We start from the raw sequence: 114,652 nt of genomic DNA on the forward strand, positions 1-114,652 counted from the left end.
ATCACCGAAGAGGTCGGCCTGAAGCTGGAGAACACCGAGCTGGACATGCTCGGCCGCGCCCGCAAGGTGGTCGTCACCAAGGACGAGACCACCATCGTGGACGGCTCCGGCGACGCCACCTCCATCTCCGGCCGGGTCAGCGAGATCCGCAACGAGATGGAGCGCAGCGACTCCGACTACGACCGCGAGAAGCTGCAGGAGCGCCTGGCGCGCCTGGCCGGCGGTGTCGCGGTCATCAAGGCCGGTGCCGCCACCGAGGTGGAGCTCAAGGAGCGCAAGCACCGCATCGAGGACGCGGTGCGCAACGCCAAGGCCGCCGTCGAAGAGGGCATCCTGCCCGGCGGCGGTGTGGCTCTGCTGCAGGCCGGGGTCCCGGTCTTCGAGAAGCTGGACCTGCAGGGCGACGAGGCCATCGGCGCCGACATCGTCCGCCGCGCCATCGGCGAGCCGCTGAAGCAGATCGCGGTCAACTCCGGTCTCGAAGGCGGGGTCGTCGCGGAGAAGGTGCGCAACCTGGAGCCGGGCGTCGGCCTGAACGCCGCCACGGGCGAGTACACCGACCTGTTCACGGACGGCGTCATCGACCCGACCAAGGTGACGCGCTCGGCGCTGCAGAACGCGGGCTCCATCGCCGGCCTCTTCCTGACCACCGAGGCGGTCATCGCGGAGAAGCCGGAGAAGCAGGCCCAGGGCGGCGGCGCAGACGCCGGCGGCATGGGCGGCATGGACTTCTAAGACCTCTCTTAGAGGTCGGCGAGTCGGGTACGCGAACTCGGCCCACCTGCGACGATCGGGCGGTCCCCACTGCGGGGGCCGCCCGATTCGCGTATGCGGGAGGGCGCGCCTCCCGGGCGCGGAGTGCGTCCGCGCGCGCCCGCGCCTGCCCGTGTCTGCCGTGTCTGCCCCAGGAGGCCTCGCGGGCCGTTCGGGTCGCGCACCGCCCCTCCTGCGCGGCTCCCCTCGGAGGCGGCGGTGGTAGCGTCGCTTGCGCCTCCGCGGTGCGCTGACGCGGTCCCCCGGTGCGGCCGGGCGCGGGCCGAACCGCGGAGACGGCGCGCAGACCAGTCCAGGAGGCCACGATGACCGTTCCCCGTATCCGGACCGACGATCACTCGGTGGTGTCCGGCGCAGCCGACGACGCCACGGACCGTCTGCTGCGGACCGCCTCGGGCGTGCGTCCCGACCAGATCGGTGGGCCTTCGCTGCTGCCGGGATGGACGCGCGGCCACGTGCTGGCCCACGTCGCCCGCAACGCCGACGCGCTCGTGCGGTTGCTGGAGGGCGCCCGGGAAGGGCGTCAGGCCGACCTGTATCCCAGCCGCGACGACCGTGACCGCGAGATCGAGGAGGGGGCCGATCGGGGCCCCGAGGAGCAGGCGGCCGACCTGGAGGACAGCGCCGAGCGGCTGGCCGAGGCCGTGCGCTCCATGCCCAAGAAGGCGTGGAAGTTCGAGATCCGGCTTCCCGACGGCCGCGTGTTCCCGGCCGCGCGGATCCCGTGGATGCGGTTGTCGGAGGTGGAGTACCACCACGTCGACCTGGGCCTGGACTACGCGCCGGGCGCGTGGCCCCAGCCCTTCGTCGCAGAAGAGGTGGAGAGCCTGGTGGCGCGCTTCGCCGCCGAGGAGGAGCTGCCGCCCGTGCTGCTGCGCGATTCCGGGTCCGGCGAGGAGTTCCGCATCGGCGCCGCCGCCGGCCCGGCGGTGACCGCCCAGGGCCCGGCGAGCGCGCTGCTGGCCTGGCTCTCCGGCCGCGCCGACGGTTCCCGCCTCACGGTCCACCGCGACGGTACGCCCGTCGCGGAACCCGCCGCCGTCCTGCCCGAGCTTCCGCCCATGCGGTGACGCCGCGCGGAGCCGGTCGGCGGCCGGTGCCCACCCCGGTGGAGGCGTCGCCGCACACCTGGGAGCTCGCCTCGGACCGCTCGATGATGTCGGTGGGATAGCGCGGTGCGGGGCTCGCGGCCCGGATGCGGTACACCCGCCGGTGAATTCCCGGATACCGGCGGGCCGGTGCGGGATCCGACCCCAACACCGTTGTTTTAGGGCATCTTCGCTGGTAAGGGCCTCGGGGTGGTGCGAGCCTGGCACCGAGGGTTCGCGGCCGCCTCTACCCGCGGGATACTCGATGGCGTGACGAACGCGGCTGACCGCGCCTCTTTCGGGGTGCTGACCCAGACCTTCGACCCGCACCTGGTCGAGGAGGTGGCCACCCGGGGCGGCGCCCTCCAGCAACGGCGGCGCGAGCTGCCCGCACGGCTGACCCTGTACTTGGTCCTGGCGCTGTGGCTGTGGCGCAACCTCTCCTACAAAGAGGTCTGGCGCAGGCTGGCTGACGGCTGCGCGTTCAGCGGCGGGGCCCGGGAGTTGGCCGTGCCGGCCTCGGGCGCGCCCGAGGCCTCCAGCGTGAGCCGGGCCCGGCAGCGGCTGGGCACCGAACCCCTCACGCTGCTCTTCGCCCGCACCGCCGGGCCCCTGGCCGAGAGCGACACCCCGGGAGCATGGTGGCGCGGCTACCGCCTGACTGCGGTGGACGGCACCTGCCTGGACACCCCCGACACCACCGCGAACCGGGCCGCGTTCGGCGGCCCCTCTGAGGGGGCCTTCCCTCAACTGCGTCTGGTCGCCCACTGCGAGATCGGCACCCGCTGCCTCATCGACGCGTCCTTCGACGCCTACACCACCAGCGAGAAAGCCCTGTGCGAGCGCATGGCGGCCTCGTTCGCGCCCGACATGCTCACGGTCTTCGACTCGGGGTTTTGCGGCAGCGACCTGTACTGCACGATCACCGCCACCGGCGCCCAGGTCATCATGCGCGCCGGCGCCCAGTTCGCCCTGGCCCCCGTCGAGGTCCTGGCCGACGGCTCCTACACCGCGCACCTGTCCAAGGGCGGTCCGCTGGTGCGTGTGGTCGAGTACACCGTCTACACCGACACCGTCACCGCACACGGCGGCCACACCACGGCCGGGGAGACGATCACCCTGGTCACCAGCCTGATCGACCCGGTGCTCCACCCCATCGCCGACTTCCCGGGGCTGTACGCGGCCCGCTGGGAATCGGAGATCCTCTACGACGCGGTCAAGACCGAACTGCGCGGCGGAACGACGGTGCGGTTCCGCTCCCAGAGTCCCGACCTCATCCGTCAGGAGGCCTGGGCGCTGCTGCTGGTCTATCAGGCGGTCTCGGACCTGATCACCCGCGCCGCCGGGTACGCACAGCTCGATCCCGACCGCATCAGCTTCACCACCGCGCTCAACACCGCCCGCCGCTCGGTCAACCGGACCGGTGGGCGTTTTTCCCCCTGAGGACCTGGCCGTACTGGACGTGTGGGCCTTCGACGAGCTCTGGGACGACCTGCTGCCCCGGCGGCGCCGGCGGTCCGCACCCCGTGAGGTCACCCGGCGCTCCTTCCGGTTCCCCACCCGCAAGCGCGCCACACCCGCCTCGGGTAGAACCCGACATCGCGTCCACATCTGGCGCCTCACCCCACCAGCGAAAACACCCTAAAACAACGGTGTTGGGATCCGACCCGCGGGGCCGTGCAATACCGGGTCCGGTCGTGAACCGGTTCAGTGCGCAGTGCAGAATGCGGCTCGGTTCGGGCTCGCCCTAACGACTCACGGTTTCCGCAACTTTCGGGCGGATGGTCCGTCATTCGACGTTACGCAGGAAGAATGCGGGGCCGGTACTAGGCGGGTTCCGCCACGGCGCCGGGCGGCGGATCGGCGGAGAAGAGGTCCGCCGCCGTGCGCACGAACAGGTCGACGGCCGGTTCGGCCGGGCCCTGCGGCCAAGCGAGGACCGTCCGGTACGGGCTGGCGTCGGCCACCGGAAGGTACACGACGTCGGGGCGGGCGTTGGCCGCGGCGACGTGGCGCGGCACCAGGGCGAGGGCCTGCCCCAGGCCGACCACCTCGATGAGCTGGGAGACGTCGTGGACGAGCGGACCCTGGGCCGCCGGTGCGCTGTCGGCGGGCTCCGAGCCGTCCTGGCCCGACCAGTACCGCCGGCTCGCCTCGGTATCGCCGGGCCACGAGGGGAAGGGCTCGCCGACGAGGTCGCTGCAGCGCAGTCCGCTGCAGCCGGCCAGCCGGTGGTCGGCGGGCACCGCGGCCACCCGCTCCTCCGCGCACAGCGGCTGAACACACAGGCCCTCCGCGTCGAAAGGCGTACTGAGCAGAGCCAGGTCGGCTTCGCCGCTGCGCAGGGCCGCAGCCTGGGTGCGGTAGCCGGTGACGGCGATGTCGGTGCGGGCCGCGCCCGGCCGGGCGGAATACGCCCCGGCGATGTGCCGCAGCAGCTCCGTGCTGCGGCCCGGCGCGGCGGTGACGGTGAGCGCCCGGGCCTGTGTGCCCGCCCGACGGGTGCGCCGCGAGGCCGCCGCGGCGGCCTCCAGCACCTTCTGCGCCTCGCTGCGCAGCGTGTCGCCCGCGGGCGTCAGTCGGATGGTGTTGTGCCTGCGGTGGAACAGCGGCGCACCCAGGCGCCGCTCCATCCTGCGGATGGCCCGCGAAAGGGGCGGCTGGGAGATCCCCAGCCGCTCGGCGGCACGCGAGAGATTCAGCTCCTCGGCGGCCGCCAGGAAGTACCGCAATTCCCGTAAGTCGAACTCCTGCATACCTTTAGGGTAGCCGGGGCATCGCAATCGGTATTTCCCGCGGGCCGAGGGACCCTGTTCGAATGGACGGTACCCCCCAACAAAGGAGAACCGATGAAATACCTGGTCCGCTCGGACGCCGTGCTGACCGACGCCGCGGTCCTGCTGGTTCGGCTGTGCGTCGGCGCCGTGTTCATCGCCCACGGCTGGGACAAGGTCACCGGTGAGGGCGGCGTGGCCGCCATCGTGGCGAGCAACCGCGAGCTGGGTATTCCGCTGCCGGAACTGAGCGGACCCTTCCTGGCCTACGGCGAGCTCGTCGGCGGTGCGCTGCTGGTCCTGGGCGCCGCCGCCCGGGTGGGCGCCGCGGTGCTGACCGCGATCATGATCGGCGCCTGGGTGTTCGTGCACACCGGAAGCGGGCTCATGCAGCAGAACGGCGGCTTCGAGTACGTGATGGTCCTGGCCGCCGTCAGCCTGCTGATCCTGGCGCACGGGCCGGGGCGGTTCAGCCTCGACGCCGTGCTGTTCGGCGGCTTCGACACCAGGCGCGGGGAGCGCGGGGAGCGCGGGGAGCGCGAGGAGCGCACGGCCCGCGGCGGCGGCCACCACGCCGGCGCCGACCGGTAGCCGCGCAGCGCACCGCGGCCCGGGCCCGGCGGCGTCCCCACCGGCGCGGACGCCGCCGTCCGGCGCTCGGTCGGGGCAGCGCTCAGTCGATCGCGCCGCGCCGGCGGAGCTCCTCGGCGACGCGGCGTACAGCGGGCGCGCACACGTCCCGGTCGGCGCCGGTGAGCCAGGCCAGATCGGCGATCTCCGCCGCCGCGGCGGGGGTCCCGGTGTGCTCGGCGGTGTAGCAGGCCAACCGCACCCGTGTGCCTTCCCGGTAGCCGTCGGCGGCCTCGTCCACCACCGCGAACGGCGCGAACGTGCCCGGCCGCAGAATCACCCCCACCTCCTCGCGCGCCTCCCGCGCCACCGCGGCCTCGTCGCTCTCCCCGGGCTCGCGCTTGCCGCCCGGCAGGTAGTAGAGGCTGCGGCCGCGCGTGCGCACGCACAGCAGCCGGCGGCCGCTGACGTGCACCCAGGCGAGCGCGTCGACGGCCGGTTCGCCGGCGGAGCGGGTCTGCGGTGAAGCCATGCCGTCGACTCTAGGGCAGCCGCGCGGCGTCGCGGTGATCGGCCGCCGACAGCCGCCCCGGCCCCCGCAGCCGGCTCGCGGCCGGGGCGGTCGTGTCCCCGGCGGCGCGGGCGACGCGTCAGCCGAGTCGGTCCATGTGGGCGCGGTCCTCGGCGCCGAAGCGCTCTTCGAGTTCCTCGGGGGAGGCGTCGACGTCGATGCGTTCCACGGGCATGCCGCGGGCGGTCTCGATGGCGCCGAGGCGGCGTATGGCGCGGTCGGTCGCGTACTCGGTGAGCTCCTGCCGGGACAGCGCGTACCGCTGCTCGTCCTCGCCGGGATCGGGTTCGTCGCCGCTCTGGACGATCGAGGCCACGTGGGGGAGGAGTTCGTCGAGCCGTTCGGTGACCACGTCCCAGTTCCGGGCGTCGGCGGCCACGTGGCGCCGGCAGGTGAAGGTGCCCCAGGCCATGTGCCGGCGCTCGTCGTCGCCGATGCGTTTGATGATCTCCCGCATGCCGGGGAATATCCCGCGTGCGGTGCAGAGGTGGTTCCAGGAGTGGTATCCGGTCAGGGCCAGGGAGCCTTCGACGATGTGGTTGTAGGTGACCGAGGCGCGGACCTGGTTGCCGGGGCCGGGATCGTCGGCGAGGGCGTTCAGGGCGGCGGGCAGCTCGGAGTAGAACAGCGCACGGTAACCGGGGTTGTTCTCGACATAGGAGTGCAGGTCGTCGGTGATGCCGACCGCGTCCAGCCACATCCGGAACACCTGGACGTGTTTGGCCTCCTCGAACGCGAACTGCGTCAGGTACATCTCGTCGCCCAGCCGGCCTTCGGCGGCCATGGCCCGGATGAACGGCTGGATGTCCTCGGTGACCGCTTCCTCGCCGGCGACGAACAGTGCGCACAGCCGTTTGACGCGGGCCTTGGCGTCGTCCGGCAGACCCGCCCAGTCCTCGGCGTCACGGGTCATGTCGATGTCGGCCGGGTTCCAGAATCTGGCGTTGCCCTTGGCGAACAGCCGCAGTGGGAAGGAGTCCCAGTTGAGTCCGCGGGTGCTCAGCGAATGGAAGCCGTCGCGCTGCTCGGGGGAAGAGGCGGGCGCGCCGGAGTCCGCGAGATCGGTCATGGGGGGCACCTCCGAGTCGTGTCGCCCCATCATTGGACGCCGAATCCGTCCGTGTAAAGAAGACGGTGTGTTCCGGTGCGGCTGTGCACGCCGCGAACGGCCGCGAACGGCCGCGATCGCGGTCCGCGGCCGCCGCGGACCGCGAACGCGATACGGTCGTACGGTGCGCCCGGCGGCAGCGCCTCGTTCGCCCGCAGCGGCGGCGGGGACCGGCTTCCGGGGGCGCGGCGGGTGCTCCGCAAGTTCGATCGTGCAGCTTCGTACCGGGAGACAACGTGTTCTGCGGCGAACCGGGCAGTGCCGGCTATGCGTCCTGCGCCGACCAGGAAGGCCTCTTCGCGCTCGCGTCGCTGCTTCCGGCCATGCTCGCCCTGGTGCTGATGATCGCCGCCTTCGCGACGCCCGCGATGCGCCGGAACCCGTCGCTGCGCACCCAGACCCTCGGTTATTCCCTGATCGCCTGGTGCCTGGCCGGGTTCACCGTCGTCCTCGGCGCCCTGCCGCCGCTGTAGCGCCGCCCCGGCCGCCCGCTCAGAGCTCGTCACCCGCCAGCACGTCACTGGCGTCGGCGATGCGGTAGGCGTAGCCCTGCTCGGCGAGGAAGCGCTGCCGGTGGGCGGCGAAGTCCTGGTCGACGGTGTCGCGCGCGGTCACCGCGTAGAACCGGGCGCTGCGGGAGTCGGACTTGGGGCGCAGCAGCCGGCCGAGCCGCTGGGCCTCCTCCTGGCGGGAGCCGAACGACCCCGAGACCTGGATGGCCACCCCCGCCTCGGGCAGGTCGATGGAGAAGTTGGCGACCTTGGAGACCACGAGTGTGTCCACCCCGCCCGAGCGGAACTCCTCGAACAGCCGCTCGCGCTCCTTGACCCGGGTGTCGCCCTTGATCACCGGCGCCCCCAGCGACGCGCCCAACTCGTCGAGCTGGTCGATGTAGGTGCCGATGATCAGCGTCTGCTCACCCTCGTGGCGGCGCACCAGCTCGCGCACCACCTCGGTCTTGGAGGCCGCGGAGGCGCAGAAGCGGTAGCGGTCCTCGGATTCGGCGGTGGCGTAGGCCAACCGCTCGGAGTCGGTGAGGTCGACCCGCACCTCCACGCAGTCGGCCGGGGCGATCCAGCCCTGGTTCTCCATCTGCTTCCACGGCGCGTCGTAGCGTTTGGGGCCGATCAGGGAGAACACGTCGCCCTCGCGGCCGTCCTCGCGCACCAGCGTGGCCGTCAGCCCCAATCGGCGCCGCGCCTGCAGGTCGGCGGTCATGCGGAAGATCGGCGCCGGCAGCAGGTGCACCTCGTCGTAGATGATCAGTCCCCAGTCGCGGGCTTCGAACAGCTCCAGGTGGCTGTGCACGCCCTTCTTGCGAGCGGCCATGACCTGGTAAGTGGCGATGGTGACGGGGCGGATGTCCTTGCGGGTGCCCGAGTACTCGCCGATCTCGTCCTCGGTGAGGCTGGTGCGCAGCAGGAGCTCCGTGCGCCACTGGTGCACCGCGACCGTGTTGGTGACCAGGATCAGTGTGGTCGACCGGGTCATCGACATCGCCGCCGCGCCGACGATGGTCTTGCCCGCGCCGCAGGGCAGCACCACCACGCCCGAGCCGCCGGAGTAGAAGTTCTCGGCCGCCTCGCGCTGGTAACCGCGCAATTCCCAGCCCTCTTCGGCCAGATCGACGGCGTGCGCCTCACCGTCGACGTAGCCGGCGTGGTCCTCGGCCGGCCACCCCAGTTTCAGCAGCGCCTGCTTGAGGTTGCCGCGCTCGCTGGGGTGGACGGCGACGGTCTCCGCGTCGATCCGCTCGCCCAGCAGGCCTTTGATCTTCTTGGCGCGGACCACCTCCTCCAGCACGGCCGTGTCCAGCGCATGCAGCACCAGGCCGTGGGTGGGGTCGGAGTGCAGGCGCAGCCGACCGTAGCGGTCCATCGTCTCGGCGATGTCGACCAGCAGCGAGTGCGGCACGGGGAACCGCGAGTAGGTGATGAACGCGTCGACGACCTGCTCGGCGTCGTGGCCGGCGGCGCGCGCGTTCCACAGCGCCAGGGGCGTGATGCGGTAGGTGTGCACGTGCTCGGGCGCACGCTCCAGCTCGGCGAACGGGGCGATGGCGCGGCGGCACTCGTCGGCCAGCTCATGGTCGACTTCGAGCAGCAGGGTCTTGTCGGACTGGACGATCAGGCAGGACACACGCACCTCGCAGCAGGGGTCTGGGCGACGGTCGCCCCGGGCGCACCACGGCGTGCAACGCCGCAACGGTCGGCGATATGCCCGCAGGCGCCACCGGCCAACACTACGTGCAGCGCACAAGGCCGGTCCGGGCCTTCGCCGGCGGCCGCGACAGGAGGTCCGAACGCCTAGGCGAACGACAGGACGACCATGATCGCCGCCGCCAGGATCACCGCCATCAGCGCCAGGTAGACGAGGATGCACGCCCACGTGTAGCGGATGCAGCGCTCGACCTCCATGGGGTCGTGCAGGCGGGTGAGCCCGACGATGCCGAACACGATGGCGGGCACGTCGATGAGCAGGCTCAGCATCGGAAAGCCCAGCAGTACGAACACCAGCGGGCACAGCAGCGTCAGCAGCGCGCACAGCAGGGCGGCGACGGCGCTGCCGACCCGGGCGGGCGGTTCCGAAGGCGGAGGGGCCGGCGCTCCGTCGGCGCCGCTCGCCCCCGCGGATCCGGGCGCCGCCGGCGCGGGCGCGCCGTGCCGCTGCACGGGGGGCGGCGGAGCGGGTGCGAACGGATCCCGGCCGCGGTGGTGCGCCGCGGGCTGCGGGCCGAGGGAGGCCGGTTCGGCGTCCCAGAAGGAGTCCCGCCGTCCGCCCCGGAGTTCGCTCATCGGATTGCGCCTTTCGTGCTCGCTCCGGCGGCGGCGTCCCCTCCCGCCGGACGGCCGGGTCGTCGCAGCGCGGCCGGGGCCGGATCCGTCCTGATCATCAGCCTAATGCGCGGGGCCGGGCCCGCGCCAAGAGCGGCCGTCCGCGGTGGGCGGCCGCGGACCGGACGTGTCGCCGTGCGGCGCGGCGCCCGGTCAGTACTGGGGCACCACGCCTTCGACGAGCGATCCCGCCTGCGTGAACAGCCACAGGGTCAGCACCAGCATGACGGCGAACATCACCGCGGCCGCGCCCAGGCAGTACCACGAGTACCGGGTCAGCGTCTCGCATTCGAGGTACCTGCCCTGGTCGCGCTTGTGCCCGGCGCGGACGGCGAAGACGATGCCGAGCACCCCGAAGATCCAGTTGAAGCAGCACACGAACGTCATGGCGTGCAGGATCAGCGCCATCGTGGGGCTGCTGGCGCCGGGGGCGGGCGGGGCCGCTCCGTCGCGCCCGGGACCGGCGGCCCGGTCCCCGTCGCGCTCGGGTTCCGGTTCCCGTGCGGCCTCCTCCCGGACGCGCTCGCGCGGGCGGCCTTCGCGGTTCCGGGGCGGCTCGTCGCCCGGCGACGACGCTCCGGGCGGCAGCGACTGGTTGCTCATAGGGGGTAGCCATCCTCCTCTGGCCGACGCCGGCCGGGTTCGCGAGCCGGCAGCATGTCGGGGCCGCCGCCGGTCCGCTCCCGACCGTGCGCCCGCCCCGGGAGAACGATAGTGCGGCGAGCGGGTCCGTCGACCGGCCCGGCGGGCACCGCGATCCCGATCAGGACGCGTCCAGATCCGCTACACCGGTGATGCGGTGCACGGCGAAGCGGTGGACGGCGGCGCGCGTGGCGTCGTAGGCGGTCATGTAGCCGCCCTCCACCCGGGCGGGTTCGACGATGCGGCTGCTGGCGCGGCCGTCGGCGTCGAGGTAGCCGATCCATACGCGCCGTCCCTGGGTGGCGGCCTCCGACAGTGCGGTGAGCGTCGTGGTGGTGGGTGAGCGCGGCGGCGCTCCGTCGGGCGCCTCGACGGGGCGCCGGGCGGTGGTGGCGGCCTCGTCGCCCGCACGTACCGCCCGCACCGCGGCCAGGCGCAGCTGTGCGTTCGGCGCCGCCGGCTCCTCCAGGCCGCGGCTCGCCGATGCGGCGGAGGCCGGTGCCGCGCGCCGCGCCGCGGAGCCGGTCAGCTGCACCGTGCCGTCGGCGGACTCGGCCACCGGGTGGTAGCCCAGCTCCTCCAGGCGGCCCATGAGCACCGGCCGCGTAGCGCGGCTGGCGATCACCGTCGGCGCCAGCCGGAACAGCTGCAGGTCGGTTGCGCGCCGGTCGCCGGACAACTCGTCCAGCACGGTCGGTTCGTCGCAGCGCAGGTAGCAGGAGGCGGTGCCGATACGCAGCCGCCCGTGCCGGCGCGCGACGTCGTCGACGAGGTAGCGCAGCGGTTGGGGCAGCCCGGTCGAGGAGTGCCGTTCGAGGAGCGCGATCAGGTCGTCGGCCCCGCGCCCGGCGTCCAGGGCCCGCCGGACGGAGGACTCGGTGAAGCGGTAGACGGTCGCGCCTCCGGTCGACTCCACGTCGGCGGCCAGCGCCAGTTCGCGGGCCAGCTGCGGAACCAGCGGTCCGGGCGCCACGGCCGTGAGGTCGCCCTGCACGAGGATCCTCTCCACCGGTTCGGGCATCTCGGCGGCCAGTTGCTGCGCGGTGGCGGTCGCGTCGCGCTCGGCCAGCGGGGTGTCCTCGCTGTCCAGCTCCGCCACCAGGCTCCGCGTGTATCCGGCCGCCGCCCCGCGCCCGGTCACGCCCAGCAGTGCCGCCTCGTGCAGTGCGGAGGAGACCAGCTCGGTATAGGCCGGGCCCTGGCGGCGGGGGCGCAGCCACGCGAGCCGGGCCGCTACGGACTCCCGGTCGGGCGCGAGGCCTTCGGGCGCGGCCGCCAGCACCCCCAGCACGTCCAGCCGCACGTCCGGGGCCGAGCGCCGGTCGAGACCCTCGCCGAGTACGGGGCGGGAGCGGCCGCGGGAGTCCTTGGTGCCGCCGAGGGAGGCCACGCGGGGCGAGCGCAGCCACGCCTCGGCCAGCCGCAGCCACCGGTACTCGGCCGGGGCCTGGCGCCACACGTCGAATTCGGGCGTGGGCAGCCACTCGCCGTCCACCTCGCCGTCGGCGGCCAGCAGGCCGGCGGCGCGCGCCGTTTCGGCGAACAGCGCCGCGGTCGTCTCGTCGGTGTCGGAGTCCCGGGCCGCGCGGCGCAGGTCGCGTGCGCCGAGGCCGCCGCTGCGCAGCACACCGGGCGGATCCTCGGCCCAGCGCTCCAGCAGTTCGCCGACCGAGCGGACGGCGGTGAAGGCCTGCCCGGCGGCCGTGCGGACCACGGTCGCGGCGTCGGTCCGGGACCCGGTGAGCTGCGGCGGATCGGCTTCCACTTCCTGGAACAGCGCCCCGCCGCGCAGGTGCAGCGCGACCTCGCGCGGCAGTACGACGGTGTCCGCGGCGGTGGGGACGAGCAGGCCCAGCGCCAGCAGCCGGTCGATGGGCGAGGCGGCCGTGTCCAGGCCGCCGCCGCGGTCGGCCGCGCCCGAGACCGTGCCGTGCGGCGGACCCCACATGAGCCGGTCGAGTACGGGACGCGCTTCGGCGCCCGCCAGGCGCAGCGCCCGGTCCGCCCCTGCGGCGTCGCCCAGCGCGGCGGCGACGGATTCGACCGGTCCGGGGCCGGCGGCGTCCGCGGCGTCCAGCCCGAGCGCCGCGGCGACGCGGTCGAGCCCATCGGTCGGGCGGTCGGCCAGCAGGGCCCGCAGAGGCGGCCCCAGCCCGGCCGGAGCGCCCAGGACGTCGCCGAGCACGCTCACCGGCCGCAGCCGGGGGCCGTCCTCCCACACCAGTGCGCCGGCCAGCAGATCCGAGACCGCGTCGTCGAGCCGATCGGTCCCGGCCCCCAGCGCCGCGGCGAGCCGGTCGCGCTCGATCCCGGCCGCGCCGCCGAGGCGCCCGTCGCCCAACGCGACCAGGCCCTCCACGACCTGCAGCTCGAACCGGTCCAGCCGGTCCAGCACCCGCAGAACCGCCGGGCGCGCCGTGGCGCGCGCGGCCAGGGCTCCGATGTCGGCGGGTACGGGGGTGACCAGGTCGGGGCGCAGCGCGAAGAGTGCGGCCAGCTGTGCGTCGGTCCGATGCCGCAGCCATGCGGTGAAAGTGGGACGACGCCCGTCCGTGCCGCGTTCCGCGTCCGCCTCGTCGATCATCGGTTCCAACGCTATGCGACGGCGGCCCCCGGACCCGGGCGCAGGGCTATTCGAAGTCGATGCGCACGGACTCGACGCCGTCGAGCGCGGGCATCCACTGCGTGTCGTCGCGCCCGGCGCCGACGACGTTTCCGGTGCAGTCGGGGCCGGAGTAGAAGTAGTAGGTGGCGATCGGTTCGGCGTCGGCGAAGGTGATCGTGCGGCTGCGCTCGTAGGTGTGGCAGCCGTCGGGCACGTGCATCTCGTGGTAGCCGACGCCGGGGGCGGCGTAGATCTCCAGCGAACCGGCGTCGGCCTCGGCCGGCGCGGTGGCGGGCTGCGCGGAGGCGGGTGCGGGTGAAGCGAGGGCGGCCGCGGCCAGGGCGGCGCCGACCAGGGCGAGGGCGCGGGCGGGCATGCTGCCTCCTGTGGTTCGGGATGTCGGGTGTCGGGTGTGTCGGAACGCCGGGCCGTCGGGCAGTCCGATTACCGGTCGCGTCCCGGTACGGGTATCGGTCGTGCGCGCTGAGACCGGTGGGGTGTCCCCATTCATACATGTCACAGCGTGTTCGTGTGAGGACTTTCGGTAGTGGTTTTCGGGTTCTCCGTCGGTCCGCGATTCAGCACGCCGAGCCGGTGACGGCCGAAACACCATGGGGCGGCCGGTGATCGTGCGGCAGTATGGGGCCATGACCGAGCAGGCCGCACAGCTGGTGCTGCACTACGTGTCGCGGGTCGCCGACGCCGCGTACGGGGCCGTGCCCGCCCGGCGCCGCGCCGCCTACCTCGCCGACCTGCGCGCGCGGATCGAGCGCGCCTGCGCCACGGTCGGGGCGGAGAGCCCCGACGACGTCCGCCGGGTTCTGCGCGGTTTCGGGCGTCCGGCCGAGGTGGTCACGCGTGAGCTCGCCGCCGAAATCGGCGACAGGCCCGACCCGGGCGCCCCCGGAGTCACCCCCGTAGCGGCGGACGGCGCCGACGACGGGGCCGGGCCGGCTGATGCAGAGGCGCGTGCGGGAGCCGCCCCGGCGCCGGCGGACAATCGCCCGGTGCGCGCGCCTCCGCCGTGGCGCTCCGGTACCGGCGGCGGCGTCCGTGCGCGCAGCCGTGCGGCCGCCGGGGCGGCGCAAGCGCGGCGCGGGGACGCCCTGGCCGCGCTCCCGGCGGCGCTGCGGCGCCATCCCGGTGAGGCGCTGGGCGTCGGGCTCTATCTGGCCGCGGCGGCGGCCGGCGTCCTGGCCGGGGGATGGCTGATCGGCGCGGCGGTCGTCGCGCTGAGCCGGGTATGGACGGGACTGGACAAGGCGGTCGGCGTGGGCGTGCCCGTCCTGGCCACACTGGTGGGCATGGCGGTGTGGGAGAGCGGCGTCGAGCACATCTACGTGGACCAGGTCATCTGGGAGTCGCTGACGGAGACCGGGGTCGTCGGCCTGCGCCTGGCGGCCCTGGCCGCCGGGCTCTACCTCGTACTGCGGTTGACCCGGCTGTGAGCGGTGCGGGGCGCGCGGGCCAAGTTCCGGCAAGCTGCCGCCGCGTGGGGTCAGGTGCACCCCAAGTCTGTCCAATATCCGGGTTGACCTGCGTTTTTCTGTGCATTGCGCGCTGTGCGGCGGGTAATCATACGGCTACGTCCGGATTCGGCCGCAGCGGCCGAGGGGCGCAGAGCGGCATAGCGCCGTCAGAGGTCGGTGGTGTATCCGATGGCGCCGGGTCCCGTCCCGCAACTCCGCATCCAGCGGCATCGGCCAGCGCTTCCGACAGAGGGGCCCGGAGAGCCGCATCCGGGCCCCTTTCCCGTCGGGGCGGGAGGGTGCGGTCTGCGGAGGGCCGAAGGCGGGGCCGGTTGCGGTCGGCCGCCCGGACGTGAAAGGGGCGTTGCAGTCGTTGCCGGGCTAATCCACTCGCCTGCCGGCAGTGCGGAGCACTAGCCTGAAAGGGCCCCGGGGAAGGAGGGGGAGGCGCCGTGCGGCGGCCGCCCGCTCCTTCGACGAACTTCGACGGCGAGAGCGTGAGGTCACCCGTGCCCACCGGCAAGGTCAAGTGGTACGACAGCGAAAAGGGATTCGGCTTTCTCACCCGCGACGACGGCGGTGAGGTCTTCGTGCATTCCTCGGCGCTGCCCGGCGGAACCGAGTCGCTGCGTTCGGGGCAGCGCGTGGAGTTCGGCGTCGTCGAGGGACGCAAGGGCGCCCAGGCGCTCCAGGTCGAACTGCTGGATACGCCCCCGTCGGTGGGGAAGGTCCAGCGCAAGCGGCCCGACGAGATGGTGGACCTAGTAGAGGACCTGATTAAACTCCTCGACGGCGTGTCCGGAACCTACCGTCGAGGCAAGCATCCCGACCGCCGCGAGGCCGCCAAGATCGCCCAGGTGCTGCGCAGAGTCGCCGACGACCTGGAGGCCTGAACAGCCGACCGCCGCGGCCCGCCGCCCGGTCCGCCCGGTCCGGTCCGTGCGGGCCCGCCCGGTCGGCGCGGCGCGGAGCGGTCCGCAGGGTGTGACTCCTGCCACTCCCGTGGGCGGTGCCATCCGAACCCGGCCCCATCCGGCGCGTAACGGTCGACTATCGATCGGTATCTTGGTCGTGTTGGTGCCCGTTATCAGCGAAAATGGAATTGTGAGCCCTAGCCGCCGTTCTCCCGCACCAGACAAGGCATGCATCGAAGCGGTCGACCTCGCCCGCTCCGCGGCCGTCGAGATCGGCCGCCCGGAGTGGGTAGGTGAACACCTCTCCGCCTATGTCGAGGGTGACCGCGTCGTCACCCACCTCTTCGCGTGCCTCGACCCCGCCTACGCGGGGTGGCGCTACGCCGTCACCGTGGTCCGCGCCGCGCGTGCCAAGAAGGTGACGGTCAACGAGGCCGTCCTACTGCCCGGATCCGAAGCGCTGCTGGCGCCGCAGTGGGTGCCCTGGAAGGAGCGCCTGCGCCCCGGCGACCTCGGCGTGGGCGACCTGCTGCCCAGCGCCGACGACGACGATCGACTCAAGCCCGGCTACGCCCAGGTCCCCGATGGCGAGCTGGAGGAAGAGGGCCTGGACCGCCAGATGGTCTGGGAACTCGGCCTCGGCCGTCCCCGGGTGCTGTCCGAGACCGGGCGCGAGACCGCCGCACAGCGCTGGTACGACGGCGACGGCGGCCCGCGCAGCGCCATCGCCAACGCCGCGCCCGCCCCGTGCGCCACCTGCGGATTCCTTACCCCGCTGGCCGGGGAGTTCCGCCAGATGTTCGGGGTCTGCGCCAACGAGTACGCCCCCGACGACGGCCGCGTCGTCTCTCTCGACCACGGATGCGGCGCGCACTCCGAGGCCTCCCAGCGGTCGGCGCCCGCCGAGGCCCCGCTGCGCCCCGTCGTCGACGAGCTGGGCTACGACCACATCGTCTTCGACGACACCAGCGAATTGGAGCTGGTCTCCTCCGACAGCTGACCCCGACACCGGCCCGGTCCGTCCGGCCGGATCCGGGTACGGCGCGGCGGCGTCCCGGCAGTGCGGCTGCTCGGCCGCCGCCGCTCCCGTGCACGGACCGACAGGCCGGGGCCGGCCGGTCCTGAGCGCGCACCCCCCGCCGGCGGTGATACGGGCGCCGCCGGGCTTTGATCCCTGTTCCGCCCGGGTAGCGCACGCGAGTGCGCCCATCGCTCCGGCGGCCCGCGGGGAGACCTCCCGCGCCTGCTGCGGCGGCACCGCGCTGTCCGGCTGAGAACCGGACGGCGGGTCGCGTACGGTAGTTCAGCACCCATGCGGGAGGAGCCCCAATGGCCCTGTCACACACCGACCCGTTCGGCACCGCCGAACAGCGGCGGCGTGTCCTCGACGGCTGGGCCGACGCCCCCGCCAGATTCCGCGAGGACGCCAACGCCGAAGAGGACTACGCGCTCGGCGCCTACCGCGACCGCGCCGTCGTCGAACTGGCGCAGAACGCCGCCGACGCGGCGCGCCGCGCCGGCACGCCCGGACGGCTGCGCCTGGAGCTGCGCGGCGACCGGTTCAGCGCCGCCAACACCGGTTCCGCCCTGACGGCGGCGGGCGTGGAGTCGCTGGCGACCCTGCGCGCCTCGGCCAAGCGCGACGAGGGCGCTCCCGGATCCACCGGCCGCTTCGGCGTGGGCTTCTCCGCCGTCGCCGCCTTCAGCGACGACATCACCGCCGCATCCACGACGGGCGCCGTGCGCTGGAACCGCGACCTCGCCCGCGCCGAACTCGAAGCCGCGACCGCCGACGGACGCGCCCCCGGGCTCGCCGAGGAGTCGGCCCGCCGCGGCGGGCACCTGCCGCTGCTGCGGCTGCCGTTCGCCTCCGACGCCGCGCCCGCGGCGGGCTACGACACCGAGATCGCCCTCGTGCTGCGCGACGCCGACGCCGCCGCGCGGCTCCGGGAACTGCTGGAAGCCACCACCCCGGCGCTGCTGCTGGCGCTCGCCGACCTCGCCGAGATCCGGGTGTGCACCGACACCGGGGAGCGGATCCTCACCCGCGAGCCCGGCCCCGGCGAGGACGTCCTCACCCGCGTCGAGCACCGGGCGCCCCGCTCCGGGGCACCGGCCGCGCAGGAGCCCTCCGGATCCTCCGACGCCCATACGGTGCGCTGGCGCACCGCCACCCGCACCGGCAGGTTCGACCCCGCGGTGCAGGCCGACCGCCCCAGCGAGGAGCGCGACCGCCTGGACTGGACGCTGACCTGGGCGGTTCCGATCGCGCCCGAGGGCGGCGCCGCCCCGCTGCCCGACGACGTCGCCGCGGTGGTGCACGCGCCCACCCCCACCGACGACACGCTCGCCCTGCCGGCGCTGCTCATCGGCACGTTCCCGCTGGGCCCCGACCGCCGCCGCGTCGCCGCCGGCCCGGCCGCCGAGGCCCTCATCGTCGAAGCCGCCGACACCTACTGCGACCTGCTCTGCCGCCTCGACGCCCGCGCCGCGCTGGAACTCGTGCCGCAGTCGCCGATGGGCAGCGGCGAGTTCGACGGCCGCTTCCGCGCCGCCGCGGCCAAGACGCTGCCGGACACCCCGTTCCTGCGCACCGCCGGCGGCGAACCCGTGCGTCCGCGCGACGCGGTCGCCGCCGACGGCGGCCCGGGGGTCGTCTCCGTGCTGTCCGACGTGGTCGCCGCAGTACTGCCCGGCGACCTGAACCCCTACCATCCGGCGCTCGCCCAGCTGCGCGTGCGCCGGCTGGGTCTGGCCGAGCTCGCCGACCTGCTCGGCGACCTCGACCGCGAGCCCGCCTGGTGGGTGCGCCTCTACGCGGCCCTGCGCGCAGCCGGGCAGAACGGCGCCGACCTCGGGGAACTCGGCGCGCTTCCGGTGCCGCTGGCCGACGGCCGCCTGGTGCGCGGCCCCCGGGGGCTGCTCCTGCCCGCCGCCGACAGCTTCGGCGCCGCCGAGGCCGCGCAGCTGGCCCCGCTGGGATTGCGCATCGTGCACCCCGAGGCCGCCGACCCGCTGCTGGAGCGGCTGGGCGCCGTCGAAGCCGGCCCTTCGGCGGTGCTGGCCGACCCGCAGACCCGCGCGGCCGTGGAGAACTCCCTGGACGCCGACTCCCCCGAGTCCGTCTCCGGCCCGGTGCTGGACCTCGTGGCCGTGTCGGACACCACCGTGGACGACGCGCCGTGGCTGGCCGAGCTGGCGCTGCGCGACGACGAGGGCGGATTCTCCGTCGCCGGCGAGCTGCTGCTGCCCACCAGCCCGCTGCGCGAGATCTTCGTCGACGACGCCCCCTTCGGAGTCGCCGCCGCCGACCTCGTCGAGCGCTACGGCGAGGCCGCCCTGGCCGCGGTCGGCGTGCTCGACTCCTTCACACTGGTGCGTACCGAGGACCTGACCCTGGGCGCCGCTCTGGAGAACGCCGGCAGCGGAACACGCGTGGACGGGCTCGACGGCGTGGACGAATGGGCCGAGGACGTCGCCGAGCGGCTGGGCGACCCCGACCTCCCGCCCGTCGTCACCGAGTTCACGGCGGTCGCCGACCTCGAATTCGTCCGCGAGGACCGCTGGCCCCGCGCCCTGGAGCTGCTGTCGGGCCGGCGCCTGCGCGAGGCCGTGACCGCACCCGCGCGGGTGCTGGGCGAGCGCGGCCAGGTCGTCGACGTCCCCTCCTACACGGCGTGGTGGCTGCGCACCGGAGCCGCCCTCGACGGAAGGCGGCCCACCGACCTGCGCACCGCCGACGCCGACACCGTGCTTGCGGGGCTCTACGATCCCGCTCCGAGCGGGATCGACGGCGGGCTGGCGGCCGCGCTGGGGGTCCGCTCCCGCCTGGCCGACCTGCTGGCCGAATCCGACGGGCCCGACGACCTGCTGGAGCGCATGGCCGATCCCGCCCGCCACGTCGACCGTTGGGCGCTGCGCGAACTGTGGGTGGCTCTGGCCGAGGCCGACGCCGACCGCGTCTCCCCGCCCGAACGGGTTCGCGCCGTCCAGGGCGGCGCCATCGTGCTGGCCGACCCCGACGACGCGGTCGTGGTCGACAGCCCCGACCTGCTGCCGTTGCTGGCCGGGCGCCCGGCGGTGCTGGCCCCCGTCCACTCTGCGGCTGCGCTGGCCGACGTGCTGGACCTGGCGCTGGCCGGCGAGGAGATCGCCGGCGAGGTCGAGTCCACGGGCGAGGTGCTGGCGGTGCCCGACGAGGTCGCCGCGTTCCTGCCCGGCGGGCCGCTGACCTACGTCCACCATGAGGAGCTGACCGTGGACGGCACCGCCGTGGAGTGGTACTGCGACGGGGCCACCGGCCATGCGGCGACCACCGACGGCCTGGCCCGGGCCCTGTGCCGGCTCGCCGACCGCTGGGAGGCGCGCCACCTGATCGCCGCGGTGCTGCGCGACCCCAAGGCGCTTCCGACCCTGCTGGCCGAGGCCGATCTGGAGTGATCCCGGCGGGCGGAGCCGGGCGGGCCGCGGACCGCCCGCCGCGGCGCCACTACCGCGCCACGCGGAAGAAGCCCTCGGCGATCAGGGAGCGCAGCACATCGGGGGTGCGGGCGCGGATTTCGCCCGCTTCGCGGTCGGTGAGCTCGGCGATCGCGTCCAGCAGCGGCCCGACCGGCATGGTGCCGTCGCACACGCTGGCCAGCGCGGCCTCGATCGTGCCGACCTGGGCCACCCGTCGCAGGCCGCCGCGCTGGCGCAGCAGGATGCTCTCGGGGTCGGGGGCGCCCGGTACCGCGATGCGCTCCTCGACCACGTCGGGCGCCAGCGCCACGTGCGCCGACAGCAGCGCCGCGTCGGTCAGCCGGTTGGCGGTCATGGCGCCGTCGACGATCTCGGGCAGGTAGCGCCCCACCGGCTGCTCGATCTCGTGGCGGAACTCCTCCACACGCACCGCCGCGTCCTGGGCGACGTCGTTGCGCAGGCTGATCCAGCCGAACCCGATGCCCTGGACGGCCTCCCGCTCGAAATAGTCCAGCCAGGCGTCGTAGCGCCGGGTGTACTCGGGGCTTCCCACTTCGCAGGAATCCCGGAGCCACAGCTCGACGTACTCGGCGGGGTCCTGCACGTCGCGCTGGACGACCCATCCCGAACACCCGGTGCCCGCAACCCACTCGCCGACGCGGTCGCGCCAGTCCTCGCCCTCCACATGCAGCCAGTTGGCCAGGATCTGGCACCAGCCGCCGTCGGTGAGGTGGCCCGGCGCCCGCCGCACCAGGTCGGCGCATACGGCGTCGCCGGCCAGGCCGGATTCGCGGTAGGTGTAGCGGGCGTCGGGGGTGATCACGAACGGCGGGTTGCACGCGATCAGGTCGTAGCGCTCGTCGGCGACGGGTTCGTACAGCGACCCCTGGCGCGGCCGCACGTGGGGTACGTCCGACAGGGCCCAGGTGATCTCGGACAGGCGCAGGGCGCGCGGGTTGACGTCGGTGGCCACCACTTCCGCCGCCCGCGAGGCCAGGTGCAGCCCTTGGACGCCGCAGCCGGTGCCGACGTCCAGTGCGCGTTCGAACGGGCCGTCGACCAGAAGCTGGGACAGGCTCGCCGACGCGCCGCCCGCGCCGACGACGTGGTCGGACCGCGGCGTGCCCTGGCCGGGGCGCACGGTGGGGTCGGAGACGACGAAACCCGGGCGGCCCTCCTCCATCTCCCAGGGGGCCAGGTGCACCCGTGCGCGGACGCCGTCGTCGGTGACGGTGACCAGGCCGGCGTCGGCGAGGTCGTCGATCGGCAGCACGGTGCGCGCGGCCCTCTCGGCGATCGGCTCCTGCAGCCACCACAGGCGCAGCAGCACACCGAGCCGCTCCTCGCCGCCCGTCGCGCGCAGGGCGGGAGTCAGCTGCTCGCGCGCCAGCGCACGCGAAGCCATGTCGCCGAGCCGGTCGCGCACGCCGGAGACGGTGTAGTCGGCGTCGATCAGCGTCTTGCGGAGCCGGTCGGCGAGCGCGTGCGGAAACGGGCGAAACGAATCAGACACGCGCCCATTATCGGGCAGCCGCGCCCGTGACATGTGCGTTCCCGGGGGTCGGGGCGAGCCCCGACCCCCGGGAACCCGCCGATGCGGCGGCCGCGACCGGCGGCACGGCTCGTGTCGGAGGCCGGTGGAGGGGCGGCCGGTGGAGGGAGTGGCCGGTCGAGGGGCGGCCGGTCACCGCCGGCCGCCGCCGGCGTCCTCGTCCTCGGAGTGCTCCGGTTCCTGCGGCGCGCCGGCGCCGCGGCTGTTGCGGAGGTGGCGGGGGATGTAGAGGAAGCCGAACACGCCCAAGGCCGCTCCGGTCAGGCAGACCCAGCGCCACCAGCGGTCCTGTTCGGCCAGGTCGTCGCCCATGGCCAGGAGTGCGATCAGGGCCGCGGCCCAGGCGGCCGTGCCCAGGGCCGTGGGGAGGCGGTAGTCGCTCTCCATGACCTCGGGGTCGGGCTTGCGGGAACGGCGCACGGCTTCAGCCTAGCCGAGGACGTATTCGTAGAATCATACGACGTCTGTGCGTTCGCCCGCGTGCGGATTCGTGCGAAGCTGCAACTAGTCTGACCCGGTACCCCGATCCCCGTCTGCCAAGGTCGAACGAGTGAACGCAACGCCCCAGCCCGGTGAGGACCGGCACTCCGAGCGTCCGAGCGGGCTAGCCGGCCGCCTCGACCGCTACTTCCACGTCCGCGAGCGCGGGTCGACCTTCCCCCGCGAGCTCCGCGGCGGCCTGGCGACGTTCTTCGCCATGGCCTACATCATCGTCCTCAACCCGCTGATCATCGGTACCGCCGAGGACATGAACGGCGAGACGCTGGGCGTCACCCAGGTGGCGGCCACCACGGCTCTGGTCGGCGGTGTCATCACCATCCTGATGGGAGTCGTCAGCCGCTACCCGCTGGCGCTGGCGACGGGCATGGGGCTCAACGTCCTCGTCGCCTACTCACTGGCGCCGCAGATGACCTGGGCCGATGCGATGGGCGTGCTGATCCTCGAAGGCGTCGTCCTGCTCGTGCTGGTACTGACCGGGTTCCGCACCGCCGTGTTCCGGGCCATTCCGCCCGAGCTGAAGACCGCCATCGCGGTGGGCGTGGGCATGTTCCTGGCGCTGGTGGGCTTCGTCAACGCCGGCTTCGTCCGGCGCGTGCCCGACGCCGCCGACTCGACCGTTCCGGTCCAGCTGGGCGACGGCGGGTCCCTGGCCGGATGGCCCGTCCTCGTGTTCGTCATCGGCCTGGTGCTGACCATCGCGCTCATCGTGAACCGGGTGCGCGGAGCCATGCTGCTGGGGATCGTCGTGGCCACCGTCGTAGCGATCGTCATCGAGACCGTCGCGCACATCGGGCCCATGGACGACGGTACGAGCGGCGGGAACCCCGCAGGCTGGTCGCTGACCGTCCCGTCGCTGCCCACGTCGTTCGGCGACGTGGTCTCCCTGCCGGACTTCAGCCTGATCGGGCGGTTCAACCTGTTCGGCAGCTTCGCCAACGCCGGAACCGTAGCGGTCATCCTGCTGATCTTCACGCTGCTGCTGGCGGACTTCTTCGACACGATGGGCACCATGGTGGGCGTCGCCGGCCAGGCCGGCCTGCTCGACGAGGACGGCAACGTGCCGCGCGCCCGCGAGGTGCTGATCGTCGACTCGCTCGGCACCATCGGCGGCGGTCTCGCCCCTTCCTCGGTGAACACGGTGTTCGCGGAGTCCGCGGCGGGTGTGGGCGAAGGGGCGCGCACCGGTATCGCCCCCGTCGTCACCGGAGCGCTCTTCCTGGTCGCGACGCTGTTCTCGCCGCTGGTGCAGCTGGTGCCGTTCGAGGCCGCCACACCGGTGCTCATCATCGTCGGCTTCATGATGGTCACCCAGATCACCCGGATCCCCTTCTCCGACTACGCGATCGGGATCCCGGCGTTCCTCACCATCGTGATGATGCCCTTCACCTACTCGATCGCCAACGGCATCGGTGTCGGGTTCATCAGCTACACGATCATCAAAATCGTCCAGGGCCGGATCCGCGACATCCACCCCCTGCTGTGGATCGTCGCGGTCGCCTTCGCGGTGTACTTCGCGCTGGGGCCGATCGAGCAGATGCTGGGCCTGTGATCCGCTGACCCGCTGACCCGGGGCCGGGCGCAGGCGGGTGCGCCGACCGCTGCGCCCGGCCCCGTCGGACCAGGCTGGGGACGGGGCGCTCGCCCGTCGCCGGGCGGCCCCTCGAACGGCCGCCAGGTGTAGCCGCCGGGCTCCCGGGGAATGGTCACCAAGCTCGATTTTGTTAGCAAAAGTAATGAGTTCTGCTAATGGCGAAGTCTCCGCTGTCCCGCCAGATCAGGACCGACGCCGGACTGGCGTCGGTCCTGCGCGTCACCGTGGGCCGACTGGCACGGAGGCTGCGGGCCCAGCGGCCCGACGCGTCGGTGTCGCTGGGTCAGGGGGCGGCACTGTTCACCCTGGCCCGCCACGGGGAGATGAGTCCGGGCGAACTGGCCGAACGGGAGAAGGTGCAGCCGCCGTCGATGACCCGGATCGTGGCGGCTCTGGAGGAACGCGGGCTGGTGCGGCGCACCAAGCACCCCGAGGACCAGCGCCGCCAGCTCGTCAGCATCACCGAGGACGGGCGGGAGCTGGTCCGGGCCGACCAGCGCCGTCGCGAGGCGTGGCTGGCCCGGCGCCTCAAGGAGCTGACACCGGAGGAGAAGGACACGTTGCGCCGGGCGGCGGAGATCCTGGACCGGTTGGCCGAGTCCTAGATCGCCCGTTCCGCAGGCGCACGGCCGTACCGAGGACCGAGGGGGGACGGGCGCGGGCCGAAGCGGCTGCGCGCACCGACAGGCCATGAGCGAGCCCGAGCGACCAGCCGAGTCCGTCTCCGACCCGCCCGGAGCGGACTCCGCCGACCGGGCCGAACCCGCATCCGGCGGATCCGCCGGATGCCCGCGACCCGGTGACGGTTCCGCACCCGGAGACGGGGACCGCGAGCCGCCGCGCCGCCGGTCCGTTCCGGGCAGCGCGATGTTCCGATCCCTGGCCATCCGCAACTACCGGCTCTTCGCCGCCGGCCAGATGGTCTCCAACAGCGGCACCTGGATGCAGCGCGTCGCCCAGGACTGGCTGGTGCTCCAGCTCAGCGGCGGCAGCGGCGTCGCCCTCGGTCTGGCCACCGCGCTGCAGTTCCTGCCCATGCTGCTGTTGGGCCTGTGGGGCGGAACCCTCGTCGACCGCCTCCCCAAACGCGGCCTGCTGATCGCCACCCAGGCCGCCATGGGCGTCCTCGCCGCCGGACTGGGCGTGCTCGCCACCCTCGGGGCCGCCCAGGTGTGGCACGTCTACGTCTTCGCTTTGGCCCTGGGCCTGGTCACCGTGGTCGACAACCCCGCACGCCAGACCTTCGTCGTGGAGATGGTCGGCGACCGCGACCTGCCCAACGCCGTCGCGCTCAACAGCGCCAGCTTCCAGTTCGGCCGCGTCGCCGGCCCCGCGATCGCCGGTCTGCTGATCGCGGCCATCGGCAGCGGCCCCGTCTTCCTGATCAACGCCGCGTCCTTCCTGGCGGTCCTCGGCGGCCTCTGGCTGATGCGGCCCGGCGAACTCGCGGTGACCGAGCGGGATCCGCGCACCAAGGGCCAGACCATGCAGGGCGTTCGCTACGTGCTGGCCCGCCCCGACTTGGTGCTGCTGCTGGTGATGACGATCTTCGTGCAGATGTTCGGCGCCAACGTGCAGAACCAGATCGCGCTGATGACCAACAACGTCTTCGAGACGGGAGCCGCCGCCTTCGGCACCGCGGCCGCGGCGCTGGCGGTCGGCGCCCTCGCGGGGGCCCTGGTCGCCGCGCGCCGGGAGCGGCCGCGGTTGCGCATCGTGCTCAGCGGCGCACTGGCGTTCGGCGTGCTCCAAGGGGTGGCCGCGGCAGCGCCGAGCTACGGCTGGTTCGTGGCCGCGCTGGTCGTCATGGGCGTGTCGTTCATGACCTTCACGACCTCGCTGAACGCGACGTTCCAACTCAGTGTGGAGCCGCAGATGCGCGGCCGGGTGATGAGCATCTACATGCTCGTGTTCCTGGGTGTGGCGCCGATCGGCGCCCCGATCGTCGGATTCCTGGCCGACGCGTTCGGCCCGCGTGCCAGCCTGGGAGTGGGCTCGGCGGTGAGCGTGCTCGTGGTCGTCGTCGTGGCACTCGTGCTGGCCCGCAGCCTGCGGGTTCGGGTTCGACTCGCGTTGCGGCGCCCGTTCGTGGACGTCACGGCACGTCCTGCGCGCACCGGCGGTGCCGACGGGACCGGCTGACCCGGCGCCGGCCGGCGCCTGTGCGTCGGTGCGCGCCTGCGGGCGGCGGTCCGCGGAAGCCCCTACCGCGCGGCTGTGCCCGCTGGCATGCTTCTGCGCACGATCATCGGGAAGGACGACGATGCGGGGTGGTGCATGAGGCTGTTCGTAGCGGTATACCCGCCGCAGGAGGTCCTGGACGAGGTGGGGCGCGTAGCGGGTGCGCTCAGCGCCGCCGACCGGCTCGACGTCGCCGGCGGTGCGCTGGACACCGCCGACCGGGGCGGTGATCCCGGTGCACGGCCGCGCCTGGGTCAGGGGCTGCGCTGGCGCGCCCCCGAGGAGTGGCACTTCACACTGCTGTTTTTGGGCGAGGTCGGTGAGCAGGAGCTGCCGCAGGTGCGGCGCAGACTCGCCGCCGCGGCCGCCCGGAGCGAGAGCCCGGAGGTCGCCGTGCGCGGCGGCGGCACGTTCCCGGGCGACACCGAGCAGGCGACGGTGCTGTGGGCCGGGCTCGAAGGCGACGTCGGCGCCGTGACCCTCCTGGCCGACCGCCTGCGCAAAGCCGCCCGAAAAGCCGGCCTCAAGGTCGACCGCCGCCCGTTCGTGCCGCATCTGACCCTGGCCACCCGCCGTCCGCCCACCGACATGACGGCGCTGCGGTACGGCCTCAGCGCCCTGGCCACCCCGTTCTGGACCGTCGGCGAGATCCACCTGGTCCGCAGCCACCACCCCCGGCGGCCCCGGTACCAGACCCTGACCACCTGGGAACTAGGCTGAAAACCGCCCGAACCGCCCACGGGTCGGGGGAACGGCGGGGATGTCCGCACCCCGCATCCGGACGCGGCGATCCCGCCCCGGAACGACGCGAGTAAGGCCGAACCACCATGAGCATGCTCACCAACAACCGGAAGCAGCGCTGGCTGCTGCCGACGGTGCTCGGTGCCATTGTGCTGATCGTCGTCGCCGGCGCCCTGATCGGCTGAGACCCGAGGCACCCTCCGGGAACGGTTCGGAGCGGGCCGCCGCACGGGTGCGGTGACGGGGCGCGGCTCGCCCGGCGAGCGCACACGGGACCCGCCCGGCGGGGCGGGCGCCGTATCGCCGCCGGACGCCGGAACCCGGGCCGGTGCCGCCGGCCCTACGCCGCCGCCGACGTGCGCGCCAGGGCCAGCTCCACCAGCCCGGCGTTGCCCGTGGCGGGGTTGCCGTCCGGGTCGCGCAGCGTGTCCTCCAGCCCGATGCGCACGCCGCGGCCGGCGGCCACTGCGGTCTCCAGCACCGGCCAGGCGGTCCGGTCGCGGCCGTGCAGCAGCCGCGGCAGGTCCAGTCCGGCCCGGTCGAGGACGCCGTCGATGGAGGACGCGTTGGCCAGCGCGTCCTCGGTGGCGGTCTGCATCGGCTCCACCAGGATCCGGAGGAACTCCTCGGCCAGACCGGAGGCGACCAGGATCCGCGCGGCTTCGGGCGTCCACACCCCGGCTTCGACGCCGACCCGGCGGTCGATCAGCAGTCGGCAGACCTCGACCGATCCGGGCTCGTGCAAGTTCACCGCCGCCGAGTCGGGCAGGGCGCTCCAGCGTTGCACCAGATCGTAGCGGCGCACGGGATCGGGTTCGGACGACAGCGCGGTGGTGACGCTGACGGGGACGTCGGGCAGTTCGGCGCGCAGCAGCCGCAGCAGCGGCGCGACCGCCTGCGGCTCCAGCGACTCCGCGCCCGCACCGTCGCGCGGGTGCACGTGGATCTCGTCGGCTCCGGCTTCCACCGCCGCGCGCGCCTCGGCGACGACCTGCTCGGACGAGACGGGCAGCGCGGGATGCGCTTCGGGGCGACGGTCCCCGTTGAGGCAGGCGACGATCCGCATACGGTCATCCTTCCGCTCACGCGCGTATGTATGCGAAGCATGCCCAGACGGCGAGGTTCGCAAGCTATGCGGGCACGCCGAGAATGGCAGGATTGCCGATATGAGGAGAAGCGCCGCACTCGCGGTCCCGTTCGCGATCGCGGTGCTGTACGCGGCGCCGGCGGCCGCGGCCGCCGGCGATCCTGCGGACGCTGCGCCGTCGGACGGCGGCCGCGCGCACGGGTCCGCCGACCCGCTGTTTCGGATCTCCGACGAGCGCATCCGGGAGTCCAGCGGCCTGGCCGCCTCCAGCCGGCACGACGGCGTCTACTGGACGCACAACGACAGCGGCGACTACGGCCCCGAGATCTACGCCGTCGACGAGCAGGGGCGGACCCTGGCGACGGTGGCCCTGGCCGGCGAGGGGGTCGAAGCCCGCGACTGGGAGGCGGTCTCGGTGGGGCCCGGGGAGGACGGCGAGCCCGCGATCTACGTCGGCGACATCGGCGACAACTTCCAGGGCGGTTGGCCCGACATCCGCGTCTACCGGCTGCCCGAGCCGCGCGACCTCACCGATCAGACGATCCGGGCGCGCACCTACACCTTCGTCTACGAGGACGGCGGCCGGGACGCGGAGGCGATGATGGTCGATCCGCGCGACGGCCGCATCCACATCGTCAGCAAAGAGGTCGCCGGCGGTGTCTACGCGGCGCCGGAGCGGCTGGACCCCGAGGGCGCCAACACCCTCACCCGGGTGGACTCCGCTCCGCTGTACGCCACCGACGCCGCCTTCTCCCCCGACGGCGCCCACTACGCGGTGCGCACCTACTGGTCGGCGAGCGTGCGCGACGCCTCGGACGGCGTCGGCGGCCGCGTCGTCGACCGCGTGTCGCTGCCGGAGTCCGACCAGGGGGAGTCGCTTGCCTTCTCCCATGACGGCGGCGCGCTCCTCGCGGGCACGGAGGGCCCGGACAGCCCGGTGTGGAGCGTCCCGCTGGACCTGCCCGCCGCGGACCCGGAGGACGGCGCGGCCGGCGGCGGAGACGCCGCGGGCGGCACCGGAGGGGGCGCCGGGGAGAGCGAGTCCTCCGACACCACCGCGGCCACGCTGATCTGGACCGGTGTCGGCGTGGCAGCGCTGGTGATCGCGGCCGTCACCCTCCTGGCGCGCCGCGGCTGACCGGGGCCGGCGGGGCGGTTCCGGCGTCGCTGCGGCTGTGCACGCGCAGTAGCCGTTCGTGCCCGGAGCGACTGCGGGGAGAGCGCGCTGGCGCTCTGTGGAGAGCGGGTTCCGTCCACAAGCGCCGACGGAGTGTCCACAGGCTTTCGCGAAACTTGTGGATAACTATGTCCTGATGTCTGTTTGTGCAGCTCACGAGTTATGTCGCTGGTGTGGAAATCATGGATGAAACGTCGGATTCCGCCGGTCTCGCGATCCGAAACCCACAAGCACGTGCAGCGCTCCACACGGCACCGGGCGGCCCCGTTCCGTCCGGTGCCGTGCCGCCGGTCCTTACAGGCCCGCCGCGTCCGCCAGCACCGCCGCCTGGTCGAGCTCGGCGTCACCCGCCCTGCGGTCGCCGATGTTGTAGCGGTCGAAGGCCGATTCGACAGCACGCGCCGCCGACCAGGCCGACAGCCGTTCGGCGGGTTCGCCGAGGATCTCGGCGGCCAGCCCGAAGCGGCGGCGCAGGACCGGTCCGGGTTCGATCAGCCGCATCGGGGAGTCGAGCTGCATGATCAGCGGCCACACGTCGTACCCCGGATCGCCCACCATCGGCTTGGGGTCGATCGCCAGCCACGGCGAACGCCGTGCCGAGAGGACGTTGCCCGGATTGAAGTCGCCGTGCAGCACCACGCTGCGCTCGGCCGTGCGCGGCAGCGACTCCAGAAGCCCGATCGCGGTGCGCACCAGGTGCGGGTCGGCGCCGGGGCGCAGGCGCGGCCAGCGCTCGGCCACCAGCCCGGCCCAGTCGCCGGTGACGGCGTGCAGCGGCTCCAGTGCCGACGCGGGGTCGGGGCGCTCACTCCACAGCTGCGCGAGCACCTCCAGCCCCGCGGTGAGCAGGTCCTCGGGCTCGCCCGCCGCGTCGCGCAGCGTGGAGCCGGGCTCGCAGGTCTCCAGCAGCAGCCCGAATCCGTCCGGGTTGGAACGCAGCAGCCGGATCGCGCCCGCTCCGCTCCACAAGCGCAGCGCCTCCGCTTCGCCCCGGGCCTCGCGGTGCGGGAAGGACACCTTGAGCACGGCGCACCCGCCGTCGGCGGTGCGGGCCGGCCCGACCCACGAGCAGGTTCCGCCCTCGAACGGGCGGCCCAGCTCCAGGCCCCAGCCGTCCCGGAGGCTCCGGAGCGCGCACGGAAGCGACTCCAGCCACTCCCGTCCGCCGTCCAAGGACGCCACGTTGCGCGCCACGCTCGCAGGAAGCGGAGCGGGACCCGCAGTCCGGTTCGAAACCGTGCTCACTCCTGTTCGAAGTAGATCTCGCGGGCCAGGAACGCGTGCCGCGAGTGATCGGTGAACACGCCGTCGACTCCGGCTGCGAAGAACGCGCCGTACTCGGCGGCGAAGCCGCCGAAGTCGCCGGGCTCGCCGCCGCTGCGCAGGTCCGCGGGAAGGAAGCGGTTCTCGCTGCGGAAGGTCCAGGGGTGCACGGCCAGGCCGGCCCCGTGGGCGTCCTCGACCAGCGGGGTGGGATCGCCCAGGTTGTCGTCCTCGTCGCGCGGGATCACCAGGGCCTTCGCCGGCCCGACGGCTTCGGCGAACTCCGCGACCCCGGCGAGGCCGTCGGGGGTCAGGTAGGGCTTCCAGTGGTCTTCGGTGCCCATCAGGAACACGCGCGGCACCCCGGCGTCGACGAGCCTGCGCAGGCTCTCGCTTTCGAAGGACTGCAGGAACACCGGCAGTTCGGGTTCGGCCCCGGTCAGTCCGTTGTCCAGCAGGGCCGCCACCAGCGGCGGCTCCAGGTCCAGGCCGAGCCCGGTGTGGTAAGCGGGGTGCTTGGTCTCGGGGTAGACGCCGACGCGCCGCCCCAGCTCCCCGGTCATCCGCCGGGCCAGGTCGATGATCTCCTGCAGCGTGGGGATCGCGTAGGCGCCGTCGTGCGCGGCGTTGTCGGGGCGGACGTCGGGGATGCGCTCGGTGGCGCGCAGCGTCTTGATCTCGTCCAGCGTGAAGTCGTGGACGAACCAGCCGGTGTACTCGCGGCCGTCGATCGTGCGGGTGGTTCGCCGGTCCGCGAACTCGGGCCGGTCGGCCACGTCCGTCGTATCGCCGATCTCGGGCTCGTGCCGGGCCACCAGTACCCCGTCGGCCGTGGCGACCAGGTCGATCTCCATGAAGTCGCCGCCGAACCGCGCCCCCAGCTCGTAGGAGGCCAGCGTGTGTTCGGGGCGGTGCCCCGAGGCGCCCCGGTGGGAGACGATCGTGAGTTCGGGCTCCTGCTTGTTTCTGCGCACAGCCGCTTTCCGTCCCTGGATGCCCGCATCGGCGCGGTGCACCCGCTCGCAAGTGATGGCCTGCCCGGACTGCGCGTCCGTGCAGGCCATCATGTGTACCGTTCCGCGCCCGGATGCGCGAACCCGGCCCGTCGCCGCCCGGCGGTCGGGGCCGGTGCGGGCCGGGGCGGGGCTGCTACGACAGCTTGCCCACCACGTACTCGATGGACTCCGTCAGCGTGCGCACGTCGGCGGGCTCGATCGCCGGGAACATGCCGATGCGCAGCTGGTTGCGGCCCAGCTTGCGGTAGGGCTCGGTGTCGACGATGCCGTTGGCGCGCAGGGTGGAGGCCACGGCGGCGGCGTCGATGCTCTCGGCGAAGTCGATCGTGCCCACGACCTGGGACCGCTGCGCCGGCTCGGCGACGAACGGGCTGGCGTAGTCGGTCTTCTCGGCCCAGGAGTAGAGGATCGACGAGGACTCCGCGGTGCGGCCGACCGTCCACTCCATGCCGCCCTGCGCGTTCATCCACTCGACCTGGTCGGCGAGCAGCATCAGCGTGGCGACGGCCGGCGTGTTGTAGGTCTGCTCCTTGCGGGAGTTGTCGACCGCGGTGGTCAGCGAGAAGAACTCGGGGATGTAGCGCCCGCTCCGGGCGATCTCGTCGACCCGGGCCAGCGCCTTGGGCGACATGACGGCGATCCACAGCCCGCCGTCGGCGGCGAAGCACTTCTGCGGAGCGAAGTAGTAGACGTCGGTCTCGGCGATGTCCACCGGGAGGCCGCCGGCTCCGCTGGTGGCGTCGACGAGCACCAGCGAGTCGTCATCGGCGCCGGGAACCCGCCGGATGGGCATGGCGACACCGGTGGAGGTCTCGTTGTGGGTCAGCGCGTAGGCGTCCACACCGGCTTCGGCCACCGGCTCGCCGTGTGTGCCGGGGTCGGTGCTGAGGACGCTCGGCTCGTCGAGCCACGGTGCGCCCTGGGCCACCTTGACGAACTTCGAGGAGAACTCGCCGAAGGACAGGTGCTGGGACTTGTTGCGCAGCAGCGCGTGGGCCGCGGTGTCCCAGAACGCGGTGGTGCCGCCGTTGCCGACGATCACCTCGTATCCCTCGGGCAGGTCGAAGAGCTGCGCCAGCCCGGATCGCACCCGCCCCACCAAGGACTTGACCGGCTTCTGCCGGTGCGAGGTCCCCATGTAGCCGGAGCCGGACGACGCGAGGGAGGACAGTTGCTCGGGGCGGACCTTCGACGGGCCGCAGCCGAAGCGGCCGTCGCTGGGCAGCAAGTTCGCGGGAATCTGAATGTCGGTCACCTGCGCCAGGGTAGTGGCTGGCGACGTCGCACCGCAGGCGAGGGGGGCGGGTTAGCGGTGTTTCCGCAGCGAGAGCGGCGGTCGGGGCGCGGCGGGCCGGCGGCCGCGGTCTGCTGCGCGGCCGTGGCCCTGGCCGGGTCGGGGCCGGCTCCCGGGTCAAAGGTCTGCCTTGCAAACCTCACGGCGGCGGCCTAGGATCGGAGCCTGTTGAGTTTGCTGTGCAAACCTTTAGTGGAGGGCCGATGGCTTCCGACCCCGGATCGGCACGCATGCAGCAGGCGGTCGCCGTGGCCGCCAACTTCAATTCGCTGCGCGGCCTGATCCTGCTGCCCATGGGCGGAGCCCTGATCGTCGCGGGCACGCTGAATCTGGCCGGCTTCTCGCTGGTGACCTTGCCCTTCCTGGCCCTGGCACTGGTCGCCCAGGTGCCGATCACCCGCTACTACCAGCGGAACTTCGGCCGGGTGCGCAGCGATGACATGGCCGCTAAGACCCTGGCGGTCATCGCGGCTCTGGCGGTGTTCACCGCCGTGGGCATCGCCCTGAAGTACACGCAGGCGCTCGACGGGCAGAATGCGGTGTGGCTGACTGGCCTGCAGGCGGCGGCCACGATGTCGGTGATGAGCTGGATCCCCTCGGCGGTGCGGGGCCGCTGGCGGGACCTGCGCCTGATCCGCCATTGGTGCGCGATCTGTGCGGTTCTGGCCGCGTGCGCTCTCGTGCCCGTAGGACTGTGGACCGGCGGGGACCATCCCCTGAACCGGTCCGACCTCGCCACGGCCAGCCTCTCGTGGGTCTTCGGCGCGGCATTCCTGGTGGGCGGTGTGCTGGACCACCGCTCCCTGGCGCGCACCATGCGCGGCGTCCGGGAGGCGCGACGATGACCGGTTCCGACGCCTACGAGGCCGCCGGCGGCCTCGACCGGGTCATCCACGAGCCGGCGCGCCTGCTGCTCACCACCGCGCTGCACTCGGTCGACGGGTCCGACTTCGTATTCCTGCAGAACCTGTCCGGGCTGACCAAGGGCAACCTGTCCAGCCACCTGGCAAAGTTGGAGCAGGCCGGCTACATCGCGGTCACCAAGACCGGAGCGGGCCGGCGCGCGCGCACCTGGGTCGAACTCACCGGCACCGGCCGCGCCGCCGTCACCGAGCACTGGAAGCACCTGGACCGCCTGCGCGCGCTCGCCGACGTGCCGCACGAGTCGGCCGACCGCTCCGGAACCGGACCGTGAGCGGTGCCCGCACCCGCCGGCGCCCGCCCGGCGCGTCCGTCTACACGCCCTGCTCCAGCGCCTCCCGGGCACCCGGGACGTCGCCGATGCTGCGGGAGGCCGGGCCGGTGTACCGGGCGCTGGGGCGCACCAGGCGGCCGGTGCGCTTCTGCTCCAGGATGTGGGCCGCCCACCCGGCGGTGCGGGCGCAGGTGAACATCGACGTGAACATCTCGGTGGGGACGTCGGCGAAATCCAGCACGACCGCGGCCCAGTACTCGACGTTGGTCGCCAGCACCCGGTCGGGCTTGCGGGCGTGCAGTTCCTCCAGCGCGGCGTTCTCCAACGCCGCGGCGACTTCGTAGCGCGGCGCGTCCAGCTCCTGGGCGGTGCGGCGCAGCACCCGGGCGCGCGGGTCCTCGGCTCGGTAGACGCGGTGCCCGAAGCCCATCAGGCGCTCGCCCCGGTCCAGCGCGCGCGCGACGTAGGTCCGGGCGTCCCCGATGCGCTCGGTCTCGTCGAGCATGTGCAGCACGCGCGCCGGGGCGCCGCCGTGCAGCGGTCCGGACATGGCCCCCACGGCGCCCGAAAGGGCGGCGGCGACGTCGGCGCCGGTGGAGGCGATGACGCGTGCGGTGAAAGTCGAGGCGTTCATGCCGTGCTCGGCGGCCGACGTCCAGTAGGCGTCCACGGCCTTGACGTGGCGCGGGTCCGGATCGCCGCGCAGCTGGATCATGAAGCGCTCGACGACGGAGGCGCCCTCTTCGATGCGGGCGCGGGGCACCTCGGGCAGCTCGCCGCGCGCCGACTGGGCGGTGAGCGACAGTGCGGCCGAAGCGGCCCGGGCGGCGTCGTCGCGGGCCTGGTCGTCGCCGATGTCCAGCAGCGGCCGGAATCCCCACAGCGGCGCCAGCGAGGCCAGTGAACTCTGCACGTCGACACGGATGTCGCCGCTGCGTACGACCTTGGCCACCGGTTCGGCGAACGGGAGTCCGGGGGAGAAGCTGTCGTCGACCAGCAGTCCCCAGACGCGCCCGAAGGCCGTCTGGCCCACCAGGTTCTCGATGTCGACACCGCGGTAGCGGAGGGCGCCGCCCTCCTTGTCGGGTTCGGCGATCGCGGTCTCGAACGCCAGGACTCCTTCGAGCCCGGGTTTGAAGTCCGACATACCGGTTTCCTCCGTATTGTCGCGATCCCCTGCGCCCGCACGCGGGCGGGGCCGTCGGGTCGGATACCGGTGGCACGCGCGGTGTCACCGGCCGGGCGGTTGTACCGCTGGCGCCTACCCCGCGGGGCGTGTGAGGATGCTCCACTGTGGACGACAGCGATCCGGCGGAACTGCGGCAGCCCTACGGGGGTCAGCCGCTGCGCAGGGCCGAATTGGCCCCCCACCCCATGGACCAGTTTCACACATGGTTCACACAGGCGCACAGGTCGGGGGTCAGCGAACCCAACGCCATGGTCGTGGCCACGGTCGAGCCGAACGGCGCCCCCCGGGCACGAACCGTCCTGCTCAAGGGATACGACCGTTCCGGCCTGCGGTTCTTCACCAACTACGGCTCCCGCAAAGGCCGGGCGCTGTCGGCGGAGCCGCGGATCGCTTCGGTGTTCCCCTGGCACGCGATCCGCCGCCAGGTCCAGGTTTCGGGCCGCGCCGAACCGCTCACCGACGCCGAGAACGACGCCTACTTCCGTTCCCGTCCGCGGGGTTCGCAGATCGGCGCATGGGCCAGCGAGCACCAGTCGGCCCGAGTGGCCGGCCGCGCCGACCTGGAAGCGCATTACGCCGACTTCGCCGGCATGTGGCCGGACGGCGAGGAGATCCCGCGGCCCGCCTACTGGGGCGGCTACCGCATCCGGGTCGAGGAGGTCGAGTTCTGGCAGGGCCGCGCCGACCGCATGCACGACCGGTTCCGCTATCTGCTCGCTTCCGGGGAGCCGGCCGAGGGCGTTTGGGAGCTGGACCGGCTGTCGCCGTAAGCTGAACCGGCCAACGCGGACCGGCGCGGGTTTCCCCGAGGGAGCCCGCGGGCGCGGAGGCACGGGTCGCCGAATCCGCAGCAGCGGTGCTTCGGCCGCCGCGGGGCTGTGGTGTTCGGCACATTGCGGCGAAGTGGGTTGTCCGTCGCCGGGGTATGATGATGGGCAATCGGTGGCCGCTTCCGCGGCCAGGGCGCAGCGGTCGGTTCCTCGTCCGGGCAGGGTTCCTGGAGGGCGACCGGAATCCCGTGCGGCCGGTCTGTGTTGAGAGTCTGCCGTCGTCGACTCTCGACGGCCCATGAGGGGAGGGGAGCCTTGACCGCACACGGGCTTATCGACACAACGGAGATGTACCTCCGCACGATTTTCGAGCTGGAGGAGGAAGGCATCGTGCCCCTGCGGGCGCGCATCGCCGAGCGCCTCCAGCAGAGCGGTCCCACGGTCAGCCAGACCGTCGCACGCATGGAGCGCGACGGGTTGCTGCGCGTCGAGAACGACCGCCATCTCGCGATGACCGACGAGGGGAACCGGTTGGCCACCCTCGTCATGCGCAAGCACCGCCTGGCCGAGCGCCTGCTCGTCGACGTCATCGGCCTGCCTTGGGAGGACGTGCACGTCGAGGCCTGCCGGTGGGAGCACGTCATCTCCGAAGCGGTCGAGGAGCGCCTGGTGCGGCTGCTCAACGCGCCTTCGGTATGCCCGCACGGAAACCCCATCCCCGCCCTGGAGGAGCTGGGCCTGGCCGACTACGCCCCCGAGCCCTTCTCCGGCGAGTCGATCGTGCCGATGCTCGACGTCGCCAACGGGACCGAGAGCAGGGTGAAGGTGCGGCGCATCAGCGAGCAGCTGCAGAGTGATCCCGAGATCATGCTCGATCTCAAACGTGCCGGGGTACAACCCGAGCAGGAAGTCTTCCTCGTCGAGACGGACAACGGCGTACAGGTGATTGGTGGTAGCGGCAAGGATGGCGAGCCCAGCGAACTGTCCCGGCAGATCGCCAGCCACGTATTCGTCACCAAACCCTGAGCATACCCTCCGCTTCCCGCGCACCCGCGGGCACAGGGGCCGAAATGTCACGTCGCACTGCAGATACCGTGGCAGTGGGGCTATGCTCGGCTCATGGCGCGCGGTCAGCGGCGCGATCGCAGCGACCGCGCCCGGACAGAGCGGACCGTACGGCGCGGCATCGTGACCGCGACCGGCGAGGTCGAGGTGGCGGCTGAATGAACCGACGGGGGGAAGCCTTCTACGACGACGACGCCCTCACCGGGGACGCGGTCTTCGAGCAGGCGCAGATCGCCGTCCTCGTGTCCGACCGCGCCAGTCGTCTGCGTTACATCAACCCCTTCGCGCGCGAGCTGTTCGGTCTCGTCGACGACACCGACCCGCGCTGCGTCACACTCGCGGACCTGGGTATCCAGGAGACCGACCTCGAGCGCGCCAACCAGCTCTCCCGCCGCGCGCTGCAGGGCGACACCTGGGACGGCACCTTCGCCGTCAAGCGCCCCGACGCCGGGTGGCTGCACGTGCGCGTCAACGCCGTTCCGATGAAGGACGCCTCCGGCGCGGTCCGGGGATTCACGGTCTTCGCCGGCGAAGCGCTGCGCAGCGGCCGCGTCGAGGACCTCTACGGCATCCTGGAGCGGGTCGGCAGCCGCCTGGCCGGCTCATTGGAGTTCGACTCCACGATGAAAGCCGTCGCCGAGATCCTCGTTCCGCAGTTCGCCGACCACTGCTTCATCGACCTCTTCGACCACGACCGGCTCGTCCGCCGCATCTCCGTGCACGCCGAGGGGTGGACGCCGCCGCCGGGCACCTGGTTCGACGTCGGCGACGAGATCAGCTACCCCGACCGCCACTTCGTCTACACCGCGATGCGGCGCATGGAGACCGTACTGGTCGGCGACTACGCCGGAGCCGCCGGCCACGACGACCGGCGTTCGGCCCGCGTGGCCGAGCAGGTGGGGGTGACCTCGGCGATCGCGGCGCCGCTGCGGGCCCGCGGCGAACTCCTGGGCGTGCTCACGCTCGCGCTGTCGCGGCTGTCCCCGCGCCAGAAGACCCGTTACGGCGCCTTCGACCGCGACCTCGTGGGCGCGCTGTCCTCGCGGGTGGCCCTGGCCATCGACAACGCGCGCCTCTTCGAGGAGGAGCGCAGCACCGCGCTGGCGTTCCAGCACAGCCTCCTGCCCCGCACGTTCCCGCCGTTCGACGGGTTGTCCATCGCCCATCGCTACGTGCCGGCCAAGCCGCTGGAAGCGCACGGGCACGGTATCCAGACCCAGGTCGGGGGCGACTTCTACGACGTCATCCCGCTCTCGGCCGGGCGCGTGGGCATCGTCATCGGCGATGTCGAAGGCCGCGGACCGCATGCCGCGGCGGTCATGGGCCAGCTCCGCGCCGCGCTGCGCGCTTTCGCCCAGGCCGACCGCGAACCGGCCGACATCCTGCGCGAACTGGACGAATGGGTGCGTCGGCTGGGCCGCCCCGACGACTCCGGCGGCACCTGGGTCCCCAGCGTCAGCTGCCTGTACATGGTCTACGACGCCTGGTCGCGGCGGCTGTCCTACGCCAACGCCGGCCATCAGGCGCCGCTGCTGATCTGCGACACCGGCGTCGAGGAACTCGCCCTAGAGGTCTCCGACACCCTGCTCGGCGTCAAACTGCGCGGCGCCCCCTTCGACGACGCCGTCTACCACCAGGCCGACCTCGAACTCCCCGCCGGCGCCACGCTGCTGCTCTACACCGACGGGCTGGTCGACCGGCGCCCCATCGGCGGAACCGTCGACGTGCAGCGTTCGCTGGAGCAGCTGCGCGGGCGCGTAGGCGAGGTCGCCGACAAGGACGTCGAGCAGATCGCCCATACGGCGGTCGACGCCGTCCCCGGCGAGATCGACGACGACACCGCGCTGCTGGTGGTGCGCACCCACTCCGGCGAACTCGCCATGGAGGAGGGCTGGTTCATCGCCGAGGCGCCCACCGTCGGCGACGCCCGCCACCTGGCCTCCAGCACGTTCAAGAACTGGGGGATGGACCGCGATCAGGCCGAGCTCGCGTGCCTGCTGGTGTCGGAGATCGTCACCAACGTCGTCATCCACGCCACCCCCCACCCCTCCCGCCGCGAGTTCACCGACGAGGGCGTCCTCGATTCCGGCACGGGCCTGGAGCTGGGCGGCGACTTCGGCGAAGGCGGCGACTTCGACGAGGACTGGTCGGACCTGCTGGACGGGGCCGAGGACGAATCCGAGTCCGCCCAGCCCAGCGAGTTCCTGCTGCGGCTGCGGCGCGGCGGGGCCTCGGTGTGGGTCGAGGTCTTCGACCGCGACCTGCGGCTGCCGCGCATCCGCAGCGCCGGCGCCGACGACGAAGGCGGACGCGGCCTCTACCTCGTCGACCAGCTGGCCGCGCGCTGGGGATCGCGCCCCACTCCCGACGGCAAGGCGGTCTGGTTCGAGGTCCCGCTGAAGTCGGAGTAGGCGCTGTCCGCAGCGCACCCCGGCGGGGCCGGCGACCGGGCGGCGCCCGGCCGGGGCGCTGAGCCGGGCTGCGGCGCGTTCACCGGTTGGACCACGCCCACAGCAGCAGGACGACGAAGATGAAGCAGACCACGATGCCGCCGGTGGCCCACGGAATGTGGATGCGCGGCCGGAGCCTGCGCACGCCCAGCACCAGCAGGATGATCAGGAGTCCGAGGACGATCAGGCCGTCCCACGCGCCGCTCATCGTGACCCTTTCGCCGCAACCCGTCGAGGGGGTGGCTACAGGCCCAGCGAGCGACCCACGATCTCCTTCATGATCTCGGTCGTGCCGCCGAAGATCGATTGGATCCGTGCGTCCTGCCACGCCTTCGCCACGGGGTATTCCATCATGTACCCGTACCCGCCGTGCAGCTGCAAGCACCGGTCGATGAGCCGATTGGCCATTTCGGTGGTCCACCATTTGGCCTTGGCCGCGTCCTCCACGGTCAGCTCGCCGCGGTCGAGCAGCGTGATCGCGCGGTCGACGTAGGTGCGGGCGAGGTCGGCCTCGGTGGACAGTTCGGCCAGCGTGAAACGGGTGTTCTGGAACTTGCTGATCGGGCGGCCGAACGCGGAGCGGTCCTTGCAGTACTCGATGGTCTCGGCCAGCACCTTCTCGGCGCCGGCGGTGGCCGCCACGGCGATCGACAACCGCTCTTGGGGCAGGTTCTCCATCAGGTGGACGAACCCCTGGTTCTCCCCGCCGATGAGGTTGGACGCCGGAACCCGGACGTCGGTGAACGACAGTTCGGCGGTGTCCTGGGCCTTCAGCCCGATCTTGTCCAGGTTGCGGCCGCGCTCGAAGCCGGGTGTGCCCCGCTCGACCGCCAGGAGGGAGAGTCCGTGCGCCCCGGCGTCGGGGTCGGTGCGGACCACCACGACCACCAGGTCGGCGTTGATGCCGTTGGTGATGAACGTCTTCTGCCCGTTGACCACGTACTCGTCGCCGTCGCGGACGGCGGTGGTGCTGATGGCCTGCAGGTCGCTGCCCGCGCCCGGCTCGGTCATGGCGATGGCGGTGATCAGCTCGCCCGACGCGAAGCCCGGCAGCCACCTGCGCTTCTGCTCCTCGGTGGTCAGCCGCACCAGATAGGGCGCGATGACGTCGTTCTGCAGCGTGAACCCCAGTCCGCTGGCCCCGGCGCGGCAGATCTCCTCGGAGACCACGGTGTTGAACCGGAAGTCGTCGACGCCCGATCCGCCGTACGCCTCGGGCACCCCCAGACCGAGCAGGCCCACCTCGCCCGCTTTGGTCCACACGTCGCGCGGAACGATGCCGTCCTTCTCCCACTGCCCGTGGTAGGGGACCACTTCGCGCTTGAGGAATTCCGCCGCCGACTCGCGGAAGAGGTCGTGGTCGGTATCGAAGAGCTCCCTGTGCATGGCCGGCTCCTAGTCTCGTTGCGGGCTCCGCCGTTCCACGCGCCCGCGCCCCGCGCGCCCGCCCACCGTAACCGAACAAGATTCGGTTCGGCAGGTCCGGAGGAGGGTTCCGGCAAAGTCCGCCGCACCCCCGCCCGGCGCCGCCGCCCGGCGGCGTGCTGCCTAGGCTGCTGGCCACAGCCCGCACCTGCACCGCTCCGGCGCCGATCGGGGGCACGTCCGATGGGGAAGCACAGTGCGTACCCGCGCAGACGCAAAGAGCGGCGGGACCGCGGCGGCATCGCCGTGATCATGACCGCGCTGCTGCTCACCGTCACCGCGAGCACGCCGCTGTGGTTCTTCGGCGCCTCTTTCGGTACGGCCAGCGTGGCCGGACCGCTGCTGGGCGGACTGTTCGTCGACCAGCTGACCTGGCGCGGCCGCCTCCGGCGTGTCGCAGTGCCGCACGATGGCCCGGGCTCTTGCCTGAGCCCGGAAACCGAATATGGTTCGGTAAAGGATCCACGCGTAGCGGACACCGCAGGCTCTCAGGAGGGCACAGTGGCTGAGGCATACATCGTCGGGGCCGTCCGGACCCCGGTAGGAACGAAGAAGGGCGCCCTCGCGGGCGTGCACCCGGCGGACCTGGGCGCGCACGTCCTCAAGGAGCTGGTCGACCGCACCGGAGCCGACCCGGAGGCGGTCGAGGACGTCGTCATGGGCTGCGTGAGCCAGGTCGGACCCCAGGCACTCGACCTCGCCCGCACCGCATGGCTGTCGGCGGGGCTGCCCGAGACCACCGCCGGCGTCACCATCGACCGCCAGTGCGGCTCGTCCCAGCAGGCCGTGCACTTCGCCGCCCAGGGCGTCATGTCGGGCACCCAGGACCTCGTGGTCGCCTCGGGCGTGGAGAACATGGGCATGGTCCCCATGGGCGCCAACGCCAAGTACGCCTTCGACGCCGACCTGCCGATCTTCGGTGAGGGCTGGAGCAAGCGCTACGGCGACCAGGAGATCTCCCAGTTCCGCGGCGCGCAACTGATGGCCGAGAAGTGGGGCTACAGCCGCGCGGACCTGGAGCACTACTCGCTGGAGAGCCACCGCCGCGCCGCCGCGGCGCGCGACGCCGGATACTTCGACGGCCAGATCGCGCCGCTCGCCGGGGTCTCCCGGGATGAGGGCGTGCGGCCCGAGACCACCCTGGAGAAGATGGCCTCGCTCGACCCGCTGCGCGAAGGCTGGGCGCTCACGGCCGCGGTCGCCAGCCAGGTCTCCGTGGGCGCGGGCGCGCTGCTCATCGCCTCCGAGCGGGCGGTGAACAAGCACGGGCTCACCCCGATGGCCCGCATCGTGCAGCTGTCCCTGGTCGGCGACGACCCCGTGTACATGCTCACCGCCCCCATCCCGGCCACCCGCGCGGCCCTGGACAAGGCCGGGCTCGGCATCGACGACATCGACGTCACCGAGATCAACGAGGCTTTCGCCCCCGTCCCGCTGGCCTGGCAGCAGGAACTGGGCGCCGACCCCGCCACGACCAACCCCAACGGCGGCGCCATCGCACTGGGCCACCCGCTGGGCGCCACCGGCTCCGTGCTGATGACCAAACTCGTCCACGAACTGGAGCGCTCGGGCGGCCGGTACGGCCTCCAGACCATGTGCGAAGGCGGCGGCCAGGCCAACACCACCGTCGTCGAACGGGTGTAGCGGTCGAGCCGCCCCCACCGTCCCCTGCGGCCGGGCGGGTGCCCCGACCCGCCCGGCGCGCCGACGACAGCCTGGGTATGTGCTGAACCCTGTGAGGGAGGTGGGCATGGCCCCGAATATCGCTGATCTTGTCGGGCTCGATCCTTCCGATCCCGGGGTCCGGCGCGAGCATGCCGCAGTCGCACGCGACATGGACGTCATCGAGGCGCTCGTCGAGCGATCCGGCCGGCGCCGGTATCACGTCCCCGATCGACGGCAGGGTCTGACGGTCTGAGACCGGTGCCTCGCCCCTGGAGCGGCTCGTGGGCGCCCAGTTAGAGTGATGCGCGAGCCGCGAGCGAGAGGAGCGCAAGTGAGCATCGGGGAACGGGCACGGTACGGCGGCGACGCTCCCGTCTTCCGCTCCGCCGGGGACGGCGACGTCCCGGGCGTGGTGGAACTCGTGAACTCCGCCTACCGCGGCGACACCTCCCGGCAGGGCTGGACCACCGAGGCCGACCTGCTGGGCGGGCAGCGCGCCGACGCCGCGCAGATCGCCGAGCTGCTGGCGCGCCCCGATACACGGGTGGTGCTGGCGGAGCGCGACGGGCGGCCTGTGGCCTGCTGCGAGCTCGCCGACGGCGGCGACGGCTCCGCCTACTTCGGCATGTTCGCGGTCAGCCCCGCCGCCCAGGGCGGCGGGCTCGGGCGCCGCGTGCTCGCCGAAGCCGAGCGCACCGCCGCCGAGGAGCTCGGCAGCGCCGCGATGCGGATGACGGTGCTGCGCCAGCGCACCGACCTGATCGCCTGGTACGAGCGCCGCGGCTACCGGCGCACCGGCGCGACCGCGCCGTTCCCCTACGGCGACGAGCGCTTCGGGCTGCCCAAGCGCGACGACCTGGTCTTCGAGGAGCTGGCCAAGCCCCTGGGGGCGTGAGGCCCGGGCGGCCCCGGGTCTTCGGCGGCGGCATCAGCCTTCGTAGTGCACGCCCTCCTCCAGGCCCAGCCACGCGGCCATGCGCTCGGCCTGGGCATGCAGCTCCGCGGCGGCGCCGGGCGGCGCGTGCTCCTCGAACGCGATCCGCCGCACCAGCAGCCGCCGGGCGCGGCGGTCGGCCTTGAGATCGACGCGCGCCACCAGGTCCTCGCCGAGCAGGAACGGCAGCACGTAGTAACCGTGTACACGCTTGGCCGCAGGGACGTAGAGCTCCAGCCGGTAGCGGAAACCGAACAGCGCCTCGGTGCGCGAGCGCTCCCACACCAGGGAGTCGAACGGGCTCAGCAGCGCGCGGGCATCGACCTTGCGCGGGACGCGGGCGTCGCGGTGCAGATAGGCGGGCCGCTGCCAGCCGGCGACGCCGACCGGTACGACCTCGCCGGCCTCGACCAGTTCGGCCAGCGCCGTACGGGCCTCGGCGGCGCCGAGCCGGAAGTAGTCGCGCAGGCACTGCTCGGTGCCGACGCCGTGCGAGCGCGCCGCGATCGCCATGAGTTCGCGCCGCGCGTCGGCGGGGTCGGGATCGGGGGCGCCGTGGACCTCGTCCGGGAGAACACGCTCGGTGAGGTCGTAGCGCCGCTCGAACTGGGCGGTGCGGCCGTCGGTGGTGACCTCGCCGGACCAGAACAGGAACTCCAGCGCCTTCTTGACCAGCGACCAGTTCCACCCCCAGTGCTCGCGCGGACGGGCGGATCCGTGCTCCAGTCCGGACTCGATCCGCCGCGCGGTGGCCGGGCCGGTGCGCGCGACCTCCTCGCGCACCGCTGCGACGAGACCGGGATGTTCGTCGGCGGTGCGGCGCATGGCGCCCCAGGCTTCGCTGCGGGCGCGTTCCATGCGCCAGCGCAGCAGCCGGTGCGTGGCCGGCGGGATCAGGCTGGCCTCGTGCGCCCAGTACTCCACCAGCCGTCCGCCGCGCCGGGTGGCCGCGCGGTCCAGCAGCGCCGTGTCGTAGCGGCCCAGCCGGGCGAATACCGGCAGGTACTGGCTGCGTGCCAGCACGTTCACGCTGTCGATCTGGACGGCCCCGACGCGGTTGATCACCCGTTGCAGATGGCGGGCGGTGGGTTTGCCCGACGGCGGGGGATCGGCGAAGCCTTGGGCCGCGAGTGCGACACGGCGGGCCTGGGAGGCGGAGAGCGCGGCGTCGCGGCGGGGGTGGGCGGAAGCGGGTTCGTGCATCGGGTCCGAGACTAGACCGGGGCGGCGACAGTCGGCCACCGGCCGGTGCTGCCCGGCCGGTGGCCTCGTGCCGTCAGTCGATCGTGCGGTGGACGTCGGCCTTCGCCGACGGGCCGGGTCGGGCCGGGGCGATGAGCGGGCCGGGCGCGGAGGGATCGACGATGCCCTCCTCCAGCCACGTGTAGTGGTCGTCCAGCACGCGGCGGCTGAGCTTGCCGTCGATGTCGTCGGTGTTGTCCCACAGTGCGGTGAACAGCGCGTCGACCCGCAGCCGCGACTGGCGGCAGAACGCGTCGGCGAGCTCGTAGGCGCTGCGGCCGCGGTCGGGGTCCTGCTCGCGGTCGCTGCGGGCGCGCACCGCCACGGCGCTCATCGCGAACAGTTCGGCGCCGATGTCGACCACGCGCGCGAGGAAGCCCTGCTTGTTCTCCAGCTTGCCCTGCCAGCGCGACATCGCGTAGAAGGTCGAGCGCGCCAGCTTGCGTGACGCGCGCTCGACGTAGCGCAGATGCCCGGCCAGCGGACCGAACTCGCCGAAGGAGCCCGGGCGCTGCCCCTCGCCGACCGCCAGGGTGGGCAGCCAGGTGGCGTAGAACCCGGTCGCTTTGGCGAACGCCCGCGCCTTGGCCCGGGCGTCGGCCTCGGGGTCGATGATGTCGCCGGCCACCGACAGGTGGGCGTCGACCGCTTCGCGGGCGATGAGCAGGTGCATGATCTCCGTGGAGCCCTCGAAGATCCGGTTGATGCGCAGGTCGCGCAGCGTCTGCTCGGCGGGGACGCCGCGTTCGCCGCGGGCGGCCAGCGACGCCGCGGTCTCGTAGCCCCGACCGCCGCGCAGTTGCACGAGTTCGTCGGCGACCTGCGATGCCATTTCGGAGCACCACAGTTTGGCGACGGCGGCCTCGATGCGGATGTCGTTGCGCTCGTCGTCGGCGAACTGGCCGGCCAGGTCCAGCATGGCGGTCATGGCGTAGGTGGTGGCCGAGACGAACGCGACCTTCTTGGCCACTTCCTCGTGCTCGCCGACCGGCCGGCCCCATTGGACCCGCTCGCGCGCCCATTCGCGCGCGGCCTTCGTGCACCACTTGCCAGCGCCGACGCACATCGCGGGCAGCGACAGGCGGCCGGTGTTCAGCGTGGACAGTGCGATCTTGAGGCCCTTGCCCTCCGCGCCGATCCGGTTCTCGGCGGGCACGCGCACGCGGTGGAACCGGGTCACGCCGTTCTCCAAACCGCGCAGGCCCATGAACGTGTTGCGGTTCTCGACGGTGATGCCTTCGGAGCCGCTTTCGACGACGAAGGCGGAGACGCCGCCGCGGTGCCCGTCCGTTTCGGGTACCCGTGCCATGACCACCATCAGGTCGGCGACCACGCCGTTGGTCGTCCACAGTTTCACGCCGTCGAGCAGGTAAGCGGAGCCGTCCTCGACCGGTGTCGCGGTGGCGTGCAGCCGCGCCGGATCGCTGCCGACGTCGGGCTCGGTGAGCAGGAACGCGCTGATGTCCGTCGTGGCGCAGCGGGGCAGGAAGGCGCGTTTCTGCGCCTCGGAGCCGAACATCCGCAGCGGCTGGGGGACGCCGATGGACTGGTGTGCCGACAGCAGGGCACCGATGGCGGGGCAGACCGAGCCGACGAGGGTGAGGGCCCGGTTGTAGTAGAGCTGGCTGAGCCCCAGTCCGCCATAGGCCCGCGGGATCTTCATGCCCAGCGCCCCCAGCTCCTTGAGGCCGCGCACGACCTCGTCGGGGATGCGGTCCTCGCGTTCGATGCGGTGGGCGTCGATCGTGGAGCAGAAGTCGCGCAGCCGGGCCAGGAACTCCTCGCCCTCCTGTACCGATTCGGACGAGGGGAGCGGGTAGGGGTGGATCAGGTCCATGCGTAGCCGGCCCAGGTAGAGCTCTTTGCCGAAGCTGGGCTTGCGCCATTCGGTGTCGCGGGCGGCCTCGGCCACGGCTCGGGCCTGCCGCCCGTCGACGTGCTCGGCAGCGGTATCGCGGTTCACCGCGGTCATGTCGTCGGATCACCTCACCAGCACAGCGTGGCGCCACGGTGACTGTGGCCTGCCTCACACTCCTACCCGTCGGTAGACGGGGTGAAGCATGGGACCGCGACCGGCGCCGCCGGCCCGCCGCACCCGGCAGCCAGCAGGGCGCTACCTCCAAGCCCGGTCCTTCAGGTCCGGGTCACGTTGACGACGCGGCATGCAGCGGGATCCGCACCGTGACCGTGGTGCCTTCCCCCGGCGTCGAGTCCAGGTCGACCCCGCCGCCGTGCGCGTCGGCGATGGCGTGCACGATCGACAGGCCCAGTCCGCTGCCGCTGCCCGGCGTGCGGTTGCTGCGGTAGAAGCGGTCGAAGGCGCGCCCCAGGTCCTCGGTCACCATTCCCGGACCGCGGTCGGCGACCTCCAGCACGGCGGTCTCGCCTTCCGAACGCAACCGGACGACCACCGGTGTTTCCTCGTGGGTGTGCTCGCGGACGTTGGCCAGGAGGTTGGCCAGGATCTGGCGCAACCGGGCTTCGTCGGCGTCGCACCACAGTTCCCCGGGCGCCTCCAGCGTGATCTCGCGTCCGGGCTCCAGGGCACGCGCGTCGCGCACGACTTCGCCGGCGAGCACGGTCAGGTCGGTCTCGCTGCGCTGCAGCGCGCCCGTGCGGTCCAGGCGCGCCAGCTCCAGCAGTTCGGCGACCAGTCGGCTCATGCGCCGGGACTCGTTCTCGACGCGTTCCATCGCCCCCGGCATCTCGCCGTCGGGGATGGCGCCCTGCCGGTACAGCTCGGCGTAGCCGCGGATGGTGGTCAGTGGAGTGCGCAGCTCATGCGAAGCGTCGGCGGCGAAGGACCGCACCCGCTCCTCCGACGCGCGCTGGGCGGCGAAGGAGTCCTCGATGCGCTGGAGCATGGTGTTGATGGCCGCCGCCAGCCGCCCGGCCTCGCTGTGCGAACCCGGCCCCGGCATCCGCACCGACATGTCCGAGCCCACGCTGATGCGGTTGGCGGTGGTGGCCATGGCGTCCAGTGGCTGCAAGCCGCGCCCGATCAGCCAGCGGCCCGCCAGCGTCAGCCCGGCCAGCAGCAGGCCCGCGGTGATCGTCTGGGTCACCACCAGCCGCCAGGGGTACTGCTCCCGGTCGCCGGTGGGCACGCCCGCCACCATGATCGTGTCCGGGCGCAGCCGCACCGTCGCGCGGTAGGGCGCGACGTCGGGGGCGACGCCGTCCAGTTCGAAGATCTCGCCCGTCGCGCCGTAGTCGCGCCAGGTGCCGCTCCGGATGGTGCGGATGCGGTCCAGCACCACGTCCTCGCGGTAGCTGTCGCCGTAGACCTGGGTGATCTCGCCGGTGTCGTCGTCCAGCAGGACCACGAAGTACGGCGACGGGCTGGGCGCGTCCACGCCGGCGGGAGGGGTGTCGTTGTCCAGCCGCACCATCGCCCGCTCGGCCGTGAGCTGGAGCTGGGCGTCGATGCGTTCGGTGATGAAGCTGCGCAGGGTCAGAAACCCCACGACACAGGTCACCAGCAGCCCGGTACCGGTCACCGCGAGCAGTCCCACCAGCAGGCGCCGACGCAGTCCTCCGCGGTTGTTCATCTAGGCGCTGTCCGGGATGCGCAGGGCGTAGCCCACGCCGCGCTGGGTGTGGATGAGCGCGGGCCCGAGCGGGTCGAGCTTGCGGCGCAGGTAGCTGACATAGGTCTCCACGATCTGGGACTGCCCCTCGTAGTCCCAGCCCCACACGTTCTCCAGTAGCTGCGCCCGGCTCAGCACCCGGCCGGCGTTGGTCATCAAGTAGGCGAGCAGGCGGAACTCGGTGGGCGACAGCTCGATGGGCACACCGGCCCGCCGCACGCTCCAGGTGCGCTCGTTGAGTTCCAGGTCGTCGACCCGCAGCAGGCCCTCGTCGTTGCGGTCGGCGTCGCCGCCGTCGTCGCGGCGGGCGCGCCGCAGTAGCGCGTGCACGCGTGCCACGAGCGCTTCGACGGAGAACGGTTTGGTGACGTAGTCGTCGCCGCCCAGGGACAGCCCGGTGACGGTGTCGGAGGGCGTGTCGCGCGCCGTGAGGTAGATGACCGGGACTTCGTCGCCGGCGTCGCGCAGCTGCCGGCACACCTCGAATCCGCCGACGTCGGGTAGCAGGACGTCGAGCACGATGAGGTCGGGACGCTGCTCGTGTGCCTTGGCCAGGCACCCGCCACCGGTTTCGGCGGTATCCACGCTGAAACCGTGGAAGCGCAGCGCCGCCTGTACCAGGTCGCGGATGTTCGGCTCGTCGTCGACTACCAGGACGTGCGAGCGGGTCGCGGTCTCGCGCATGCATTCCACCTCTGAGCGGTTCCGGAGCGGCCTCCGGCCTGGCCTTCCATGATGCCGCAGCCGGGGGCGGCAGGGCGCACGCCGGCGGATGTTCGGGAATCGCGCCGATCTTGTAGCTACGGTCACGGGAAACCGGTTTCTTTGACGGTAGCTACAAGATCGGCGCCCGACACACGGAATCAGCGCTAGCCTGGCGGGGTGCGAATCGCGACGTGGAATGTCAACAGTGTCCGGGCGCGCGGCGAGCGGATCGCGGCGTGGCTGCAGCGCGGCGACATCGATGTCGCCGCCGTGCAGGAGACCAAGTGCCGCGACGACCAGTTCCCCACCGAGATCTTCACCGATCTCGGCTACGAGGTCGCCCACTACGGGCTCTCGCAGTGGAACGGCGTCGCCGTCCTCTCCCGCGTGGGGATCGAGGACGTGCAGACCGGCTTCCCGGGCCAGCCCGGCTGGGGCGAGACCGAGGCCCCCGAAGCCCGTGCGCTGGGTGCCACCTGCGGCGGCGTGCGGGTGTGGAGCCTGTACGTGCCCAACGGCCGCGAGGTCGACGATCCGCACTACGACTACAAACTGCGGTGGCTGGAGGCGCTGCGCTCCTACGGCGCCGAGCTCTTGGCCGAGGACCCGCGGACGCAGCTCGCGCTGTGCGGCGACTTCAACGTGGCCCCGCAGGACGACGACGTGTGGGACATGGCCGAGTTCGAGGGCAAGACGCACGTGACCGAACCCGAGCGCGACGCGTTCGCCCGCCTCGTCGACTCCGGGTTCGCCGAGGTCGTGCGCCCCTACACCCCCGGACCGGGGGTGTACACCTTCTGGGACTACAAGCAGCTGTCGTTCCCCAAGCGCAAGGGCATGCGCATCGACTTCGTGCTGGTCTCGCCGGCGCTGTCCGAACGCGTGTCCGGGGCGGTCATCGACCGCGAGGAGCGCAAGGGCAAGGGCGCATCCGACCACGCCCCGGTCATGGTGGACCTCGACGGCGGCGCCTGAGGGGCCGCCGAAAACGATCTCGGCGTCTCCACCGTTCTCCGGCGCGCTGCGCCGGTGAAAACCCGCGCTCGGCGGGACCGGGCCGGGCGGCGGCCCCCTGCGGCACCCGCATACCCGACGGGTTCCGAGCCGCGCCGGCGGACACGACCGGGGTCCGCGGCCGGCCGGTAGGGTCGGGGCGTGAGTTCGACCACCACTCCCTCGCACCGGCCGCGCATCGCGGTCTTCGGCAGCGTCAACATGGACCTCGTCGCCTACGTGGACACCGCTCCGGGCAGGGGCGAAACCGTCACCGGAACCCGGTTCCGCCAGGTTCCCGGCGGCAAGGGGGCCAATCAGGCGGTGGCGGCGGCCCGCGCCGGCGCCGCCGCCGCGTTCTTGGGCGCCGTCGGCGAGGACGCGTTCGGCACCCAGTTGCGCACCAACCTCGTCGGCTGCGGTGTCGGGGTCGCCGGGCTGCACACCCGGGGCGCGGCCTCGGGAACCGCCCACATCGTCGTGGAGTCCGACGGCGCCAACTCCATCATCGTGGTCCCCGGAGCCAACGCCGAGGTCACCGGCCTGCGCACGGGTGACCGGGAACTGATCGCGGGCAGCGCGGCCCTGCTGCTGCAGCTCGAACTGCCGATGGACGCCGTCGTCGCCGCAGCACGCGCCGGACGCGCCGCGGGGGTGCCGACCGTGCTGACCCCGGCGCCGGCCCGTGAGCTGCCCGCCGAGCTGCTGGAACAGGTCGATCTGCTGGTCCCCAACCAGCACGAGGCGGCGAAGATCACCGGTGAGACCGACCCGCGTGCCGCGCTGGCCGCCCTGCTGCGCACCGTCCCGGAAGCCATCGTCACCCTCGGCGGCGACGGCTCCCTGTACGGCGCGCGCGGCGGCGATCCGGTCCACGTGCCGGCCCGCGCGGCGACGCCGGTCGATACCACCGCCGCCGGCGACACGTTCTGCGGGGCGTTCGCCGTCGCCCGGGCGGAGGAGCGCTCTCCCGAGGAGTGCCTGCGTTTCGCGGCGGCGGCCGCCGCCGTCTCCGTCGGGCGGCACGGTGCCGCACCCTCCATGCCGGAGCGCGCCGAGATCGAAGAGCTGTTGGCTCGGGGCTGAGCCGGAAGCCCCGGACCCGGCTTGCGCGCGGCCGCGCGCGGCACGAGGCGGGATCCGGGCTCCGTCGGCGCGGCGCTGCGCCGGCAGGTGCGCCGGCGCCGTGCGCCTGCGTCCTCAGGACCGTGCGTCCCCGTCCGCCGTGCCGGGGCCGCGGGGTGCGCCGAGCGGCGGTCCGGGGGGCGAGAGGAGCCCGTGCGGACCGGGGCGCCGCGTCAGGCGACGTGGCCGATCTGGCGCAGGAAGTGGATGGGGTCGGTGTCCTGGACGCGGAGTTCCAGGACGATGTCGATGGTATCGCCGACCAGGCGGCCGCCCCAGGGCAGCGGCCCGCCGTCGCCCATGCCGAAGTCGGACAGGCGGACCTGGGTGTTGCCGGCGAAGAAGTGGCCGTACGTGGTGTCCGGGTCGGCGTAGTCGGGGGCTTCCCCCGCCCACTGGCACTCCAGGGTGATCGGCTGCGTGGTGCCGTGGATCGTGAGGTCTCCGTGCAGGAAGAAGGTGCGCTTCTGCCGGGAGCGCTCCTCGATCCGGGTGCTGGCGAACCGGATCTCCGGGTGGGTCTCCACGTCGAGGAAGTCCGGCGAGCGCAGGTGGTCGTCGCGCGCCTGCACGCCGGTGTTGACCGAGGCGGCGCGGATGCTGACGTCGACCTTGGAGCTCATGGGGTCCTCGGCCACCATGACCGCGCCCTTGGCGTCGCTGAACGTTCCCTGTACCCGTCCGAAGTGCAGGTACCGGGCGACGAAGATGAGGCAGGAATGGATGGGATCCAGGTGCCAATGGCCCGGTGCGGGACCGAAGTCGTAGCCCTCAGGCGGGAGTGGGTTCATGTCTGTTTTCCCCTCGTTTGTTCTCTCTCAGGCTAATATCCCGTTTCAATGTCGGACTGCACCGCTCCTCGGGTCGCGTGGCAGGGGTCCCGCGGCCGGTTCACGGCACAGGTGCGGCGCCCATTCGCCGGTCCGGGACGATCAAGGGATATCGGCACCCGGTGAAAGGCCGCTTTCGGTCCTCTTTCACATGGTCCGTTGTCGTATGACTCACACATCGCGCCCGCACGTGCAGCGGCGGTGGTCCCGCGGATCCCGCGGCTCGCGGACTGGCCGGATCCGGGCCTATCGTCCCCGTAGGGTGGCGATGTCCGCGCTGTACTCTTGTGGAGCGTATGCGCCGTGGATCCCCTGCACACTATGGAACCGGCGCCGGTGCGCCCATCCCCGACACGTCAGCGATCCGTATGAGTAGCGACACCCGAGACGCCGAGCCCGTCCCGACCCGGACCGTCAGGCGCCGGCAGGAGCGGCGCCGCAGGCGCCTGCTGCTTGCGGCGGGCACTCTTGCGGCGGGTCTGGCCTTCGGCGGCGTGTTCGCCGTGATCCTTTCGCTCAGCGGCGAAGGCACCGAGATCGGCGTGGACGAGCCGCCGCCCCCCGACGACACGAGCGCCGGCCCGACCGAGGCCCCGGTCGTCGACGGCGAGCAGCAGACCACGGCCGAAGCGACCGCGCCGGCGGCGGAACCCGAGCCGGCGCAGGAGGAGCAGGACGAGAGCGGCGACGCGGCCGGTGCGGATCCCGGCGGCGGCGCGGAATCCGGGGATACCCGGGAGCGGCCGGACTCCGGCGACGGCGACGGGACCGCCGGCGACCGTCCCGCCGGCGACGGGTCCGACGATGACGGGTCCGGTCAGGGCCGCCCGCCGTGGCGCGACGACGCCGACGGCGACCGCGACCGCGACCGCGACCGCGACCGCGACCGTGGCCGTGATCGCCCGTACGCGACCGGTTCGCCGGAGAGCGGCGACTACGACTACGGCGACTACGACTACGGGGATGACGACTACGGCGACCGCTACGGCGGATGACGCCTACGGCGGCCGGAGCGGAGACCGCCTCCGGCCGCCCCGTTCGCCGAGGCCGTGGCCGGATCCGGAAGAATCGCCCCGCCTTCGCGTGGAATGAGCACGTTGTACCCTGATCTGGCCTGTGCGCCGCGGGGCCCCTGGACTCGGTGGAACCGGCGCCGGCGCGTCCGCCCCCGAGAACCCGGTGATCCGTATGAGCAGCGACCGTGGAGACGCCGAACCCGCCATCACGCGCACCGTTCGGCGCAGGAAGGAGCGCCGAAAGCGCCGCCTGCTGGCCGGCGGCGCCGCGGCCTCGGCCCTCGCCTGCGGCGCCGCGCTCATCATGGGCATGACGCTGAGCGGCGGCGACACCGAGGTGGACGTCGACGACCCGCCCGCACCCGCGCGCTCCACCGGCGCGAGCCCCACCCCGGACCCCGTCGGCGACGGTGAGCAGCACTCCTCCGCCGAGGCGGCGGCTCCCGCCGCCACCCCCGAAACCCCTGCGCAAGCACCGCAGGACGACGGCGGCGGCGACGGCGGCGGCGAGGGCGACGACTCCGGATCGGGCGGCTCCGGCGGTGGCGGCTCCGGGGGCGGGGAGAACGGCGCGGGTGCATCCGGCGGATCCGGCGGATCCGGCACCGGGTCCGCCGGCGGCTCCGAACCGGAGGAGGACGGCGCGGGCTGCCAAGCCGGATACTCCGTCGTCGACGAGTGGCCCGGCGGCTTCCAGGCCGAGGTCTCGGTGAGCGCCGACGCGGCCATCAGCGGCTGGACGGTGACCGTCGAGTTCCCCGACGGCCAGGAGATCGACGAGTCGTGGAACGCCGAGGTCTCCGGCGGATCAGGCTCCTACACCGCGACCGGCGTCGGCCGCGACAGCTCGCTGGACGACGGCGAAAGCGCCGGATTCGGCATCATCGGCACACACGGCGGCGACAACGGCACGCCCGCGGTGAGCTGCTCCGCGAGCTGACCCCTCCGCCGCGGGAACCCCGCCCCGGCGCTACATCTGCTCCGGTGCCCGCACGCCCAGCAGGTTCAGACCGGTCTCCAGGGTGCGCAGCGTGGCCGCGATCAGCGCGAAACGGGACTCGCGCACCGCCGGATCCGCGGCCTGCAGCACCGGGCAGTGCTCGAAGAACCCGGTGAACGCCTGCGCGAGGTCGAACAGGTAGGCGCACAGCCGGTGCGGCTCCAGGGTCGCGCCGACGGTGGCCACCGTCGGGCCGAAGCCCAGCAGCGCCAGCGCCAGCTCGCGCTCGGCGGGCTCGGTGACCGCCACCGGCCCCGTGGCGCCGGCCGGGTCCACACCGCCCTTGCGGAAGATCGACCGGATGCGCGCGGTCGCGTACTGCAGGTAGGGGCCGGTGTTGCCGTGCAGCGCCAGCATCCGGTCGAAGTCGAAGACGTACTCGGAGTCGTGCGAAACCGAGAGGTCGGCGTACTTCACGGCGCCGATGCCGACCTCGCGGGCGATGCCGGCGCGGGTGGCCTCGTCCAGATCCGGGCGGTTCTCGGCGACCACCGCCGCCGCGCGTTCGATCGCCTCGTCCAGCAGCTCCATCAACCGCAGCGGTTTTCCGCTGCGGGTGCGCAGGATCTTGCCGTCCGAGCCGAGCACGTTGCCGATCTGCACGTGGACGGGCTCGACGTCCTCGGGCAGCCACCCCGTCTTGCGGGCGGTCTCCCACACCATCCGCAGGTGCAGGGACTGCGGCGCGCCGACGACGTACAGCAGCCGGCGCGCGCCCAGCTCCTCGACGCGGTACTTGACCGTGGCGAGGTCGGTGGTGCCGTAACCGTAGCCGCCGTCGCTCTTGCGCACGATCAGCGGCACCGGTTTGCCTTCGCGCCCGGTATAGCCGTCGAGGAAAACGCACAGCGCGCCGTCGCTCATCTCGGCGATGCCCTCGCGCTCCAGCTCTTCGCAGATGCCGGGCAGCAGGTCGTTGTACTTGCTCTCGCCGGCGAGGTCGGCGTCGGTGAGCGTGACGTCGAGCTTGTCGTAGATCCGGTTGAAGTACACCGTGGAGAGGTCGACCAGCTCCCGCCACAGCCGCAGCGTCTCGCCGTCGCCCGCCTGGAGGTCGACGACGCGCTTGCGTGCCCGCGCCGCGAACTCCTCGGAAGCGTCGAACTGCTCGCGCGCCGCCTGGTAGAAGGCGTTGGGGTCGGTCTTGACGAGTTCCGCCTCGGCCGATCCCTCGCCGGCGTCGAGCAGGTGCTCGATCAGCATGCCGAAGGGGGTGCCCCAGTCGCCGATGTGGTTCTGGCGGGCCACGTCGTGGCCCAGCGCCTCCAGCACGCGCACCAAAGAGTCGCCCACGACGGTGGTGCGCAAGTGCCCGACGTGCATCTCCTTGGCGACGTTGGGCGCGGAGTAGTCGATCGCGACGGTCTCGGACTCCTGCTTCGGAACCCCCGCCCGCGGGTCGTTCAGCAGATCTTGGGCCTGCGCGGCGATCCAGTCGTCGCGCAGCGTCAGGTTGACGAAGCCGGGGCCGCTGATCTCGACGTGTCGGCACAGGTCGTCGACGTCCAGCTGCGCGACGATGTCGGTCGCGACGTCGCGCGGGGCCCGGCCGAGGCGCTTGGCCAGCGCCAACGCGGCGTTGGCCTGGTAGTCGGCGAACTGGGACGGGCGGATGACGGGGTCGGTTCCGGCGAATTCGGCGCCGAGAGCTGCGCCGAGAGCGGACTGGACCCGTGCTGCGAGAGTCTCCTGCGGGGCGGCCATGGTGCAAGCCTACCGAGCTGCTAAACCGCCCGTGTTCGGTTCTGCGCTCGGGGCGCCCGGGCGGTGCCGCGCCCCGCCCTAGGTGGCGGGCTGGTCCTCGCCGCCCGACCCGGTGCGCGATCGCCGCGCCGAGCGCGCCCCGGCCTGCACGCGGCTGCGCACTTCCTCGCCGATTCCCCCCGAGGTCAGGTCGTGGGCGAGGCGGCAGGCCCGCTCGACCGCCGGAGCCCGGCTGGCGCCGTGGGCGATGACCACACTGGCGTTGAGGCCCAGCAGCACCGCGCCGCCGTAGGTTTCGCTGTCCAACCGGTTGCGCAGCTCCCGCAGCCCCTTGCGCTGCAGGAATGCCCCCGCTTTGGCCGCGGTGCTGGAGGTCATCGCCTCGGTGACGGCGTCCATGGTGAAGCGCACGGCGCCTTCGACCGTCTTCAGCGCGACGTTGCCGGTGAATCCGTCGGTGACGACGACGTCGACCTCGCCCGCCAGGAGGTCGTGGCCCTCGACGTTGCCCCGGAAATCCAACCGCTGGGACTGCGGCGCCTGGGCGGCCGCGGCGGTGAGCAGATCGGCGGTTTTGCGCGCCAACCGGTTGCCCTTGCCCGGTTCCGCCCCGATGGTGAGCATCGCGACCTTCGGGTTCCGGGTCCCGAAGGCGCTTCGGGCGTAGGCGGCGCCCAAGTGGGCGAACTGCACCAGCATCTCGGGCTTGGCGTCGGCATTGGCGCCGGCGTCGAGCAGAACGGTGGGGCGCGGGCGTGTGGGCAGCGACACCGCCAGCGCCGGGCGCATGATCCCGTGCTGGGTGCGCAGCCGCACCGTCGACGTGGTGACCACGCCGCCGGTCGATCCGGTCGAGACCAGCGCGCTCGCCTCGCCTTGCCGGATGAGCCGGCAGGCCACGGCGATGCTGGAGCGGGGCCGGCGCCAGCTGGCCAGCGCACCCTCGTGCATCGTCAACGTGTCCTCGGCGTGCCGGATCGGGACGGCGCCGGCCGCGTCCTCCTCGGCGAGCAGCCCTGCGAGCTCGGGCCGGCGGCCCACCAGCACCACGCTCAGCCCGTGTTCGCGGACCGCCTGCACGGCGCCCCGTACGGCTTCCCGGGGGCCGTGGTCGCCTCCCATGGCGTCCAGAGCGATGACCGGTCCGCTGTGCACGCCGCGCCCCGACTGGGGTGTGCTCACGCGCCCCTCCCTCGATTCACGAAAGCACCGGTCCGGACCGTCCCGGCGCCGCGCGGCCCCGAAGCCGCCGGCGGCGTAGCTGTACACGGGCAGTCCCGACCGTATGCGGACCACGTTACGCTGCCGTGTACCGGCCGCCGTGTGCGGATCGGCCGACCGTGCCCGAAAGGGCCCTGCTCAGCGGTTGGCGCCCGCAAAGCGGGTACGAACCACACGGGTTCGGGTATGACCCTTTTCCAGCCGGTTCGGGGCGATCGCATCGCCCGGCTGCCGACTGCACAACCCGCCGACGTACGACCAGGGAAGCTCGCCGACCGCGGGCTCCCCGGCTACCGCCTGCCCTGCTCCCCGTGCACGGCTGGCCGTCGCCACCAGGAGAGGAGACACGTGAGCTTGACGCACGACGCGGCACCGTCCCCGTCCGCCGGACGTCGGTTTCGTGCCTACACGACGAAGCACCTGGACGAGCTCACGGCGCGCGCCGGGCTGGGTGAGGCCGACCGCCTCGCGGTCCGGGCCGTCGCCACGGTGCTGCCGTTCCGGGTCAACAGTTACGTCGTCGACGAGCTGATCGACTGGGACGCCGCGCCGGACGACCCCATCTACCGGCTGGTCTTCCCTCAGGCGGACATGCTGCCCGAGACCGACGTCGCGCGCATGGCCGACCTGATCCGCCGGGACGCCTCGCGCCAGGAGGTCAATACGGCTGCCAACGAGATCCGCGGCCGGCTCAACCCGCACCCGGCGGGGCAGATGGAGCTCAACGTCCCCACCACCGGCGACAAGGACCCGCTGGAGGGGATGCAGCACAAGTACCAGGAGACCGTGCTGTTCTTCCCCAAACAGGGGCAGACCTGCCACGCCTACTGCACCTACTGCTTCCGCTGGGCGCAGTTCGTGGGCGAACCCGACCTGAAGTTCGCCTCCGGCGAGATCGACCACCTGGTCGAATATCTGCACAACCACCCCGAGGTCACCAGCGTCCTGTTCACCGGCGGCGATCCGATGATCATGGGCGACTCGGTGCTGCGCCGCTACATCGAGCCGCTGCTGGCCGTGGAGACCCTGGAGTCCATCCGCATCGGCACCAAGGCGCTGGGCTACTGGCCGCAGCGCTTCACCACCGACCCCGACGCCGACGACACGCTGCGCCTGTTCGAGGAGGTCGTCGCTTCGGGCAAGAACCTCGCGTTCATGGCGCACTTCTCCCACCCCAACGAAATGGCGCCCGCTCTCGTCCAGGACGCGGTGCGGCGCATCCGCGACACCGGGGCCGTCATCCGCACCCAGGCGCCGCTGATCCGCACGATCAACGACGACTCGGCGACCTGGGCGAGCATGTGGCGCTCCCACGTCCGCTACGGCATGGTGCCCTACTACATGTTCGTCGAGCGCGACACGGGACCTCAGGACTACTTCGCCGTCCCGCTGGCCGAGGCCTACGAGATCTTCCGCGTCGCCTTCGCCGGCGTCTCCGGCCTGGCCCGCACCGTGCGCGGGCCCTCCATGTCGGCCACGCCCGGCAAGGTGTGCATCGACGGGATCACCGAGGTCGCCGGCGAAAAGGTCTTCGTGTGCCACTTCATCCAGGCACGCGACCCCGAACTGGTGGGCAAGCCCTTCTTCGCCCGCTATGACGACAAGGCCGCGTGGCTGTCCGATCTGCAGCCCGCTCTCGGGGCGACACGCTTCCCCCATGAGCAGGCCCCGCGCGAGGACGCCGCCCTCGTCGGCGCCGCCCGCGCCTGACGGAGGGCTCCCGGACGCCCGGCGGCGGGCTCGTCCGGGTTCATTCGGTCGCGGCCGAGCGAACGGGCTCGGCCGCGACCGAGCACCCTGATTCCGATTGACCTGAAGCACGACTACGGCGAAACAGTTCGCCGAGCAGGCCGTGAACCTGGCCGCGGAGGGTCGGGTCGGGCCCGTCATCGGACAGACCTTCCCACTGCAGGAGGCCGCCGACGCGCATCGATCTCTGCAGGCCCGCACGGCCGTCGGACGGACCCGACTGTCGATCCGCTGAAACGGCGGCCGTGGGCACGAGCGGGTCGGTGCTTTCCCGCCGTGCGACGTAGTGTTGGGTGCGGCCTCCCCCATCTCCCCTGGGCCGGTATCGCACTCGAGGAGTCCGATGGTCGACTGGTTCGGCAGCACCGTCGTCGCGACGGGCCGCCTGCCGCTCTTCTGCTTCTTCGTCGCGTTCGTGGCCGGCTTCCTGCTGATCCGGATGAGCGTGCGGATGATCCGCGCCGGTGTCCGCTGGTGGCCGGGCGATCTGCGGCCGGGCGGCCTGCACATCCACCACGTGGTCTTCGGCGTGGGCCTGATGATGGTGGGCGGTGTCGCGGCGCTGGTGGTCCCCGACCGCCAGGGCGTGCCGATCGCCGTCGCCGCGGCGCTGTTCGGGCTGGGATCGGCGCTGGTGCTCGACGAGTTCGCGCTGATCCTGCATCTGCGCGACGTCTACTGGACCGAGAAGGGCCGCGCTTCGGTGGACGCGGTGTTCGTCGCCGTGGCGCTGACGGGTCTGCTTCTGACAGGGCTGCGCCCCTTCGGGTGGGGCTGGCTGCACAGCGCGGGCTCCGGCGGCTGGGAGACCGGGATCCAGGCGGGGCTGCTGGCGCTGGCCCTGGTCAACCTGGCGGGGTCGGTCGTCAGTCTGCTCAAGGGCAAGATCTGGACCGGGCTGACCGGCGTGTTCCTGCCGGCGATCTCGATCGTCGCGGCCGTGCGCCTGGCCGTGCCCGGATCACCGTGGGCGCGCTGGCGCTATCCGGACGGTTCGGCGAAACTGGACCAGGCGATCCGCCGTGACCTGCGCGTCCGCCGGCCCCTGATCAAGGCCAAGATCCGCGTCCAGGAACTCATCGCCGGGCGCCACGACCTGGAGCCGCCCGCCGATCCGGGGGCCGGCCGCGGGGCGGGGGACCCGTCCGTGCTCTCCCGGACGGGCTGAGCACCTCCCGGGCGAGGCGGCCGGGGTCGTCTACAGTGGTCCGACGATGGCTTCTTCGCGCGAGCACACCGCCCGGAACCGGCACCGCGGGCTGGTGATCGGCGTCGACATCGGCGGCAGCAAGGTGGCGGCCGGAGTGGTGACCCCCGGCGGCAGCATCCTCGCGCGCTCCCGTGCCGAGACCCCCGACCGCAGCAAGAGCCCCGAAATCGTCGAGGACACCATCGCCGGCATCGTCGCCGAACTGCGGCGCGACTATCCGGTGCGCGCGGTCGGCGTGGGCGCGGCGGGATTCGTCGACGAGCAGCGCGCCACCGTCCTGTTCGCGCCGCACCTGTCCTGGCGCGAGGAGCCGCTGCGCGAGTCGCTGCGCACCCGGCTGCATCTGCCGGTGGTGGTCGAGAACGACGCCAACGCCGCGGCGTGGGCCGAGGCCCGGGTGGGAGCCGGGCGCGGTGCCGCCGACACGGTGGTGGTCAACCTGGGTACCGGGATCGGCGGCGCGGTCGTGATCGGCGGCGAGCTCTACCGCGGCCGCCACGGCATGGCCGGGGAGTTCGGGCACATGACGGTGGTGCCCGGCGGTCTGCGCTGCGAGTGCGGCAACCGCGGCTGCTGGGAGCAGTACGCCAGCGGGAACGCGGTCACCCGTGAGGCGCGCGAGCTGGCCGCCGCGGATTCTCCGATGGCGCGGGGCTTGTTGAGCGCCGCGGCCGGCACCCCGTCGCGGATCACCGGTGGTCTGGTGAGCGAGCTGGCGCGCAGCGGCGATATGGCCTGTGTGGAGCTGCTGGAGGAGGCGGGCGACTGGCTGGGGACGGGCCTGGCCAATCTCGCGGCGGCGTTCGATCCGGAGCTGTTCGTCATCGGCGGCGGTGTCTCGCAGAGCGGGGAGCTGCTGCTGGGTCCGGCCAGACGGGCGTTCCGGCGCGCCCTGACGGGGCGCGGCTACCGGCCCGAGCCGGGCGTCGTGCCCGCCGAGCTGGGCAACCAGGCCGGGCTCATCGGGGCCGCCGACCTGGCCCGGGACGCGCTGCCGCGCCGGCGCCAGGGCCGCCGGCAGAGCCGCATCGGCAGCGCGGTCCGCATCCCCGGCCGCCGGTGGTGAATCCGTCCGATCCCGCCGGACGTGATCGGTCGGGTGCCCGGAACCGCGGCCGAGCGGCCGGCTCCCGGTCCGGGGCCCGGCACCGCGCGCGGACGGACGCCCGGCCGGCCCCGCCGCCTACACCCGGTGACCGGGGCCGGGGCACGCGCGTCCGGATAAACCGAACCTCGTTCTAGTCGGCGCGGTGCGGGGTCTGTAGAGTGCCGCACATGGAGCTGAATGGAGTTGCCGCCCTGGTTTCCGGCGGCGCAAGCGGGCTGGGTGAAGCCACCGTCAAGGAACTCGCCTCGGCGGGTGCGACCGTCGTCGTCGCCGACCTGAACAGCGAGCGCGGCGAGGCGCTGGCCAAGGAGGTCGGGGGCGTGTTCGTATCCACCGACGTCTCCGACGAGGAGCAGGTGCAGGCGGCGGTGCAGGCGGCCGTCGGCACCGGCAAGCCGCTGCGCGTGGCGGTGTCGTGCGCGGGGATCGGCTGGGCCACCCGCACCGTCGACAAGGCGGGCGCGCCCCACGACCTCGCCAGCTACAAGAAGGTCGTCGAGGTCAACCTGATCGGCACCTTCAACGTGCTGCGGTTGGCCGCGTCGGCGATGTCGCAGAACGAGCCCGCCACCGAGGACGGCGAGCGCGGCGCGATCGTCAACACGGCGTCGGTCGCCGGCCTCGAAGGCCAGATCGGCCAGATCGCCTACTCGTCCTCCAAGGGCGGGATCATCGGCATGACCGTGCCCGCGGCCCGCGACCTGGCCGCCGCCGGCATCCGCGTGAACACCATCGCGCCCGGCATTCTGGACACGCCGATCTACGGCGAGGGCCCCGAGTCCGAGGAGTTCAAGCAGCGCCTGGCCTCCCCGGTGCCGTTCCCCAAGCGCCTGGGTACGCCCGGCGAATTCGGCAAGCTGGCCCGAGCGCTGGTCGAGAACGGCTACATCAACGCCGAGACCGTCCGGCTCGACGGCGGCCTGCGGATGCCGCCGAAGTAGTGCCGTCCGCGGCGGGGCGGGCGCGTCCGGCGCTTCCCCGCCGTCCACCACGCCGACCGAGTAAAGGAGCGCGATGAGCGACGAGGTGAGCTTCACCGCCGAAAACGGCGTCGCCGTCATCACTATCGACCGCCCCAAGGCCAAGAACGCGGTCAACGCCGCCGTGGCCCAGGGCGTCGCCGCGGCCCTGGACGAGCTGGACTCCCGTACCGACCTGGTCGTGGGCATCCTGACCGGCGCGGGGGAGACCTTCTGTTCGGGCATGGACCTCAAGGCGTTCATGCAGGGCGAGGTTCCCACCGTCGAAGGGCGCGGCTTCGCCGGCTTCGCCCAGCGGCCGCCGCGCAAGCCGCTGATCGCGGCGGTGGAGGGCTACGCGCTGGCCGGGGGCTTCGAGGCGGTACTGGCCTGCGACCTGGTGGTCGCCGCCGACGACGCGAAGTTCGGCATCCCCGAGGTCAAGCGCGGGCTGGTGGCCGGCGGCGGCGGGTTGCTGCGCCTGCAGCGCCGCATCCCCCGCAACATCGCCATGGAGTTCGCGTTGACCGGCGACTTCGTCGATGCGCCGCGCATGGCCGAGCTGGGCCTGGTCAACAGCGTGACCGCTCCGGGAGGCGCGCTGGAGGGCGCCCGCGGACTCGCGGAGCGCATCGCGGCCAACGCCCCGATGTCGGTCGCCGTCTCCAAGGAGGTCATCGGCGCCTCCGACGACTGGTCGAGCGAGGAGATGTGGCAGCGCCAAGACGAGATCGCCGGCCCGGTGTTCGTCAGCCACGACGCCATGGAGGGCGCGGCGGCCTTCGCCGAGAAGCGCGCGCCGCAGTGGAAGGGCGAATGAGCCCGTAGCCGGTTCCAGCGCGGCGGGCGGACCCCGTCCGCCGCGCTGCGGTCGCCGGTCCGCCGAAAAAGAGCGCGAGGGTAGCACCGCTTTCCGGAGAGCCGTGCCGGTGAAAACCCCGCGATAGTCGGGACCGGTAGGTGAACGTCGGATCCGCCGTGAGCGCGTCCCAGTCCTCTCGTGCCGCTCCCTTGAGGGCGGTGACCGTGTACTCGTGGTGGAGGCGGAACCCCGGCCATGACAGCTGTCATGCGCGGACACGGGCACCCTTCACGGCCGGCCGGTGACATCGGAATCTGGGCCGGACGGGGGCGCGGCGGAAGAATCGTTCCCATGAGCACAGCAGAGCAGCCGCCGACCGGGACCGGTTCCGGCGAGCACGCCATCAGCGTCCGCGACCTGCGGCAGAACTACGGCGACTTCGAAGCGGTGCGCGGGATCTCCTTCGACGTCGGGCGGGGGGAACTGTTCGCGCTGCTGGGCACCAACGGCGCCGGCAAAACCACCACCGTCGAGACCTTGGAGGGGTTCCGCCGCCCCAGCGCGGGATCGGTCCGCGTCCTGGGCGCCGACCCCTACGGGCAGCCGCCCGAGCTGCGCGACCGTGTCGACGCCGTACTCCAGCACAGCGGGCTGTTCCCGGAGCTGACCACGGCCGAGACCGTCGACCTCTCCCGCGACCTCGCCGCCGACCCCATGGACCGCGACGCGGTACTGGAACTGACGGGGCTCACCGACAAGGCCGGGGTGCAGGTGCGCCAGCTCTCCGGCGGGCAGAAGCGCCGGCTCGACCTGGGGCTGGCCGTGCTCTCGCGGCCCGAAGCGCTCTTCCTGGACGAGCCGACCACCGGAATGGACCCCGAGGCGCGGCGCGCCACGTGGGACACCATCGCCGGCCTGGTCCGCGAGGGCATGGCCATCCTGCTGACCACGCACTACCTGGAGGAAGCCGAGCGCCTCGCCGACCGGCTGGCCATCATGCACCGCGGCGAGACCAGGGCCGAGGGCACCGTGCGCGACGTCGTCGTCCGGTGGGGCGACCGCATCGCCTTCCGCATGCCCGCCGGCGTCCGTTTCGAGGACCTGCCCGCCCTGCCGGGCGCCACCGCGGCGGCCGAGCTCCGCGGCGGTGAAGCCTGGGTCTGCTACACCGTGCGCGGCGACGACGCCGACCGCCGCGCCCACCGCGCCATGGAGCCGCTGCTGGAGTGGGCCCGGAGCAGCGGCACGGCCCTGGACCGGCTGGAGCTGCGCAGCGCCTCCCTGGAGGACGTCTTCCTCAGCGTCGCCGAGGGGGCCGCCGAGGTGGTCTCCGGCGGACCGGGATCCGACTGAGGCGCACCCGCGCCCGAACGCCCACGAGCCCGCACCGCACCACAGCAGAGGACACAGCGATGACCACTCAGCAGACGGCCGACGCCGCGCCGGCCGGGACCGCGGGGGCGCGGCAGCGCCGGCCCGTGAGCCCCCTCCGCCAGACGTTGCGGCTCACCCGCACCGAATTCACCCTCATGTACCGCTACCGCACGGCCCTGTTCTTCGTGCTGTTCCCGCTGGTATTCGTCTTTCTGGGAGTCGTCTCCCAGGGGGAGTCGCCCGTTCCCGGCGTCTCCAACGAGACCTTGGCGCTGACGGGTTCCCCGGCCGCCATCATCATGATGATCGGCGTCATGCACGTCTCCAACACCTACGCGGCCCGCCGCGAGCAGCTCATCCTCAAGCGCTTCCGCGCCAGCGGGGTGCCGCCCGTCGCGCTGTTCGGCGCGACCACGCTTTCGGTGCTGGCCGTGGTCGTCCTGCTCACCGCCGTGCCGTGGGGTGTCCTGATCGCCCAGACCGGCGAGGTCCCGGCCGACCCGGTGATGGTCGCGCTGGCCGTGGTGCTCAGCACGGTCACCATGGTGCTGCTGGGTGCCGCGTTGACCCGGCTCGCGCGCAACGCCGAGGGTACGCAGATGATGAGCATCGTGCCGTTCCTGGCGCTGTACGCCTCCAGCGGGCTGATGATCCCGTTGGAGATGATGCCCGACCAACTCGCGACCGCCAGCCGACTGCTGCCGATGGCGCCCGTGGTGGAGCTGCTGCGCGGCGGATACACCGGCAACGACGTGTTCGGTGACCTGGTCGGCGCGAGCCCGGCGACGGGGCTGGACCTGTGGGCGGCCGCGCTGCCGTCGCTGGCGGTGGTGCTGGCCTGGACGGCGCTGTCGGTGCTGTCGCTGCGCTACTTCCGCTGGGATCCGCGCCAGCCGGGCTGAGTTTTCGCGACCGCCGGCGGGCGACGGGCGCGTTCCCGCCGGCGGCACGGAGTGGCGGGGGCCGGAGGACGGCCGGTCCCGCCGCCCGTGCGTCCGCGCCGCCCGCGGAGTCCGGGAGCGCAGGCGTCTAGGGTGAACGGCGCGGACGCGACGGCGCCGGACAGGAGGGGAGGACCGGGTGGCGGACCACGACACGGCGGAACTGGCGCACTCGGACCGCAGCGGGCGCCGGATCGACCGCGCGCGCCGGATCGTGCTGCTGCTGTCGATGAGCACCCCGGTGTTCTGCGTGCTGCCCCCCGTCTTCGCGGCCGTTGACATCGGCGGGCCCGGGGACGGGACGCTGGCGACCTTCGCCAGCCGTGCGCCCGGCAGCGCGGGTGCGGCGCTGTCGGGCGCCGGGGTGTTGTGCTCGCTCGTCCTGGCCTATGCGTCGATGCGGGTGATCCGCACCCGGATCGACCGCCCGGCGACCGCGCTGCGTCGCGACGTCGTGGTGTCCTACCTGGCGCTGCTCGGCACGGTCGGTCTGCTGGGCCCCAATCCCGCCGCGCTGACCGCTCCCCAGTTCTGGGCCGCCAGTGTCGCCGTCACCGGTCGGCGCCGGCACAAGGCCGGGTACACGGTGCTGATGCTCGCCGCGGGGATCGTGCCGTTCCTGGCGGCGAGCGTCGGAATGCCGCTGATCGAGGCGGTGGTCATCAGCGGCGTGCTGGCGGCGCTGCACCTGATCGTCTTCGTCGTCATGCTGGCCAGCAACGCCGCCATCATCTCCCTGTGGGACGTCGTCACGGAGGCCCACGCGGCCCGCGACGCCCAGGCGCGCCTGGCGGTCTCCGAAGAGCGGCTGCGTTTCGCCCGCGATATGCACGACCTGCTGGGACACAGCCTTTCGGCGCTCGCCGTCAAGAGCGAACTGGCCGCCCGGCTCGCCGAGATCGACCCGCAGGCGGCCTCCCGCGAGATGACCGCCGTGCAGCACTTGGCCCGCGACGCGCTGCGCGAGGTGCGCACCGCCGTGTCCGGTTACCGCGACGTGGATCTGGCCGCGGAGTCCGCGGGAGTCCAGGCCGTGCTCACCGCCGCGGGCGTGCGCTGCACCGTGGCCGGTGCCGACGTCGACGTTCCCGCCGACCAGCGGTCGATCGCCTCGTGGGTCGTGCGTGAGGGCACCACGAACGTGTTGCGCCACAGCACGGCCAAGAACTGCGCCGTCACCCTGCGCCGGGACGGCGGCACACTGGTCGTCGAGGTCTTCGACGACGGCGCGCAGCCGGGCGGCGGCGCCGCGTCCTTCGGCAACGGGCTGTCGGGACTCGGCGAGCGGGTCTCCGCCGCCGGCGGAGCGCTCACCGCCGGTCCGGCCTCCGCCGGGACGGGTTTCCTGCTGCGCGCCGTCGTGCCGCTGCCGGAGCGCCGCGGCGGAGGGAACACAGGCGACGAGCCGTCGGGCCGAGAGGACGTGACCGCGTGATCCGAGTCGTACTCGCCGACGACGAGCACCTGGTGCGCGGCGCGATCGCGGCCCTGCTCGGGCTGGAGCCCGACCTGGAGATCGCAGCCCAGGTCGGGAGGGGTGACGAGGTCGCCGACGCGGTGGTCCGCACGGGCGCCGGAATCGCGGTGCTGGACATCGAAATGCCCGGTACGGGCGGGCTGGAGGTCGCCGCCGAACTGCACGGATCGGCGCCGGACTGCGGCGTACTGATGCTCACCAGCTTCGGCCGCCCCGGCTACCTGCGGCGTGCGCTGGCCGCCGGGGCGCGGGGGTTTCTGGCCAAGGACGCCCCGGTCGACGAGCTCGCCGGCGCGATCCGCAAGGTGCACGCGGGCGGGCGCTACATCGACACCGAGCTGGCCGCAGCGGCCATGGCCTCCGGCGAGAGCCCTCTGACGGCGCGTGAAGCCGAGGTGCTGCGCGCGGCATCCGAGGGAGGGGCGGTGGCCGACATCGCCCGTTCCCTGCACTTGACCGAGGGCACCGTGCGCAACTACCTCTCCAGCGCCATCACCAAGACCGGCGCCGCCAACCGCATGTCGGCGATCCGCACGGCGCAGGGCATGGGGTGGCTCTGACGGCCGGGGCGGGCCCGGCCGTCAGAGGAACCGCAGCACCAGCATGGCGGTGTCGTCGGTGTGGCCGCCCGGGGCGAACTCCTCCAGGTCGCGGTCGATACGGACGATGACGGCCTGGGCCGTCAGCCCCGAGCAGTTGGTGAAGATGTCGCGCAGGCCCTCGTCGCCGAGCATCTGCGTGCCGTTGCGGCGTTCGGTGACGCCGTCGGTCACCGCCAGCAGGACGTCGCCCGACCCGATCTCCAGGGTCTCGGTGAAGAATTCGACGTCCTCGAACGCCCCCAGCAGCGGCTGGGAGCTGCCGACGGAGCCGACCTCGCCCTTGCGGTCGAGCCGGAGCGGCAGCGGGTGGCCCGCCGATACCAGCCGCAGGCGCATCCCCTGGCCGGGCGCGCCCAGCGGGGTCATCTCGCCGTAGAGCATGGTCAGAAACCGCGTGCTGGTGTTCTCGTCCAGGATGGCCTTGTTCAGCCGGTCCATGATGTGGGCGGGTGAGAACCCTTCGCGGGCCAGCGCGCGCAGGGTGTGCCGCGCCAGGCCCGTGACCGCGGCGGCCTCGGGGCCGGTGCCGCACACGTCGCCGATGGCGAAGCACCACCGGCCGTCGGTGGCGAAGACGTCGTAGAAGTCGCCGCCCACCACGGTGCGCTCGTCGGCCGAGCGGTAGAACACCGCATGGTCGACGCCGGGGATGGCCGGCTCCTTCTCCTTGGCGGGCAGCAGACTGCGCTGCAGCGCCTCGCTCATCGAGGTCTGCCCCGCATACAGCCGCGCGTTCTCCAGCGCCGAGGACACCCTGCGGGCGAGGTCGTCGACGACGTCGACGTCGTCGCGGGTGAAGTCCTCGTCGGCGTCCTTGCCCAGGGTCAGCCGGCCCAGGGTCTGGCCGTGGGCCACCAGCGGCACGCTGATAGCGGGCCCTTCGGCCAGTTCCAGCAGCAGTTCGTCGACGAGCCCGGCTGCCGAGAGCGACTCGCGGCTCCACAGCGGGCGCGCCTCGCGCTGGATGTGCGGCGGCAGCTCGGTCAGCAGCGTGCGCAGCACGTCGTTGTAGTTCTCGTTGCGGTGGATGGCGTGCGTCAGCCGCGTGGTGCCCAGCTCGCTGGTGGACTCCACCGCGCACCAGCTGCCCAGCCGCGAGGCGACCAGTTGGCAGGCCAGAGCGGCGGTCATCTGCTCGTCGAGGGTTCCGGTCAGCAGGTCGCTGGCCTCGGCCAGGAAGCTCAGGCTGGCGCGGCGGGCCAGCTCGACCTCGGCCAGTCGCGCACGCTCGATCGGCAGCGCGATGCGGTCGGCGCCGTCCTGCAGGCGTTTGGCGGCGGTGTCGCCGAAGTGCCGGACGCGCCGCGAGGCCACGCCGATCAGCCCGGCGACACGGCCGTCGACGATCAGCGGCGCTGTCACCAGGGAACGCATGCCGGCCTGGGCGAGTTTGCCGCGGTGGGCGCGGGCGATCATCAGGTCGTCGTTGATGGTGGCGCCCGCCGCCGGCGTCACCGACGGGAAGGTCTCTTCGGTGCGGCTGCGGAACGGCCGCCAGGGCTCGTCGGTCAGGCCGGTGGCCGCGCGCAGGTCCCACTCGGTCTCGTCGGTGGTGGCCAGGGCGATATAGGCGGCGTCGCCGCCCAGCGCCGAGCGGGAGTACTCCACGGTGCGGTCGAGCAGCTCGGGCAGCGGCAGCCGCGCCGAGAGGGCGGCGTCCAGCGCCGCCCAAGGGTTGGGCCGGAAGGGCCGGCGCCGCGCGGGGCGTACCGGGTCCGGCGGCTCCAGCGACGTGCCTGCGGTTTCGCCGTCGGTATCCGGGTCCTTCGACGCCTCGCCGTCCTCGTCCCGGATGCGGAACCAGACGGCCTTGTCGTCCTTGCTGTAGCTGACGCCCCAGCTGCTGGCGACCGCCCCGGCCAGCGCCAGTCCCAGCCCGCCGCTGCGCCCGGGGTCGGCGGAGGCGGAGACGTCGACCGACAGCGGGCCCGCCTGGGGGACGGCACGCTCGGGAACCCGGTCCGCGACCACGACCTCGACCGCCGAGGGCAGGCGGCGCACGACCAGTTCCAGATTGCTCTCGGCGTGCACGACCGCGTTGGTGACCAGCTCGCTGACGAGCAGGACGACGTCGTCGGCGGCCTGGTCGGCGCTCCATTCGGCGAGGGTGTCGCGTACGAAGTCCCGCGCCTCGGCCGCGGTCCCGGGGGTGGGCGAGAACTCGCGCCGGGCGGCCTTCATCGTCTCGTGTGGCATCGTGAAGCCGTACGTTCTCTCCAGTTGCGGGAGGAAGGCGGGCACGGCCGCAGTGCGGCCGCCAGGACCCCGGCCCCCGATCCCTTCGATCGGTGACGACCCGCGGTGTCGGCGTGCGCTCGCCGGAGCGGGCACAGTGGGGACGGCGACGGGACCATCATTTCAGAAGGCTCGTCGCGTGGGCTGACAGGCCGCATAGCCTAGAGCTCGCGGCCCATCTCGGCTGACGTCTGGTATGGCCATCGTCCTTAACGGTACGGTGCGTCGATGACCGGGGGCGACGATCCTGCCACGTGAGATCGTTCCCCCGATCAGGCGGCCCCGGTCCCCCAACCGGCCCGAGATGCCCGTAGTGAGCAGTATGAGGAGGGGATCAATGCCAGAGGCCACACGGGCGCCGGACGACAAGCACGATGCGCAGCTCGACGAGCTGCTCCGCGCGCTCTACAGCATGCGAGACGGCGATTTCAGTGTACGGCTGGACTCTCGCGGCGAGGGCCGGTCCGGTGAGATCGCCTCCGTCTTCAACCAGGTCCTGGACCACTGCGAGCAGCTCAGCAGCGAGCTGCAGCGGGTCGGCGGCGTCGTCAGTACCGAAGGCAGACTCAACGAGCGCATCGCCGTCAGCCCCGCACGCGGCGCGTGGGGCAAGAGCGTCCGTTCGCTGAACCAGCTGCTCGACGAGGTCAGCGAACCGGTGACCTCCGTCGCCCAGATCCTGGATGCGGTCGCCGGCGGCGACCTGTCCCAGCGGGTCGACCTCACCAGCCGCCACGGCTCGCTCCACGGCGACCTGCTGCGCCTGGCCACGTCGGTCAACCGCATGGCCGACCAGATGAACGGCTTCACCAACGAGGTCACGCGCGTGGCCCGCGAGGTGGGCACCGAAGGCAAGCTGGGCGGCAGCGCCAAGGTCGACGGGGTCTCCGGCGCCTGGCGCGACGTCACCGAATCGGTCAACCAGATGGCGTCGCGCCTGACAGCGCAGGTGCGCAACATCTCCGAAGTCACCACCGCGGTGGCCGAGGGCGATCTGAGCCGCAAGGTCACCGTCGACGTCCAAGGCGAGATGCTGCAGCTGAAGGACACCGTGAACGGCATGGTGGACCAGCTCGACTCCTTCTCGGACGAGGTCACGCGCGTGGCCCGCGAGGTGGGTACCGAGGGCAAGCTGGGCGGCCGCGCCAACGTCAAGGGCGTCTCGGGCATCTGGAAGAACCTGACCGACAACGTCAACTCCATGGCCGACAACCTGACCAACCAGGTGCGCGACATCTCCCAGGTGACCACGGCCGTGGCGCGCGGCGATCTCAGCCGCAAGGTGACCGTGGACGTCCAGGGCGAGATGCTGCAGCTCAAGGACACGGTCAACACGATGGTGGACCAGCTCGACTCCTTCGCCGACGAGGTCACCCGGGTGGCCCGCGAGGTGGGTACCGAGGGCAAGCTGGGCGGCCGCGCCAACGTCAAAGGCGTGTCGGGTATATGGAAGGACCTGACCGACAACGTCAACTCCATGGCCAACAGCCTCACCTACCAGGTGCGCAACATCTCGCAGGTGACCACGGCCGTGGCCAAGGGCGACCTGTCCAAGAAGATCACGGTCGACGCCCAAGGCGAGATGCTCGACCTCAAGGACACGGTCAACACGATGGTCGACCAGTTGGAGTCCTTCGCCAACGAGGTCACCCGCATGGCCCGCGAAGTCGGCACCGAGGGGACGCTGGGCGGCCAGGCGCACGTGCGCGGGGTGTCGGGGGTCTGGAAGGACCTGACCGACAACGTCAACTCCATGGCCAACAACCTGACCCACCAGGTGCGCCAGATCTCCATCGTCACGCAGGCGGTCGCGCGCGGCGACCTGACCAAGAAGGTCACCGTCAACGCCAAGGGCGAGATCCTGGAGCTGAAGGACACCATCAACGTCATGGTCGACCAGCTGGACTCCTTCTCCGACGAGGTCACCCGCATGGCCCGCGAGGTGGGTACCGAGGGCAAGCTGGGCGGCCGCGCCGACGTCAAGGGCGTCTCGGGCATCTGGAAGGACCTCACCGAGAACGTCAACTCGATGTCGCAGAACCTCACCACCCAGGTACGCAACATCTCCCAGGTCACCTCCGCGGTGGCCAAGGGCGACCTGTCCAAGAAGATCACCGTCGACGCCCAGGGGGAGATCCTGGAGCTGAAGGACACCGTGAACATCATGGTGGACCAGCTGTCGGCGTTCGCCACCGAGGTCACCCGCGTCGCCCACGAGGTCGGCAGTGAGGGCGAGCTGGGCGGTCAGGCCAAGGTCGACGGTGTCTCGGGCACCTGGAAGCAGCTCACCGACAGCGTCAACGAGCTGGCCGGGAACCTCACCACCCAGGTGCGCGCGATCGGCGAGGTGGCCAGCGCGGTCACCCGCGGCGACCTCACGCAGAACATCCAGGTCGACGCCCGCGGCGAGATGCAGAAGCTCAAGGACAACATCAACCTGATGGTGAGCAATCTGCGCGAGACCACCGCGTCCCAGCGCGACGAGGACTGGCTGAAGTCCAACCTGGCGCGCATCTCCGGCCACATCCAGGGCCACCGCGACCTCAACGAGCTGGCCCGGCTCATCATGACCGAGGTCACTCCGCTGGTCGAGGCCCAGCACGGCGCCTGCTACCTGCCCGAGGAGAAGGACGACGAGGAAGTCTTCCTGCTCTTCGGCAGCTTCGGCTACCGCCCCGACGACGACCGCCGCCGGGTGCGCTCCGGCACGGGCCTGGTCGGCGAGGTCATCGCGCAGAAGAGCGAGATGCTCATCAACGACGTGCCGTCCGACTACGTCAAGGTCGGTTCGGGCCTGGGCGAGGCGGCGCCGCTGACCATCGCGATCTTCCCGATCATCTCCGAGGACCGGGTCCTGGGCGTGGTCGAGCTCGGCTCCTACGGGCGTTTCCGCGAGGTGCACCTGGACTTCCTGCGCCAGCTGATGGCCCAGCTGGGCACCACGGTCAACACCATCCTGGCCAACTCCAAAACCGAGTACCTGCTGCTGCAGTCGCGCCAGCTGACCAACGCGCTGCAGGAGCGCTCCAACGAGCTGCAGCGCCAGCAGGAGGAACTGCGCCGCAAGAACGCGGAGCTGCACAGCAAGGCGGGCCAGCTGGCCAGCCAGAACCGGGCGATCGAGCTGCAGAACCGCCAGATCGAACGGGCGCGGCGCTCGCTGGAGGACCGCGCCCACCAGCTGCAGGTCTCCTCCAAGTACAAGTCCGAGTTCCTGGCGAACATGTCCCATGAGCTGCGGACTCCGCTGAACAGCCTGCTCATCCTGGCGCGGCTGCTGGCCGACAACAGCGAGCAGAACCTCACCTCCAAGCAGGTGGAGTTCGCCCAGACGATCCACAAGGCGGGCCACGACCTGCTCCAACTCATCGACGAGATCCTGGATCTGGCCAAGGTCGAGGCCGGCCGGGCCGAGGTGCAGCCCACCGACGTGTCGATCAGCCAGCTGGTCGACTACGTCGAGGCGTCCTTCAGGCCGATGGCCGCCGAGCGCGGGCTGGCCTTCGGCGTGGACGTCTCCCCGGACATCCCGAGCTACCTGTGGACTGACGAGCAGCGGCTGCAGCAGATCCTGCGCAACCTGCTGTCCAACGCGGTGAAGTTCACCAGCACCGGCGAGGTCCGGCTGCTCATCGAGCCGGCTTGGGCGCTGGAGGACGCCGACCTCGACATGTTCGGTGAGAACGACGAGATCGTCGCGCTCTCGGTCGCCGACACCGGCATCGGCATCCCCGACGACAAGCTGCAGGTGGTCTTCGAAGCGTTCCACCAGGGCGACGGCGGCACCAGCCGGCGCTTCGGCGGTACCGGCCTGGGACTGTCCATCAGCCAGAACTACGCGCGGCTGCTGGGCGGCGAGATCCGGGTGCAGAGCGTGCACGGCGAGGGCAGCACCTTCACGCTGCTGCTGCCGGTGCGCGTGCCCGAGGGCACCGCCGAGCGGATCGAGGCGTCGCTGGACTCCCCGCCCGAGCCGGTGACCGGGGCGCGCGCCGACATCGAACCGCTCACCGAGGTCGACGTGCAGGTTCCCGACAGCCCGGCGGACCTGAGCCCGCTGGAGACCATCGAACCCGCGGAGGTCGAGGAGGAGTCCGAGGCCGACGGGGCCGAGGAGCAGCCGGCTCCGGTCCCCGCACTGGCCGAGCCCGCCGAAGCCGCGATGGAAGGCGAGGCCGGTGCGTCCTCCGAGACCGGCGCCACACCCGATCCCGACCGGGACGCGGCGCTGGCCGGGCGCGAGGTACTCATCGTCGACGACGACATCCGCAACGTGTTCGCCCTGACCAGCGCATTGGAGGCGCACGGGCTGCGCGTGCACTTCTCCGACAACGGGCATTCGGGTATCGAGAAACTGGAGGCCAACGAGAACGTCGAGCTGGTCCTGATGGACATCATGATGCCGGAACTCGACGGCAACGCCACCACCCGTGCGATCCGGGAGATGCCGCAGTTCGCGGATCTGCCGATCATCTCGCTGACCGCGAAAGCGATGCAGGGCGACCGCGAACGCAGCCTGGAGGCGGGCGCATCGGACTATGTGACCAAGCCCGTCAATCTCGACCACCTGCTCAACGTGATCCGCAGGTGGCTGGACGGCGACGGTGACGAAGCGGGCGGATCGGGCCGGCAGAGCCCGGACGGCACCGGTGGGGCCGACAGCCCGGACAGCACGGACTAGGAGCAGGAGCAGCAGACGTGCCGCAGAAGGCCAACATCCTCCTCGTTGACGACCGCGACGAGAACCTCACGGCCCTGGAGGCCATCCTCACCTCCCTGGACCAGAACCTGGTGCGCGCGAATTCGGGGGAGGCGGCCTTGAAAGCGCTGCTCGAAGACGAGTTCGCGGTCATCCTGCTCGACGTCGTGATGCCGGGGATGGACGGTTTCGAGACCGCGTCCCACATCAAGCAGCGCGAGAAGACCAAGGATGTGCCCATCATCTTCCTCACCGGTGCCGGAATCGACCGGCACCGGGTCTTCCGCGGGTACGCGTCGCGGGCGATCGACTACCTGACCAAGCCGTTCGATCCGTGGGTGCTGCGTTCCAAGGTCGAGGTGTTCGTGGAGCTGCACCAGATGAAGCAGCGGCTGCGCACGCAGTCGCAGTTGTTGCAGCGGGACCTCTCCGCCGAGACCGGGGAGTCGTCGGCGCCGGTCTCCGACCAGCTCTCCCGGCGGGTCGCCGACATCAACACCAACCTGGAGTCGCTGCGGGAGAAGGTCGTCACCGAAGAGCACGACAGCGATCCGAGCACGATCGAGGCGGTCCGCGATCTCGACCGGGCTGTGGCGCAGTTGACGACCCTCGTCGACGCGATCCGCGGGCCGGAGTAGGGGCAGGCGGCGGGGGCGGCCGGAATCGGCCACCCTTGCCGGCGGGGGCGGTTTCCACCGAGGGCACGCCGGACGGGTGCGGCGGCCGGGGGCTCGGGATTCCCTACAGGGCGGCCGGAGCGATCGGGGCGTGAATCGCTGGAACCGGTGCCGCCCCGGCGGCGTCTCAGTCGGCGAAGATCGGGCGGTCCCGCCCTCGACGGGGGCGCGGGAAGCTCGGAGACCTGCGGTCTCGTGTAGGCAATAGAGGGCGAATCGTCCCGGTTCGAGGGTGTTGAGCCCTCAGTCCCCTCCGCGCATACCGCACCCGCCGGTCCCCATACCCCCGTTGTAACCTGACCCGGTCTTCCCGCCGTATGCCGCACGATTCGCCGCCGCGGTCAGGGCCGCTCGGATTCTGCCGGTTCGAGCCGCTACACGTGGTGCGGCGCGGAACCAAGCTGCCTTCCCTCGGACCCATTGGAGCGACAACCGTGTCCCCTACGATGTCCCGCACCGCCTCCGGGCTCGCCGCCGTCTGCTTGGGCCTGGGTGCCTCGCTCGCCGCGACGCCAGTGTGGGCGGACAGCCCTCAGGGCACCACGGGAACGTTCAGTTACACCTGTGCCGACCAGGTCGACGACCTCTCGGAGACCTCGGATATGGACTTCCGCGTCACGGCTCCCGCCGAGAGCGAGGTCGGCGAGGAGATCGAGTTCCAGATCCAGCCGGGCGGGCACACGTACTACTACTACGTCGACGGCGGCGACATCATCTCGGGCACCCTCGCGGCCGACGTCGAACTCGGAGGGGACGCCGCTCCGTCGCCGACCGCCACCGCCTCCATCGAGGCCCAAGGCGCCTTCAGCCCGGACGACAACGACACCTTCGACGAGTCGACCCTGAGCGGCACGTTCACCCCTACGGCCCCGGGCGAGGTCACGCTGGCGCCCGGCGAGGTCACCGTCGAAGTAACCCAGACGCCCGGGGACTCGACCACCGTCTGCTCGCCGGACAGCGCCACCGAGGCGCTGGCCACCGTCACCGTCACCGGCGAGGCCGCCGACGCCGGATCCGGCGACGACGGCGGCTCCTCCGACCAGGGGCAGCCGGCGGCCTCCGACGACGGAGTGCCGCAGGCCGTACTCATCGGCGGCGCCGTGGTCGGCGGCCTGCTGGTGATCGTCGGCCTCGCGGGCTTCGGACTGATGTTCTTCTTCATGCGCCGCTCCTGACGCCCCCCGGCTCCGGCCCTGGGCGCGCCGTCGATCTTGTAGCTACCGTGATAGAAACCGGTTTCCCGTGACCGTAGCTACAAGATCGGCGCTGGTCAGGGTGCCGGTTCTCAGGCGGTGGGCACCGTGAGCGAGGCGGGGTGGGACTCCGGCGAGCCGAAGGTGACGCGTTCGCCGATGTCGGATTCGTCGGTGTAGCGGGCGTCACGGGTGTCGACCACCAGGGCCAGGCGGTGCCCGGACGGGACGTCCCACACCACCGGCTCCAGGGCGACGTCCAGGTCGGCCGGCTGCCCCGGCTCGGCGCCGCGCAGCGTGTAGGGCTGGTGCGTGACCAGTGAACCGGTGCCGTGCCGGTCCACGTCGTAGAGGTAGACGTACAGGGACTGCTCGCTGTCGGTGGGGGTGACGGTGATGTCCGCCCGCGGCGTTCCGCTGATCCGCACGCCGTCGGCGTAGGCCCCGCCGGTCCACACACCGGCGCGGCGCCGGTCCACCAGCGGCAGCGACACTCCGGTCGGGACGCCGGCGAACTGCTGAAGGGCGCCGCTGAGCAGCAGCGTCCCGCTTTCGGCGGCAGTCCCGATACCGGCGCGCACGCCGTATTCCCAGCCGGTCTGCGGCTCGTCCGCCAGCCCGCCGGTGCGCTGCCAGTCGCTCCAGGACCGTTCGGGCTCGCCCATGTGCAGCGTGGTCTCCTTCGCGGACACCGACTCCCAGTCGGGATAGGAGGACCACGCACCCCCGTTGTTGGGCTTGACCCGCACGGGGTCCTCGGCGGCGACGCCGTTGTCGGCGCCGCGCAGGTGGTGGTCGAACCAGCGGGTCAGCGACTCCCAGGTCTCGTCGGGCAGGCCGAACGCACCGAAGGCCTCGGCGGTGGCGTGGTCGCCGGCCGACAGCATCAGGCGCTTGGGGCCGGTGTAGTCGCTGTAGAAGTCGGTGAACTGGCTCGCCGGGAAGATGCCGTCGTTCCAGGCGTGGCCGAGCATGACGGCCGGCCCGTTGGCGTCGAGGGCGTCCATCTTGGTGGATACCGACCGCTCGGGTGCCAGCTCCAGCGCCGGCTGGACATTGCCGTCGCGGTACTCGGACTCCATCTCCTCCAGCGCGTCGCCGGGCCGCCCGGTGAGGCGGGCGGAGGTCAGCAGCAGCTCCACCGCCTGGTAGTTGACGGTCTCGTCGGGGTAGATGGAAGCGGCCAGATCGCTCCATCCGCTCATCGCGCCGACGGCTTCGACCCGGTCGTCCTCGGCGGCGGTGAGCAGGCTGATCCCGGCGCCGTAGGAGATGCCGGCCATGCCGACGCGTTCGGGGTCGGCGTCGGTCTCGCGCAGGCCCCAGTCGATGACCGCGCGGGCGTCGGCGACGTCCTCGGGGCCGGCGACCTCGACTTCGCCGCCGGAGTCCCAGAATCCGCGTGAGGTGTAGCTGATGACCTGGTAGCCCGACTCGTAGGCCAGGCGCTTGGCGGCGCCGACGTAGAGCAGGTTGCTGGTGGACCAGGCGGCCGGCATCACCAGCAGCGGCCGGGGGCCCTCGTAGCCGGTGGGGGTGATGACCATGGCTTTGAGGTCGGTTCCGCCGTGGCCGGGGACGGTTTCGTAGGAGACTCGGGCGCCGGTGCCGTCGGCCGTCGCGGCCGATGCGGGGAGTGCGAGGGGGAACACGAGGAGTATCGCGGCGAGGGCGCTCGCCGACAGTGCGCGCGGTGTGTGCATGCTGACCTCGGGGGGTCGTCCGGCGGGGGCCGGAGGGGGACGGAGGGTCGGGGGCGGTCTGGGTACGCGGCGGCGGTCGCGCCTACCGTCCGGACGCGCATTTACTCGACAGTAAGTTACTCATTGGTTAAATTAAACCGTCGCCCCGCCGGTGTAAAGAGGGCCGCCGTGCCCGCGCCTTCCCGGCCGGAGGACCGGCCGGGAAGGACCGACGCTCAGCGGCGCCGCGCGGCGGCCTTCAGCTCCGGCGGACTCCATCCCGCATCGGCCGGGTTCAGGTTGGTGCCCGGCGGGACGATCTCGTCGATGCGGTCGAGCGTCTCGGCCGGCAGCCGGACCTCCGACGCGCTCAGCTGCGACTCCAGCTGGTCCATGGTCCGCGGTCCGATGATCGCCGAGCTGACGGCGGGGTGCTCCAGCACGAAGGCCAGGGCGAGCTCGATCAGCGTGAGCCCGTTGTCCTCGGCCACCCCCACCAGCTGCTCGACCGCCTCCAGCTTGGCCGCGTTCTGCGGCTTGTCGGGGTCGTAGCGGTCGGGCATCCGGCTCATCCGGGGACTGTCCACCTGGGCGCCCCTGCGGTACTTGCCGGAGAGCCACCCGCCCGCCAGCGGGCTCCACGGCAGCACACCCATGGAGTACTCGCGTGCCACAGGCAGCACGTCGGCCTCGATGCCGCGCGTGAGGATCGAGTAGGGCGGCTGCTCGGTGACGAACCGTTCGCGGCCCCGCCGCTCGGCGACCCAGTGCGACTCCACGAGCCGGTGCGCCGGGAAGGTCGAGCACCCGGCGTAGCGGATCTTGCCCGCGCGCACGAGGTCGGTGAGCGCGCCCAGCGTCTCGTCCACGTCGCAGTCGGGGTCGGGTCGGTGGATCTGGTAAAGGTCGATGTGATCGGTGCCCAGTCGGCGCAGGCTCTCGTCGACCTCGCGCACGAGCCAGCGCCGGGAATTGCCCCGCGCATTGGGGTCGGTGCCCATGGGCCCGTGGGCCTTGGTGGCGACGACGACGTCGTCGCGGCGCCCGCTGAGGGCCTTGCCGACGATCTCTTCGGACTCGCCCGCCGAGTACACGTCGGCGGTGTCGATGACGTTGATCCCGGCGTCCAGTGCCCGGTGGATGATGCGCACGGAGTCGTCGTGGTCGCTGTTGCCCCAGGAGCCGAAGTTCATGGCGCCGAGGGTGAGCGGACTGACTCTGACGCCGGTGCGGCCCAGCGGTACGTACTCCATTGCCGGCGGCCTTTCGTGACGTACGAAATGCGGACGGCGGACGCGGAGCCCGCCTGCGGTCAACCTATGGCACGCCCCGCACCGCCGCGGCGACCGGTTCCGACCGGCCGGTCGGTTACGCCGGCCGCGCCGTGGGCAGCGGGCCGTTCGACAACTTCGAGGAGGGGTGACAGTGACCACACCGGCGAAAGCACGATCCGTACACCTGGTTTCGCGCCCGCAGGGCGAGCCGGTCCCGGAGCACTTCAGCATCGTCGACGAGGCCGTGGCCGAGCCCGCCGAGGCCGAGGTGCTGGTACGCAACCGCTACATGTCCGTGGACCCCTACATGCGCGGCCGCATGAACGACACGGAGTCCTACGTCCCGCCGTTCGCGCTGAACCGCCCGATGGAAGGGGCCGCGCTGGGCGAGGTGGTGGCGTCGCGCGCCGACGGAGTCGCCGAAGGCACCCTGGTGCTGCACAACCGGGGATGGCGCGAATACGCCACGATCCCCGCGGCCGAAGCGCGGCCGGTCGATCCCGACCGGGTGCCGTCGGTGACCTCCTACTTGGGCATCGCGGGGATGACCGGGCTCACCGCATGGGTCGGGCTCTTCGACATCGCCCGGACCGCCCCCGGCGAGACCGTGTTCGTCTCCGGTGCGGCGGGCGCCGTGGGCAGCGCCGCCGGCCAGATGGCCAAGCTGCGGGGCGCCGGCCGGGTCGTCGGCAGCGCCGGCAGTACGGCCAAGACCGACTACGTGCGCGACGGCCTCGGTTTCGACGCGGCCTTCGACTACCACGACGGGCCGGTCGCCGAGCTGCTGGCCGAGGCCGCCCCCGAAGGCGTCGACGTCTACTTCGACAACGTCGGCGGCGAACACCTCGAAGCGGCCCTGCACAACATGCGCAACCACGGGCGCATGGCCCTGTGCGGAATGATCTCCCAGTACAACGCCGTCGGACCGGCGCCCGGACCGCGCGACATGTTCCAGGCCATCGCGCGCCGCGTGATGATGCAGGGCTTCATCATCGGCGACCACATGCACCGCATGTCCGCGTTCCTCGACGACGTCGGGCCCTGGCTGGCCGACGGGTCCATCCGGGCCGACGAGACCTTCGCCGACGGCATCGACAACGCGCCCGAGGCGTTCCTGGGCATGATGCGCGGGCAGAACACGGGCAAGATGATCGTCCGCCTGTGACCGGGTGCGCCCCGCGGCGCCGCCGGCCGGCGGCGGAGTCCGCCGCCGCGTGTGTCCGGGTTCACCCGGCCGCACGCGGCGGCAGCGCGAGCCCGATGTGCTCGCCGATCTCCTCGATCAAGCCCAGGTCGGCGAGTCGGAAGCTGCCCCGGTTGCTGCGGCGGATCAGTGTCAGGGCGCCGCGGACCCCGCGGCTGCCCTTGAGCGGGACGCACATCAGCGATCCGGCGCCCAGCGCGCTGAGCACCGGGGCGCCGTCGGCCCGGCCCAGCGCCGATTCGTCCTCGATGAGCTGGCTGAGCACCGAATTGCCGTTGGCGAGCACCTCGCGGGGGATCTCCGAATCCAGCGGATCGAGTGCACCCACCAGCTCCCGCGGCCCGTTCTCGCCGGACGGGCCGGACACGACCGCCCGGCGGGCCTGCTCGGCGCTGCCGGGGAGGTCGCATACGTCGACGATCACCCAGTCGGCGTAAGAGTCGGCCAGGAGCGCCGCGGCGTCGTCCAGCGCCAGCGGGCGGCCCGCCCCGCCGGGGCCCGCGCTCGCCAGCAGCAGCCGCGTCATCCGCGTCAGCACGTCCAGCCGGCGCGCGGCCAGCACCACCACCTGGTCCTCGACCTCGGGCTCCAGCGGAGCCGGGCCTTCGTCCTCCCCGCCTGCCAGCGGCGGCGAGAGCACCGCCAGAACCGGCGGTGCGGCTTCGGTGGGCACGTCCAGCCGGGTGAGCGTCATGTGCACGTCCTCGGCCCACCCGCGCTGGGCCAGCCGCGAGTCGAACGACGCCGACTCCCCGCTGCGCAGCACCGCGGCCAGGCGCGAGCGCATCGCCGCCCGCCTGCGCAGGTCCACGAACGTCGCGAACGGCTTGCCGGAGAGGTAGCCGGGGGAGCTGCCCAGCCGGTCGGCACCGATCGCGTTGATGCGCCGGATGTAGCCCTCGTGGTCGAGCAGCACCGCCGGAACGCTCAACTGGCCGAACACGGCCCGCAGTACCGCGCGCTCGTCGTCGCCGTTGGACCGGCGCGGCGCCGCGGCGGACTCCGCCGCCGCCAGCCGCTGCCCGCAGTCCTGCAGCAGCTCCTGGGCGAACCCGAGCTCGGTCAGGGCCGCCTCGGCGGTCTCGGCGGAGTCGTCGGGGTACATGCTGTGCGTGCTCCGCAGCGCCGCCACGCGATCACCCAGTTCGGCGACCTCACGCTGCAGGTCGGCGAGGTTGTCCGGCACGCTTGCACTCCTGACGTGGACGGGTGCGGGGCCGGGCGGGCCCGGCCCCGCCATGACGCTAGCGCATGCGACCGAGCCGGTGGGATCGCGATTAACGTAGAGCCACGGTCCGCCCGCGGGGCCCGGGACACCGGTCCGGACGCCGCAGGGGCACCCGGACCGGAAAGGGGGACGTGCCCATGTGGGTCGACCGCCTCGCGCGCGAGATCGGCGCGCTGGGGCAGGCGGAGACCGCCACACCGGAGCGCGCGCTGGACCGGATGAGCGCGGCCGCCGCCCGCGAGGTTCCGGGGTGTTCCGCGGCGCTCGTGGTCATCTGGCACGACGTCGCGCCCGGCGACGACCGCTCCGAGGAGTCGGAGCGGGTCGCGGGCCGCCATGTCGTCGTGGACTACGGCGCCTCCCATTCCGACCTGGCCACCGCCTTCGAGCACCAGTACACCACCGACGAAGGCCCCACGGTCGGTGCGGTGCGCGAGATGCGCCCGGTGGCCGTGGGCGACGTGCTGCGCGAAGAGCGCTGGCCCAACTACACCAGCATGGCGGTCCAGTGCGGCGACCGCGCATCGGTGACCTTCCCCTGCGAGCTGGAGGGCGAGGTGGTGACGTTCGGCGTGCACGCCGGCCGCGCCGACGCCTTCGACGGGTCGGTGGTGACCCCGCTGATGGCGCTGCTGGCCGAGCACGCGGCCGTGGCGCTGCACACCGCGGACCGCTACACCGACGTCGCGCGCGAAGCCGCCCACATGCGCCGCGCGATGTCGGTGCGGGCCGTCATCGACCAGGCCAAAGGCATCATCATGCACGCGCGCGGTTGCGACGCCGACGAGGCATTCGCCGAGCTGCGGCAGGTGGCCCAGCGCAATCGGCGCAAGGTCGCCGACGTGGCGCGCCGCCTGGTCACCGAGCACGCCGAGAGCAGCGGTCGCTGATCCCCGTCGCGGGTGGCGTATCGGTGTTATGACGCTGTGCAGCGCACACTGTGGCACCCACCGGCATGCGGCTAGGGTTGGCGGCACCCGCACCGCCGCGGACCGACCGCGCCGATTCGGGGGATCCGTCGCCCGTCTCCGCGCGGGGGCGGCGGGGGATGCGAGAGTCCACGGCGCGCAGCGCCTCCAGCGGGAATCGAGGAAGGTGACTGTGGCGACGGAGATCCCGGTCCGGTCGGAAGGCGACGTCGTGGTGGTCGCCCCGGAGGGCGAGCTGGACGCCGTCACGTCGCCGGGCCTCGCCGACGTGCTCGACCGCCTGCTCGCGGCCGACCCCCCGTGGCGGGGTGTGGTGATCGACCTGTCCCGCGTGGGCTTCTGCGACTCCCGCTGCATCGGAGTGCTCGTCTCGGCCTACCGCCAGGCCCGCGACGAGGGCGTCGGCTTGGCGGTCGCCGCGCCTCAGCGCAGCGTCCTGCGCCTGTTCGTGATCGCCGGCATCGACCAGGTTCTGCGCATCGAAGAGGACACCGGCCACGCCGTGGAGACGGTCCTGGCCTGACGGCCCGGCCCGGGGGCGGGCGCCGGGTGCCCCCGGATTCCGCGGCGGCCCGCAGGCCGGGTCACGTTCGGAAGTGCAGCCGGATCCGGGTGCCGCGCCCTGCCGAACCGATCTCCATGTAGTCGCAGAGCTGCCGGGTGATCCAGAGGCCGTATCCGCGCGGGCTCAGCGGGTCGGCCGGGTCGTAGCCGCGCAGGGGGTCGCCCAGCCCGGGGCCGCGGTCGGTGACGTCGCACCGTGTCCAGCCGGGACTGCGCCACAGCGTCACCGTTCCGGACCCGCCGCCGTGTTCGACGGCGTTGGCGGCCAGCTCGTTGACCGCCAGGACCAGATCGCTCAGCCGATCCGGCGCGACCTCGGCCTTCTCGGCCAGCTCCGTGACCGCGGTGCGCAGCGACGCGAGGTCGCCGCCGAACTCCAGGCTGCGCTGCTCGCCGCCCGGCGGGGGCAGCAGCCGCGTGCGGTCGGGTGCGCTGAACTCCGCCGGGCCGACGTAGTCGGGACTGTCGTGTTCGGCGCCGCCGGCTACGAGAACGGGGTGGGTGCGTCGTATGTCGAGCCGCACCTGTTCGGGCAGCGCGCGGGCGTCGTGCAGGCACAGCATGCGCAGCCGGGTCGCGGCCAGCGCACGCGCGAGTGCCGAGTCCAGGCGGTGCCACTCGCGCAGCCGCACCGGATCCTGCGTCGGCAGCGGGGGCTCGCCCACCACCAGAACCGGGCGGGGATGCTCGGCGCGCGCCCGCGCGTGCAGGGCCGCCAGGGTGCGGCCCGGCGCGTCGTAGAGCTCCGCCGGGTCCAGCGGCTCCACACCGGAGGCGTCGGCCGCCGACAGGCCCGACAGCAGTGTCGCGCGGGTCTGCGGCGCCACGCTCAGAACGACGCGGTCGCCGTCCCGGCGCGCCGCGCGCATCCGGGGCAGGACCCGTTCGCGCAGGTCCTCGGCTGAAGAGAAGAACACGCCGCGGTGCTGGAACCCCCCGGTCCCCTCAGCGCCCGTTCCGGCGGTCTGTGCGCGCGACGTCATCGACTCGACCCGGCAGCCCTTCTAGCCGCAGCCGCTCGTGCTCCCGTTCGACCGGCCGCCGGCGCGCTGCCGCCGGCACCCGGCCGCCGACTAGTGTGCACCATCGCCCGCGGCGTAGGGCAGTTCGGCCTCCTGTACCGGGAAGCAGTGCCGGTAGGCGCGTTCGGTCTCGGCGGCGACCCGCTCCCAGGTGAAGCGGGACGCCGCCCGGTCGGCGGCGGCGATGCCGTAGGCGGCGGCCATGGTGGGCTCGGCGGTCAGCGAGCGGACCGCGCGGGCCAGCGCGTCGGGGCGGGCTTCGCGCAGCAGAGTGCCGGTCGTGCCGTGCAGCACCGCCTCGTTGACGACACCGGCTCCGCGGGCCACCACCGGCAAGCCGCACGCCATGGCCTCCAGCACGGCGCCGCCGCAGAGCTCGTAGGGCGCGCCGGAGACGTAGACGTCGGCGGAGCGCAGCAGCCGCGGCAGTTCCTTGCGGTCGACGGGGCCGGCGAGGCTCAGCCGGTCGTCGACGCCGGCCTCCTTGGCGAGCAGTTCCACGCGCCGCGCGTCGTCGCTGAGCGGCAGCTCCTCCTGTCCCGGACCGGCGACGACCGTCAGCTCGGCGTCGGTCAGCCGCAGCAGTGCGGCGATCAGGACCTCGGCGCCGCCGGCGGCCAGGTCGGTCACCGAGATCATCCGTGTGCGTCCGCTGCGGCGCGGGCTCCATGTGTCGGCCGTGGAGCCGCCCTCGGTGCTGAAGTGGTCGGTGTCGACCCCGAAGGGGACCACACTGACCTTGGCGCGGGGCAGCCCCATGTGCGCCAGCTCGAAGCGCTGGTCGGCGGAGCCCACGACGATCCGGTCGGCGTGCCCGGCGACCGCGGCTTCGATGCGGGCGCGGTCGGTGCGCTCGGGCAGGCCGGCGCGCTGCTCGGCGGCGTTGAGGGAGCGGAAGGTCTGCACGACGCGCGGGCGCTCGCCGTCGCAGGCCCGGGCGGCCGAGACCACGGCGAGGCCGCTGGTCCAGCCGAACGCGTGCAGGACGTCGGGGGGATCTTCGGCGAGCCGCTCGCCCAGAGCCTGGGCGAAGGCACCGGTGTGCTCGGCGGCCGCGCCCTCCTCCATGCGGTGCTCGGGTCCGGCCGGGAGGTGCTCGACGGTGGCGTTCCGGCCCATGCGGGAGCGTTCGGGCAGGGCGGGGGAGTGCTTGCGGGCGTAGACGGCCACGCGATGGCCCGCCTTGGCCAGGTGGCGGGCGAGCGCTGCGACCTGGACACTGTCGCCGCAGGCGGGTTCGCCCTTGTGGGCGGGCAGCGGGTTGGCGTGCTCGGCGACCATTGCGATCTTCACGTGTGACTCCTCACGACGAGACGACGACCCCGTGCGCAGGCAGGTGCTGGGCCGCAGGGTGGCGATGCCGCGCAGGCGGCGCCCGCGGGCGCGCGGCGCGGCGGGACGCGGCGGCGGGTACTCAGGCGTGCCGGCACACGGCGCGCAGCTGCGCCGTCACGGGCGGCGTGCGGCCGGTGCACGGCGAATGGGGGGAATGGCCGGAAACCGGAGAAGGGCAGACGCATACGGATCACACCTTGGAGCGTTCGCGGATTCACGAGGAGCGCTCGCTGGAGCGGAGGCGCGATGGATCAGCGCCGCGGCGAGCGCGCGAACGTCGGTGTGTCTGCGTCTTAGACACCCAACGCGGCGATTATGCCAGAGCCGTCGAGAACCGAACAAGACAAGCGCTTTGACCCGCTGTTTCGCTTTCGGGGTCTGCGCGGTGCGCGCGGGTGCGCGTTTGGCGGGTGGTGCCTCGGGCATTTTCGGCCGCGTAGGTGTCTCCTGTGATTCGAAAGTACGAGGGACCATGACTGCGCGGCCCTGCGGGCGTGCAGCCGCGGCGGACGGCCGCCGCGGCGCGGCCCGGGACCTACCGGAGCGGGACCTACCGGACCCCCTGCCCGACTACACGCCGCACGAGGCGCTGCGCGGACGCCGCGCACTGGTCGTCGGCGGACTGGCGGGAGGCGGGCCGGGGCGAACCGTGGCCGCCGGGCTCGCCAAGGAGGGCGCCGCCGTGGCACTGGCCGACACCACCCGGCTGGACGGACTGGCGCCGGGCGCGCGGCCCGTGCCCCGGAAGCGTCTGGCCGACGATCCGGTCCTGGCGGCCGCCGGAGTCGTGTCGGCGCTGGGCGCCTGGTCGCTGCCGATCCACTGCGACCCGGCCAGCGAGAGCGACGGCCGCGCCGCCGTGGCCTACACCGCACTGGAATTCGGCGCCGTCGACCTGCTGGTGGTCTGCGGATCGGCCGAGGACGCCCGGGGATCCCACCGAGCGGGCGGTCTGGGCGCCGCTGTGGCTCTCGCGCCGGATGCCGCGCCCGCGCCCCCGATGGGTCCGGGTTCGGAGCTGGAAGCCGCCGTGCGCACGGTGCGCGGAGCGCGGCCCTTCCTCAGCGAGGGGGCCGCGGCTGTGGTGGTGAGCGGGCGCGGCGCGCCGTACCCGGTCGGCCCCCGGTCGCGAGCGGCCCTGCGGTCGTTCGCGGGCTCGCCGGGCGAGCGGCGGGTCCGGGTGAACTGCCTCGCGCTGCGCTCGGGCGACACCGACACCGCCGTCGCCGCGGCGGTCGCCGGGTTGGCCGCGGAAGACGGGCCCTGCGGTGAAGTGGTAGGAGTAGCCCGGGTTCCGCATTCGCAGTAGGGGCGGGGACACGGACGATTCGCAGGTTCCGTCGCCTCTGGCCGACGGATGTTCGCCGGGGCGTAGAGTGCGCCCGTAGTTTGGTGGCGACGAAGCCGCCGGGAACTGCGTATGGGGGCGATTTCCGCCATGATGTAGGCGGATTTTGACCACGATCAGCGGTCCCCGGATACGGTTGCATGATCAACGCGCCGCGGCCTCCCGTACGGTCAGGCGCCGCTTGGGACTGTTCGGCAGCCACTGCCGTTGAAACAGGAGGTTGGGCGTATGGGTGTCGCTGGTGGGGAAGTCACGGTCACGGCCCTCACACACCGGGGCGCTGTACGCACGGCCAACGAGGACGCCGTGGTCATGGGCGCGCTCACGGTCGCCAGCGCCAACATGACCCTCCCGGCGCGGTGCGTCCTGCCGGTCACCGAGCCGGTGATCCTGGCCGTCGCCGACGGCCTGGGCGGCCACGCGGCGGGCGAGATCGCCTCGGAGCACGCCGTGCACCGCATGGCGGAGATGAGCCCGCGGCTGGTGAGCCCCGACGACGTCGACGTCCTGCTGAAGAACATCGACGAGGAGATCAAGGACCACGCCACCCAGCATGCGGAGTTCTCCGGCATGGGGACGACGGTCGCGGGCCTGCTCCTCAACACCGACGGCAACTTCTGGTTCAACGTGGGCGACTCGCGCACCTACCGGCTGGAGGGGACCCGGCTGCGCCAGCTCTCCGAGGACGACTCTCCACCGCTGCCCCCCTCCGACGACGGCAAACCGGTCACCACGAACTTCATCACCCAGTCGCTGGGCGGAAGCGGCAGCACCGCGATGCTGCCGCACGTGGGACGCGACCACGAGCCGGACCCCAGCGCGTGGCTGATGTGCAGCGACGGCCTCTCGGACCTGGTGACGGTGGCGGAGATGGAGCGCCTCATCGCCGAGGCCGGAAGCGACGAGGGTGCCGTGCACGGCCTGTGGCAGGCGGCCATGGAGGCCGGCGGCCGCGACAACATCAGCATCATGCTGGCCCGCCGCGTCTGAGGCCGCCTGAGTCCGCCTGCGGCCCCGAGGCACCCCTCGGAATACGTCCGGCCGGGGTGCTCCGGGGAGTGCGGTACACCGGAGCACGCGCTACGCGCTTTCCGCTCCGGCGCCGCACCCCTCGATCGGAGCGGTTCCCGGGGTTCTTTCAGTCGTCCGTGCCGCCGGGGCGGTTGCGCATGCGGATGAGCAGGATGGCGATCAGGGCGATGACGGCGATTCCAGCCACGACGCCGCCGACCGGGCCCAGCACGGACGGATCGGTCGGCGACCGGGCCGGAGGCGACTCGTCCGCGTCCGCGCCGTCTCCCGAGCCGTCGGCGCCGTCGCCGTCCTGCGGCGCGGACTCCTGGGCCTCGGGAGAGGATCCGGTACCGGCGACGGCCTCGTCGGTGACGGAGAACGCGAGCTCGTCCTCCAGCGCGTGGCCGTCGGAGGACACGATCCGGTAGGCGACGGTGTACTCGCCTGCGGCGGGCAGGTCCCGCAGGCCCACGGAGGCGTCCGGGCCCTCGATCTCGACCTCGCCCTCCTCGTAGTCGGCCCCGTCGGGGCCGGTGACCACGATGGCGTTGCCGCCGTCGCCGATGTCGTCGCTGAAGGTCAGCTCCACTTTTCCGGGGGCGGTGTCCAGCTCGTCGCCGTCCTCCGGAGTGGAGCCGAGCAGAGTGTCGTGGGCGAGGGCGGGCGGCGCCGTCGCGGTCGCCAGCGCCAGGGAGCCGAGCAGGGCCGCGGCGGCGACCGCCGGGCGCCGCATCCGCGCGGGGAGCCGCTGCTGCGGGGGTGTGCGGAGCGCTGCGGGCATGTCCAGGGTCATCGGAGGGGTTCCTTAGGGACGGGGATGGGGACAGGCCTCCGGGCGGGAGGTGCCCGTCGCGGGGCGGCACGGCGTATGCGTACCCGTTCCGCCGTCGCGGACCGGGTACGGACCGGGGCCGTACGGCCCCTCAACCTATACAGTCGGCGCTTCCCCGGCGGCGCCGCGCGTGCCTCCGTGCCCCTGCTGCCCCTGTGCTCCGGGGGTGCGCCGGGCGGTGCGTCCGCAGCCGTGCTGCGGCGGTTCCGCAGAGCCGGGACGAGGGGAGGGCGGGCCGTCAGGAAGCCATCGGCAGCGGCTCGCGGCGCATGTAGCGGCGGTCCTCCGGTGTGGTGCCTCCCCAGACTCCGTGCGGCTCGCCGACGCTCAGCGCCCAGTTCAGGCACTCGGCCCGGACGCGGCAGGTGCGGCAGATGGCCTTGGCGAGGTCGGCGTCGTTCTGCCCGGGGCCTGTCGTGCTGACGGGGAAGAAGAGTTCGGGGTCGTACTGGCGGCATGCGCCTTGGGCGACCCAGTCTTCGCTTTCGTGGTAAAGGCGGTTCACCAGGAGCCTCCGTTCCCTGGCCGGTCCCCGCGCGGGAGCGTGTCGGCCGGGTGCCGCGCGGAGGACGTGTCTGGTCGCAGCACGGAGCGGCGGTGGCCGTCGCCCCATTGCGATGCGACCCATCGTAGTACTACGGATGGTCGTACTACGAAAAGCCTGCCAAAATTCTTCGCTCCGCTTCAAGTCCGCGGGCGCTTCCGGTGCCGATTCCCGCGGTCCGCGGAGAGCGCGGAGGGTGCTGCGCGTCCGCCGCGCCCGCTACCCCGCCGATCGCGGCGCCTCCCGTCCGCACACCGCCGGATCGCCCGCATCGGCGCCTCTGCGGGACGGGCGGGGCCGGCGAGGCGGGAAACCCCGCGAGCGCGGGGGTCGCTGCCGTTCGCCGCCGGCGGGTTCGCCGGAGCGGCAATGTCGCGAGGATTCACCCGAATCCGTGTGACTTAATGCACTCGTAAAATTCGCTGTGCGTCCCCCTGCGTTCGCCCGAGAGCAGGCACAATCGCCTCTGGCGCGCAGCACCGACCCCCTCCGCCGGTGCTCCCGGACGGCGGTCCGAACCCCCTGGTGAGCATGGCGTGAGCGGTACTTCCCCGGTGCGCGTATCGACGCCCCCGACGGCGACGCAAAGTGACGACCGGGACCAAATAGACAGGCCATACCCGCTGAAACAGTGCTGAAACATACGCCGTTCGGAAGCTGGAAACGCTGCTCAGAAACGTTCGCTATGTTCCATCGACGTGCCTGACGAACAGAGCGATGACGAGACCAGCGCCGTGTCCGACCCCGGGGATCAGCCCGCTGTAGTCGGCGGCCCGGCGGCTTCCGACGGCCTGCTCCTGCAAGAGCCGACCGTCGCCGACGGCCCCGACCTGTGGCGGTTGGCCCGCGATTCCGGGCTCGACATGAACTCGCCCTACGCCTACACGCTGTGGAGCCGGGACTTCGCCGCGACCAGCGTCATCGCACGTGACAGCGAGCACAATCCGCGCGGTTTCGTTACCGGATTCGTCCGTCCCGCCTATCCTGAAACGTACTTCCTGTGGCAGGTGGGCGTGGACCCCGGCTTCCGCGGACGCCGGCTGGCACGGCGCATGCTCGACCACATCGGCGACCGGATCGCCGAACTCGGGCTTACCTACCTGGAGGCCACGGTGACACCGGACAACGCCGCATCCCGCGCGTTGTTCGAATCCTTTGCCCGGTCCAGGGAATGCACGGCGGTGTGGAGCCCGCTGTTCGGAAGCGAGCACTTCCCGGCTGACGACGGCGAGGGCCACGAACCCGAGGACCTCGTCCGGATCGGCCCGCTGGGCCGTCCGGGCGCCGACCGCAGCACGTCCGCCGATATCTGACAGCCCACTCACACCAGAGCTGAACAACCCCGACCCCCACGCGCCACACACACGGTGAGCCCACGATGGGGAAAGGACTCAAGGAACTCACAATGGAGATCTTCGAACGCCTCGAATCCGAAGTCCGCAGCTACTGCCGTAGCTGGCCGGTCGTCTTCAACGAGGCGCGGGGCAGCTACGTCTACGACGAATCGGGGCGTCCCTACCTCGACTTCTTCGCGGGTGCGGGCTCCCTCAACTACGGGCACAACAACCCGGAACTGAAATCCAAACTCATCGACTACCTGATGAGCGACGCGATCGTGCACAGCCTCGACGCGTACTCCAGCGCCAAACGCGACTTCCTGTCGACGTTCGGCGAGAAGATCCTCGATCCGCGCGGACTCGACTACAAGGTCCAGTTCCCCGGCCCCGCTGGCAACAACGCCGTCGAAGCGGCCCTCAAGCTCGCCCGCAAATACACCGGGCGCGAGACCGTGATCAGCTTCACCAACGGGTTCCACGGCATGACCCTGGGCGCCCTGGCGGTCACCGGCAACTCCATGAAGCGCAGCGGGGCCGGCGTTCCGCTGAGCCACTCGACCACCATGCCCTTCGACAAGTACATGGACGGTCAGACGCCCGACTTCCTGTGGTTCCGCAGCATGCTGGAGGACAGCGGCAGCGGCCTGGACGCGCCCGCGGCGGTCATCGTCGAGACGGTGCAGGGCGAGGGCGGCATCAACGTCGCAAGCGCCGAGTGGCTGCGCGGCCTCCAGGAGGTCTGCCACGAGTACGACATGCTGTTCATCGTCGACGACATCCAGATGGGCTGCGGTCGCACCGGCCCGTTCTTCAGCTTCGAGCACGCCGGCGTCACGCCCGACATCGTCACCCTGTCCAAGTCCATCAGCGGCTACGGCCTGCCGATGGCGCTCACGCTGTTCAAGCGCGAACTGGACGTGTGGGAGCCGGGCGAGCACAACGGCACCTTCCGCGGTCCCAACCCGGGCTTCGTGACCGGCGCCGCCGCTATTCGGACCTACTGGAGCGACGACGCCTTCCAGAAGGAGACCTTGGCCAAGGGCGAGCTGATGGACCGCCGCCTGCAGGCCGTCGCCGACGAGCTGGGCCCGGACGAAGCCCATGTGCGCGGCCGCGGCATGGCCCGCGGACTGGTGCTGGAGCGCCCGGACGCGGCCAACGTGCTCAGCCGCGAGGCCTTCGAGCGCGGCCTCTTGGTGGAGACCTCCGGTCCCGAGGACGAGGTGGCCAAGCTGCTGCCCGCGCTGACGACCACCGAGCAGGAACTCGAAGAAGGGCTGGCGATCATCGCCGACGCGGCCCGCGCCGCGATGAAGACTCCCCAGGCGGCGTAAGCGGAACCACTGGGCACAGGGGCTTCGGCGGCCCCACAATTGGCCGTGGAGGTGGACGGGGGCCGACCGGTTCGGCCCCCGCCTCTGCGGTTGTTCGGAGCAAGCAAGAGGAGTAGGCACTTTGATCGTGCGCAGCATGAGCGATGTCGACGGCACCGACGCCGACATCCGCACCGAGACCTGGCGCAGCCGCCGAATCGTCCTGGCCAAGGACAAAGTCGGGTTCTCGTTCCACGAGACCGTGCTCTACGCGGGCACGGAAACCAGCATGTGGTACGCCAACCACATCGAGCTGGTCCATTGCATCGAGGGCGAGGCGGAGATCACCGACGACGAGACCGGTGAAACCCACCTGGTCACGCCGGGCACGCTGTACCTCCTCGACGGCCACGAGCACCACACGGTGCGGCCCAAGACCGACTTCCGGGTGCTGTGCGTGTTCAATCCGCCGGTGACGGGCCGCGAGGTGCACGACGAGAACGGTGTGTACCCCCTGCTGACCGAGGACGGCCAGGAGGCCGCGGCGAAGTAGACCCGTGCGGGGCGGTCGGCCGGTGCCGCGCCCCGCCTGCCGGGGGCGGTCCGCGCTGCGGGCCGCCCCCGCTGCATCGAACGGCAGCGCCCCGGCCGCGGGTGCCGCTCGCCTCCACGGGCCGGGTGGGCCGGCGCCTCCGGGATCGCGCTTCCTCCGGCCCGCCCGTTCCCGGATGCGGACGACCGCGCCGCGAACGCGCGCCGTGCGCGCCTTCCCGCCGCTGGACGGCGGCGACGAGCGCAACGGTGCGCCGATGATCGGGCCGGGAGCGCACCGGGCCCCGTGTCCTGCGTCGACGGCACGTGTAGCGGCGCCGCCCGCCGTTGAACGGCCGCGCCCGCACGTCCGGGCGACCGCGACGACATGCGGCTGGAACAGCCCGGCGACCCCGCCGCAACGCCGCGAAGCACGACTGTTCGTGGCCCGATCGTTACGGGGCCGGTCTCGGTCATGCACCGGGATAACCAGTGCATAACGTGCTATTCCGCCTCCGTTAGCAGGGACGGAAGATGGGCAATGAGTCCGCAGGCGCCGGTTGGTGCCGGGCGCCCCGCGTGACCGGGGGTACTGAGGCGGCCCGTCTCCTGACACGCTCGGGTTCGGCCTCAGGGCCACGCATGTCCGTACCACCGCACGGCGCTCCTTCCCCGCGCGGAAGGGAGCGCCGCGTTGTTCGTCGACCCCCTTAGTTTCGCGACGAGGAGATAAGCAATGAGCGACAGCAGTCCCCTGGTTCGCCTCGGCCGCCGCGACGTCCTCCGCGCCGGCGGCGTCACCGCCGCCGCGCTGGCCGCAGGGCCAGGGCTGGCCGCGTGCTCCCGTACCGATCCCTCCGAGGGGCAGAGCCTGCTGGAGAGCCTGCGCGAGAAGGGTTCGATCAAGGCCGCGATCAACAACGAGCCGCCGTTCGGCTTCATCGACGACAACGGAGAGGTCACCGGCGAGGCCCCCGAGCTCCTGCGCGCGATCGCCGCCGAGATGGGCATCGACGGGATCGAGGCCGAGGCGGTCAGTTGGGACGCCCTCATCCCCGGTCTGAAGGCCGGCCGCTTCGACATCGTCGCCGCCGGCATGTACATCACGCCCGACCGCTGCGAGGAGGTCGCCTTCGCCGAGCCCGACTACAAGGTGCTCGAAGCGTTCATGGTGGAGAAGGGCAACCCGCTGGGCCTGGAGACCTACCACTCGGTGGCCGACAACCCCGACGTCACCATCGCGGTGCTCAACGCCTCGGTCGAGAAGGACTACGCCGAGGGCGCCGGGGTCGCCGAGGACCAGATGACCCTGGGCGACAACGCCGTGCAGATGCTCGACCTGCTGGAGAACGGCCGTGTGGACGCCGTCGGGTTGAGCACGTTCTCCCTCAACTACCAGATGGACCAGCGCGGCATGCAGGACGGCTACGAGGTGACCGAGGGCTTCACCCCGGTCGTCGACGGCGAGGAGGTCTCGCCGGCCGGCGGGTTCGCCTTCCGCAAGGAGAACCAGGACTTTCTGGACGAGTTCAACACGGTTCTGGCCGACTTCAAGGAGAGCGGCCGGCTGCTGGAGATCGGTCAGGAGTTCGGCTTCGACGAGACGGCCCAGCCCGGGGACCTGACCACCGAGGAGCTCTGCTCGGCGGACAACGGCTAGACGAGGATCCCCGGTGGATTTCTTCCTCAACAGATTCCCCGTCTATCTGGACGGGGCCCTGATCACACTCCTGATAACCGTGCTGGGATCGGCGCTGGCGTTCGTCCTGGCGATGGCGGTCGGCATCCTCGGCACGCTGCGCAACCCCGTGGCGCGCGCCGCGGCCACGGTCTACACCGAGGCGTTCCGCGGAGTCGCGGCCCTGGTGCTGCTGTTCTGGTTCGCCTACGCGATCCCGCAGATCACGCCGTATGAGCTGTCCCCGATGTTCGTCGGCGTCCTGGCACTGGGGCTGAACGTGGGCGCGTACGGCGCCGAGGTGGTGCGCGCGGCGATCAACGCGGTGCCCGCGGCCCAGACCGAGGCCACGATCGCGCTGAACATGTCGTGGCTGCGGCGCATGCGGTCGGTGCTGCTGCCCCAGGCTTGGGCGCAGATGCTGCCCACCTTCGGCAACCTGGTCATCGAGCTGATGAAGGCCTCGGCGATCGTGTCGCTGATCAACGTCGCCGACCTCACCGACGTCGCCGGGCGGATGCGTGCCAGCTCCAGCGAGACGATCCTGTCGTACGGCAGCGCCCTGGTCATGTACTTCGTCATCGCCCAACTGCTGATCGTGGGCATGCGGACGCTGGAGCGCCGCGCCAACCGGCGGCTGGGCAGGGCGCCGGCGCGCGGCTCGCTGCTGGACCTGCTGCGTCCGCCGACACCCGGAACGAAAGTGGGGACGGCCGAGTGAACTGGGACACCGAGTTCGCGATCAGCATCATCCCCCGGCTGCTGGAAGGCCTGGCCGTCACCGTGCAGGCCACCGTTATCGGCTACGCCGTCGCTCTGGTCCTGGGTCTGGTCGTCGCCATCCTGCGGCGCATGGACTACATCGGCCCGGTGGTCTTCGTGGTCTTCGAGTTCATCCGGACCACGCCGGTGCTGGTGCAACTGCTGTTCGTGTTCGCACTGGCGCCGCCGGCCGTCACGCCGCTGACCATCGGTATCACCGTGCTGGGCGTGCACTACGCGGCCTACACCGCCGAGGTCTACCGGTCGGGGATCGAGGGCGTCGCCAAGGGCCAGTGGGAGGCCTGCCGCGCGCTGAGCCTGCCGCCGCTGCGGGTGTGGGGCGCCGTGGTGATGCCCCAGGCGATCCGCAAGGTCATCCCGCCCCTGGGCAACTACCTCATCTCGATGTTCAAGGACACGCCCTACCTGTTCGCCATCACCGTGGGCGAGATGATGTTCGTGGCCAAGGCGATCGGCACCGAGGCTTTCCGCAGCATGGAGGCCTACACCCTGGCGGGCCTGTTCTTCCTGGCCGTGAGCGTGCCCTCCGCGGTCATCATCCGACGTCTGGAGCGCCGTTATGCAGCAGTCTGAGAGCCCGAGTCCGGAGGCCGCCGGCGCGCACGAGCCCGCCGGCGGGGAGATCGTCCGGTTCGACAAGGTCGTCAAGCGCTACGGCAGCAACGTCGTGCTCGACGAGCTGGACTTCTCCGTCGCGCCGGGCGAACGCGTCACGCTCATCGGGCCCAGCGGGTCGGGCAAGACCACGATCCTGCGGCTGCTGATGACGCTGGAGCCGATCGACGGCGGCGTCATCCACGTCAACGGCGAGCCCCTGTCGCACATGCACCGCGGCGGCAAGCTCGTCAAGGCCAACGAGGCGCACCTGCGGCGCGCGCGCACGAGCATCGGGATGGTGTTCCAGCAGTTCAACCTCTTCCCGAACATGAGCGTGCGCAAGAACGTCACCGAGGGCCCCGTGCACAGCCTGGGCGTGGCCAAGGACGAGGCGAACGGGCGCGCCGAGGAGCTGCTGGAGCTCGTGGGGCTCGGTGACAAGATCGACCAGCACCCCACCCGGCTCTCCGGCGGGCAGCAGCAGCGCGTGGCGATCGCCCGCGCGCTGGCGATGCGGCCCCGGATCCTGCTGCTGGACGAGGTCACCTCGGCGCTGGATCCCGAGCTGGTGGCCGGTGTGCTGGACGTGCTGCGCGACATCGCCCAGACCACCGATATCACCATGCTGTGCGTGACCCACGAGATGAGCTTCGCCCGCGACGTCTCGCACCGCGTGCTGATGTTCGACGAGGGCCAGGTGGCCGAAGAGGGACCGCCCGAGCGCATGTTCGGCGCGCCGGAGGAGGAGCGGACCAGATCGTTCCTCAAGGCCGTACTCGAGAACGGCTGAGGCCGGGTCCGGAGCGGCACCCGGCTCCGAGCGAGCGGTGAGCCGGGTGCCGGGGATCCGGTGCCTGCGTCCGCGCCGCGCCTTCGCGGGCCGGGAGCACCGCGGAGGTCGCTTTCCTCAGCGGAAAGTAAAAAAGCGGAGAGTAACGACATACCGTTTCCATTGCGTCGCCTTTCCCCTCAGACAGGAGAGACTGAGGTCCTGAACTGGGGGGAGGCCGGTGGCGAAGTCATTCGGACGCTTGTGGAGATGGGGCGCCGCAGCGGCGGTGGCGGCCCTGGCGACCGCGCTCGTGCTGAACCCGCTCGTGCCGATGCCCGTGACCGGGCCGGCGGCGGTGGCCCACGGGGCTCTGCTGGTACCGACCGCGGCGGGAGTGGCGCTCATCGCGGTGCTGACCGACCACCGCGAGCGCAAACGGCTCGACGAACGGGTCCGCACCGCCCTCGAAGGGCACTCGGTGCCCAACGAGGTGGTCTGGCTGCTCGCGCTCCTGGTCGTGTTCCTCGTCGCGACACCGGGGATCTCCTACTTCGCGGGGCTCTTCTTTCCCGGTGTGAGCTGGGAGGTCATGATGCCTCCCGTCCGCATCCTGATGCTGTTCGTGCTGCCGCTGGTCGTCGTGGACCTCGGCGGATTCACCATCTCGGGATACTCCACCGTGATGCCGTCGATCGCCATGAGCGTGACCGAGCGCTGGCGCTGGATGGGCGCCGTCCCCGCAGCCGCGGTCCTCGTGTTGGCGGCGCTGGCGATCAACCCCGCTCCGGCGCCCTCCCCGGTCGTCCTGCTCGCCGCGGTCCTGGCCGTGGTGGCCGCCGTCGCCGTGCCCGAGGAGATCTTCTTCCGCGCCCTGGTGCAGACGCGGCTGGAGCAGGTCCTCGGCCGCTGGACCGGCATACTGGCCGGGGCGGCGCTGTTCACCGCGACCAGCGTCTACCTGTCGGAGCTCGGCGACTTCTCGCGCCAGGCGCAGCAGCTGGAATTCGGCATCCCGCACGCCATCGTGTTCTACGCCGGAGTCGGGGTGCTGCAGGGCTACCTGTGGGCGGCCTACCGCAACATCTGGCTGAACATCCTGCTGCGCAGCGGCGTCCTTCTGCTGCGGGTCGCGCCCGCACTGCAGCTCGTCTAGCCGGGCGGATCCGGCGTGGCCGCGGGCGGCCGCTCACCGCCCTGGGCCCGGTGCCGGCGCGCTGGGACAATCGCGGGACCAGTGCCGTAGGACCGGATGGGACAGCATGGACCCGACGACCCCGCGCATCCTCACCGACGACCTTCTGCTGCTCGCCTACCGGCCCGATACCGGACGCGCCTGCACCGACGTCAACCGCCTGCAGTGCGGGCTGGCCGGGGCGGTGATCGCCGAGGCCGTCCTCGCCGGCAGGATCGCGCTCGACGGCGGCGGGCACCTGCGCACGACCGGCGCCGCCCGCACCGGGGACCCCGACGTCGACGGCGTGGTCGACCGGATCGCGGCCGAACCGCGCCCCCGCAAGGTCAAATGGTGGGTCCAGCGGTTGAACCGCCGGCAGCTGCGCGAGCGCCTCCGGGGCCGCGCTGTCTCGTTCGGCGTGTTGGACCACGAGCCGGGCCGTGCGCTGTGGATCTTCGTCACCGACACGTACCGGCCCCAGCAGCCGGAGCGGGACCGGGCGGTGTGGGCGCTGCGCTCGGTGCTGCTCGGCCACGACGCGCCCGACCCGCGGTCGGCGGCACTACTCGCGCTCGTCGGAGCCGCGCAGCTGGACGGCAAGCTCTTCGGCGACATCCCCCGCGGCGATCGGCGCAAGCGGATCACGGCGGTCACCGACCGCGACGAGATCGGGCGGGCGGTGCGCGAGGTGATCCAGTCGATCGAGACCGCGGTGGTCGCTGCTGCCGTCGCCGCCGGAGGCGCGGGCGACGGCGGCGGCTGAGGCGGCCGGTTCCCCGGAGGTCGGGACCGGCCGGGCCGCGTCCCGACCGGCCGGTCCCGGCTCCGGCGACTCCGCCTGCGGATGCCGCAGCGGCGCGGGCACTCACCGGTGTCATCGCGCGGAAACCGCGGCGTCCACCGGCGTTCAGCCCGATGGGAGAGTCTGCCCCGGTGACTGCTGAACCGGTTGAAAAGGGACGAAGCGCCGAACCTTCCGCCGACCTCCCCGCCGATCGCTTCCTCGACCGCGAAACGGGCTGGCTGCGGTTCAACCAGCGGGTCCTGGAGCTCGCCGAAGACGCCGACATACCGCTGCTGGAACGCGTCCGCTACCTCTCCATCTTCTCCGCCAACCTCGACGAGTTCTTCATGGTGCGCGTCGCCGGACTCAAACGGCGGCTGGCCACCGGCGTCGCCGTCACCTCCGCCACCCGCCACCACCCCGACGACCTGCTCCGCAGCATCTCCGACGTCGCACGCGAACTGATGCTGCGCCAGGCACGCTGCCTGCACGAATCGGTCGCCCCCGCCCTCGCCGACGCCGGAATCCGCATCGTGCGCTGGGACGACCTCGACGCCGACGAGCGCGAACGCATGCGCTCGCTCTTCCACGGCTCGATCTACCCCCTGCTCACCCCCTTCGCCGTCGACCCCGCCCACCCGTTCCCCTACATCTCCGGCCGCTCGCTCAACCTGGCCGTCACCGTCCGCGACCCGCAGACCGGGCGGACCATGTTCGCCCGCGTCAAAATGCCCTCGGCCATGCCCCGGTTCGCCGACCTGGGCGACGACCGCTTCGTGCCCACCGAGGACGTCGTCGCCGCGCACCTGCCGGTACTGTTCGAAGGTATGCAGGTGCTGGAGCACCACGCCTTCCGCGTCACCCGCAACGCCGACCTGGAACTCGACGAGGACGAAACCGACGACCTCGTCCAGTCGCTGGAGAACGAGCTGCGGCGGCGCCGGTTCGGCCCGCTCGTGCGGCTGGAGGCCGAAGAGACCGTCTCCGACGACGTCCTGGACATCCTGCGCCGCGAACTGGGCGCGGAAGAGCGCGAGATCTACCGCGTGCCCGGTCCCCTCAGCCTCGCCGGGCTCGACCAGATCGCCGACCTTCCCCGCCCGGACCTGCGCTTCTCGCCGGTGGCGCCCGCAGAACCCGACGCCCTGGCCCAGGACGGCTTCTTCGACGCGGTCGGCAGCGGGGAACTGCTGGTCCACCACCCCTACGAGTCCTTCACCACCACCACCGAACGGTTCCTCGCCCTGGCCGCCGCCGACCCCGACGTCGTCGCGATCAAACAGACCCTCTACCGCACCAGCGGCGACTCCCCGATCGTGGAGTCGCTCATCGAAGCCGCCCGCGCCGGAAAAGAAGTCGTGGTCCTGGTCGAGATCAAGGCGCGCTTCGACGAGCACAACAACATCCTGTGGGCCCGCAAGCTCGAAGAGGCCGGATGCCACGTCGTCTACGGCGTCGTCGGGCTCAAGACCCACTGCAAGCTCGCCCTGGTCGTGCGCCGCGACGCGGACGGCGTCCTACGCCGCTACTGCCACGTCGGGACGGGCAACTACAACCCCGGAACCGCCCGCGTATACGAGGACTTCGGGCTGTTCAGCGCCGCCCCCGAAGTCGGCGACGACCTCAGCGACCTGTTCAACCGCCTCACCGGCTTCTCCCGGAAATCCGCCTACCGGCGGCTGCTGGTGGCGCCCTCCGGGCTCCGCGAAGGCCTGACGCGGCGCATCGACCGGGAGGTGGCGGCCCACGCGCGCGGCGAGCCCGCCCGCATCCGCATCAAAGTCAACTCCCTGGTCGACGAAGAGATCGTCGACGCCCTCTACCGGGCCTCGCGCGCGGGCGTCCCCGTCGACCTGTGGGTCCGCGGCAGCTGCGTTCTGCGCCCCGGCCTGGAGGGCGTCTCCGAAACCGTCCGGGTCCGCAGTATCCTCGGACGGTTCCTGGAGCACTCCCGGATCTTCGTCTTCGAGAACGGAGGCAGCCCGCAGGTGTGGATAGGCAGCGCCGACCTCATGCCGCGCAACCTGGACCGGCGGGTCGAGGCGCTGGTCAGGGTCGAAGACCCCGCCCAGCGCACCCGCCTGGTGGAGCTCATGGACCTGGCCATGGCCGACACCACGGCGTCGTGGCGGATGGGTCCCGACGGCGGCTGGCACCGGGCGGCCCGCGGCGACGAGGGCCGGCGGCTGGTGGAGCTCCAGAGCGCATTGCGCGGCGAACAGCCGCATGCGGGCCGTCGATGACCGACCGTCCCCGCACCCCCGACACCGCCGGCGACCGGGCGCGCGAGACGGCGCCGGGCGGGTTCCTGGAACCCATCCGCGCCGCCGGCACCGTGCTGTGGCGCGGCGCCCCCGCCGATCCGGAGGTCGCGCTGGTGCACCGGCCCGCCCGCGCCGACTGGACCCTGCCCAAAGGCAAGGTCAAGAAGAGCGAGCACCTGATCGGCGCCGCCGTGCGCGAGACCGCCGAAGAGACCGGCCTGGCCCCCGTGCTCGGCCGCCGCCTGCCTCCGCAGCGCTACCCGAAGGACGGCTGGCCCAAGCGGGTCGACTGGTGGGCCGCCGCCGTCGGCGGCGAGTCCGGATCGGAGCCCGGCGACGAAGTCGACGAGCTGGAGTGGCTGCCGGTGGACCGGGCGCGCCGCCGCCTCACCTACGGCAGCGACGCGGGAGTGCTGGACGCCTTCGCCGCCGGGCCCGCCGAAACCGTCCCGCTGATCCTGCTGCGCCACGCCCCGGCCGAGTCCAAGACCGGCCGGGACGGCGACGACCTGCTGCGCCCGCTGGACGCGGCCGGGCGCGGCGACGCCGACGCGCTGGCCCGCCTGCTGCCTGCCTTCGGCACCCCCCGGGTGGTCGCCTCCGCGGCGGTGAGCTGCGTCGAGACCGTCACCCCCTACGCGGAGGCCATCGGCGCCCCGATCCGTACCGACCGGGCCGTCACCGCCCGCACCGCCGGGGACGGGGCCGCCGCGGCCGACGCCGAAGCGGCGCGGGCGGCCGTGACCGCGCTGCTCGACGACGGCGTGCCCACCGCGGTGTGCACGCACGGCGAGCTGGTCTCCGTGCTGCTGCGCGCGGCGCTGGACCGGCTGGGCGCGCCCGCCCCGCAGCAGCTTTCCCTGCGGAAAGGCTCCTTCTGGGTGCTGCACCTGTCCCGCTCCGACGGGAGCCTGGCGGCGATGGAGCGCCACGGCCCCCGGCCCGGCGGCCTCCGATAGGACTGAAAGGATGCGGACATGGCTAAGCATCAGGTATCGCGCAGTGTGGTGATCGACGCCCCCGCCGAGCGGATCTTCCGCATCGTCGCCGACCCGCGCCGCCACCACGAGTTCGACGGCTCTGGCACGGTCCAGCAGGCCCGCGGCGGCGCCGGGCTGCTCGGCCCGGGCTCGCGCTTCGGCATGGACATGCACATGGGCCTGCCCTACAGCACCGCCAACCGGGTCGTGGAGTACGAGGAGAACCGGCTGATCGCCTGGAGCCACATAGGCCCGCACATCTGGCGCTGGCAGCTGGAGCCGCAGGAGGACGGCACCACCCGGGTCACCGAGACGTTCGACTACACGCGGCTGGCACCGGTCTACATCCTGATCGGCTACCCGGCTCGCAACGCCCGCGGCATCGAACGGACGCTGCCCCGGCTCAAACGGCTGGCCGAGGAGGGCACTCCGTAGCAGGGCACCGCCGAGGGCACGGCGCGGCCCTGCCGGGGCGGCTCGCCCGGACGGGGCGCGGCACCCCCGCACCGTGGGGCGGCAGGGCCGGGCCGCCGCGGCACGCTGCACCGATGCTCGCCGCACCGCCTCCACGGCCGTGCCAGACTTGATGTCATGCCTGCCATGCCTTCCTCGTTCGCTGAAGCCCGCGTCGACCTGGGCGCGATCAGCGAGAACACGGCCGCGCTCGCGCGGCGCGCCTCTCCAGCCGCGGTCATGGGCGTGGTCAAGGCCGACGGCTACGGCCACGGCATGATTCCCGCCGCCCGCGCCCTGCTGGCCGGAGGCGCCGAGTGGCTGGGTACCGCCTTCATCGAAGAGGCGCTGGAGCTGCGGGGCGCCGGCGTCACCTGTCCCGTCGTCGCCTGGATCCTGCCGCCGCACGCGCCGTTGGCCCGGGCGGTGGCCGCCGACATCGACCTGGGCGTCAGCACACCGGCCCTGATCGACGACATCGCCGGCGCGGCCCGCGAGACCGGGCGCCGCGCGCGCGTGCACCTCAAGGCCGACACCGGGCTCAACCGCGGCGGCTTGACCCCCGATCAGTGGCCCGGCACCGTCGCCGCCGCCGCGCGTGCCGAAGCCGCCGGTCTGATCCGCGTGACCGGGCTGTTCTCGCACTTCGCCTGCGCCGACGAGCCCGGGCACCCGTCCATCGCCGCCCAGATCTCCGCCTTCCACGAGGCGCTGGAGATCGCCGACAAAGCCGGCCTGGACCCGGAGGTGCGCCATCTGGCCAACTCCGCTGCCACCCTCACCCTGCCCGAGACCCGCTTCGACCTGGTGCGTCCGGGGATCGCGAGCTACGGGCTGAACCCCATCCCCGGGCCGGACGACACCGGCCTGCGCCCGGCCATGACGCTGCGTTCCGCGGTCGCTCTGGTCAAGCGGGTACCGGCGGACAGCGGGGTCTCCTACGGGCACCGCTACACCACCGACCGCGCGACCGGCCTCGCGCTGATCCCCCTCGGCTACGGCGACGGCGTGCCCCGCAACGCCACCAACACCGGCCCGGTCCAGGTGGGCGGGCGGCGCCGCACCATCGCCGGCACCGTGTGCATGGACCAGTTCATGGTCGACCTCGGCGACGACACTCTCGGCCCCGACGCCGAGGCGGTACTGTTCGGCCCCGGCGACGCGGGCGAACCCACCGCCCGGGAATGGGCCGAGGCGCTGGGGACCATCCCCTACGAGATCGTCACCCGCATCTCGCCGCGCGTCCCGCGCGTCTACGACGGCGCCGGCTGAACACCGGGCGGCCCTCGCGGTCGTCGCCTGTGCAGGCGTCCGAGCCGGTAGCGGGGTCCGTCTACCCTGGTTCGTGCGGACGGACCCACCGCCGCATCCGATCGAGACAGCGCTGCGAGCGAGCCTATGAGCGAAACGACCCGAGCCGCCGAACCGCCCGCCGGTACCGAACCCGGCTCCGGCACCGCGCCGGGCACCCGCGCGGCCCCCGTGTTCGTCACCGCCGAGACCGACGCGCAGATGCGTGCGCTCGGCCGCCGCATCGCCGCCCTGCTGCGCGCCGGCGACCTGCTGGTCCTCAGCGGGCCGCTGGGCGCCGGCAAGACCACCCTGACCCAGGGCATCGGCGAAGGCATGGGCGTGCGCGGCCCCGTGACGTCGCCGACCTTCGTCATCGCGCGCGTGCACCCGTCCGAGACCGGTGGCCCCGCGCTCGTGCACGCCGACGCCTACCGTCTCGGCGGCGTCGAGGAGCTCGACGACCTCGACCTCGACACGGAGATGGACGCGTCGGTGGTCGCCGTCGAATGGGGCGAAGGCATCGCCGAGCACCTCACCGACGAACGGTTGGAGATCACCATCGCCCGCCACCCCGACGACACCCGCCGCGTCACACTGACCGGCAACGGCGCGCGCTGGTCCCACCTCGCCCCGGACGCGGAATAGGCTGGACGACCGTGCTCCTTCTGGCATTCGACACCGCGACCCCGGCCGTAACCAGCGCCGTCTGCGAAGCCGGCGACGACGGTGTGCGCGTACGCGCCGCCGCATCCACCGTGGACGCCCGCCGCCACGGCGAACTGCTCAGCCCGCAGATCGGCGACGTCCTGGCGCGGGCCGGTGCCGCACCCGCCGACCTCACCCACATCGCCGTGGGGATCGGTCCCGGCCCCTACACCGGTCTGCGTGTGGGCCTGGCCACCGCCCACGCCCTGGCCGAGGCTCTGGGCATCGCCTGCCACGGTGTCGCCACGCTGGACGCGATCGCTTCCGCGTCGGGCCGCGAGGAGCCCTTCGTCGCCGCCACCGACGCCCGCCGCAAAGAGATCTTCTGGGCGCGCTACGCCGACGCGCACACCCGCACCGGTGAGATCGCGGTCGACCGCCCGCCGGCCGCCGACACCGGAGGGCTGCCGCTGATCGGACACGGCGCCCGCCTCTACGCCGACGTGCTCGGCCCCCAGGCCGCCAGACCCGACCCGCTGTACCCCACCGCCGCGGCGCTGGGCGAGGTCGCGCTGCGCCGGCTGGCGGCGGGCGCGGAGCTCGACGAACCCCGACCGCTCTACCTGCGCCGCCCGGACGCCGCCGAGCCGAGCGCGCCGAAGAAGGTGCGCCAGTGGCAGGCGACGTGAACCGCGGCTTCAGCATCCGCCCCATGACCGACTTCGACCTTCCGGCCGTGATGGAACTGGAGCGCTCCATGTTCCCCGACGACGCCTGGAGCGAGGACATGATGTCCGCCGAGCTGGGCGAGCCCACCCGGCACTACTTCGTGGCCGTCCGCAGCGGCGGCGACGGCGGCGGCGAGGGCGAAGGGCCGGTCGTGGCCTACGGGGGCCTGCGCGCGGCCGCGCCGTTCGGCAACGTGCAGACCGTCGCCGTCGACCGGGCCTGGTGGGGCCGCGGTGTCGCGTCCGCTTTGGTGGTCCGCATGCTCACCGAGGCCTACTCGCGTGCCGTCGACGAGGTGGACCTGGAAGTCCGCTCGGACAACCCCCGGGCGCGGGAGCTCTACCGCAGATTCGGTTTCGCCGACGTCGGCATCAAGCGCGGCTACTACCGGGACGGCGCCGACGCGATCGCGATGCGCTGCTCCGCGCCGGCCGCGGCGATCGCGGGAACGCGGGGCGGCGAGCAGGGAGAGGCCCTGGAGTTCGGGGATTCGGCCGAGCCGGCCGGAGATGACGAGGAGAACGCGTGATGAGTGCGGCAGATCTTCCCCTGGTCCTGGGGATCGAGACCTCGTGCGACGAGACCGGGGTCGGGCTGGTGCGCGGCTGCGAACTGCTCAGCGACGAGGTCGCCTCCAGTGTCGACCAGCACGCCCGCTTCGGCGGGGTGGTGCCCGAGGTCGCCAGCCGGGCGCACCTGGAAGCCATGACCCCGACCCTGCACCGCGCCCTGGACAAGGCCGGCGCCGAGCTCTCCGACGTCGACGCGCTCGCGGTCACCGCCGGGCCGGGTCTGGCCGGTGCGCTCCTGGTGGGCGTCTCGGCGGCCAAGGCCTACTCGATGGCGCTGGGCAAACCGCTCTACGGCGTCAACCACCTGGTCGGACACGTCGCCGTGGACCAGCTGGAGCACGGCCCGCTGCCCAAACCCGCCATCGCCCTGCTGGTCTCGGGCGGGCACACGTCGCTGCTGCTGGTGCGCGATCTGGCCACCGGCGTGCAGCAGCTCGGCGACACCGTCGACGACGCTGCGGGCGAGGCCTACGACAAGGTGGCGCGGCTGCTGGGGCTGCCTTACCCCGGCGGTCCGCCCGTCGACACGGCCGCACGCGAGGGCAGCCCGCGGGCCATCCGCTTCCCGCGCGGAAAATGGGGGGACGGCACCTACGACTTCTCGTTCTCCGGGCTCAAGACCGCCGTCGCCCGCTGGGTCGAGGACAGCGCCCGCGACGGGCGCGACCTGCCGGTAGCCGACATCGCGGCCGGGTTCCAGGAGGCGGTGGTCGACGTGCTCACGCGCAAGGCGGTCGACGCGTGCCTGGAGTACGGCGTGGAGCACCTGGTGATCAGCGGGGGCGTGGCCGCCAATTCGCGCCTGCGGACCTTGGCCCAGGAGCGCTGCGCGGAGGCGGGCGTCGTGCTGCGCGTTCCGCGGCCGCGGCTGTGCACCGACAACGGCGCCATGATCGCCGCTCTGGGGGCGGAGGTCGTCGCCGCCGACCTGCCCCCGTCGAGCCTGAAACTGGCCACCGACACGTCCCTTCCGGTGGACCGCCCGTTGGCGGCGTAACCGGGGCGCGCCGACGCTTCGCGTTCGGTTCGGGTGGCCTGTAGTGATCGGTGTGCGGGGCGCCGGCCGCCTCCCGGGCCGGCGCGACTGCCGGGCGGGCGCGACTGCCGGGCGGAACCGGAACCGCCCCGCCCCGGGCGCTCAGCTCACGAGCGCGATGACCAACGCCGCGCTGCTCACGGCGATAGCCGCCACGAGGGGCCGGAAACCGGGCTGCCGGGCCGGATCGCGGCCGCTGCGCGCATGCCCGACCATCCAGCCCGTCGCACATACGCCCAGAACCAGTTCCCAGCAGGCGAGTGCGGTTACGACGCTCATGGTCACCTTCCCGGCCGTCGGTGGCAGCGCCGAGCACGCGGCGCCGCGTGCGGTGCGGCGTACGCCGAGTCAGGTATAGGTGCGCAAGCCCGAGCTGTCGATGCGCACGCCCGCGAGCGGGGTGGGCAGCTCCACCGATTCGCCGAACCGCGCGGCGTGTGTGGTGCGGTAACGGTCCTCGACGGGGTCGGAGTAGACGAAAAGGTCCCCCTTGCGGGGGTCGATCAGCAGGTAGATCGGAATGCGCCACTGGGCGTAGGACTCCAGCTTGTCGGTGAAGTCGATAGCGGCGTTGCTGGGAGAAGCGACCTCGACGACGAGTTCGACGACGTCCGGATCGAGTAGCCACCCCGGTTCGTCCTCGACGGCGCTCGGCACGACGACGAGATCGGGAGTGCTGTAGTCGTCCTCGTCGTCGAGCGCCGCGACGGAGAACATCTGATGGGCTACGCGGGCGTCATCGAGTTGCAGCGCAACCTGGCGTTCGATACGCCGGACGATGCCGCCGTGTTTGAACGACGGCGTAGGGGACATCACGATCTTGCCCTTGATGATTTCGACACGGAAGCCTTTCACCCGGAGGTCTTCCTCGACATAGCGCCGCAGTTCTCCGCCGTGGGTTCTGTGTCCGGGAAGCCTCATCAGCATGCGCACTCCTCAGCGTCGGACTCCATGGTAGCTGTACCCGGTTCCGCAGCGGCGGGCGTCGTCGAGGTCCGGCGGGTGTCCGCGGTGGAGCGGGGCCGGGCGGGGCCGGGCGGGAGTGAAAACCGTACGGCTTCCACCCCCGCACCGGTGCCCGCTCCGGCGGCTGCGGCGGTCGGCTAGTCGTCGTCTTCGTCGTCCTCGTGGCGGCGCTTCTTCTTGCCGTCGCTGCCGGGGCGCAGGAGCGCCTCGGCGAGGGCGAGCATGGTCTCCTCCAGGGCGGCCAGGCGCTTGGTGATGTCGTCGTGGGAGGTTTCGACGGCCTCGGTGATCGCCTCGTCGAACTCGTGGCGGTCCGGCCGGGCTTGGACCTCGCGCAGCAGCGGGTCGATGCCCTCCTTGAGGCGACTGTCGAGGCCGTCCAGCTTCTCGGTGGGGTCGATGACCGGCCGGTCGAGCAGTTCGGTGAGGCGGCGGTGCACCTCGCTGAACTCCAGGGTGGCCGGAAGCTGGGCCAGGCGCTGGTTGAGGGCTTCGAGGCGGTCGTCCACGGCCTCCAGGCGGCCGTCGACTCCGCCGATGTGGCCGTTGACGCCCTCGAACTGGCCCTCGACTCCCGTGACGCGGCCTTCGAGCCCGTCGAGGCGCCCGCTGACCCCGTCGATCTTTCCTTCGACGCCCTCGAAGCTGCCGTCGAAGTGCCCCTCGAAGGTGTCGAAGCGGTCGGTGAGGCGGCCCACGCCCTTCTCCAGCCGGCTGTCGACCGCCTCAAGGTGGCGGTCGACCTTGGCGGTCAGCTCCTCGCGCGCCTGGTCCAGGCGGGCGTCGACGGCGGTGCGCTGCTCCTCCACGGCCGTGGCGAGGGTGCCGTGGCGCTCGTCGCCCTGGACACGCAGCGCCTCGATGCGCTCGTCGACGGCTTCGCGCAGCTCGCCGATACGGGCGTCGACGGACGTGCTCAGCTCGGTCGTGCGCTCCTCGACCGTGCTGCGCAGCTCGGCCAGCGCGGCGGTGGTGGCGGCCAGGTCCTCCTCGGTCTTGGCGCGCAGGCCCTCGGCGGTCTCGTCGAGCTTGCCGGCGAGTTCGGTGCGCTGCCGGTCGTCGCGCTCGCGCAGCTCGGAGCGGTGCAGCTCCAGCTGCTCGTGCAGTTCGGCGAGCCGGTCGCGGACGTGGGTGCGCAGGTCGCCGAGGCGTTCGTCGGTGGATTCGGCGAGCTTGGCGACGGCGCTGTTGGCGTCGGCGACCGCGGCGGCGGCCTCGATGTGGTTCTCCTCGGCCTGGCTGCTCAGCCGGGCGACGCTCTCGGTGAGCTGCGCGGTGACCTCGGTGTGGTTCTCGGCGGTGCGCCCGTCGAGCCGCTCGATGCCTTCGGTGAGGGCGGTGTGGTTCTCGTCGGCGGTCGTGGAGATCCGCTCGATGCCCTCGGTGAGGGCGGTGTGGTTCTGGTCGGCCGTGGTGGAGATCCGCTCGATGCCTTCGGTGAGGGCCGTGTGGCGCTCGCGGGACTGCGTGTCGAGAAGCTCGATGCCTTCGGAGACCGCTCCGGTGACGGCGTCGCGGCTCTGCTCGGTGGCCCCGCGCAGTTCCTCGGCGGTCGTGTCGAGCTTGTCCCCGAGCTGCGTGTGCTGCTCGCGCAGGGAGGCGTCGAGGGTGTCGCGGCTCTCGCCGACGGCGGTCGCCAGGTGCTCGCGGCTTTCGGTCACGGTTTGTTCGACGGAGGTGCGGCCCTGTTCGACGGCGGTGGACAGCGCCTCGCGGCTTTCGGCCAGGGTTTGTTCGACGGAGGTGCGGCCCTGTTCGACGGCGGTGGACAGCGCCTCGCGGCTTTCGGCCAGGGTTTGTTCGACGGAGGTGCGGCCCTGCTCGATAGCGGCCGACAGCGCCTCGCGGCTTTCGGTGAGGGCCGTGGTGACGGCCTCGCGGTTCTCGGCGGCGGTGCCCATGGCGGTGTCGTGCTGGGCCTCCACGCGCTCGGTCAGCGCCGCTAGGGAGTCCCGCAGCTCCCGGGAGTCGGCGGTCAGGCCCTCCACGGCCTCGTCGATGCGCCCGAACCGGGCCTCGGTCGAGGAGGCGAGCTTCTCGACGCGGTCGGTGAGCGCGTCGATCTTGCCGGAGGCCTGCTCGCCGGACTCGGCCAGCTCCTGCAACCGGGTCAGGGTGGTGTCGAGGTGGCCGGTGATGGTGCGGATGTCGGACCGCAGCGCCGACATCTCCGCCAGCGGCTTGACGCGCTCACCGACCAGGGCGATGTGCTCGGCGAGGGTCTCGGCCCACTCCGGCGGGCGTGCGGAGATCTCGTCGACCCGGGTCTGGACGGCGGAGACCGACTCCGCGAGCGTGGCGAACTCGCGTTCGCGGAACTCGCGCAGCAGCCACTCCATGCCTTCCAGGCGCTGGCGCATCTCCTCGTTGACCGCACCCTGGGACTTCTGCTCGGAGACCTGGTCCTGCGCGGCCCGGGAGAGGAGGTCCCGCATGCGGTCGGAGATCCCGGTCTGACCTCCCCCGTTGAGGAAGTTGTGGTTGGTCTGTTCCACCGAGGTGCTCCTTAAGATCTGGCGCCCCCACCCGATTCGGCCGTGGATGGGCGGTGTGCTCCTGGGCTCGGCCGACGCGGCGCCGGGGCCGGGTGCGCTGTCACGTTCGGGGGGCCGATGGGCACGCGCGGTGACAACCGTGGTCGCGGTGGGAGCGAGGCGATCGACGGCCGCCGACAACCGTGCTGCGTCGCCGGTCGAATCCAGGACGGGGAGAAGGGATTCAGCGGGGATCAGTTTAACGACATGAGCCTTGTTCGCCGCGCGTGACTGGCGAAGATGAGGGGATTGGACGTGAATCGCCATAGCCGGTCTGCTGCGTCACGTTAGTACTGATCGTGGTCGTAGTCACGCGTGTGGCGGGGATTCCGTTTTGTGGCATCTGCGCGATACGTCTACGGAGACGCCGTGACCTCGGAGCACACGAGGCACAGAGGGCGGTCGCCGACGCGCGTGAGGACGACCACTGCCGATTCCGGGCCGCTCGGTTTGAGGTCGCGGAGGAGTTTGTCGACATCCACCGCGGAGCCGCGTTTCTTAATCGTTACCGTTCCCGCTCCCGCGCGGCGCAACGACGACCGCAGCCGCTTCAGTGAGAACGGCATGGCCTCGTGGACTTCGAAGGCGCGGCAGAACGGCGTCGCGACGAGCCGGTCGGAGGTGATGTAGGCGATGGCGGGATCGAGCAGGCGGCCCTCCACCGGTTCTGCGGCCTCCGCCACCAGGTGGGCCCGCACCACGGCGTTGTCGGGCTCGTAGAGGTAGCGCGCAGGCGGACCCGTCGGTGCGGGCCCGCCGCCGGGCCCGGCGGCCAGGGTCGCCGGCGGCGACCCGTCGCTGCGCAGCAGCGTGGCGCGCCGCGCCGGCCCGTCGCCCAGGCCCTGCCACAGCGCGGTCTCCTTGAGGTCGCCGTCCACCGAGATCCACTCGGCGGCGGCCCCCGCGGGGATGCGCTCGTGCGGGATGCCCGGCGCGGCTTTGACGCACGAGGCCGGCGCACGCGCGGCGAGGTCCATGACCGTGTCCCAGGTCGGCGCGTAGGCGTCGGGATCGAAGACCCTGCCGCGTGCGGTCCGGCGGGCGGGGTCGCAGAAGACGGCGTCGTAGCCGCCGGGGTCGACCTCCGCGGCGTCGCCTTCGCGTACGCGCATCCGACCGTCCAGGCCGAGCCGTTCGGCGTTGGCCGCGGCGACGGCGACGGTCAGCGGGTCGGAGTCGACCGCCTCCACCTCCAGGCCGGCGTCGGCGGCGGCGATCGCGTCGGAGCCGACACCGCAGCCCAGGTCGGCGACGCGGGCTCCGGCGCCCAGCGCCGCGGCCAGCCGGCGGGCGCGGTAGTCGGCCACGGACATGCGTGTGGCCTGCTCCAGGCCCGGCTCGGTGAAGAACATGCGCTCGGCGCGGGTGCCGAATTTCACGCGCGCCCGCGCGCGCAGCCGGGCCTGGGTCAGCGCCGCGCCGGCCAGGTCGGCGGGGGCGACGCCGGGAGCTCCGTCTTCGCCGGCGGACTCGGCCAGCGCCCGCTCGGACTCGGTCCGCAGGACCGTGGCCGCCTTCAGCGGGTCGGCAGGAGCGGTTTCGGCTGCGGCGAGTACGCGGCTTCCGGCGCTGGTGAGAAGGGCCGCGAACGCCGACCTCGGATCGGGTGCGGTTTGCCCGCTGGACACCACGATGTTCCCCCGTGACCAGTTGTTTGACGCGCCCAATGGGCCCGGCTAATGTTCCATACTGGCACTCCCGAAGGTAGAGTGCTAATTGCGACGAGGCCGGTCTGGCACCCGCGACGGCAGGCCGCCGTGGTCGCCCTTCGCCAAGCATGCCGTTTCGTATCATCGAACCCGAAGGGGGAGGTCACAACCGTGTCGACCGCCACCAAGACTGTGCTCAAGCCGCTTGAGGACCGCGTCGTCGTCAAGACCCTCGAAGCCGAGCAGACCACGGCCTCCGGCCTGGTCATCCCCGACACCGCCAAGGAGAAGCCCCAGGAGGGCGAGGTCCTCGCTGTGGGCCCCGGCCGCTGGGACGACGAGGGCGACAAGCGCATCCCGCTCGACGTGAACGTCGGCGACGTCGTGCTGTACAGCAAGTACGGCGGCACCGAGGTCAAGTACGACAACGAGGAGTTCCTCGTCCTCTCCGCCCGCGACCTGCTCGCGGTCGTCGAGAAGTAAGACCTCGTCACTCGACGAATCCTTCCCGCCCCGGCCGGCACCCTGCCGGGCGGGGCGGTTTTTCTTACCCGCCGTAGGTGTACGGATAGAGGAAGCTCACCATGCCCAAGATCCTGGAATTCGAGGACGACGCCCGGCGCTCCCTTGAACGCGGTGTCGATCGCCTCGCGGACTCCGTGAAGGTCACGCTGGGCCCGCGCGGCCGCAACGTCGTCATCGACAAGAAGTTCGGCGCGCCCACCATCACGAACGACGGCGTGACCGTCGCTCGCGAGGTCGAGCTGGAGGACCCGTACGAGGACCTGGGTGCCCAGCTGGTCAAGGAGGTCGCCACCAAGACCAACGACGCGGCCGGCGACGGCACCACCACCGCCACCGTGCTCGCTCAGGCGCTGGTCCGCGAGGGCCTGCGGAGCGTGGCCGCGGGCGCTTCGCCGATGTCCATGAAGAAGGGCATCGACGCCGCCGCCAAGAAGGTCGCCGACGTCCTCGTCGAGCGGGCCCGCGAGATCGGCGAGCGCGACGACATCGCCTACGTCGCCACCAACTCCGCCCAGGACAGCCAGATCGGCGACATGATCGCCGAGGCGTTCGACAAGGTCGGCAAGGACGGCGTCATCACGGTCGAGGAGGCCCCCACCATGGGCCTGGACCTCGACTTCACTGAGGGCATGCAGTTCGACAAGGGCTACGTCTCGCCCTACTTCGTCACCGACCAGGAGCGCCAGGAAGTCGTCCTGGACGACGCCCTCATCCTGATCAACCAGGGCAAGATCTCCAGCCTCAACGAGATCCTGCCGCTGCTGGAGAAGGTCGTCCAGACCAAGAAGCCGCTGCTGATCATCGCCGAGGACATCGAGGGCGACGCCCTGGGCGCGATGGTCCTCAACAAGATCCGCGGCGCCCTCAACGTCGCCGCGGTCAAGGCGCCCGGCTTCGGCGAGCGCCGCAAGGCCATGCTCCAGGACATCGCCACCCTGACCGGCGGCCAGGTCATCGCCGAAGAGGTCGGCCTGAGCCTGGAGAACGCCGAGCTGGACGTTCTGGGCAGCGCCCGCCGCATCACCGTCACCAAGGACGACACCACCATCGTCGACGGCAACGGCGAGCAGGGCGAGGTCGAGGAGCGGGTCCACCAGATCCGCAAGGAGATCGAGAACAGCGACTCCGACTGGGACCGCGAGAAGCTGCAGGAGCGCCTGGCCAAGCTGGCCGGCGGCGTCTCCGTGCTGCGTGTCGGTGCAGCCACCGAGGTGGAGCTCAAGGAGAAGAAGCACCGCCTGGAGGACGCGATCTCGGCCACCCGCGCCGCGATCGAGGAGGGCATCGTCGCCGGCGGCGGTTCGGCGCTGGTGCACGCTGCCGCGGAGCTGGACGACCTGGGCCTGACCGGCGACGAGGCGACGGGCGTGAAGATCCTGCGCCAGTCCCTGCCGGAGCCGGCCCGCTGGATCGCCGAGAACGGCGGCGCCGAAGGCTACGTGGTCACCTACCGCATCAGCGAGATGCCGGTGGGGCAGGGCTACAACGCCGCCACCGACTCCTACGGCGACCTGATGGCCGCCGGCGTCATCGACCCGGTCAAGGTCACCCGCTCCGCGGTGCAGAACGCCGCTTCGATCGCGGGCATGCTGCTGACCACCGAGGCGCTGGTCGTCGAGAAGCCCGAGGAAGAGGAGGACGAGGGCCAGGGCCACGGCCACGGCCACTGAGTCGGCCCGACGGTCCGACCCGTCCGAGGAGCATCGGTCGCACCGGGCGGCCGCCGGCGTCGGCGGCCCCGGTCGGCACCGGCCCCGTGTCCGCGCATCGCGCGGGCGCGGGGCCGTTCACTATCATCGAGGGACCGGACACAGCACGCGATGTGTGCCGGTTTTGCGGCATTTTCATCGAATGTGATCATTCTGTAGCCGCATTTGGTGACGTGTAAACCCGCGCGGCGGGGCATGATGCGAGACGTGACGGATCCACGCGCAGCGGGGGGCGCGCTCGCGAGCCGAGCCGAGGCCCTGCGCAGAGCGAACGAGACGGAACTGAACCACTTGACCTCGCTCGCCGTCCAGGGCGACGACGGCGCGGTCGACTCACTCATCCGCGAGGTCCACCCGATGGTGGTCCGCTACTGCCGCGCCAAACTCTCCCGCGTCGCCGGATACGTCCACTACTCCGACGACGTGGCGCAAGAGGTCTGCATCGCCCTGCTCGCGGCGCTGCCCCGCTACGAGGACAAGGGGCGGCCCTTCGCCGCCTTCGTGTTCAAGATCGCCTCGCACAAGGTCGCCGACGCGCTGCGCCGCTCCACCCGCGCCGACGTCCCCACCGACGCCGTGCCCGAGTGCGCCGACGACGGCCCCGGCCCCGAAGAGTCCGCCGTGCGCAGCGCCGAGGCGGAACGGGCGCGCGGTCTGCTCGACGAACTGCCCGAACAGCAGCGCCGCCTGCTGGTGATGCGGGTCATCGCCGGGCTCACCGCCGACGAGACGGGGCATGCGCTGGGCATGTCCCCCGGCGCCGTCCGCGTCGCCCAGCACCGCGCCCTGGCCCGCCTGCGCAAGGTCGCCGCAGCCGATCGGCTGATCTGACCCTGCGGCGCGCCGCACCTTCCGACGCTGCACCGCCGCGGTCCGACGACCGGTCGCATACCGGTGCCGCGCCGCGCGCGATCCCCCGCCGCCCGCGCTGCGCCTGTGCACCGGCGGCCCGGCGGCCGCCCCGGCGCGCGCTGTGAGCCTCGCCACCGCCGCCCCGGTCGAAGGCGAACCGCCCCGCGCCGCGCCGCCGCCGTTCTAGGATGAAACGACACGCGCGAGTGGTTGGGAAGATATATGACGCAGCTGTTCACGGGGGACGGCGGCAAGGTGCTGCCGCCGGGGCTCACCTACGACGACGTCCTGCTGGTCCCGTCCTACTCGGACCTGCAGCCCGGCGAGGCCGACACCGCGAGCCGGCTTTCGCGGTCCATCGGACTGCGCATCCCGCTGCTGTCCGCGGCGATGGACACGGTCACCGAGGCCCGCACGGCAGTGGCCATGGCGCGCCAGGGCGGCGCCGGCGTGCTGCACCGCAACCTCTCCGTCGAAGCCCAGGCCGACCAGGTCGACCTGGTCAAGCGCTCCGAAGCTGGCATGGTCACCGACCCGGTCACCTGCAAACCCGGCGACACTCTGGCCGACGTCGAGGCGCTCAGCGCCCACTACCGCATCTCCGGCGCTCCCGTCACCGACACCGACGGCCGCCTGGTGGGCATGGTCACCAACCGCGACATGCGCTTCGAACTGGACCGCAGCCGCCCCGTCCACGAGGTCATGACCCCGATGCCGCTGATCACCGCCCCGGTGGGGGTCAGCCGCGACGACGCGTTCCGGCTGCTGCGCGAGAACAAGGTCGAAAAGCTCCCGCTGACCGACCCCCAGGGCCGGCTGCGCGGACTGATCACCGTCAAGGACTTCATCAAAAGCGAGCAGTTCCCCGACGCCACCAAGGACGCCGACGGCCGCCTGGTCGTCGGCGCCGCCGTGGGCGTGGGCGCGGACTCCGAAGCGCGCGCCCACGCGCTGGTCGAGGCCGGCGCCGACTTCGTCGTCGTCGACACCGCGCACGGCCACTCCGCGGGCGTCGCCGAGATGGTCGCCAAGCTCAAAGCCAACTCCGCCGCCGACGTCGTCGCCGGCAACATCGCCACCCGCGCCGGAGCCCAGGCGCTGATCGACGCCGGAGCCGACGCGATCAAGGTCGGCGTGGGACC

The 114,652-nt window shown here is 72.3% G+C and carries 101 protein-coding genes and 1 pseudogene (2 of these 102 running past the window's edge); 66 read left to right on the plus strand and 36 right to left on the minus strand.

All coding sequences use genetic code 11. The features are described 5' to 3' along the window. The 4 genes from groL (HNR25_RS14425) to HNR25_RS14440 form a co-directional block, all read left to right on the plus strand. A protein-coding gene (gene groL, locus HNR25_RS14425; protein ID WP_184635895.1) for a chaperonin GroEL crosses the window boundary here: on the plus strand, positions 1–735 show its 3' end. It extends 897 nt beyond the left edge of the window; the window shows 735 of its 1,632 coding nt (coding positions 898–1,632); the start codon falls outside the window, past its left edge; the stop codon is at positions 733–735. A gap of 344 nt (positions 736–1,079) precedes the next feature. Beyond that, complete coding sequence (locus tag HNR25_RS14430; RefSeq protein ID WP_184635897.1) at positions 1,080–1,844, plus strand: maleylpyruvate isomerase family mycothiol-dependent enzyme; 765 nt, start codon at positions 1,080–1,082, stop codon at positions 1,842–1,844. A 288-nt stretch (positions 1,845–2,132) separates the two neighbouring features. Further along, entirely contained in the window at positions 2,133–3,305 is a 1,173-nt protein-coding gene (locus HNR25_RS14435) for an IS4 family transposase (RefSeq protein WP_026129722.1), read from the plus strand. Beyond that, the gene (locus HNR25_RS14440) at positions 3,286–3,507 is read left to right on the plus strand and encodes a hypothetical protein (protein ID WP_184635899.1); all 222 of its coding nucleotides are present in this window, start codon (positions 3,286–3,288) and stop codon (positions 3,505–3,507) included. Before HNR25_RS14435 ends, HNR25_RS14440 begins: the two co-directional genes overlap by 20 nt. 181 nt (positions 3,508–3,688) lie before the next feature. Here the strand turns inward: HNR25_RS14440 and HNR25_RS14445 are convergent, their stop codons facing one another. Further along, positions 3,689–4,618 (minus strand): LysR family transcriptional regulator, encoded by a 930-nt coding sequence (locus HNR25_RS14445; protein ID WP_184635901.1) that lies wholly within the window; start codon positions 4,616–4,618, stop codon positions 3,689–3,691. A 93-nt stretch (positions 4,619–4,711) separates the two neighbouring features. On the opposite strand from HNR25_RS14445, the gene HNR25_RS14450 reads away from it, so the two are divergent. Beyond that, positions 4,712–5,227, plus strand: coding sequence for a DoxX family protein (locus HNR25_RS14450; RefSeq protein ID WP_184635903.1), 516 nt, complete (start codon positions 4,712–4,714; stop codon positions 5,225–5,227). An 82-nt stretch (positions 5,228–5,309) separates the two neighbouring features. Here the strand turns inward: HNR25_RS14450 and HNR25_RS14455 are convergent, their stop codons facing one another. Both HNR25_RS14455 and HNR25_RS14460 read right to left on the minus strand, forming a co-directional pair. Beyond that, the gene (locus tag HNR25_RS14455; protein WP_184635905.1) at positions 5,310–5,738 is read right to left on the minus strand and encodes an NUDIX hydrolase; all 429 of its coding nucleotides are present in this window, start codon (positions 5,736–5,738) and stop codon (positions 5,310–5,312) included. 118 nt (positions 5,739–5,856) lie between these two features. Then, complete coding sequence (locus tag HNR25_RS14460) at positions 5,857–6,846, minus strand: R2-like ligand-binding oxidase (protein WP_026128873.1); 990 nt, start codon at positions 6,844–6,846, stop codon at positions 5,857–5,859. 275 nt (positions 6,847–7,121) lie between these two features. On the opposite strand from HNR25_RS14460, the gene HNR25_RS14465 reads away from it, so the two are divergent. Continuing rightward, a complete protein-coding gene (locus HNR25_RS14465) occupies positions 7,122–7,358 on the plus strand; it encodes a hypothetical protein (protein ID WP_017542383.1) in 237 nt (78 codons plus the stop codon). Positions 7,359–7,377: 19 nt separating this feature from the next. On the opposite strand, the gene HNR25_RS14470 is transcribed toward HNR25_RS14465, so the two are convergent. The 5 genes from HNR25_RS14470 to HNR25_RS26535 form a co-directional block, all read right to left on the minus strand. Beyond that, positions 7,378–9,024: a DNA repair helicase XPB gene (locus HNR25_RS14470; RefSeq protein ID WP_017542382.1), complete on the minus strand. Its 1,647-nt coding sequence runs from the start codon at positions 9,022–9,024 to the stop codon at positions 7,378–7,380. 167 nt (positions 9,025–9,191) lie between these two features. Next, entirely contained in the window at positions 9,192–9,680 is a 489-nt protein-coding gene (locus HNR25_RS14475; RefSeq protein WP_017542381.1) for a hypothetical protein, read from the minus strand. A gap of 192 nt (positions 9,681–9,872) precedes the next feature. Then, a complete protein-coding gene (locus HNR25_RS14480) occupies positions 9,873–10,322 on the minus strand; it encodes a hypothetical protein (RefSeq protein WP_184635906.1) in 450 nt (149 codons plus the stop codon). 160 nt (positions 10,323–10,482) lie between these two features. Next, entirely contained in the window at positions 10,483–12,945 is a 2,463-nt protein-coding gene (locus tag HNR25_RS14485) for a helicase C-terminal domain-containing protein (protein ID WP_184635908.1), read from the minus strand. Positions 12,946–12,991: 46 nt separating this feature from the next. Next, on the minus strand, positions 12,992–13,342 hold the full coding sequence (locus tag HNR25_RS26535; protein WP_017542377.1) for a hypothetical protein: 351 nt from the start codon (positions 13,340–13,342) through the stop codon (positions 12,992–12,994). A gap of 271 nt (positions 13,343–13,613) precedes the next feature. Here HNR25_RS26535 and HNR25_RS14495 point away from each other — a divergent pair, with 271 nt between their 5' ends. The 4 genes from HNR25_RS14495 to HNR25_RS14510 all read left to right on the plus strand — a co-directional run bounded on the left by HNR25_RS14495 (position 13,614) and on the right by HNR25_RS14510 (position 19,789). Then, on the plus strand, positions 13,614–14,414 hold the full coding sequence (locus tag HNR25_RS14495; RefSeq protein WP_152498509.1) for a hypothetical protein: 801 nt from the start codon (positions 13,614–13,616) through the stop codon (positions 14,412–14,414). 530 nt (positions 14,415–14,944) lie between these two features. After that, positions 14,945–15,328 (plus strand): cold-shock protein, encoded by a 384-nt coding sequence (locus tag HNR25_RS26540; RefSeq protein WP_017542375.1) that lies wholly within the window; start codon positions 14,945–14,947, stop codon positions 15,326–15,328. Positions 15,329–15,539: 211 nt separating this feature from the next. Next, positions 15,540–16,349, plus strand: a complete 810-nt coding sequence (locus HNR25_RS14505) for a DUF3027 domain-containing protein (protein ID WP_017542374.1) — start codon at positions 15,540–15,542, stop codon at positions 16,347–16,349. Positions 16,350–16,678: 329 nt separating this feature from the next. Beyond that, on the plus strand, positions 16,679–19,789 hold the full coding sequence (locus HNR25_RS14510) for a sacsin N-terminal ATP-binding-like domain-containing protein (RefSeq protein WP_184635910.1): 3,111 nt from the start codon (positions 16,679–16,681) through the stop codon (positions 19,787–19,789). Between the two features lie 49 nt (positions 19,790–19,838). Here the strand turns inward: HNR25_RS14510 and HNR25_RS14515 are convergent, their stop codons facing one another. Both HNR25_RS14515 and HNR25_RS14520 read right to left on the minus strand, forming a co-directional pair. Further along, positions 19,839–21,356: a DUF7059 domain-containing protein gene (locus HNR25_RS14515; RefSeq protein WP_184635912.1), complete on the minus strand. Its 1,518-nt coding sequence runs from the start codon at positions 21,354–21,356 to the stop codon at positions 19,839–19,841. Between the two features lie 138 nt (positions 21,357–21,494). Further along, the gene (locus HNR25_RS14520; protein ID WP_184635914.1) at positions 21,495–21,782 is read right to left on the minus strand and encodes a DUF2530 domain-containing protein; all 288 of its coding nucleotides are present in this window, start codon (positions 21,780–21,782) and stop codon (positions 21,495–21,497) included. 130 nt (positions 21,783–21,912) lie between these two features. Between HNR25_RS14520 and HNR25_RS14525 the strand changes: the two genes are divergently transcribed. The 4 genes from HNR25_RS14525 to thpR all read left to right on the plus strand — a co-directional run bounded on the left by HNR25_RS14525 (position 21,913) and on the right by thpR (position 26,355). Further along, on the plus strand, positions 21,913–23,412 hold the full coding sequence (locus HNR25_RS14525; RefSeq protein ID WP_184635916.1) for an NCS2 family permease: 1,500 nt from the start codon (positions 21,913–21,915) through the stop codon (positions 23,410–23,412). Positions 23,413–23,609: 197 nt separating this feature from the next. Further along, positions 23,610–24,059, plus strand: coding sequence for a MarR family transcriptional regulator (locus tag HNR25_RS14530; protein ID WP_184635919.1), 450 nt, complete (start codon positions 23,610–23,612; stop codon positions 24,057–24,059). Positions 24,060–24,321: 262 nt separating this feature from the next. Beyond that, positions 24,322–25,596, plus strand: coding sequence for an MFS transporter (locus HNR25_RS14535; RefSeq protein ID WP_040692872.1), 1,275 nt, complete (start codon positions 24,322–24,324; stop codon positions 25,594–25,596). 75 nt (positions 25,597–25,671) lie between these two features. After that, on the plus strand, positions 25,672–26,355 hold the full coding sequence (thpR, locus tag HNR25_RS14540) for an RNA 2',3'-cyclic phosphodiesterase (protein WP_312862546.1): 684 nt from the start codon (positions 25,672–25,674) through the stop codon (positions 26,353–26,355). A gap of 361 nt (positions 26,356–26,716) precedes the next feature. Here the strand turns inward: thpR and HNR25_RS14545 are convergent, their stop codons facing one another. Beyond that, positions 26,717–27,442 carry a 3-keto-5-aminohexanoate cleavage protein gene (locus tag HNR25_RS14545; protein WP_184635921.1) on the minus strand — a complete coding sequence of 242 codons (726 nt, stop codon included), beginning with the start codon at positions 27,440–27,442 and terminating at the stop codon, positions 26,717–26,719. Positions 27,443–27,542: 100 nt separating this feature from the next. On the opposite strand from HNR25_RS14545, the gene HNR25_RS14550 reads away from it, so the two are divergent. Further along, positions 27,543–28,601 carry a hypothetical protein gene (locus HNR25_RS14550; protein ID WP_184635923.1) on the plus strand — a complete coding sequence of 353 codons (1,059 nt, stop codon included), beginning with the start codon at positions 27,543–27,545 and terminating at the stop codon, positions 28,599–28,601. A 333-nt stretch (positions 28,602–28,934) separates the two neighbouring features. On the opposite strand, the gene HNR25_RS14555 is transcribed toward HNR25_RS14550, so the two are convergent. From HNR25_RS14555 to serC, 3 genes are all read right to left on the minus strand, one after another. Continuing rightward, positions 28,935–29,834, minus strand: a complete 900-nt coding sequence (locus HNR25_RS14555; RefSeq protein ID WP_184635925.1) for an aminoglycoside phosphotransferase family protein — start codon at positions 29,832–29,834, stop codon at positions 28,935–28,937. Positions 29,835–29,881: 47 nt separating this feature from the next. After that, positions 29,882–30,877, minus strand: coding sequence for a glycerophosphodiester phosphodiesterase family protein (locus tag HNR25_RS14560; RefSeq protein ID WP_017542362.1), 996 nt, complete (start codon positions 30,875–30,877; stop codon positions 29,882–29,884). Positions 30,878–31,052: 175 nt separating this feature from the next. Next, on the minus strand, positions 31,053–32,174 hold the full coding sequence (gene serC / locus HNR25_RS14565) for a phosphoserine transaminase (RefSeq protein WP_017542361.1): 1,122 nt from the start codon (positions 32,172–32,174) through the stop codon (positions 31,053–31,055). 242 nt (positions 32,175–32,416) lie between these two features. On the opposite strand from serC, the gene HNR25_RS14570 reads away from it, so the two are divergent. After that, positions 32,417–33,058 (plus strand): hypothetical protein, encoded by a 642-nt coding sequence (locus tag HNR25_RS14570; RefSeq protein ID WP_017542360.1) that lies wholly within the window; start codon positions 32,417–32,419, stop codon positions 33,056–33,058. Beyond that, a complete protein-coding gene (locus HNR25_RS14575) occupies positions 33,055–33,408 on the plus strand; it encodes a transcriptional regulator (protein ID WP_017542359.1) in 354 nt (117 codons plus the stop codon). The genes HNR25_RS14570 and HNR25_RS14575 overlap by 4 nt, the downstream gene beginning before the upstream one ends. A 40-nt stretch (positions 33,409–33,448) precedes the next feature. On the opposite strand, the gene HNR25_RS14580 is transcribed toward HNR25_RS14575, so the two are convergent. After that, the gene (locus tag HNR25_RS14580) at positions 33,449–34,555 is read right to left on the minus strand and encodes a citrate synthase 2 (RefSeq protein WP_017542358.1); all 1,107 of its coding nucleotides are present in this window, start codon (positions 34,553–34,555) and stop codon (positions 33,449–33,451) included. A gap of 146 nt (positions 34,556–34,701) precedes the next feature. On the opposite strand from HNR25_RS14580, the gene pdxH reads away from it, so the two are divergent. The 3 genes from pdxH (at position 34,702) to HNR25_RS14595 (ending at position 38,843) form a co-directional block, all read left to right on the plus strand. After that, positions 34,702–35,367: a pyridoxamine 5'-phosphate oxidase gene (pdxH, locus tag HNR25_RS14585; RefSeq protein ID WP_184635927.1), complete on the plus strand. Its 666-nt coding sequence runs from the start codon at positions 34,702–34,704 to the stop codon at positions 35,365–35,367. Positions 35,368–35,682: 315 nt separating this feature from the next. After that, on the plus strand, positions 35,683–36,393 hold the full coding sequence (locus HNR25_RS14590) for an iron-dependent transcriptional repressor DtxR (RefSeq protein WP_026128868.1): 711 nt from the start codon (positions 35,683–35,685) through the stop codon (positions 36,391–36,393). A gap of 197 nt (positions 36,394–36,590) precedes the next feature. After that, positions 36,591–38,843, plus strand: a complete 2,253-nt coding sequence (locus tag HNR25_RS14595; RefSeq protein WP_184635929.1) for an ATP-binding SpoIIE family protein phosphatase — start codon at positions 36,591–36,593, stop codon at positions 38,841–38,843. Positions 38,844–38,922: 79 nt separating this feature from the next. Here the strand turns inward: HNR25_RS14595 and HNR25_RS14600 are convergent, their stop codons facing one another. Next, on the minus strand, positions 38,923–39,090 hold the full coding sequence (locus HNR25_RS14600) for a hypothetical protein (RefSeq protein WP_017542354.1): 168 nt from the start codon (positions 39,088–39,090) through the stop codon (positions 38,923–38,925). 35 nt (positions 39,091–39,125) lie between these two features. Beyond that, positions 39,126–40,268 carry an acyl-CoA dehydrogenase family protein gene (locus HNR25_RS14605; RefSeq protein WP_017542353.1) on the minus strand — a complete coding sequence of 381 codons (1,143 nt, stop codon included), beginning with the start codon at positions 40,266–40,268 and terminating at the stop codon, positions 39,126–39,128. Positions 40,269–40,808: 540 nt separating this feature from the next. On the opposite strand from HNR25_RS14605, the gene HNR25_RS14610 reads away from it, so the two are divergent. From HNR25_RS14610 to HNR25_RS14620, 3 genes are all read left to right on the plus strand, one after another. After that, the gene (locus HNR25_RS14610) at positions 40,809–41,951 is read left to right on the plus strand and encodes an acetyl-CoA C-acetyltransferase (RefSeq protein ID WP_184635931.1); all 1,143 of its coding nucleotides are present in this window, start codon (positions 40,809–40,811) and stop codon (positions 41,949–41,951) included. Positions 41,952–42,057: 106 nt separating this feature from the next. Further along, positions 42,058–42,225, plus strand: a complete 168-nt coding sequence (locus HNR25_RS14615) for a hypothetical protein (RefSeq protein ID WP_160167866.1) — start codon at positions 42,058–42,060, stop codon at positions 42,223–42,225. Positions 42,226–42,303: 78 nt separating this feature from the next. Then, on the plus strand, positions 42,304–42,867 hold the full coding sequence (locus HNR25_RS14620; protein WP_017542351.1) for a GNAT family N-acetyltransferase: 564 nt from the start codon (positions 42,304–42,306) through the stop codon (positions 42,865–42,867). Between the two features lie 33 nt (positions 42,868–42,900). Here the strand turns inward: HNR25_RS14620 and HNR25_RS14625 are convergent, their stop codons facing one another. From HNR25_RS14625 to HNR25_RS14640, 4 genes are all read right to left on the minus strand, one after another. After that, the gene (locus HNR25_RS14625; RefSeq protein WP_184635935.1) at positions 42,901–44,109 is read right to left on the minus strand and encodes a winged helix-turn-helix domain-containing protein; all 1,209 of its coding nucleotides are present in this window, start codon (positions 44,107–44,109) and stop codon (positions 42,901–42,903) included. A 73-nt stretch (positions 44,110–44,182) separates the two neighbouring features. Then, positions 44,183–46,120 carry an acyl-CoA dehydrogenase family protein gene (locus tag HNR25_RS14630; RefSeq protein WP_184635937.1) on the minus strand — a complete coding sequence of 646 codons (1,938 nt, stop codon included), beginning with the start codon at positions 46,118–46,120 and terminating at the stop codon, positions 44,183–44,185. Positions 46,121–46,292: 172 nt separating this feature from the next. Further along, positions 46,293–47,699 carry a sensor histidine kinase gene (locus tag HNR25_RS14635; protein WP_184635939.1) on the minus strand — a complete coding sequence of 469 codons (1,407 nt, stop codon included), beginning with the start codon at positions 47,697–47,699 and terminating at the stop codon, positions 46,293–46,295. Beyond that, positions 47,700–48,422 (minus strand): response regulator transcription factor, encoded by a 723-nt coding sequence (locus HNR25_RS14640; RefSeq protein WP_017542346.1) that lies wholly within the window; start codon positions 48,420–48,422, stop codon positions 47,700–47,702. It abuts the gene before it with no gap. A gap of 198 nt (positions 48,423–48,620) precedes the next feature. Between HNR25_RS14640 and HNR25_RS14645 the strand changes: the two genes are divergently transcribed. Both HNR25_RS14645 and HNR25_RS14650 read left to right on the plus strand, forming a co-directional pair. Further along, on the plus strand, positions 48,621–49,418 hold the full coding sequence (locus tag HNR25_RS14645; protein ID WP_017542345.1) for an exodeoxyribonuclease III: 798 nt from the start codon (positions 48,621–48,623) through the stop codon (positions 49,416–49,418). 180 nt (positions 49,419–49,598) lie between these two features. Then, positions 49,599–50,522 (plus strand): ribokinase, encoded by a 924-nt coding sequence (locus HNR25_RS14650; protein WP_312862547.1) that lies wholly within the window; start codon positions 49,599–49,601, stop codon positions 50,520–50,522. 212 nt (positions 50,523–50,734) lie between these two features. On the opposite strand, the gene HNR25_RS14655 is transcribed toward HNR25_RS14650, so the two are convergent. Further along, positions 50,735–51,352, minus strand: a complete 618-nt coding sequence (locus tag HNR25_RS14655) for a YceI family protein (RefSeq protein WP_017542342.1) — start codon at positions 51,350–51,352, stop codon at positions 50,735–50,737. 407 nt (positions 51,353–51,759) lie between these two features. On the opposite strand from HNR25_RS14655, the gene HNR25_RS14660 reads away from it, so the two are divergent. After that, positions 51,760–52,386 carry a hypothetical protein gene (locus HNR25_RS14660; protein ID WP_184635941.1) on the plus strand — a complete coding sequence of 209 codons (627 nt, stop codon included), beginning with the start codon at positions 51,760–51,762 and terminating at the stop codon, positions 52,384–52,386. A 193-nt stretch (positions 52,387–52,579) separates the two neighbouring features. Beyond that, on the plus strand, positions 52,580–53,347 hold the full coding sequence (locus tag HNR25_RS26545) for a cellulose binding domain-containing protein (RefSeq protein ID WP_184635943.1): 768 nt from the start codon (positions 52,580–52,582) through the stop codon (positions 53,345–53,347). 30 nt (positions 53,348–53,377) lie between these two features. Here the strand turns inward: HNR25_RS26545 and argS are convergent, their stop codons facing one another. Together argS and plsX are read right to left on the minus strand one after the other, a co-directional pair. Next, positions 53,378–55,111, minus strand: a complete 1,734-nt coding sequence (argS, locus tag HNR25_RS14670) for an arginine--tRNA ligase (protein ID WP_017542339.1) — start codon at positions 55,109–55,111, stop codon at positions 53,378–53,380. A 78-nt stretch (positions 55,112–55,189) separates the two neighbouring features. Continuing rightward, entirely contained in the window at positions 55,190–56,293 is a 1,104-nt protein-coding gene (gene plsX / locus HNR25_RS14675; protein WP_051061226.1) for a phosphate acyltransferase PlsX, read from the minus strand. A gap of 387 nt (positions 56,294–56,680) precedes the next feature. Between plsX and HNR25_RS14680 the strand changes: the two genes are divergently transcribed. The 10 genes and pseudogenes from HNR25_RS14680 to HNR25_RS14725 all read left to right on the plus strand — a co-directional run bounded on the left by HNR25_RS14680 (position 56,681) and on the right by HNR25_RS14725 (position 66,512). Then, positions 56,681–58,042, plus strand: a complete 1,362-nt coding sequence (locus tag HNR25_RS14680; protein WP_026128863.1) for a KamA family radical SAM protein — start codon at positions 56,681–56,683, stop codon at positions 58,040–58,042. 130 nt (positions 58,043–58,172) lie between these two features. After that, positions 58,173–58,316: pseudogene (locus HNR25_RS14685) on the plus strand (zinc-binding dehydrogenase); the annotation flags it as partial. 108 nt (positions 58,317–58,424) lie between these two features. After that, on the plus strand, positions 58,425–59,249 hold the full coding sequence (locus HNR25_RS14690) for a hypothetical protein (RefSeq protein WP_017542336.1): 825 nt from the start codon (positions 58,425–58,427) through the stop codon (positions 59,247–59,249). 46 nt (positions 59,250–59,295) lie between these two features. Continuing rightward, positions 59,296–60,357, plus strand: coding sequence for an ROK family glucokinase (locus HNR25_RS14695; RefSeq protein WP_184635947.1), 1,062 nt, complete (start codon positions 59,296–59,298; stop codon positions 60,355–60,357). A 209-nt stretch (positions 60,358–60,566) separates the two neighbouring features. After that, on the plus strand, positions 60,567–61,340 hold the full coding sequence (locus tag HNR25_RS14700; protein WP_184635949.1) for an SDR family NAD(P)-dependent oxidoreductase: 774 nt from the start codon (positions 60,567–60,569) through the stop codon (positions 61,338–61,340). 73 nt (positions 61,341–61,413) lie between these two features. After that, positions 61,414–62,178 carry a crotonase/enoyl-CoA hydratase family protein gene (locus HNR25_RS14705; RefSeq protein WP_184635951.1) on the plus strand — a complete coding sequence of 255 codons (765 nt, stop codon included), beginning with the start codon at positions 61,414–61,416 and terminating at the stop codon, positions 62,176–62,178. 333 nt (positions 62,179–62,511) lie between these two features. After that, on the plus strand, positions 62,512–63,513 hold the full coding sequence (locus HNR25_RS14710) for an ABC transporter ATP-binding protein (RefSeq protein ID WP_017542332.1): 1,002 nt from the start codon (positions 62,512–62,514) through the stop codon (positions 63,511–63,513). Between the two features lie 59 nt (positions 63,514–63,572). Continuing rightward, positions 63,573–64,436, plus strand: a complete 864-nt coding sequence (locus HNR25_RS14715; RefSeq protein ID WP_017542331.1) for an ABC transporter permease — start codon at positions 63,573–63,575, stop codon at positions 64,434–64,436. A gap of 178 nt (positions 64,437–64,614) precedes the next feature. Then, positions 64,615–65,910, plus strand: coding sequence for a sensor histidine kinase (locus tag HNR25_RS14720; RefSeq protein ID WP_312862548.1), 1,296 nt, complete (start codon positions 64,615–64,617; stop codon positions 65,908–65,910). Next, entirely contained in the window at positions 65,907–66,512 is a 606-nt protein-coding gene (locus tag HNR25_RS14725; RefSeq protein ID WP_017542329.1) for a response regulator transcription factor, read from the plus strand. The genes HNR25_RS14720 and HNR25_RS14725 overlap by 4 nt, the downstream gene beginning before the upstream one ends. A 21-nt stretch (positions 66,513–66,533) precedes the next feature. Here HNR25_RS14725 and HNR25_RS14730 read toward each other — a convergent pair whose 3' ends face one another. Further along, positions 66,534–68,735: a GAF domain-containing SpoIIE family protein phosphatase gene (locus HNR25_RS14730; RefSeq protein ID WP_184639327.1), complete on the minus strand. Its 2,202-nt coding sequence runs from the start codon at positions 68,733–68,735 to the stop codon at positions 66,534–66,536. A gap of 391 nt (positions 68,736–69,126) precedes the next feature. Between HNR25_RS14730 and HNR25_RS14735 the strand changes: the two genes are divergently transcribed. The 3 genes from HNR25_RS14735 to HNR25_RS14745 all read left to right on the plus strand — a co-directional run bounded on the left by HNR25_RS14735 (position 69,127) and on the right by HNR25_RS14745 (position 75,340). After that, positions 69,127–73,470 carry a HAMP domain-containing protein gene (locus HNR25_RS14735; protein WP_184635952.1) on the plus strand — a complete coding sequence of 1,448 codons (4,344 nt, stop codon included), beginning with the start codon at positions 69,127–69,129 and terminating at the stop codon, positions 73,468–73,470. Between the two features lie 17 nt (positions 73,471–73,487). After that, the gene (locus HNR25_RS14740) at positions 73,488–74,126 is read left to right on the plus strand and encodes a response regulator (protein WP_017542325.1); all 639 of its coding nucleotides are present in this window, start codon (positions 73,488–73,490) and stop codon (positions 74,124–74,126) included. Between the two features lie 473 nt (positions 74,127–74,599). After that, positions 74,600–75,340, plus strand: a complete 741-nt coding sequence (locus HNR25_RS14745) for a hypothetical protein (RefSeq protein ID WP_184635954.1) — start codon at positions 74,600–74,602, stop codon at positions 75,338–75,340. 110 nt (positions 75,341–75,450) lie between these two features. Here HNR25_RS14745 and HNR25_RS14750 read toward each other — a convergent pair whose 3' ends face one another. Next, positions 75,451–77,061 carry a CocE/NonD family hydrolase gene (locus tag HNR25_RS14750; protein WP_184635956.1) on the minus strand — a complete coding sequence of 537 codons (1,611 nt, stop codon included), beginning with the start codon at positions 77,059–77,061 and terminating at the stop codon, positions 75,451–75,453. Positions 77,062–77,276: 215 nt separating this feature from the next. Beyond that, positions 77,277–78,293: an aldo/keto reductase gene (locus tag HNR25_RS14755; protein ID WP_184635958.1), complete on the minus strand. Its 1,017-nt coding sequence runs from the start codon at positions 78,291–78,293 to the stop codon at positions 77,277–77,279. Between the two features lie 172 nt (positions 78,294–78,465). On the opposite strand from HNR25_RS14755, the gene HNR25_RS14760 reads away from it, so the two are divergent. Continuing rightward, on the plus strand, positions 78,466–79,479 hold the full coding sequence (locus tag HNR25_RS14760) for an NADP-dependent oxidoreductase (RefSeq protein WP_312862549.1): 1,014 nt from the start codon (positions 78,466–78,468) through the stop codon (positions 79,477–79,479). A gap of 61 nt (positions 79,480–79,540) precedes the next feature. On the opposite strand, the gene HNR25_RS14765 is transcribed toward HNR25_RS14760, so the two are convergent. Next, positions 79,541–80,704 carry a PAS domain-containing protein gene (locus HNR25_RS14765; protein WP_184635962.1) on the minus strand — a complete coding sequence of 388 codons (1,164 nt, stop codon included), beginning with the start codon at positions 80,702–80,704 and terminating at the stop codon, positions 79,541–79,543. Positions 80,705–80,883: 179 nt separating this feature from the next. Here HNR25_RS14765 and HNR25_RS14770 point away from each other — a divergent pair, with 179 nt between their 5' ends. Together HNR25_RS14770 and HNR25_RS14775 are read left to right on the plus strand one after the other, a co-directional pair. Continuing rightward, positions 80,884–81,636: a GAF and ANTAR domain-containing protein gene (locus HNR25_RS14770; protein ID WP_184635964.1), complete on the plus strand. Its 753-nt coding sequence runs from the start codon at positions 80,884–80,886 to the stop codon at positions 81,634–81,636. 211 nt (positions 81,637–81,847) lie between these two features. Further along, positions 81,848–82,198: an STAS domain-containing protein gene (locus HNR25_RS14775; protein WP_017542317.1), complete on the plus strand. Its 351-nt coding sequence runs from the start codon at positions 81,848–81,850 to the stop codon at positions 82,196–82,198. A gap of 61 nt (positions 82,199–82,259) precedes the next feature. Here HNR25_RS14775 and HNR25_RS14780 read toward each other — a convergent pair whose 3' ends face one another. Next, positions 82,260–83,222 carry an anti-sigma factor RsbA family regulatory protein gene (locus HNR25_RS14780; RefSeq protein ID WP_184635966.1) on the minus strand — a complete coding sequence of 321 codons (963 nt, stop codon included), beginning with the start codon at positions 83,220–83,222 and terminating at the stop codon, positions 82,260–82,262. Between the two features lie 90 nt (positions 83,223–83,312). Then, positions 83,313–84,554 (minus strand): glycosyltransferase, encoded by a 1,242-nt coding sequence (locus HNR25_RS14785; protein WP_184635968.1) that lies wholly within the window; start codon positions 84,552–84,554, stop codon positions 83,313–83,315. Positions 84,555–85,068: 514 nt separating this feature from the next. Between HNR25_RS14785 and HNR25_RS14790 the strand changes: the two genes are divergently transcribed. Next, positions 85,069–85,905 carry a Rossmann-fold NAD(P)-binding domain-containing protein gene (locus HNR25_RS14790; RefSeq protein WP_184635969.1) on the plus strand — a complete coding sequence of 279 codons (837 nt, stop codon included), beginning with the start codon at positions 85,069–85,071 and terminating at the stop codon, positions 85,903–85,905. 267 nt (positions 85,906–86,172) lie between these two features. Continuing rightward, positions 86,173–86,934: a PP2C family protein-serine/threonine phosphatase gene (locus tag HNR25_RS14795; protein WP_017542314.1), complete on the plus strand. Its 762-nt coding sequence runs from the start codon at positions 86,173–86,175 to the stop codon at positions 86,932–86,934. A gap of 148 nt (positions 86,935–87,082) precedes the next feature. Here the strand turns inward: HNR25_RS14795 and HNR25_RS14800 are convergent, their stop codons facing one another. Both HNR25_RS14800 and HNR25_RS14805 read right to left on the minus strand, forming a co-directional pair. Beyond that, positions 87,083–87,751 (minus strand): copper resistance protein CopC, encoded by a 669-nt coding sequence (locus HNR25_RS14800; RefSeq protein ID WP_017542313.1) that lies wholly within the window; start codon positions 87,749–87,751, stop codon positions 87,083–87,085. A 277-nt stretch (positions 87,752–88,028) separates the two neighbouring features. Then, a complete protein-coding gene (locus HNR25_RS14805) occupies positions 88,029–88,295 on the minus strand; it encodes a WhiB family transcriptional regulator (protein WP_017542312.1) in 267 nt (88 codons plus the stop codon). A 737-nt stretch (positions 88,296–89,032) separates the two neighbouring features. Here HNR25_RS14805 and ectA point away from each other — a divergent pair. The 17 genes from ectA (at position 89,033) to tsaD (ending at position 105,236) form a co-directional block, all read left to right on the plus strand. After that, complete coding sequence (gene ectA / locus HNR25_RS14810; protein ID WP_017542311.1) at positions 89,033–89,647, plus strand: diaminobutyrate acetyltransferase; 615 nt, start codon at positions 89,033–89,035, stop codon at positions 89,645–89,647. Positions 89,648–89,739: 92 nt separating this feature from the next. Beyond that, positions 89,740–91,005 (plus strand): diaminobutyrate--2-oxoglutarate transaminase, encoded by a 1,266-nt coding sequence (ectB, locus tag HNR25_RS14815; RefSeq protein ID WP_184635971.1) that lies wholly within the window; start codon positions 89,740–89,742, stop codon positions 91,003–91,005. Positions 91,006–91,126: 121 nt separating this feature from the next. Beyond that, positions 91,127–91,537 (plus strand): ectoine synthase, encoded by a 411-nt coding sequence (locus HNR25_RS14820; protein ID WP_017542308.1) that lies wholly within the window; start codon positions 91,127–91,129, stop codon positions 91,535–91,537. A 714-nt stretch (positions 91,538–92,251) separates the two neighbouring features. Next, positions 92,252–93,175, plus strand: a complete 924-nt coding sequence (ehuB, locus tag HNR25_RS14825) for an ectoine/hydroxyectoine ABC transporter substrate-binding protein EhuB (RefSeq protein WP_184635973.1) — start codon at positions 92,252–92,254, stop codon at positions 93,173–93,175. A gap of 13 nt (positions 93,176–93,188) precedes the next feature. Further along, the gene (ehuC, locus tag HNR25_RS14830; protein ID WP_017542307.1) at positions 93,189–93,914 is read left to right on the plus strand and encodes an ectoine/hydroxyectoine ABC transporter permease subunit EhuC; all 726 of its coding nucleotides are present in this window, start codon (positions 93,189–93,191) and stop codon (positions 93,912–93,914) included. Continuing rightward, a complete protein-coding gene (gene ehuD / locus HNR25_RS14835; RefSeq protein WP_017542306.1) occupies positions 93,911–94,549 on the plus strand; it encodes an ectoine/hydroxyectoine ABC transporter permease subunit EhuD in 639 nt (212 codons plus the stop codon). Before ehuC ends, ehuD begins: the two co-directional genes overlap by 4 nt. Next, entirely contained in the window at positions 94,536–95,363 is an 828-nt protein-coding gene (gene ehuA, locus HNR25_RS14840; RefSeq protein ID WP_184635975.1) for an ectoine/hydroxyectoine ABC transporter ATP-binding protein EhuA, read from the plus strand. The genes ehuD and ehuA overlap by 14 nt, the downstream gene beginning before the upstream one ends. 220 nt (positions 95,364–95,583) lie before the next feature. Then, positions 95,584–96,498 (plus strand): CPBP family intramembrane glutamic endopeptidase, encoded by a 915-nt coding sequence (locus HNR25_RS14845; protein WP_152498506.1) that lies wholly within the window; start codon positions 95,584–95,586, stop codon positions 96,496–96,498. Positions 96,499–96,604: 106 nt separating this feature from the next. Continuing rightward, a complete protein-coding gene (locus HNR25_RS14850) occupies positions 96,605–97,282 on the plus strand; it encodes a GOLPH3/VPS74 family protein (RefSeq protein WP_184635977.1) in 678 nt (225 codons plus the stop codon). A gap of 170 nt (positions 97,283–97,452) precedes the next feature. Then, complete coding sequence (locus HNR25_RS14855; RefSeq protein WP_017542302.1) at positions 97,453–99,546, plus strand: RNA degradosome polyphosphate kinase; 2,094 nt, start codon at positions 97,453–97,455, stop codon at positions 99,544–99,546. Beyond that, entirely contained in the window at positions 99,543–100,526 is a 984-nt protein-coding gene (locus tag HNR25_RS14860; RefSeq protein ID WP_184635979.1) for an NUDIX hydrolase, read from the plus strand. The genes HNR25_RS14855 and HNR25_RS14860 overlap by 4 nt, the downstream gene beginning before the upstream one ends. A gap of 18 nt (positions 100,527–100,544) precedes the next feature. After that, a complete protein-coding gene (locus tag HNR25_RS14865) occupies positions 100,545–100,982 on the plus strand; it encodes an SRPBCC family protein (RefSeq protein ID WP_026128859.1) in 438 nt (145 codons plus the stop codon). A 165-nt stretch (positions 100,983–101,147) separates the two neighbouring features. Further along, the gene (gene alr / locus HNR25_RS14870) at positions 101,148–102,272 is read left to right on the plus strand and encodes an alanine racemase (protein ID WP_184639329.1); all 1,125 of its coding nucleotides are present in this window, start codon (positions 101,148–101,150) and stop codon (positions 102,270–102,272) included. 126 nt (positions 102,273–102,398) lie between these two features. Then, positions 102,399–102,938 (plus strand): tRNA (adenosine(37)-N6)-threonylcarbamoyltransferase complex ATPase subunit type 1 TsaE, encoded by a 540-nt coding sequence (gene tsaE, locus HNR25_RS14875; protein WP_017542298.1) that lies wholly within the window; start codon positions 102,399–102,401, stop codon positions 102,936–102,938. Positions 102,939–102,949: 11 nt separating this feature from the next. Further along, complete coding sequence (gene tsaB / locus HNR25_RS14880) at positions 102,950–103,627, plus strand: tRNA (adenosine(37)-N6)-threonylcarbamoyltransferase complex dimerization subunit type 1 TsaB (protein WP_184635980.1); 678 nt, start codon at positions 102,950–102,952, stop codon at positions 103,625–103,627. Next, positions 103,612–104,196: a ribosomal protein S18-alanine N-acetyltransferase gene (rimI, locus tag HNR25_RS14885; protein ID WP_017542296.1), complete on the plus strand. Its 585-nt coding sequence runs from the start codon at positions 103,612–103,614 to the stop codon at positions 104,194–104,196. The genes tsaB and rimI overlap by 16 nt, the downstream gene beginning before the upstream one ends. After that, positions 104,196–105,236: a tRNA (adenosine(37)-N6)-threonylcarbamoyltransferase complex transferase subunit TsaD gene (gene tsaD, locus HNR25_RS14890; protein WP_017542295.1), complete on the plus strand. Its 1,041-nt coding sequence runs from the start codon at positions 104,196–104,198 to the stop codon at positions 105,234–105,236. The genes rimI and tsaD overlap by 1 nt, the downstream gene beginning before the upstream one ends. Before the next feature lie 141 nt (positions 105,237–105,377). Here tsaD and HNR25_RS14895 read toward each other — a convergent pair whose 3' ends face one another. The 4 genes from HNR25_RS14895 to HNR25_RS14910 form a co-directional block, all read right to left on the minus strand. Next, positions 105,378–105,554 (minus strand): hypothetical protein, encoded by a 177-nt coding sequence (locus tag HNR25_RS14895; RefSeq protein WP_017542294.1) that lies wholly within the window; start codon positions 105,552–105,554, stop codon positions 105,378–105,380. 69 nt (positions 105,555–105,623) lie between these two features. Continuing rightward, the gene (locus tag HNR25_RS14900) at positions 105,624–106,202 is read right to left on the minus strand and encodes a Uma2 family endonuclease (protein ID WP_017542293.1); all 579 of its coding nucleotides are present in this window, start codon (positions 106,200–106,202) and stop codon (positions 105,624–105,626) included. Between the two features lie 176 nt (positions 106,203–106,378). Then, entirely contained in the window at positions 106,379–108,736 is a 2,358-nt protein-coding gene (locus HNR25_RS14905) for an apolipoprotein A-IV repeat region-like domain-containing protein (RefSeq protein ID WP_184635984.1), read from the minus strand. Positions 108,737–109,131: 395 nt separating this feature from the next. Continuing rightward, positions 109,132–110,403, minus strand: a complete 1,272-nt coding sequence (locus HNR25_RS14910) for a class I SAM-dependent methyltransferase (protein ID WP_312862551.1) — start codon at positions 110,401–110,403, stop codon at positions 109,132–109,134. A gap of 192 nt (positions 110,404–110,595) precedes the next feature. Here HNR25_RS14910 and groES point away from each other — a divergent pair, with 192 nt between their 5' ends. The 4 genes from groES to guaB form a co-directional block, all read left to right on the plus strand. Next, complete coding sequence (gene groES, locus HNR25_RS14915) at positions 110,596–110,907, plus strand: co-chaperone GroES (protein WP_017542289.1); 312 nt, start codon at positions 110,596–110,598, stop codon at positions 110,905–110,907. 101 nt (positions 110,908–111,008) lie between these two features. Next, complete coding sequence (gene groL / locus HNR25_RS14920) at positions 111,009–112,619, plus strand: chaperonin GroEL (RefSeq protein WP_017542288.1); 1,611 nt, start codon at positions 111,009–111,011, stop codon at positions 112,617–112,619. Positions 112,620–112,865: 246 nt separating this feature from the next. After that, positions 112,866–113,489, plus strand: coding sequence for a sigma-70 family RNA polymerase sigma factor (locus HNR25_RS14925; RefSeq protein ID WP_026128856.1), 624 nt, complete (start codon positions 112,866–112,868; stop codon positions 113,487–113,489). A gap of 243 nt (positions 113,490–113,732) precedes the next feature. Continuing rightward, positions 113,733–114,652, plus strand: the 5' portion of a protein-coding gene (guaB, locus tag HNR25_RS14930) for an IMP dehydrogenase (protein ID WP_017542286.1). Its footprint extends 574 nt past the window's final position; 920 of the gene's 1,494 nt are visible here — the first part of the coding sequence; it begins with the start codon at positions 113,733–113,735; its stop codon lies off the right edge, out of view.

It is taken from the genome of Streptomonospora salina, assembly GCF_014204715.1.
In the GTDB taxonomy this organism is placed as follows: domain Bacteria; phylum Actinomycetota; class Actinomycetes; order Streptosporangiales; family Streptosporangiaceae; genus Streptomonospora; species Streptomonospora salina.

Bases quoted from the DNA above. Each gene is read 5' to 3' on its own strand.
- HNR25_RS14510 (WP_184635910.1), top strand. From the start codon at position 16,679: ATGGCCCTGTCACACACCGACCCGTTCGGCACCGCCGAACAGCGGCGG.
- HNR25_RS14495 (WP_152498509.1), top strand. From the start codon at position 13,614: ATGACCGAGCAGGCCGCACAGCTGGTGCTGCACTACGTGTCGCGGGTC.
- HNR25_RS14770 (WP_184635964.1), top strand. From the start codon at position 80,884: ATGTGGGTCGACCGCCTCGCGCGCGAGATCGGCGCGCTGGGGCAGGCG.
- HNR25_RS14445 (WP_184635901.1), bottom strand. From the start codon at position 4,618: ATGCAGGAGTTCGACTTACGGGAATTGCGGTACTTCCTGGCGGCCGCC.
- HNR25_RS14630 (WP_184635937.1), bottom strand. From the start codon at position 46,120: ATGACCGCGGTGAACCGCGATACCGCTGCCGAGCACGTCGACGGGCGG.
- HNR25_RS14640 (WP_017542346.1), bottom strand. From the start codon at position 48,422: ATGCGCGAGACCGCGACCCGCTCGCACGTCCTGGTAGTCGACGACGAG.
- HNR25_RS14535 (WP_040692872.1), top strand. From the start codon at position 24,322: ATGTTCCGATCCCTGGCCATCCGCAACTACCGGCTCTTCGCCGCCGGC.
- ehuA (WP_184635975.1), top strand. From the start codon at position 94,536: ATGCAGCAGTCTGAGAGCCCGAGTCCGGAGGCCGCCGGCGCGCACGAG.
- HNR25_RS14660 (WP_184635941.1), top strand. From the start codon at position 51,760: ATGAGTAGCGACACCCGAGACGCCGAGCCCGTCCCGACCCGGACCGTC.
- HNR25_RS14860 (WP_184635979.1), top strand. From the start codon at position 99,543: ATGACCGACCGTCCCCGCACCCCCGACACCGCCGGCGACCGGGCGCGC.
- HNR25_RS14480 (WP_184635906.1), bottom strand. From the start codon at position 10,322: ATGAGCAACCAGTCGCTGCCGCCCGGAGCGTCGTCGCCGGGCGACGAG.
- HNR25_RS14625 (WP_184635935.1), bottom strand. From the start codon at position 44,109: ATGCACGAACCCGCTTCCGCCCACCCCCGCCGCGACGCCGCGCTCTCC.
- HNR25_RS14600 (WP_017542354.1), bottom strand. From the start codon at position 39,090: ATGAGCGGCGCGTGGGACGGCCTGATCGTCCTCGGACTCCTGATCATC.
- alr (WP_184639329.1), top strand. From the start codon at position 101,148: ATGCCTTCCTCGTTCGCTGAAGCCCGCGTCGACCTGGGCGCGATCAGC.
- groL (WP_017542288.1), top strand. From the start codon at position 111,009: ATGCCCAAGATCCTGGAATTCGAGGACGACGCCCGGCGCTCCCTTGAA.
- HNR25_RS14595 (WP_184635929.1), top strand. From the start codon at position 36,591: ATGAACCGACGGGGGGAAGCCTTCTACGACGACGACGCCCTCACCGGG.
- HNR25_RS14605 (WP_017542353.1), bottom strand. From the start codon at position 40,268: ATGCACAGGGAGCTCTTCGATACCGACCACGACCTCTTCCGCGAGTCG.
- HNR25_RS14460 (WP_026128873.1), bottom strand. From the start codon at position 6,846: ATGACCGATCTCGCGGACTCCGGCGCGCCCGCCTCTTCCCCCGAGCAG.
- HNR25_RS14795 (WP_017542314.1), top strand. From the start codon at position 86,173: ATGGGTGTCGCTGGTGGGGAAGTCACGGTCACGGCCCTCACACACCGG.
- HNR25_RS14430 (WP_184635897.1), top strand. From the start codon at position 1,080: ATGACCGTTCCCCGTATCCGGACCGACGATCACTCGGTGGTGTCCGGC.
- HNR25_RS14790 (WP_184635969.1), top strand. From the start codon at position 85,069: ATGACTGCGCGGCCCTGCGGGCGTGCAGCCGCGGCGGACGGCCGCCGC.
- HNR25_RS14655 (WP_017542342.1), bottom strand. From the start codon at position 51,352: ATGAACCCACTCCCGCCTGAGGGCTACGACTTCGGTCCCGCACCGGGC.
- HNR25_RS14755 (WP_184635958.1), bottom strand. From the start codon at position 78,293: ATGGAGTACGTACCGCTGGGCCGCACCGGCGTCAGAGTCAGTCCGCTC.
- HNR25_RS14550 (WP_184635923.1), top strand. From the start codon at position 27,543: ATGAGGAGAAGCGCCGCACTCGCGGTCCCGTTCGCGATCGCGGTGCTG.
- HNR25_RS14530 (WP_184635919.1), top strand. From the start codon at position 23,610: ATGGCGAAGTCTCCGCTGTCCCGCCAGATCAGGACCGACGCCGGACTG.
- HNR25_RS14850 (WP_184635977.1), top strand. From the start codon at position 96,605: ATGGACCCGACGACCCCGCGCATCCTCACCGACGACCTTCTGCTGCTC.
- argS (WP_017542339.1), bottom strand. From the start codon at position 55,111: ATGGCCGCCCCGCAGGAGACTCTCGCAGCACGGGTCCAGTCCGCTCTC.
- HNR25_RS14750 (WP_184635956.1), bottom strand. From the start codon at position 77,061: ATGCACACACCGCGCGCACTGTCGGCGAGCGCCCTCGCCGCGATACTC.
- HNR25_RS14865 (WP_026128859.1), top strand. From the start codon at position 100,545: ATGGCTAAGCATCAGGTATCGCGCAGTGTGGTGATCGACGCCCCCGCC.
- HNR25_RS14580 (WP_017542358.1), bottom strand. From the start codon at position 34,555: ATGTCGGACTTCAAACCCGGGCTCGAAGGAGTCCTGGCGTTCGAGACC.
- HNR25_RS14615 (WP_160167866.1), top strand. From the start codon at position 42,058: ATGGCCCCGAATATCGCTGATCTTGTCGGGCTCGATCCTTCCGATCCC.
- HNR25_RS14900 (WP_017542293.1), bottom strand. From the start codon at position 106,202: ATGCTGATGAGGCTTCCCGGACACAGAACCCACGGCGGAGAACTGCGG.
- HNR25_RS14705 (WP_184635951.1), top strand. From the start codon at position 61,414: ATGAGCGACGAGGTGAGCTTCACCGCCGAAAACGGCGTCGCCGTCATC.
- HNR25_RS14735 (WP_184635952.1), top strand. From the start codon at position 69,127: ATGCCAGAGGCCACACGGGCGCCGGACGACAAGCACGATGCGCAGCTC.
- HNR25_RS14730 (WP_184639327.1), bottom strand. From the start codon at position 68,735: ATGAAGGCCGCCCGGCGCGAGTTCTCGCCCACCCCCGGGACCGCGGCC.
- tsaD (WP_017542295.1), top strand. From the start codon at position 104,196: ATGAGTGCGGCAGATCTTCCCCTGGTCCTGGGGATCGAGACCTCGTGC.
- HNR25_RS14715 (WP_017542331.1), top strand. From the start codon at position 63,573: ATGACCACTCAGCAGACGGCCGACGCCGCGCCGGCCGGGACCGCGGGG.
- HNR25_RS14690 (WP_017542336.1), top strand. From the start codon at position 58,425: ATGGTCGACTGGTTCGGCAGCACCGTCGTCGCGACGGGCCGCCTGCCG.
- HNR25_RS14695 (WP_184635947.1), top strand. From the start codon at position 59,296: ATGGCTTCTTCGCGCGAGCACACCGCCCGGAACCGGCACCGCGGGCTG.
- HNR25_RS26545 (WP_184635943.1), top strand. From the start codon at position 52,580: ATGAGCAGCGACCGTGGAGACGCCGAACCCGCCATCACGCGCACCGTT.
- ectB (WP_184635971.1), top strand. From the start codon at position 89,740: ATGGAGATCTTCGAACGCCTCGAATCCGAAGTCCGCAGCTACTGCCGT.
- HNR25_RS14545 (WP_184635921.1), bottom strand. From the start codon at position 27,442: ATGCGGATCGTCGCCTGCCTCAACGGGGACCGTCGCCCCGAAGCGCAT.
- HNR25_RS14780 (WP_184635966.1), bottom strand. From the start codon at position 83,222: ATGACGTCGCGCGCACAGACCGCCGGAACGGGCGCTGAGGGGACCGGG.
- ehuB (WP_184635973.1), top strand. From the start codon at position 92,252: ATGAGCGACAGCAGTCCCCTGGTTCGCCTCGGCCGCCGCGACGTCCTC.
- HNR25_RS14710 (WP_017542332.1), top strand. From the start codon at position 62,512: ATGAGCACAGCAGAGCAGCCGCCGACCGGGACCGGTTCCGGCGAGCAC.
- HNR25_RS14515 (WP_184635912.1), bottom strand. From the start codon at position 21,356: ATGTCACGGGCGCGGCTGCCCGATAATGGGCGCGTGTCTGATTCGTTT.
- HNR25_RS14800 (WP_017542313.1), bottom strand. From the start codon at position 87,751: ATGACCCTGGACATGCCCGCAGCGCTCCGCACACCCCCGCAGCAGCGG.
- tsaE (WP_017542298.1), top strand. From the start codon at position 102,399: ATGAGCGAAACGACCCGAGCCGCCGAACCGCCCGCCGGTACCGAACCC.
- HNR25_RS14570 (WP_017542360.1), top strand. From the start codon at position 32,417: ATGGCTTCCGACCCCGGATCGGCACGCATGCAGCAGGCGGTCGCCGTG.
- HNR25_RS14895 (WP_017542294.1), bottom strand. From the start codon at position 105,554: ATGAGCGTCGTAACCGCACTCGCCTGCTGGGAACTGGTTCTGGGCGTA.
- HNR25_RS14635 (WP_184635939.1), bottom strand. From the start codon at position 47,699: ATGAACAACCGCGGAGGACTGCGTCGGCGCCTGCTGGTGGGACTGCTC.
- HNR25_RS26535 (WP_017542377.1), bottom strand. From the start codon at position 13,342: ATGCCCGCCCGCGCCCTCGCCCTGGTCGGCGCCGCCCTGGCCGCGGCC.
- HNR25_RS14700 (WP_184635949.1), top strand. From the start codon at position 60,567: ATGGAGCTGAATGGAGTTGCCGCCCTGGTTTCCGGCGGCGCAAGCGGG.
- HNR25_RS14455 (WP_184635905.1), bottom strand. From the start codon at position 5,738: ATGGCTTCACCGCAGACCCGCTCCGCCGGCGAACCGGCCGTCGACGCG.
- HNR25_RS14475 (WP_017542381.1), bottom strand. From the start codon at position 9,680: ATGAGCGAACTCCGGGGCGGACGGCGGGACTCCTTCTGGGACGCCGAA.
- HNR25_RS14450 (WP_184635903.1), top strand. From the start codon at position 4,712: ATGAAATACCTGGTCCGCTCGGACGCCGTGCTGACCGACGCCGCGGTC.
- HNR25_RS14485 (WP_184635908.1), bottom strand. From the start codon at position 12,945: ATGATCGACGAGGCGGACGCGGAACGCGGCACGGACGGGCGTCGTCCC.
- HNR25_RS14575 (WP_017542359.1), top strand. From the start codon at position 33,055: ATGACCGGTTCCGACGCCTACGAGGCCGCCGGCGGCCTCGACCGGGTC.